This is a genomic window from Streptomyces sp. NRRL F-5122 (assembly GCF_001507435.1).
Lineage (GTDB): Bacteria > Actinomycetota > Actinomycetes > Streptomycetales > Streptomycetaceae > Streptomyces > Streptomyces lannensis.
Genome location: NZ_LMWH01000241.1, coordinates 1 through 113,128, shown reverse-complemented (window position 1 = coordinate 113,128; position 113,128 = coordinate 1). Strand labels below are relative to the sequence as shown.

Annotated in this window: 103 protein-coding genes, 1 tRNA gene and 2 pseudogenes (1 of these 106 cut by a window edge); 55 read left to right on the top strand and 51 right to left on the bottom strand. The window is 71.4% G+C overall.

Annotated elements, in window-relative coordinates:
* A protein-coding gene (locus tag ADL25_RS27030; RefSeq protein WP_059130437.1) for a DUF4012 domain-containing protein crosses the window boundary here: on the bottom strand, window positions 1-1,348 show its 5' portion. Its footprint begins 512 nt before the window's first position; the window shows 1,348 of its 1,860 coding nt (coding positions 1-1,348); the start codon lies at window positions 1,346-1,348; the stop codon falls past the left edge of the window.
* Between the two features lie 564 nt (window positions 1,349-1,912).
* Between ADL25_RS27030 and ADL25_RS27025 the strand changes: the two genes are divergently transcribed.
* Together ADL25_RS27025 and ADL25_RS27020 are read left to right on the top strand one after the other, a co-directional pair.
* Window positions 1,913-2,884: a Yip1 family protein gene (locus ADL25_RS27025; RefSeq protein WP_079050591.1), complete on the top strand. Its 972-nt coding sequence runs from the start codon at window positions 1,913-1,915 to the stop codon at window positions 2,882-2,884.
* Between the two features lie 299 nt (window positions 2,885-3,183).
* Window positions 3,184-3,972 (top strand): hypothetical protein, encoded by a 789-nt coding sequence (locus tag ADL25_RS27020; protein WP_234381053.1) that lies wholly within the window; start codon window positions 3,184-3,186, stop codon window positions 3,970-3,972.
* A 138-nt stretch (window positions 3,973-4,110) separates the two neighbouring features.
* On the opposite strand, the gene ADL25_RS27015 is transcribed toward ADL25_RS27020, so the two are convergent.
* The 3 genes from ADL25_RS27015 to ADL25_RS49880 form a co-directional block, all read right to left on the bottom strand.
* Window positions 4,111-4,620: a phosphoribosyltransferase gene (locus tag ADL25_RS27015; RefSeq protein WP_059130435.1), complete on the bottom strand. Its 510-nt coding sequence runs from the start codon at window positions 4,618-4,620 to the stop codon at window positions 4,111-4,113.
* Window positions 4,621-4,627: 7 nt separating this feature from the next.
* Window positions 4,628-5,203 (bottom strand): dCTP deaminase, encoded by a 576-nt coding sequence (gene dcd / locus ADL25_RS27010; protein WP_059130434.1) that lies wholly within the window; start codon window positions 5,201-5,203, stop codon window positions 4,628-4,630.
* 73 nt (window positions 5,204-5,276) lie between these two features.
* The gene (locus ADL25_RS49880; RefSeq protein ID WP_181923112.1) at window positions 5,277-5,435 is read right to left on the bottom strand and encodes a hypothetical protein; all 159 of its coding nucleotides are present in this window, start codon (window positions 5,433-5,435) and stop codon (window positions 5,277-5,279) included.
* A gap of 271 nt (window positions 5,436-5,706) precedes the next feature.
* Between ADL25_RS49880 and ADL25_RS27005 the strand changes: the two genes are divergently transcribed.
* The 3 genes from ADL25_RS27005 to ADL25_RS27000 all read left to right on the top strand — a co-directional run bounded on the left by ADL25_RS27005 (window position 5,707) and on the right by ADL25_RS27000 (window position 6,476).
* Window positions 5,707-5,780, top strand: a tRNA-Gly gene (locus ADL25_RS27005).
* A gap of 37 nt (window positions 5,781-5,817) precedes the next feature.
* Window positions 5,818-6,216: a hypothetical protein gene (locus ADL25_RS46510; protein WP_079050590.1), complete on the top strand. Its 399-nt coding sequence runs from the start codon at window positions 5,818-5,820 to the stop codon at window positions 6,214-6,216.
* A 32-nt stretch (window positions 6,217-6,248) separates the two neighbouring features.
* On the top strand, window positions 6,249-6,476 hold the full coding sequence (locus ADL25_RS27000) for a hypothetical protein (protein WP_234381052.1): 228 nt from the start codon (window positions 6,249-6,251) through the stop codon (window positions 6,474-6,476).
* Between the two features lie 239 nt (window positions 6,477-6,715).
* On the opposite strand, the gene ADL25_RS26995 is transcribed toward ADL25_RS27000, so the two are convergent.
* Window positions 6,716-7,009 carry a hypothetical protein gene (locus ADL25_RS26995; protein WP_159045009.1) on the bottom strand — a complete coding sequence of 98 codons (294 nt, stop codon included), beginning with the start codon at window positions 7,007-7,009 and terminating at the stop codon, window positions 6,716-6,718.
* A 564-nt stretch (window positions 7,010-7,573) separates the two neighbouring features.
* On the opposite strand from ADL25_RS26995, the gene ADL25_RS26990 reads away from it, so the two are divergent.
* The 4 genes from ADL25_RS26990 to ADL25_RS26975 all read left to right on the top strand — a co-directional run bounded on the left by ADL25_RS26990 (window position 7,574) and on the right by ADL25_RS26975 (window position 10,192).
* On the top strand, window positions 7,574-7,777 hold the full coding sequence (locus tag ADL25_RS26990; RefSeq protein ID WP_004986771.1) for a cold-shock protein: 204 nt from the start codon (window positions 7,574-7,576) through the stop codon (window positions 7,775-7,777).
* Window positions 7,778-7,958: 181 nt separating this feature from the next.
* Window positions 7,959-9,449, top strand: a complete 1,491-nt coding sequence (locus ADL25_RS26985) for a DEAD/DEAH box helicase (RefSeq protein WP_181923110.1) — start codon at window positions 7,959-7,961, stop codon at window positions 9,447-9,449.
* 84 nt (window positions 9,450-9,533) lie between these two features.
* Window positions 9,534-9,830: a CBS domain-containing protein gene (locus ADL25_RS26980; RefSeq protein ID WP_374203003.1), complete on the top strand. Its 297-nt coding sequence runs from the start codon at window positions 9,534-9,536 to the stop codon at window positions 9,828-9,830.
* A gap of 47 nt (window positions 9,831-9,877) precedes the next feature.
* Window positions 9,878-10,192 (top strand): SCO5918 family protein, encoded by a 315-nt coding sequence (locus tag ADL25_RS26975; RefSeq protein WP_059130430.1) that lies wholly within the window; start codon window positions 9,878-9,880, stop codon window positions 10,190-10,192.
* A 118-nt stretch (window positions 10,193-10,310) separates the two neighbouring features.
* On the opposite strand, the gene ADL25_RS26970 is transcribed toward ADL25_RS26975, so the two are convergent.
* The gene (locus tag ADL25_RS26970; RefSeq protein WP_059130429.1) at window positions 10,311-10,685 is read right to left on the bottom strand and encodes a hypothetical protein; all 375 of its coding nucleotides are present in this window, start codon (window positions 10,683-10,685) and stop codon (window positions 10,311-10,313) included.
* Window positions 10,686-11,379: 694 nt separating this feature from the next.
* Between ADL25_RS26970 and ADL25_RS26965 the strand changes: the two genes are divergently transcribed.
* The 6 genes and pseudogenes from ADL25_RS26965 to ADL25_RS26940 all read left to right on the top strand — a co-directional run bounded on the left by ADL25_RS26965 (window position 11,380) and on the right by ADL25_RS26940 (window position 16,252).
* Window positions 11,380-11,724 (top strand): helix-turn-helix domain-containing protein, encoded by a 345-nt coding sequence (locus ADL25_RS26965; protein WP_059130428.1) that lies wholly within the window; start codon window positions 11,380-11,382, stop codon window positions 11,722-11,724.
* A gap of 1,279 nt (window positions 11,725-13,003) precedes the next feature.
* Window positions 13,004-13,240: pseudogene (locus ADL25_RS26960) on the top strand (MerR family transcriptional regulator); the annotation flags it as partial.
* A 229-nt stretch (window positions 13,241-13,469) separates the two neighbouring features.
* The gene (locus ADL25_RS26955) at window positions 13,470-13,673 is read left to right on the top strand and encodes a cold-shock protein (protein ID WP_059130427.1); all 204 of its coding nucleotides are present in this window, start codon (window positions 13,470-13,472) and stop codon (window positions 13,671-13,673) included.
* A 244-nt stretch (window positions 13,674-13,917) separates the two neighbouring features.
* A complete protein-coding gene (locus ADL25_RS26950) occupies window positions 13,918-15,501 on the top strand; it encodes a DEAD/DEAH box helicase (protein WP_059130426.1) in 1,584 nt (527 codons plus the stop codon).
* Window positions 15,498-15,896 (top strand): CBS domain-containing protein, encoded by a 399-nt coding sequence (locus tag ADL25_RS26945; protein WP_079050589.1) that lies wholly within the window; start codon window positions 15,498-15,500, stop codon window positions 15,894-15,896. Before ADL25_RS26950 ends, ADL25_RS26945 begins: the two co-directional genes overlap by 4 nt.
* Before the next feature lie 68 nt (window positions 15,897-15,964).
* A complete protein-coding gene (locus ADL25_RS26940) occupies window positions 15,965-16,252 on the top strand; it encodes an SCO5918 family protein (protein WP_059130425.1) in 288 nt (95 codons plus the stop codon).
* A gap of 557 nt (window positions 16,253-16,809) precedes the next feature.
* Here the strand turns inward: ADL25_RS26940 and ADL25_RS26935 are convergent.
* The gene (locus ADL25_RS26935) at window positions 16,810-17,214 is read right to left on the bottom strand and encodes a DUF5994 family protein (protein WP_059130424.1); all 405 of its coding nucleotides are present in this window, start codon (window positions 17,212-17,214) and stop codon (window positions 16,810-16,812) included.
* Window positions 17,215-17,224: 10 nt separating this feature from the next.
* Entirely contained in the window at window positions 17,225-17,767 is a 543-nt protein-coding gene (locus ADL25_RS26930) for a hypothetical protein (protein ID WP_147317997.1), read from the bottom strand.
* A gap of 370 nt (window positions 17,768-18,137) precedes the next feature.
* Here ADL25_RS26930 and ADL25_RS26920 point away from each other — a divergent pair, with 370 nt between their 5' ends.
* The 4 genes from ADL25_RS26920 to ADL25_RS26910 all read left to right on the top strand — a co-directional run bounded on the left by ADL25_RS26920 (window position 18,138) and on the right by ADL25_RS26910 (window position 20,628).
* On the top strand, window positions 18,138-18,482 hold the full coding sequence (locus tag ADL25_RS26920; protein WP_059130421.1) for a hypothetical protein: 345 nt from the start codon (window positions 18,138-18,140) through the stop codon (window positions 18,480-18,482).
* Window positions 18,483-18,821: 339 nt separating this feature from the next.
* Window positions 18,822-19,199: an STAS domain-containing protein gene (locus tag ADL25_RS26915; protein ID WP_059130420.1), complete on the top strand. Its 378-nt coding sequence runs from the start codon at window positions 18,822-18,824 to the stop codon at window positions 19,197-19,199.
* A 22-nt stretch (window positions 19,200-19,221) separates the two neighbouring features.
* Window positions 19,222-19,347, top strand: a complete 126-nt coding sequence (locus tag ADL25_RS51615) for a hypothetical protein (RefSeq protein ID WP_267889278.1) — start codon at window positions 19,222-19,224, stop codon at window positions 19,345-19,347.
* 348 nt (window positions 19,348-19,695) lie between these two features.
* Window positions 19,696-20,628, top strand: coding sequence for a PP2C family protein-serine/threonine phosphatase (locus ADL25_RS26910; protein ID WP_234381051.1), 933 nt, complete (start codon window positions 19,696-19,698; stop codon window positions 20,626-20,628).
* A gap of 93 nt (window positions 20,629-20,721) precedes the next feature.
* Here ADL25_RS26910 and ADL25_RS26905 read toward each other — a convergent pair whose 3' ends face one another.
* Together ADL25_RS26905 and ADL25_RS26900 are read right to left on the bottom strand one after the other, a co-directional pair.
* Window positions 20,722-21,597 carry an LLM class flavin-dependent oxidoreductase gene (locus ADL25_RS26905; protein WP_059130418.1) on the bottom strand — a complete coding sequence of 292 codons (876 nt, stop codon included), beginning with the start codon at window positions 21,595-21,597 and terminating at the stop codon, window positions 20,722-20,724.
* Between the two features lie 31 nt (window positions 21,598-21,628).
* Window positions 21,629-22,648 carry an aldo/keto reductase gene (locus ADL25_RS26900; RefSeq protein WP_059130417.1) on the bottom strand — a complete coding sequence of 340 codons (1,020 nt, stop codon included), beginning with the start codon at window positions 22,646-22,648 and terminating at the stop codon, window positions 21,629-21,631.
* 173 nt (window positions 22,649-22,821) lie between these two features.
* On the opposite strand from ADL25_RS26900, the gene ADL25_RS26895 reads away from it, so the two are divergent.
* Window positions 22,822-23,412 (top strand): TetR/AcrR family transcriptional regulator, encoded by a 591-nt coding sequence (locus ADL25_RS26895; RefSeq protein WP_059130416.1) that lies wholly within the window; start codon window positions 22,822-22,824, stop codon window positions 23,410-23,412.
* A gap of 281 nt (window positions 23,413-23,693) precedes the next feature.
* Here the strand turns inward: ADL25_RS26895 and ADL25_RS26890 are convergent, their stop codons facing one another.
* A complete protein-coding gene (locus ADL25_RS26890; protein WP_059130415.1) occupies window positions 23,694-24,329 on the bottom strand; it encodes a hypothetical protein in 636 nt (211 codons plus the stop codon).
* Window positions 24,330-24,687: 358 nt separating this feature from the next.
* Here ADL25_RS26890 and ADL25_RS49150 point away from each other — a divergent pair, with 358 nt between their 5' ends.
* The 3 genes from ADL25_RS49150 (at window position 24,688) to ADL25_RS26875 (ending at window position 28,055) form a co-directional block, all read left to right on the top strand.
* Entirely contained in the window at window positions 24,688-25,539 is an 852-nt protein-coding gene (locus ADL25_RS49150) for an SCO2400 family protein (protein ID WP_059130414.1), read from the top strand.
* 433 nt (window positions 25,540-25,972) lie between these two features.
* Complete coding sequence (locus tag ADL25_RS26880; protein WP_059130457.1) at window positions 25,973-27,250, top strand: serine/threonine-protein kinase; 1,278 nt, start codon at window positions 25,973-25,975, stop codon at window positions 27,248-27,250.
* 127 nt (window positions 27,251-27,377) lie between these two features.
* Complete coding sequence (locus ADL25_RS26875; RefSeq protein WP_059130456.1) at window positions 27,378-28,055, top strand: DUF6445 family protein; 678 nt, start codon at window positions 27,378-27,380, stop codon at window positions 28,053-28,055.
* Between the two features lie 66 nt (window positions 28,056-28,121).
* On the opposite strand, the gene ADL25_RS26870 is transcribed toward ADL25_RS26875, so the two are convergent.
* Window positions 28,122-28,925, bottom strand: a complete 804-nt coding sequence (locus ADL25_RS26870) for a TIGR03943 family putative permease subunit (protein WP_059130413.1) — start codon at window positions 28,923-28,925, stop codon at window positions 28,122-28,124.
* Window positions 28,922-29,956: a permease gene (locus ADL25_RS26865; RefSeq protein WP_059130412.1), complete on the bottom strand. Its 1,035-nt coding sequence runs from the start codon at window positions 29,954-29,956 to the stop codon at window positions 28,922-28,924. The genes ADL25_RS26870 and ADL25_RS26865 overlap by 4 nt, the downstream gene beginning before the upstream one ends.
* A gap of 325 nt (window positions 29,957-30,281) precedes the next feature.
* On the opposite strand from ADL25_RS26865, the gene ADL25_RS26860 reads away from it, so the two are divergent.
* Complete coding sequence (locus ADL25_RS26860; protein WP_107116710.1) at window positions 30,282-31,025, top strand: DUF4142 domain-containing protein; 744 nt, start codon at window positions 30,282-30,284, stop codon at window positions 31,023-31,025.
* Window positions 31,026-31,119: 94 nt separating this feature from the next.
* Here ADL25_RS26860 and ADL25_RS49145 read toward each other — a convergent pair whose 3' ends face one another.
* Window positions 31,120-32,046 carry an LAETG motif-containing sortase-dependent surface protein gene (locus tag ADL25_RS49145; RefSeq protein WP_059130410.1) on the bottom strand — a complete coding sequence of 309 codons (927 nt, stop codon included), beginning with the start codon at window positions 32,044-32,046 and terminating at the stop codon, window positions 31,120-31,122.
* 312 nt (window positions 32,047-32,358) lie between these two features.
* The gene (locus tag ADL25_RS26850) at window positions 32,359-33,363 is read right to left on the bottom strand and encodes an FkbM family methyltransferase (protein ID WP_059130409.1); all 1,005 of its coding nucleotides are present in this window, start codon (window positions 33,361-33,363) and stop codon (window positions 32,359-32,361) included.
* A gap of 302 nt (window positions 33,364-33,665) precedes the next feature.
* Here ADL25_RS26850 and ADL25_RS26845 point away from each other — a divergent pair, with 302 nt between their 5' ends.
* The gene (locus ADL25_RS26845; protein WP_059130408.1) at window positions 33,666-34,643 is read left to right on the top strand and encodes a sporulation protein; all 978 of its coding nucleotides are present in this window, start codon (window positions 33,666-33,668) and stop codon (window positions 34,641-34,643) included.
* Window positions 34,644-34,801: 158 nt separating this feature from the next.
* On the opposite strand, the gene ADL25_RS26840 is transcribed toward ADL25_RS26845, so the two are convergent.
* Together ADL25_RS26840 and ADL25_RS26835 are read right to left on the bottom strand one after the other, a co-directional pair.
* Complete coding sequence (locus ADL25_RS26840) at window positions 34,802-35,533, bottom strand: L,D-transpeptidase (protein WP_059130407.1); 732 nt, start codon at window positions 35,531-35,533, stop codon at window positions 34,802-34,804.
* Complete coding sequence (locus tag ADL25_RS26835) at window positions 35,523-36,026, bottom strand: SigE family RNA polymerase sigma factor (protein WP_059130406.1); 504 nt, start codon at window positions 36,024-36,026, stop codon at window positions 35,523-35,525. The genes ADL25_RS26840 and ADL25_RS26835 overlap by 11 nt, the downstream gene beginning before the upstream one ends.
* A 281-nt stretch (window positions 36,027-36,307) precedes the next feature.
* Here ADL25_RS26835 and ADL25_RS26830 point away from each other — a divergent pair, with 281 nt between their 5' ends.
* Window positions 36,308-38,152: an alkyl/aryl-sulfatase gene (locus tag ADL25_RS26830; RefSeq protein ID WP_059130405.1), complete on the top strand. Its 1,845-nt coding sequence runs from the start codon at window positions 36,308-36,310 to the stop codon at window positions 38,150-38,152.
* 52 nt (window positions 38,153-38,204) lie between these two features.
* Here ADL25_RS26830 and ADL25_RS26825 read toward each other — a convergent pair whose 3' ends face one another.
* Window positions 38,205-39,548, bottom strand: a complete 1,344-nt coding sequence (locus ADL25_RS26825; protein WP_059130404.1) for a helix-turn-helix domain-containing protein — start codon at window positions 39,546-39,548, stop codon at window positions 38,205-38,207.
* A 496-nt stretch (window positions 39,549-40,044) separates the two neighbouring features.
* Here ADL25_RS26825 and ADL25_RS26820 point away from each other — a divergent pair, with 496 nt between their 5' ends.
* On the top strand, window positions 40,045-41,286 hold the full coding sequence (locus ADL25_RS26820; protein ID WP_059130403.1) for an amidohydrolase: 1,242 nt from the start codon (window positions 40,045-40,047) through the stop codon (window positions 41,284-41,286).
* A 51-nt stretch (window positions 41,287-41,337) separates the two neighbouring features.
* On the opposite strand, the gene ADL25_RS26815 is transcribed toward ADL25_RS26820, so the two are convergent.
* The 3 genes from ADL25_RS26815 to ADL25_RS26805 form a co-directional block, all read right to left on the bottom strand.
* The gene (locus ADL25_RS26815; RefSeq protein WP_059130402.1) at window positions 41,338-42,471 is read right to left on the bottom strand and encodes a hypothetical protein; all 1,134 of its coding nucleotides are present in this window, start codon (window positions 42,469-42,471) and stop codon (window positions 41,338-41,340) included.
* Window positions 42,472-42,614: 143 nt separating this feature from the next.
* Window positions 42,615-43,793 carry a PP2C family protein-serine/threonine phosphatase gene (locus ADL25_RS26810; protein ID WP_059130455.1) on the bottom strand — a complete coding sequence of 393 codons (1,179 nt, stop codon included), beginning with the start codon at window positions 43,791-43,793 and terminating at the stop codon, window positions 42,615-42,617.
* Between the two features lie 222 nt (window positions 43,794-44,015).
* Window positions 44,016-44,651 carry an NAD(P)-dependent oxidoreductase gene (locus tag ADL25_RS26805; RefSeq protein ID WP_059130401.1) on the bottom strand — a complete coding sequence of 212 codons (636 nt, stop codon included), beginning with the start codon at window positions 44,649-44,651 and terminating at the stop codon, window positions 44,016-44,018.
* A gap of 104 nt (window positions 44,652-44,755) precedes the next feature.
* Between ADL25_RS26805 and ADL25_RS26800 the strand changes: the two genes are divergently transcribed.
* Both ADL25_RS26800 and ADL25_RS26795 read left to right on the top strand, forming a co-directional pair.
* Window positions 44,756-45,232: a hypothetical protein gene (locus ADL25_RS26800; RefSeq protein ID WP_079050587.1), complete on the top strand. Its 477-nt coding sequence runs from the start codon at window positions 44,756-44,758 to the stop codon at window positions 45,230-45,232.
* Between the two features lie 312 nt (window positions 45,233-45,544).
* Window positions 45,545-46,444: a hypothetical protein gene (locus ADL25_RS26795; RefSeq protein ID WP_059130399.1), complete on the top strand. Its 900-nt coding sequence runs from the start codon at window positions 45,545-45,547 to the stop codon at window positions 46,442-46,444.
* Here ADL25_RS26795 and ADL25_RS26790 read toward each other — a convergent pair.
* Window positions 46,359-47,699 carry a PLP-dependent aminotransferase family protein gene (locus ADL25_RS26790; protein WP_059130398.1) on the bottom strand — a complete coding sequence of 447 codons (1,341 nt, stop codon included), beginning with the start codon at window positions 47,697-47,699 and terminating at the stop codon, window positions 46,359-46,361. The two genes, ADL25_RS26795 and ADL25_RS26790, sit on opposite strands and share 86 nt — an antisense overlap.
* 73 nt (window positions 47,700-47,772) lie before the next feature.
* Here ADL25_RS26790 and ADL25_RS26785 point away from each other — a divergent pair, with 73 nt between their 5' ends.
* From ADL25_RS26785 to ADL25_RS26770, 4 genes are all read left to right on the top strand, one after another.
* Window positions 47,773-48,552, top strand: coding sequence for an alpha/beta fold hydrolase (locus tag ADL25_RS26785; protein ID WP_059130397.1), 780 nt, complete (start codon window positions 47,773-47,775; stop codon window positions 48,550-48,552).
* Between the two features lie 102 nt (window positions 48,553-48,654).
* Complete coding sequence (locus ADL25_RS26780) at window positions 48,655-49,074, top strand: DUF7144 family membrane protein (RefSeq protein ID WP_059130396.1); 420 nt, start codon at window positions 48,655-48,657, stop codon at window positions 49,072-49,074.
* Between the two features lie 122 nt (window positions 49,075-49,196).
* A complete protein-coding gene (locus tag ADL25_RS26775; RefSeq protein WP_059130395.1) occupies window positions 49,197-50,207 on the top strand; it encodes an endonuclease/exonuclease/phosphatase family protein in 1,011 nt (336 codons plus the stop codon).
* Window positions 50,208-50,842: 635 nt separating this feature from the next.
* Entirely contained in the window at window positions 50,843-51,724 is an 882-nt protein-coding gene (locus ADL25_RS26770) for a replication-relaxation family protein (protein WP_059130394.1), read from the top strand.
* 216 nt (window positions 51,725-51,940) lie between these two features.
* Here ADL25_RS26770 and ADL25_RS26765 read toward each other — a convergent pair whose 3' ends face one another.
* Both ADL25_RS26765 and ADL25_RS26760 read right to left on the bottom strand, forming a co-directional pair.
* Window positions 51,941-52,186, bottom strand: a complete 246-nt coding sequence (locus ADL25_RS26765; protein WP_059130393.1) for a GntR family transcriptional regulator — start codon at window positions 52,184-52,186, stop codon at window positions 51,941-51,943.
* A gap of 1,027 nt (window positions 52,187-53,213) precedes the next feature.
* Complete coding sequence (locus ADL25_RS26760; RefSeq protein ID WP_059130392.1) at window positions 53,214-55,280, bottom strand: PhoX family protein; 2,067 nt, start codon at window positions 55,278-55,280, stop codon at window positions 53,214-53,216.
* Between the two features lie 323 nt (window positions 55,281-55,603).
* Here ADL25_RS26760 and ADL25_RS26755 point away from each other — a divergent pair.
* Together ADL25_RS26755 and metG are read left to right on the top strand one after the other, a co-directional pair.
* A pseudogene (locus tag ADL25_RS26755) lies at window positions 55,604-57,192 on the top strand (VWA domain-containing protein).
* Window positions 57,193-57,359: 167 nt separating this feature from the next.
* Complete coding sequence (gene metG, locus ADL25_RS26750; protein WP_059130391.1) at window positions 57,360-59,075, top strand: methionine--tRNA ligase; 1,716 nt, start codon at window positions 57,360-57,362, stop codon at window positions 59,073-59,075.
* 187 nt (window positions 59,076-59,262) lie between these two features.
* On the opposite strand, the gene aspS is transcribed toward metG, so the two are convergent.
* Window positions 59,263-61,026, bottom strand: a complete 1,764-nt coding sequence (aspS, locus tag ADL25_RS26745) for an aspartate--tRNA ligase (RefSeq protein WP_059130390.1) — start codon at window positions 61,024-61,026, stop codon at window positions 59,263-59,265.
* 253 nt (window positions 61,027-61,279) lie between these two features.
* Here aspS and ADL25_RS26740 point away from each other — a divergent pair, with 253 nt between their 5' ends.
* Window positions 61,280-63,445, top strand: a complete 2,166-nt coding sequence (locus ADL25_RS26740) for a SpoIIE family protein phosphatase (RefSeq protein WP_059130389.1) — start codon at window positions 61,280-61,282, stop codon at window positions 63,443-63,445.
* A gap of 34 nt (window positions 63,446-63,479) precedes the next feature.
* Here ADL25_RS26740 and ADL25_RS26735 read toward each other — a convergent pair whose 3' ends face one another.
* The 3 genes from ADL25_RS26735 to ADL25_RS26725 all read right to left on the bottom strand — a co-directional run bounded on the left by ADL25_RS26735 (window position 63,480) and on the right by ADL25_RS26725 (window position 66,903).
* Window positions 63,480-64,553: an AI-2E family transporter gene (locus ADL25_RS26735; RefSeq protein ID WP_059130388.1), complete on the bottom strand. Its 1,074-nt coding sequence runs from the start codon at window positions 64,551-64,553 to the stop codon at window positions 63,480-63,482.
* Between the two features lie 94 nt (window positions 64,554-64,647).
* Window positions 64,648-65,628: a pirin family protein gene (locus ADL25_RS26730; protein WP_059130387.1), complete on the bottom strand. Its 981-nt coding sequence runs from the start codon at window positions 65,626-65,628 to the stop codon at window positions 64,648-64,650.
* A gap of 783 nt (window positions 65,629-66,411) precedes the next feature.
* Complete coding sequence (locus tag ADL25_RS26725; RefSeq protein ID WP_059130386.1) at window positions 66,412-66,903, bottom strand: SseB family protein; 492 nt, start codon at window positions 66,901-66,903, stop codon at window positions 66,412-66,414.
* 143 nt (window positions 66,904-67,046) lie between these two features.
* Between ADL25_RS26725 and ADL25_RS26720 the strand changes: the two genes are divergently transcribed.
* The 3 genes from ADL25_RS26720 (at window position 67,047) to ADL25_RS26710 (ending at window position 70,651) form a co-directional block, all read left to right on the top strand.
* Window positions 67,047-68,873 (top strand): acyl-CoA dehydrogenase, encoded by a 1,827-nt coding sequence (locus ADL25_RS26720; protein WP_059130385.1) that lies wholly within the window; start codon window positions 67,047-67,049, stop codon window positions 68,871-68,873.
* Window positions 68,874-69,024: 151 nt separating this feature from the next.
* Window positions 69,025-70,323, top strand: a complete 1,299-nt coding sequence (locus tag ADL25_RS26715) for a M18 family aminopeptidase (RefSeq protein ID WP_059130384.1) — start codon at window positions 69,025-69,027, stop codon at window positions 70,321-70,323.
* Between the two features lie 97 nt (window positions 70,324-70,420).
* Entirely contained in the window at window positions 70,421-70,651 is a 231-nt protein-coding gene (locus tag ADL25_RS26710) for a DUF6458 family protein (RefSeq protein ID WP_059130383.1), read from the top strand.
* Between the two features lie 27 nt (window positions 70,652-70,678).
* Here ADL25_RS26710 and ADL25_RS26705 read toward each other — a convergent pair whose 3' ends face one another.
* The gene (locus ADL25_RS26705) at window positions 70,679-72,505 is read right to left on the bottom strand and encodes a thioredoxin-like domain-containing protein (RefSeq protein WP_059130382.1); all 1,827 of its coding nucleotides are present in this window, start codon (window positions 72,503-72,505) and stop codon (window positions 70,679-70,681) included.
* Between the two features lie 150 nt (window positions 72,506-72,655).
* On the opposite strand from ADL25_RS26705, the gene ADL25_RS26700 reads away from it, so the two are divergent.
* Window positions 72,656-72,865, top strand: a complete 210-nt coding sequence (locus ADL25_RS26700) for a hypothetical protein (protein WP_059130381.1) — start codon at window positions 72,656-72,658, stop codon at window positions 72,863-72,865.
* Window positions 72,866-72,975: 110 nt separating this feature from the next.
* Here ADL25_RS26700 and ADL25_RS26695 read toward each other — a convergent pair whose 3' ends face one another.
* Window positions 72,976-73,371 (bottom strand): cupin domain-containing protein, encoded by a 396-nt coding sequence (locus ADL25_RS26695; protein ID WP_059130380.1) that lies wholly within the window; start codon window positions 73,369-73,371, stop codon window positions 72,976-72,978.
* Between the two features lie 51 nt (window positions 73,372-73,422).
* Between ADL25_RS26695 and ADL25_RS26690 the strand changes: the two genes are divergently transcribed.
* Together ADL25_RS26690 and ADL25_RS26685 are read left to right on the top strand one after the other, a co-directional pair.
* Window positions 73,423-74,421: a GlxA family transcriptional regulator gene (locus ADL25_RS26690; protein WP_059130379.1), complete on the top strand. Its 999-nt coding sequence runs from the start codon at window positions 73,423-73,425 to the stop codon at window positions 74,419-74,421.
* Entirely contained in the window at window positions 74,418-74,912 is a 495-nt protein-coding gene (locus ADL25_RS26685) for an LURP-one-related/scramblase family protein (RefSeq protein ID WP_059130378.1), read from the top strand. The genes ADL25_RS26690 and ADL25_RS26685 overlap by 4 nt, the downstream gene beginning before the upstream one ends.
* 101 nt (window positions 74,913-75,013) lie before the next feature.
* Here ADL25_RS26685 and ADL25_RS26680 read toward each other — a convergent pair whose 3' ends face one another.
* Window positions 75,014-75,835, bottom strand: a complete 822-nt coding sequence (locus ADL25_RS26680; protein WP_059130377.1) for a maleylpyruvate isomerase family mycothiol-dependent enzyme — start codon at window positions 75,833-75,835, stop codon at window positions 75,014-75,016.
* Window positions 75,836-76,014: 179 nt separating this feature from the next.
* On the opposite strand from ADL25_RS26680, the gene ADL25_RS26675 reads away from it, so the two are divergent.
* On the top strand, window positions 76,015-76,827 hold the full coding sequence (locus ADL25_RS26675; protein ID WP_059130376.1) for a carbon-nitrogen family hydrolase: 813 nt from the start codon (window positions 76,015-76,017) through the stop codon (window positions 76,825-76,827).
* A 55-nt stretch (window positions 76,828-76,882) separates the two neighbouring features.
* Here ADL25_RS26675 and ADL25_RS26670 read toward each other — a convergent pair whose 3' ends face one another.
* Together ADL25_RS26670 and ADL25_RS26665 are read right to left on the bottom strand one after the other, a co-directional pair.
* Window positions 76,883-78,199 (bottom strand): MFS transporter, encoded by a 1,317-nt coding sequence (locus ADL25_RS26670; protein WP_059130375.1) that lies wholly within the window; start codon window positions 78,197-78,199, stop codon window positions 76,883-76,885.
* A complete protein-coding gene (locus tag ADL25_RS26665; RefSeq protein WP_059130374.1) occupies window positions 78,196-78,879 on the bottom strand; it encodes a GntR family transcriptional regulator in 684 nt (227 codons plus the stop codon). Before ADL25_RS26665 ends, ADL25_RS26670 begins: the two co-directional genes overlap by 4 nt.
* Window positions 78,880-79,085: 206 nt before the next feature.
* On the opposite strand from ADL25_RS26665, the gene ADL25_RS26660 reads away from it, so the two are divergent.
* A complete protein-coding gene (locus ADL25_RS26660) occupies window positions 79,086-79,979 on the top strand; it encodes a D-alanyl-D-alanine carboxypeptidase family protein (protein ID WP_059130373.1) in 894 nt (297 codons plus the stop codon).
* A 154-nt stretch (window positions 79,980-80,133) separates the two neighbouring features.
* Here ADL25_RS26660 and ADL25_RS26655 read toward each other — a convergent pair whose 3' ends face one another.
* From ADL25_RS26655 to pdhA (ADL25_RS26645), 3 genes are read right to left on the bottom strand one after another with little or no spacing between them, the layout of a single operon-like run.
* Complete coding sequence (locus ADL25_RS26655) at window positions 80,134-81,555, bottom strand: dihydrolipoamide acetyltransferase family protein (protein ID WP_059130372.1); 1,422 nt, start codon at window positions 81,553-81,555, stop codon at window positions 80,134-80,136.
* A gap of 10 nt (window positions 81,556-81,565) precedes the next feature.
* Window positions 81,566-82,543: an alpha-ketoacid dehydrogenase subunit beta gene (locus ADL25_RS26650; RefSeq protein ID WP_059130371.1), complete on the bottom strand. Its 978-nt coding sequence runs from the start codon at window positions 82,541-82,543 to the stop codon at window positions 81,566-81,568.
* Window position 82,544: 1 nt separating this feature from the next.
* Window positions 82,545-83,735: a pyruvate dehydrogenase (acetyl-transferring) E1 component subunit alpha gene (gene pdhA / locus ADL25_RS26645; RefSeq protein ID WP_059130370.1), complete on the bottom strand. Its 1,191-nt coding sequence runs from the start codon at window positions 83,733-83,735 to the stop codon at window positions 82,545-82,547.
* Window positions 83,736-84,248: 513 nt separating this feature from the next.
* On the opposite strand from pdhA (ADL25_RS26645), the gene ADL25_RS26640 reads away from it, so the two are divergent.
* Window positions 84,249-85,244: a phosphotransferase gene (locus ADL25_RS26640; RefSeq protein ID WP_079050586.1), complete on the top strand. Its 996-nt coding sequence runs from the start codon at window positions 84,249-84,251 to the stop codon at window positions 85,242-85,244.
* Between the two features lie 63 nt (window positions 85,245-85,307).
* On the opposite strand, the gene ADL25_RS26635 is transcribed toward ADL25_RS26640, so the two are convergent.
* A complete protein-coding gene (locus ADL25_RS26635; protein ID WP_059130369.1) occupies window positions 85,308-86,870 on the bottom strand; it encodes a protein kinase domain-containing protein in 1,563 nt (520 codons plus the stop codon).
* 378 nt (window positions 86,871-87,248) lie between these two features.
* On the opposite strand from ADL25_RS26635, the gene ADL25_RS26630 reads away from it, so the two are divergent.
* Window positions 87,249-88,871, top strand: coding sequence for a Stk1 family PASTA domain-containing Ser/Thr kinase (locus ADL25_RS26630; RefSeq protein WP_059130368.1), 1,623 nt, complete (start codon window positions 87,249-87,251; stop codon window positions 88,869-88,871).
* A 70-nt stretch (window positions 88,872-88,941) separates the two neighbouring features.
* Here ADL25_RS26630 and ADL25_RS26625 read toward each other — a convergent pair whose 3' ends face one another.
* Complete coding sequence (locus ADL25_RS26625; RefSeq protein WP_059130367.1) at window positions 88,942-89,487, bottom strand: bacterial proteasome activator family protein; 546 nt, start codon at window positions 89,485-89,487, stop codon at window positions 88,942-88,944.
* 648 nt (window positions 89,488-90,135) lie between these two features.
* Between ADL25_RS26625 and ADL25_RS26620 the strand changes: the two genes are divergently transcribed.
* Window positions 90,136-90,975: a hypothetical protein gene (locus tag ADL25_RS26620; RefSeq protein WP_159045008.1), complete on the top strand. Its 840-nt coding sequence runs from the start codon at window positions 90,136-90,138 to the stop codon at window positions 90,973-90,975.
* A 13-nt stretch (window positions 90,976-90,988) separates the two neighbouring features.
* Here the strand turns inward: ADL25_RS26620 and ADL25_RS26615 are convergent, their stop codons facing one another.
* The 6 genes from ADL25_RS26615 to pdhA (ADL25_RS26590) all read right to left on the bottom strand — a co-directional run bounded on the left by ADL25_RS26615 (window position 90,989) and on the right by pdhA (ADL25_RS26590) (window position 98,402).
* On the bottom strand, window positions 90,989-91,969 hold the full coding sequence (locus ADL25_RS26615) for an NAD(P)H-quinone oxidoreductase (protein WP_059130365.1): 981 nt from the start codon (window positions 91,967-91,969) through the stop codon (window positions 90,989-90,991).
* Window positions 91,970-92,272: 303 nt separating this feature from the next.
* On the bottom strand, window positions 92,273-93,841 hold the full coding sequence (locus ADL25_RS26610) for a molybdopterin-binding protein (protein ID WP_420711365.1): 1,569 nt from the start codon (window positions 93,839-93,841) through the stop codon (window positions 92,273-92,275).
* Complete coding sequence (locus ADL25_RS50750) at window positions 93,838-94,725, bottom strand: NTP transferase domain-containing protein (protein ID WP_059130364.1); 888 nt, start codon at window positions 94,723-94,725, stop codon at window positions 93,838-93,840. Before ADL25_RS50750 ends, ADL25_RS26610 begins: the two co-directional genes overlap by 4 nt.
* 103 nt (window positions 94,726-94,828) lie before the next feature.
* Entirely contained in the window at window positions 94,829-96,256 is a 1,428-nt protein-coding gene (locus ADL25_RS26600; RefSeq protein WP_059130452.1) for a dihydrolipoamide acetyltransferase family protein, read from the bottom strand.
* Window positions 96,256-97,260 (bottom strand): alpha-ketoacid dehydrogenase subunit beta, encoded by a 1,005-nt coding sequence (locus ADL25_RS26595; protein WP_059130363.1) that lies wholly within the window; start codon window positions 97,258-97,260, stop codon window positions 96,256-96,258. The genes ADL25_RS26600 and ADL25_RS26595 overlap by 1 nt, the downstream gene beginning before the upstream one ends.
* Entirely contained in the window at window positions 97,257-98,402 is a 1,146-nt protein-coding gene (gene pdhA, locus ADL25_RS26590; protein WP_059130362.1) for a pyruvate dehydrogenase (acetyl-transferring) E1 component subunit alpha, read from the bottom strand. The genes ADL25_RS26595 and pdhA (ADL25_RS26590) overlap by 4 nt, the downstream gene beginning before the upstream one ends.
* A 187-nt stretch (window positions 98,403-98,589) precedes the next feature.
* On the opposite strand from pdhA (ADL25_RS26590), the gene ADL25_RS26585 reads away from it, so the two are divergent.
* A complete protein-coding gene (locus ADL25_RS26585) occupies window positions 98,590-99,075 on the top strand; it encodes an Lrp/AsnC family transcriptional regulator (RefSeq protein ID WP_059130361.1) in 486 nt (161 codons plus the stop codon).
* 28 nt (window positions 99,076-99,103) lie between these two features.
* Here ADL25_RS26585 and ADL25_RS26580 read toward each other — a convergent pair whose 3' ends face one another.
* Together ADL25_RS26580 and ADL25_RS26575 are read right to left on the bottom strand one after the other, a co-directional pair.
* Window positions 99,104-99,694: a TetR/AcrR family transcriptional regulator gene (locus ADL25_RS26580; RefSeq protein WP_059130360.1), complete on the bottom strand. Its 591-nt coding sequence runs from the start codon at window positions 99,692-99,694 to the stop codon at window positions 99,104-99,106.
* Entirely contained in the window at window positions 99,691-101,205 is a 1,515-nt protein-coding gene (locus tag ADL25_RS26575) for a 3-hydroxyacyl-CoA dehydrogenase (protein WP_059130359.1), read from the bottom strand. The genes ADL25_RS26580 and ADL25_RS26575 overlap by 4 nt, the downstream gene beginning before the upstream one ends.
* 148 nt (window positions 101,206-101,353) lie before the next feature.
* Here ADL25_RS26575 and paaN point away from each other — a divergent pair, with 148 nt between their 5' ends.
* The gene (gene paaN, locus ADL25_RS26570) at window positions 101,354-103,042 is read left to right on the top strand and encodes a phenylacetic acid degradation protein PaaN (RefSeq protein WP_059130358.1); all 1,689 of its coding nucleotides are present in this window, start codon (window positions 101,354-101,356) and stop codon (window positions 103,040-103,042) included.
* Window positions 103,043-103,048: 6 nt separating this feature from the next.
* Here the strand turns inward: paaN and ADL25_RS26565 are convergent, their stop codons facing one another.
* The 3 genes from ADL25_RS26565 to ADL25_RS48315 all read right to left on the bottom strand — a co-directional run bounded on the left by ADL25_RS26565 (window position 103,049) and on the right by ADL25_RS48315 (window position 106,164).
* Window positions 103,049-103,819 (bottom strand): TrmH family RNA methyltransferase, encoded by a 771-nt coding sequence (locus tag ADL25_RS26565; RefSeq protein WP_059130357.1) that lies wholly within the window; start codon window positions 103,817-103,819, stop codon window positions 103,049-103,051.
* A gap of 264 nt (window positions 103,820-104,083) precedes the next feature.
* Complete coding sequence (locus ADL25_RS26560; protein WP_059130356.1) at window positions 104,084-105,310, bottom strand: HTTM domain-containing protein; 1,227 nt, start codon at window positions 105,308-105,310, stop codon at window positions 104,084-104,086.
* The gene (locus ADL25_RS48315) at window positions 105,310-106,164 is read right to left on the bottom strand and encodes a DUF5819 family protein (protein ID WP_234381055.1); all 855 of its coding nucleotides are present in this window, start codon (window positions 106,162-106,164) and stop codon (window positions 105,310-105,312) included. The genes ADL25_RS26560 and ADL25_RS48315 overlap by 1 nt, the downstream gene beginning before the upstream one ends.
* 561 nt (window positions 106,165-106,725) lie before the next feature.
* Here ADL25_RS48315 and paaA point away from each other — a divergent pair.
* The 6 genes from paaA (at window position 106,726) to ADL25_RS26525 (ending at window position 111,603) form a co-directional block, all read left to right on the top strand.
* On the top strand, window positions 106,726-107,727 hold the full coding sequence (paaA, locus tag ADL25_RS26550; protein WP_059130451.1) for a 1,2-phenylacetyl-CoA epoxidase subunit PaaA: 1,002 nt from the start codon (window positions 106,726-106,728) through the stop codon (window positions 107,725-107,727).
* Window positions 107,724-108,011 (top strand): 1,2-phenylacetyl-CoA epoxidase subunit PaaB, encoded by a 288-nt coding sequence (gene paaB / locus ADL25_RS26545; RefSeq protein WP_059130355.1) that lies wholly within the window; start codon window positions 107,724-107,726, stop codon window positions 108,009-108,011. Before paaA ends, paaB begins: the two co-directional genes overlap by 4 nt.
* Window positions 108,008-108,727 carry a 1,2-phenylacetyl-CoA epoxidase subunit PaaC gene (gene paaC, locus ADL25_RS26540; protein WP_059130354.1) on the top strand — a complete coding sequence of 240 codons (720 nt, stop codon included), beginning with the start codon at window positions 108,008-108,010 and terminating at the stop codon, window positions 108,725-108,727. The genes paaB and paaC overlap by 4 nt, the downstream gene beginning before the upstream one ends.
* Window positions 108,721-109,263: a 1,2-phenylacetyl-CoA epoxidase subunit PaaD gene (gene paaD, locus ADL25_RS26535; RefSeq protein WP_059130353.1), complete on the top strand. Its 543-nt coding sequence runs from the start codon at window positions 108,721-108,723 to the stop codon at window positions 109,261-109,263. Before paaC ends, paaD begins: the two co-directional genes overlap by 7 nt.
* Complete coding sequence (locus ADL25_RS26530) at window positions 109,263-110,327, top strand: 2Fe-2S iron-sulfur cluster-binding protein (protein WP_059130352.1); 1,065 nt, start codon at window positions 109,263-109,265, stop codon at window positions 110,325-110,327. Before paaD ends, ADL25_RS26530 begins: the two co-directional genes overlap by 1 nt.
* A 136-nt stretch (window positions 110,328-110,463) precedes the next feature.
* Complete coding sequence (locus ADL25_RS26525; protein WP_059130351.1) at window positions 110,464-111,603, top strand: acyl-CoA dehydrogenase family protein; 1,140 nt, start codon at window positions 110,464-110,466, stop codon at window positions 111,601-111,603.
* A 36-nt stretch (window positions 111,604-111,639) separates the two neighbouring features.
* Here ADL25_RS26525 and ADL25_RS26520 read toward each other — a convergent pair whose 3' ends face one another.
* Both ADL25_RS26520 and ADL25_RS26515 read right to left on the bottom strand, forming a co-directional pair.
* Window positions 111,640-111,969: a rhodanese-like domain-containing protein gene (locus tag ADL25_RS26520; RefSeq protein ID WP_059130350.1), complete on the bottom strand. Its 330-nt coding sequence runs from the start codon at window positions 111,967-111,969 to the stop codon at window positions 111,640-111,642.
* Between the two features lie 140 nt (window positions 111,970-112,109).
* Window positions 112,110-113,003: a hypothetical protein gene (locus ADL25_RS26515; RefSeq protein WP_059130349.1), complete on the bottom strand. Its 894-nt coding sequence runs from the start codon at window positions 113,001-113,003 to the stop codon at window positions 112,110-112,112.
* Between the last annotated feature and the right edge of the window lie 125 nt (window positions 113,004-113,128).

Below are 113,128 nucleotides of genomic sequence, written 5' to 3'. Positions count from 1 at the left end.
CTCCGACGGGGCGCGCGTTCAGCTCCTGCTGCTCGTCCGCGTGCGCGCTCCACACGGTCATCTGCCCGCTGTGCAGCACCTCGTACAGGCCCCGGAGCAGGGCGGGCCGCCGTTGGGCGTCCCCGGCGGCGGTCAGCAGCCGTCCGGCGGCCGCGCGCGCCACGTCGAGCAGAAAGGCCTTGCGCCTGACCGGGTCCGGATACATCGCGTAATTGGTGCGCTCGGTGAGGTCCACCACGTTGGCCGCGGTGACGGACGTGCCGTCGGCCAACCGCGCCGGCCCGACCGCGGCCAGCAGTGCGGACAGCGCGCCCGGATCCAGTGAGAGCACGCCGTCCACGCGCTGCCGGCTCTTGGCGTGCCACGCGGCGGACCAGATGCGCGCGGCGTAGGGGAAGTGCGGGCTCATATTGGAATTCGGCCAGGTCTTCACCGAGTCGTACTGCGCGTACATGGCGGCGAACTCGGCCCCCATGTCGATCGTGGGCCGGGCGGTCGCCATGTCGGTGTCCCGCCCGAACTGCGGCAGTGCCAGTCGGCCCTTGTCGGCGGTCAGCACGGCGTAGGCGCCGGGCATACCCCCCGTCCCGCGCGCCTCGGCGGGGTTCTGGAACACCAGGAGGTAACGGCGCGGACCGCCCTCCCCCAGCATCGGCGGCAACAGGCGGGCGCCCACGGCGGCGTTCTCCATCACGGGCGCCACCCGCTTGAGCCCGGCGAGGAGTTGACCGCGGGCATGGTCGACGGAATGCAGCCAGGTCCGCCGCGGCAGCCTGTCCGCCTCCACTCGGGCCAAGGCCGCCTGCTGCGAGGCCTCCTCGAGATCCGGTACGGCTCTGCGCAGTTCGGCGAGGTTGATATGGCTGCCGCCCGCGTCCGCGGTGACGCGGTCAACGGTGCGCAATGCGGCGGGCAGTACCCGTCCGCCCAGGCGGTCGAGCACCTCGGCCGCGCCGCGCACGGTCTCGAAGGGACCGCCGACGAACGGCAGATGCGCCGCCACGTACCAGGCCGGACCGGCGGTGAGCCGGTGGGCGCGTTCGGCGTGTTCCGCCGCGGAACGGGCGGCCTGCAGGGCGAGTTCACCGCGGTCCGTGCCGTGCCCCGCACTGGCGGCCGGGTCCGAGGGCGTCGTCATCCCCGTGCGCAGGCTGCTCAGATCGTTCCGGCTGCCGACGAGCTCGGCACGCGCCAGCAGGCCGGTGACGAGGATCCACCCGAGGCCCGCGAGGAGAACGACCACGAGCGCCCACAGCAGCAGCCGGACACGCCGGCGGTTCCGCCGGGCCTGGGGTTCGGGGGTGGGCGGGGCGGCCGTGTCGGGGAGGGTCTGGACGGTCCGTGTCATGCGGCCCTCAACTCCCACCGGCAGCGGGGGCGGAGCTCCCGGAAGGACTCGCGGCCATGGATATCGCGCATACGTTCGACAGCTGGCCGCACGACGGGCGACGAAGGCGGCGGACAGGGGCGGCAGGCGTCCGGCCGGCGGCCACGTCGGTGCCGGCCGGACCGTGCCGGACCGTGCGAAGGGCGTTTCGTGGGGCGCGTGGGCTGTTCCACCGTCGCTATCACCTCTCCGCAGTCGCGTCCGCCGTCCGTACCCCGATGCGCCGTGCCGCGCTCGTTCGCGTCGAGCCGTCCGCGCACCACGGACCGGCGAACGGAGTCGGCATCAAGAGGGATCAGGCAGGAAAATCCAACGCCATCACTCGTTTCGAACAGAAACAGACGCGCTCCGGTACGCCACAGACGGCGGAGCGGTGGCACTCGTTCGGCCGCCTCGGAGCTGCGGCGGAGTCCCTGCGCGGGCCGGGTGTCCCACCCTTCGGGCCGGGAGGCACACACAGGATGCGCATGCAAACGACACGGTCACCGATATGTCCCTGATTCCCGTCCCCCGGGCCCTTACGGGATGTCACAGCTCGGCCCCAATGCCCTCCCCTTCCCCCTGGGCCCGGCACGCCGCCCTCCGGTACCGGGTACGTTCGAAGACGTGGCTGGATTCAGGATCGGACGCGACCGGGCGGACCGCGCTCCTCACGCGCGACCGCAGCAACCCCCGTACGGACAGCAGGTGCCGCAGGGCCCGACGTACGGCTACCCCTCCGCGCCGCAGCAGCGGCACGGGGGCCCGCAGCCCCACGGCGGCCGGCAGCAGTGGCGGGGGGCCCAGGGCCAGGGTGAGCCGGAGTACTTCGGCGACGACGGCCAGGGCCGCTTCCACGCACCCGACCCGTACGCGGCGAACAATCCGGGCCATACGCAGGCGTTCTCGGTCGGCGAGGACCCCTACAGCGCGGGCGAGACGTACCGCGCGGGCCAGGCCTCGGCTCCGCCGGTCGGTCCCCGCCTGCACTGGAAGGACCTGCTGCGGGGCATCGTGTTCTCCCCGACCCGGACCTTCCTGCAGATGCGGGACTACACGATGTGGGGCCCGGCCCTGATCGTGACCTTCCTCTACGGCCTGCTCGCGGTCTTCGGCTTCGACGGCGCGCGCGAGGACGCCATCACCGCCACGCTGGACAACGCGATCCCGATCGTGCTGACGACCGCCGTGGCCATGGTGGTCAGCTCCTTCGTGCTGAGCGTGGTCACCCACACCCTCGCCCGCCAGCTCGGCGGCGACGGCGCCTGGCAGCCGACGGTCGGCCTCTCCATGCTGATCATGTCCATCACGGACGCACCGCGCCTGGTCGTCGCGATGTTCCTCGGCGGTGACGAATCCTTCGTCCAGATCCTCGGCTGGGCCACCTGGGTCGCGGCGGGCGCGCTGCTGACGCTCATGGTGTCGAAGTCCCACGACCTGCCGTGGCCGAAGGCTCTGGGCGCGTCGGCGATCCAGCTGATCGCGATCCTGTCGATCATCAAGCTGGGCACGTTCTAGTCGCGCGGGCGCCGAGGTGCCCTGGGGCGCCGCGCGGGAGCATGTCTCCCGAGCGCCCCCGCGGCCACGGGGCGGCGGAACCAGGCGCCCGATGAACTTGCGGCGCGTTCCGCGACGTCAGGCGCCTCATCACACAGAGTGACGTTCACATCCGGGCCCCTTGGTTTGGCGGCGCGGATTCCCACAGATGCGCAGTATGTCGCGAACGTATGGTCACTGATAGTTATATACGGTGACCAGCGTCGCGTCGGGCGGCTACCGGCGCGCACCTGGCCTTCACCTATCTCGAAGGAGTGAGTGTGAACACTCGCTTTGGCATGTCCAAAACAAGGGCGCTGGTCGTCACCGCCCTGGCCACGATCGCGGCCGCCACGGCCCTGGCACCGGCCTCCGCCGCCGCGGACCCGGCCCCTGGGCGCTCGGAGCACTGGGGTGTGATCACCCGCAGCACGGTCGGATCTCCCGTGGCGGCCCTGAGGGACGGTCCGTTCGGCAAGTACGACGTACAGGGGCCGGCCGCCAGGCCGCCCTACGGACAGGGAAGCCTCGGGATCCAGGTGGCGGACAGCTCCGTCGCGGCGGGCGACGCCCGGGAGAAGGTCGACTTCGGCAACGAGGTCGACTTCCACGGCGATCCCGTGCTGGGTCTCAACCGGCTCGGGTTCCATGTGTTCCAGTCCAGCGAGAACGTGACGTACGGCGGCCTCAGGAACATGCCGAACATCAGGTTCGAGATCGATGCGAACCTGAGCACCGTACCGGTCACCGACAACTACACCTCGCTGGTCTGGTTGCCGCCGGCGGCCCCGGCGACCGACCGGTGGAGCGGTTACCTCAACGCCACCAACAGCGGCACCTGGTACCTGACCGGCGCCGAGGGCGCGGCCACGGGCTGCACCTCGCTCTCGCCGTGCTCCTTCACCGAGGTGAAGACCCGTCTGAACGACGGGGGCGCCGCACCCGTCATCCTCACCGTCGCCGTGGGCTACGGCCGAGACAGCATGTGGGTCGGCGCCGTCGACGGTCTGCGGATCAACCAGAACGTCTACGACTTCGAGGCCGACGGCGTCAGGGTCCACCGCGACTGAGCGCCACGACCGGGCAGTACGTCCCGATGACGGACCCTGCCACCCCGGTGCGCACCCCCCTCGTTCAGACAGCGACCTGCAACGAGGGGGGCGCCGACACGACGGCCACGGCCTACGAGGCGACGCCCGCCCGGCGGGTCAGAGCGCTTCCTTCGACGGGGTCACCGGCTCCCCCGACTTGCTTACGGGTGGCAAGACGCTCCACGGAAAGTTGATCCAGGCGTCCGTGCGCTTCCACACGTACTCGCACTTCACGAGCGAGTGGGACTTCTCATAGATCACCGCCGTGCGGACCTCGGCCACGGCCTCGCGGCAGAAGTCGTACACCAGCTTCAGCGTCCTGCCGGTGTCGGCCACGTCGTCGGCGATCAGGACCTTCTTGTCGGTGAAGTCGATCGCGTTCGGGACGGGGGCGAGCATCACCGGCATCTCGAGCGTCGTGCCCACGCCGGTGTAGAACTCCACGTTGACCAGGTGGATGTTCTTGCAGTCCAGGGCGTACGCGAGGCCGCCGGCCACGAAGACGCCGCCCCGCGCGATGCTCAGCACGATGTCGGGACGGTAGCCGTCGTCGGCGATCGTCTGCGCGAGTTCGCGGACGGCGTGCCCGAAGTCGTCGTAGGTCAGGTTCTCCCGTACGTCGGTCATCTCCCGCTCACACCTGGGTCCGGTGGAAGTTGACGAAGGAGCGGGAGGCCGTGGGCCCGCGCTGCCCCTGGTAGCGCGAGCCGTACCGCTCGCTGCCGTAGGGGAACTCGGCCGGCGAGCTCAGCCGGAACATGCACAGCTGCCCGATCTTCATGCCCGGCCAGAGCTTGATCGGGAGAGTGGCGAGGTTGGACAGCTCGAGCGTCACATGCCCGGAGAAGCCCGGGTCGATGAACCCGGCGGTGGAGTGGGTGACGAGCCCGAGCCGCCCGAGCGAGCTCTTGCCCTCGAGCCGCGAGGCGAGGTCGTCGGGCAGGGTGATGACCTCGTACGTACTGGCGAGGACGAACTCGCCGGGGTGGAGGATGAACGGCTCGTCGCCCTCGGGCTCGACGAGCCGGGTCAGGTCGACCTGCTCCACTGAGGGGTCGATATGGGGGTACTTGTGGTTCTCGAACACCCGGAAGTAGCGGTCGAGCCGCACATCGATGCTCGAGGGCTGCACCATGGTCGGGTCGAACGGGTCGATCACGACCCGGCCCTTGTCGATCTCGGTCCGGATGTCCCTGTCTGAGAGAAGCACGTCCCGAGAATACGCAAGGCGCGCGGGGCCGCCACAATCGTGGCCTCCCCGCGCGCCTGTACCGCTGTGGTCCCTACCGCTTTTCCAGGGCCACCGGCACCACACTGCGCAGCCGGGCGCAGCGTGGACACCGGACGAGCCGGCCGGGGCCGAGGCGCTCGGCCTGCTGCATCGGGAACGAAGCGGTGCTGAACACGTGCCCCTCGGCACAACGGACGACGGTGCGCTCCATCAAGTCCTCTGAGTCCCTTCCCCAAGAGTCTTCGTCTCACTGCCGTGACGGACGACGAAAGCACATTACGGGATGAAAGGGACGGCCCTCCAGGCGGCACTCCGGCCGCACACGGCCCCTCTCCACCACCCCCACCGTACGCCCCAACTCCGGCCCGCCGCAGCCGCATCCACACCCCGGAACGACGTCGGACCCCACGGTCTGAGCACCGGGGGTCCGAGATGAGGTACAGTGAGCGGGCATAACGACACCGGATCAACGGGTGTCTTACGCGGGTGTAGTTTAATGGTAGAACATCAGCTTCCCAAGCTGAGAGCGCGAGTTCGATTCTCGTCACCCGCTCCAGAGAGAAACCCCAGGTCAGTGGCCTGGGGTCTGTTTTTTGTCTAGTCCAATTTGGGGGCGGCGTGCCGCCTTCGGCTACCTGCGGCACATCACCGGTGGCCTCGCCCGTCACGCGGCACTCGTCGACTGCCTCACCGAATACTGCCGCCGGCACGAACTGACCCTCGGCGGCGTCTTCACCGACCGCGACGCCACGGTGGCCATCCGCTCAGCAGCCTTCGTCGGGCTGGTCGACGCTCTCCAACTGCCCGACACCTACGGCGCGCTGGTACCTGCCCTCAGCCACCTGGGTCCCAAGGGCATCGGTGCCGAGCGAAGGCGGCAGATAACAGCAACAAGCACCCGCCTGCTCGTAGTCCGTTCTTTCAAACCGACGAGGGATTCCGAGCCGTCCCCCGGCACGAGCGCCGGCCTTCAGCCGCGGGGGGACACATGACGTCCGTTCGTGACGCGCTTCGATGCGCACCGTTGGTCGAAGACGTGCCCGGACTGCGTCTGCTGAAGGTCGGCGACGGCCGGGACTTCGTGCGAACCTCTGCCGGGATCGGCCTTCTGGCTCTGGCCTACCTGCGGGCGGCCGGCACCCCGATCGGTCCGGTGCTCTACGACAGGACCAACGGCCGCCTCTACTACGCCATCACAACCGGCACCGCTGGAGACTGGGACGACCACATCGCCCTCTCCGACCACGAATAAGTCTGTGCCCTACAGGGCGCGGAGGACGAGTTGTTGGGAACAGCGGATCGACGGCAAGTACCCAAAATGCCGGTAGCTGGAGACGGCACTCAAAGCTGGAGATGGCGATATGTCCCCACCTGACTACGAGTATGTGAGCAGATTGGTCGAAACACCCTACGGACGTCTGCACGTCCGAGGCATGGAGGCACTGGCTTACCAATAGTCGCCATGCATGGTTTTCCGGACGATTCACGGATCTATGACCGCATCATCCCGGACAGCGCGAGGCCGAACTCGGCGCGGTACTGGCTGAGTTGGGAATCGATCGCTGTATTCTGGTCGGCCACGACGCTTCGGGTGCCGTCGCGGCCAACTTCACCCTGGACCACGCCGAGTCGGTCGACAGACTCGTCCTCCTCAACTGCTACTACGGGGACGCCCCTTCCTTGCAGTTCCCGGAGTTGATCCGCCTGCTGGGAGATACCAACTTCAAACTGCTCGCCGACGCCCTCATGGACGACCCGAAGATGCGGCAATGGATCCTGGCGCACACTCAGGAGCGGTTCGGCTATGCAGTCGGGGACCCGGGGACCCGGGGACCCGGACAGCGTGGTGGCGGCCTCCGTAGTTCCGCAAGGGTTCGGCGGATGGGACTTCAGTACCAGGACGCTCGCGTCCAAGTGCGGAGCTCGATCGGCCCGCGGGCCGCAAGACCGCCGCGGTCGCCCCGCCGGAATCGCCGTGTGGCCGTTCTCTCGCTGCTGGGGTCTCGGCGCGTTCGTCGGCATGTCGTCAGCTGATGGCGACGGCAGCCGCGCCCAAGCCGTCGAAGGAGGTCACGGCGCTGCGACCGGACAGACTCGACGGCAACAGCGCGGCCCGGGAGAGCAATTCCTGTGGTCGCGAAGTGAGAAATCGACCCGGCGCACGAGAAATATTCCTGAGGTGGGAGACGGCCAGGAATTGTTCACCGCGTGGGGTCGCTCACGACGTGCTACTGTCAGTATCAGTTGCAGGTGTGGTTGCCAGAATGATTTTTCCGGCGGCTGATCATCACGGCGACACGGAAAGCGCACAGAGCGTATTCCTGACACCGTCTCCGAAGGAGAAACAAAATGGCTACTGGCACCGTGAAGTGGTTCAACGCGGAAAAGGGCTTCGGTTTCATCGAGCAGGACGGCGGTGGCGCCGACGTCTTCGCCCACTACTCCAACATCGCCGCCCAGGGCTTCCGTGAGCTGCTGGAAGGCCAGAAGGTTTCGTTCGACATCGCGCAGGGCCAGAAGGGCCCGACGGCCGAGAACATCGTTCCCGCCTGACGCGTCGGCACTGACGCATACTTCGCAACTGGGGCCCGCACCTTGGGGTGCGGGCCCCAGCTCGCTTCATTTTCAGGGCAATTCAGCCCTGTTTTTTTTCGGCTCGTTCTCGCGATTCTCTGCGCCGTTCGTTCTACTGCGGAAATTCCTTGATACGCGCCCACGTCGAGGAAGGTTCCGCATGAACCGTGCACGCACAACTCGCACACGCACGACTCGCACATACGACCGCTCCGGAGGAAGTGCTGCTGTCGGCCGCTCCGGTGTTCAGAGCCGCTCCAAGGGCAACGGAAATCGGCGGGCCGCACAAAGTGAGTTCGCACCGCCGAAAACGACCACACCGGCGTTGCCCGCCGTCGAGACGTTCGCCGATCTCGCCATGCCGACGCCGTTGCTGGCCGTGCTCGGCCACGAGGGCGTGACCGTACCGTTCCCCATCCAGGCGGCGACCCTGCCGAACTCCCTGGCCGGCCGTGACGTACTCGGTCGTGGCCGTACCGGGTCGGGCAAGACGCTCGCCTTCGGCCTCGCGGTAATGGCCCGCACGGCGGGCCGGCGCGCCGAACCACGGGAGCCGCTGGCCCTGATCCTCGTACCCACCCGTGAACTCGCTCAGCAGGTCACCGACGCGCTCACCCCGTATGCCCGCGCCGTCCGGCTGCGGCTGGCCACCGTGGTCGGCGGAATGTCGATCGGCAGGCAGGCGAGTGCGCTGCGGGCCGGGGCCGAGGTCGTGGTCGCGACTCCGGGGCGGCTCAAGGACCTGATCGACCGGGGCGACTGCCGACTGCGGGACGTCGCCGTCACTGTCCTGGACGAGGCCGACCAGATGACCGACATGGGCTTCATGCCCCAGGTCACCGCCCTGCTCGACCAGGTGCGGCCGGAGGGCCAGCGGATGCTCTTCTCGGCGACCCTGGACCGTAACGTGGACCTGTTGGTCCGTCGCTACCTGACCGACCCGGTGGTCCACTCCGTCGACCCGTCGGCCGGTGCCGTCACCACGATGGAGCACCACGTACTCCACGTGCACGACGCGGACAAGCACCGGACGACCACCGAGATCGCGGCACGGGACGGCCGGGTCATCATGTTCCTGGACACCAAGCACGCCGTGGACCGGTTGACCGAGCACCTCCTCAGCAGCGGCGTCCGCGCCGCTGCCCTGCACGGTGGCAGGTCCCAGCCGCAGCGCACCCGGACCCTGGCTCAGTTCAAGGACGGTCACGTCACGGTGCTGGTCGCCACCAACGTCGCGGCCCGCGGCATCCACGTCGACAACCTCGACCTGGTCGTCAACGTGGATCCGCCCGGCGACCACAAGGACTACCTGCACCGTGGCGGTCGTACGGCCCGTGCGGGGGAGTCCGGCAGCGTCGTCACCCTGGTGACACCCGGCCAGCGCCGCGGCATGAGCCGACTGATGGCCTCGGCCGGCATCACCCCGCGCATCACTCCGGTGCGCTCGGGTGAGGCGGAGCTGAGCCGCATCACCGGCGCCCAGGCGCCGTCCGGTGTCCCGGTCGTCATCACCGCTCCGGCCGTGGAGCGTCCCCGCCGCACCTCTTCCCCGTCCCGTGGCCGTCAGGGCCGCACCGGCCAGGGGCGGCCCGCCGGCGCGGCGGTGCGCCGCAGGGCACAGCGGCGCACCGCCATCGACTCGGCGGCCTAGGCCCTGCACGGCCCAGGAGCCGCAGCGGTCTCCCCAGGCCGCAATGGCCACCAAGCCGACCAACCCGCACCGCAGGAGGCACTTTTGACGCCCACTCAGACGCAGGGCCGCGTGGCGGACCCCGCATCGACGACCGTGGTCGACGGCATGGAAGCGTACGGGCCTCGGGTCTGTGACGACATGACCGTCGAGGTGGCTCTGGCCGTCATGGCGGGTGCACGTGTCGAGTACCTGACTGTGTGCGACGGCGACGATCAGAGCACGGGTTCGATCACTCTGGCCCGGCTCGCCGTTCTCCGTGCCAGTTCCACGTACACGGACCGCATCCGTCTGCGGGACGTCCTCGGCAGCCGGCTCCGGCCTGTTCCCGTCCGCGGCTGATCCACCCCGCCCGGGTCAGTTCCTTTCCGTCATGCCTGGGAGGCATCATGCGTTGTGTCATCGCCCAGTACCCGTTCGACCTGACCAAGATCGGGGTGCTGGCCTCGATGAAGGGCGTCAAGCCCGAGCTGGTCACGGGCGCGTCCGTGACCATCGGCCGCCGCCGCTACCCCGTCAAGCAGGTGGGCCAGGTCACCACGGGACAGGACCGCCGTGACTTCACCGTCGGCGAAGTCACCCGGGCCATGGCGCGCCTCGGCTTCACCTGCCACGACGGCCCCGAGGCCGCGCCCGTGAGCGCTCCCCTTCCGCTCCGGACCCCGTCGGCACTGCTCGACGGCACCTGCCCTGTGGACGTGTGAGGACGGGCGGGTAACCGCCCTCAGGATCCCGGTGGGGGCTCTGTCGACGCACCTCGACGGAGCCCCCACTGCTGTGTCCTCGTCCGCTCGGAGAGAGCAGCGGGGCGGGGACAGCGTCTCACCGGTCGAAGTAGCTGAAATCACCCACGGTCCATGCGCTGACGTCCTTGATCGCGACTCGGTACATGCCGCCCGTCTCCGGGATACCGAGGCTGCCCTGCAGGATCCGCGCGAGATGGAAGTGCAGATGCGTGGGATCTCCGCCGCGGCCGGGCCGTTCCCCTCGCGGGCCGCCGGGGAAGACGCCGGAGAACGGGCCGAGGCGGTCCGATTCCTTCAGGACCTCCGCCACCCGCTCCCTCCACACGGCCTCCGGAGCCAGCCGGCCGGTGATGACTGCGCCGCCGACGACCACGGTCAGCGACATCTGATTGCTTCGCTCGGACTCCACCGCGGCGGAGAGAGCGACAAGCAGTTCATCAGGGTTCGACATGAGAGCAGATCCTATTCAGCTGCCTGTCTCGGGCCCGCCCCGCGGGGTGACAGCTCGCGGACGGCGGGAGGCAGTTCTTGACCGAGCGGCGAGTGGCCCCATCCGTCGTGGCGCCGCGCGCGACGACCTAGGGGGAGGTCATCGTCGCAGGTGGCAGGATTCCTCCTCTGCCATAGAGTGAAATCTACTCTTGCCAGAGTAGACATTACCTCGCGGCGTGGTTATGCTTCCTGTCGTAGAACACGGTCGAACGAGACCCGGCAGAAACGAACTGCCGGGTAGTTGTACACGAAGTTCGCAGGTCAGTGCGGCTCTCGAGCCTCGAAGCCAAGGTTTCCCAGAACGGCGACGGCGCTGGGAGCCGCACTGGGCGGCTCGCATGTCGAGGAGCTGCCGCAGCAGTACCGCAGTGCCGATTCATCCAGTGGTTGGTTCAGAGAGGAACGGAGGAGCAGACGCCATCAGGATCGCCCGGCCCGAGAAGCACTCGGCCCGGGTACCGCAAGACCCCGGAATGGATGGTGGTCCCCGGTCAAGCAGCTGCGATCCCCCGCTACCCCGCCCTCTGCCGGGCCGGGTAGCGGAAACAGAAGGTCGGCACAGCAGTAGGGCCGACGGATGGTGTTGAATTTCCTTCGGGGCCTTGGTGCCGTACGGCACCAAGGCCCCTCGACGCGTTGCACAGCGAGGTGACATGACAGCGGACAACCCTCTTAGTGATTTTCTGGACGACGACGACTACCCCGCCTACACGATGGGCCGGGCAGCCGAGATGCTCGGCACCACCCCGGGCTTCCTTCGAGCCATCGGCGAGGCTCGTTTGATCACTCCGCTCCGCTCGGAGGGCGGGCATCGCCGGTACTCCCGCTATCAACTGCGGATCGCCGCTCGCGCCCGCGAGCTCGTCGACAGGGGCACCCCGATCGAGGCCGCCTGCCGCATCGTCATCCTCGAGGACCAGCTCGAGGAAGCTCAGCGCATCAACGCCGAGTACCGTCGTGCCGCGGACGAGGCGGCCGGCAGCTCCGGTTCCAGCTGATCGCGTGGGCGCGGGCCACCCGGAGCGCCTTGTGGTGGCCACACGAGAGTACGGGCCGGTAGTCCCGCGGTCGGGGTGACGACAGCGTCGGCTGTCGTGGGAGCGACGGGATGGAGCTGGGCCGGTTCCCGCCCGTCCGGCGCACCCAGCCCTCACCGGGCCGACCTCAAGGGTGGGCATCAGGAGGGCTGCGCATCGATGCCGCAGTTCGGGTACGGCGACCCCCACCGCCGTGCTGCGATCACATAGTGCAGCCGACGCCCAGATCAATGCCCCAGCAGGCTATGGTCGCTCCCGATGCTCGACCCACTGCTTAAGCGCCCCGCTCGAAACCCCGGATCAGTTCCGGCGGAGGGTGACCCTCCCCCGAGCGGCAGTTCCTCGCCCGAGTCGAGGCTGTCGGTGGCCTCCAGCCGGGGCGCATCTCGTCGAGGGTGAAGCCGAGAGGCTTCCATACGACGCAGTGTCCACAGTGCCGATTGGCGCCGCACTCATTGGGCCAGCATGTTCGCCATCGCAAAGATCCATTCGAGGCGCTCTCGGGCCAGAACACCGCCAGGAGCACCGAGGCGTTCGCACGGCGATGCATCCGACGTTCCATGACGGCGTGCCCCGGCCGTGCCCATGAGAGCGGGCAACAGCGGTCAATCACGGTGCGATCCCGCACTCGTGAGGAACTCCGATCAGCGCGTACGTCCAGCTCACGGCGTATGAGTCCGCGCAAGCGCCGTCGCTTCCCAAGCTGAGAGCGCGAGTTCCATTCTCGTCACCCGCTCTTCTTGAAGCCCCAGGTCAGCGGCCTGGGGCTTGTGCTTTTACAACACGCTTCCTGCTCCCTGTGCGGCGGAGTACCGCTGACCTGCAGTTTCAACCCGGGCATAGGGCGATTCGGGCAGGGAAGCCCTCAGTCCGCCGAAATCCCTTCTGACAGCCGGGACTTCGCCGGCGGAAGACCGCATCGGCGTGGCACGTCATCGGGCAGGAGCGGGACGCCTCGCGGCGTGCCGATGGCCGTACGGCCCGGACGTCGCGTCGGCCGCATCTGGCCCTCCGCCATGGGGCACGGCGCGCACCGCGACGGCCGGTGCGATCCGTACAGGGGGTGACCGGCCCGGCCGGAGTGACCGTATCGGGGTGTCGTGGAAACGCTGTGGTGTCGGCCGGGCACTCGGCCAGGCACCGAGGTCTCTGCGACCCGGCGGCCTGGGGCCCCGGGCCGCCGTGCGGTCTGCGCGGGAAGAACGGCGGTGGCGCGATCGAGGGCTTGAGGTCCGGCACCTTCCTCCGGTCCGTCGGTACAGCCGAGCTGATCACTCCCCTACGGTCGGAAGGCGGCCATCGCCGTTATTCCCGCCGCCAGTTGCGCATCGCCGCCCGCGCCCGTGAGTTGGTCGATCAGGGCACCCCCGTCGAGGCCGCGTGCCGCATCATCTCTCTGGAAAATCAGCTCGACGACGCCCTGCGCCTGAACCGGGAAGTGCGCCGGAAGCTGAACGAGCAGGGCACAAATATCTAGTACCGCCGACACAGAAATCCGGAATCCAGTCGGATGAGGATTACCGGAAGATTCCGAATGTCCAGGGACGCTCCCGCCCCGACCTGTGTTAACGTGACAGCAGTTGCAGTTTTGATTGCCAGAGATTTTTTCTTTGCAGAGCTTTCGGATTTTTCCGGAGGGGTGATCATCGCGGCGACTCGGCTCCGCGAAGTGCAGGGCCGACACTGCCCCCCGAGGGAGATCCAATATGGCATCTGGCACCGTGAAGTGGTTCAACGCGGAAAAGGGTTTCGGCTTCATCGAGCAGGACGGCGGCGGCGCTGACGTGTTCGCCCACTACTCGAACATCGCCACCAATGGCTTCCGCGAACTTCAGGAAGGCCAGAAGGTTACCTTCGACGTCACGCAGGGCCAGAGGGGCCTGCAGGCAGAGAACATCGTTCCCGCCTGACGCCGACGTGAACGTCGCGGGCCAGAGGCTCGCGCATCGTATGGCTGGGGCCCGCGCTCTTGGGGTGCGGGCCTCAACCATTGCGTTTCCGGGTTTCCCCGATCTCCGGATTGCCGACAGTCCGGGCTTCGGCATCGAGAGGCCCGACCTTTTGCTTTTTTATCCGGCTCAGTCTTGTGATTCCTTACGGCGGTCAGCCGTTGGACGGAATTCCTCGATACGCCGCATCGAGGAAGGTTCCGCCATGAACCGTACCCACCGCACCGACGGCAAGTCCGGTCACCACCGCGCGGACCGCGGTGCCACGCGCTCGGCAGGCTCCGCTCGCGGCAGCCGCTTCCGGACGCAGGAGACGGGCCGGCCGGGCCCTCGTCCGGGCACCGGGCGCAAGAGCGGCCAAGACTCCGCCCCACGCCGGCAGGAGTTCACCGCGCCGGTCACCCTGACCGAGCCACTGCCCGCGGTCGAGACGTTCGCCGAACTGGACATGCCCGCACGGCTGCTGGCGGCGCTCGGCGCCGAGGGCCTGACCGTGCCCTTCCCGATCCAGGCGGCCACGCTGCCCAACGCGCTCGCGGGCCGCGACGTCCTGGGCCGGGGCCGTACGGGCTCGGGCAAGACGCTCGCCTTCGGCCTGCCGGTGCTGGCCCGCCTCGACGGGCAGCGAGCCCAGCCACGGCAGCCGCTCGCCCTCCTCCTCGTCCCCACCCGGGAACTGGCCCAGCAGGTCACCGACGCGCTCGCCCCCTACGCCCGGGCACTGAGACTGCGGCTCGCCACCCTGGTGGGCGGCATGTCGATCGACCGGCAGGCGAGTGCCCTGCGCGGCGGCGCCGAGGTGGTCGTCGCGACGCCCGGCCGCATCAAGGACCTCATCGAGCGGGGCGACTGCCGACTGGACCGGGTCAGCGTCACCGTCCTCGACGAAGCCGACCAGATGGCGGACATGGGCTTCCTGCCGCAGGTGACCACGCTGCTGGACCAAGTCCCTTCCGACGGACAGCGATTGCTGTTCTCGGCCACCCTTGACGGTGACATCGACCTCCTGGTGCGCCGCTACCTGCACGACCCCGTGGTGCACTCGGTCGACCCACCGGCGGGCAGCGTCACCACCATGGAGCACCATCTGCTCCACGTGCGTGACGGCGACAAGGACACCACCGCGACCGAGATCGCCGCCCGCGACGGACGCGTGATCATGTTCCTGGACACCAAGCACGCCGTGGACCGGCTGACCACGCATCTGCTGTCGGTGGGCGTGCACGCCTCGGCCCTGCACGGTGGCAGGTCCCAGGCACAGCGCAACCGGACCCTCGCCCGGTTCAAGGACGGTCGGATCACGGTCCTGGTGGCCACCAACGTCGCGGCCCGCGGTATTCACGTCGACCACCTCGACCTCGTCGTGAACGTCGACCCGCCCGGCGACCACAAGGACTACCTCCACCGCGGCGGCCGTACCGCCCGCGCCGGCGAGTCCGGCACCGTCGTCACCCTCGTCCTGCCGCACCAGCGCCGCGCGGTGGACCGTCTGATGGCCGACGCCGGCGTCACCGCGCGTACCGCCCGGATCCGCCCCGGCGCGGCCGAACTGCACCGCATCACCGGCGCACGCACGCCGTCCGGCGTGCCCGTCGCCCTCCCCCCACAGCCCGCCGAACCCCGCGAGGGCAAGGGATCCGCCGGCCGTGGTCGTCGGGGCCGGGCTGCCAAGGGAGTCGGTCGGCCCGCGGCGGAACCCCCGATGACCGCGGCACGGGTACGCGCTCCCAGCGGTCGGGACCAGACGTCGCCCGTCCCGCACGTTCCGACGAAGAGGAGAAGCTCTTGACGCCGATTCCGCCCCTCACACGGCATGCCCACGGCACCGGTCCGACCGCCCGCGATGCCATGCACGCTCCCGGACCGCAGGTCGACGACCACATGGCCGTCGACGTGGCTCTCTCCGTCCTCATCGGCGCCCGCGTCCCGCACCTGCTCCTCCGGGACGAGGACGGCCGGTGCACGGGACTGGTCACCCGGTCCCAGCTCGCCGCACACCGGGGCGGCTCGTGGTACAGCGACCGGACGCGGCTGCGGGACCTCCCGCTCGACCGCGGGCCGTTCACCTCGTCCACGGCCGCACTCGGCGAGGCGGAAGCCGCCATGCGAGTCCGGGCCCTGCACGTTTCCCCCGTGATCGACGAGCACGGCTACGCCCTGGGCGTCCTCGCTCTCACATCCTGACCGCCGTCCGGCCGCCCGCCGCGCGGTCGGCCTCTCCGGTGATCCGACCCGTCCCTGTGGAGGCATCCATGCGCTGTGTGATCGCCCGTTTCCCCTTCGACCTGGTCAAGGGCGAGGTCGAGCAGTCGATGAGTGGCATCGCACCCGAACCTGTCACCGGCGTGTCCGTGACCATCGCCGGCCGCGTCTTCCCCGTGATGCAGGTCGGGGAGGTGATCACCAGGCAGAACCGCCGGGACTTCACGTCGGGTGAGATGCGTCGGGCGCTGACCCGCCTCGGCTTCACCTGCCACGATGCGTGCCCGGTCAACCCGGCCCGACAGGCCTGGGGCGACGAGGACACACCCGGTTGGTGACGCTTTCCATGACGACAGCAGGTCATGTGGCTTTTCCCGGTTGGAGAGCCGAGGACGTGGCACCCGGCCTGTGAGCGGGCCGGACACCCGAATCCGCGTCCCGCGGAGGCCGGCGCTTCGGACATGAGGCGCATACCGCACGAGACCGGTACGGACCGCTCCGCCGGTTGTCACCGAAGGGCTGTCCGGTGACAACCGGCGTGACCCGTCTCTGCCGCACCCACAGCGCTCGGCATCTGCGACGGCAGCCGCCCATGGAGTGCGTTCGGCCGGCTTCGCCGACTGGGCCCGCCGAAGGCCGCGGACATCTCGGGCGCCTCCCACCGATGACCCCGTGCCCACAGCGTGCCCGTGAGACGGACCTCTCGCGGTCGGCAACGGTGATGCCGGTGCGCCGCGTCGGCCTCCGCTGGTGGTTCACCGTCGCTGCCGTGGCGACGAGGGCGGTCGAAAGGGGCAGGAGTCGATGCGGACGACATGGTCGGCCACGGGCTGTCGAGCGTGCAGCGGTGGTTGATCAGGGCGGGAAGCTCGGCTGCGTGGTCACCGCGCCCGGGTCAGCCGTCCCCGAGGTCGCCCGCCGCGGCCGCCATGAGTGGCTTTGCGGCGTCCTCGGCGGTGTCCGGAGGCACGACCACAAGGTCCCAGCGCCCTCGGCCGGCGGACAGCAGGACGACGGTGTGCGGGGCGTTCGCCGCCAGGGCTCTGCGCAGTCGTACGACCTGGTTGCACACGAGTATCCGGCCGGGCGTCGCGGACCACGTCGCCGCGTTGAAGGTGACACTCGTGATATGGCCCCACTCGCGCGGCAATCCGGCCAGCAGCCGCGGGAGTTCCACGAGGAGGTCGTAGGAGCGCGGCCACCATGCTCCGTCGATGGGCCGGGGCAGGTCGCTGTGGGGCGCCAGCCGCAGGCGGAGGACGGGGTGGGAGGGAAGCGGGGGCTGCAGCCCGGTGGTCATGGGGCTCCTGTCAACTGGCTGAGGGGAAAGCGTGGTTGCCGTCAGGCGTGATGCGCGGCGACCCGGCCCGGCGCCGGCGGGCGCACCTCGTGCGCCCGCCGAGGCGGTCCAGGAGGCGGATGACGGCGGCCGAGAGGTCCAGCCGGCCGCGTTCGACGCCGTGCCGGACGCCGGTGCGGTCTGCGTAATGGTGGTTGTGTCGGCTTTCTCCGATGGAGAGTCGGGGGACGGGCCACAAAGCGATGGCGCGGTCGTGGCGTCGAGCGCGTTCACCGGACACACGGCACAGCGAGTCGAGGATCCGGGTGACGCGGTGGAGCAGCGCGATGGGGACACGTCCGGCCCACGGCAGGGCGGTCGGGCCGTGTACCCGGGAGCCGCCGATGGCCCGGCCCGCCACGGACGGCGGGACGACCGGCACGGCCGGGTACGGCCGTTCCCCGCCGTCGCGCGCGGGCGCAGGTCTGCCCGGCGGCAAGGACGAGGTGCCGTCGCGGCCCCAGCGCGGCCGGGCGGTGTCCGGCGGGGTCGGCGTGATGGGGCTGGGTGGCATGGAGGAGTCCCTGACCTCGGCGATGGCCGCCGGCACGGAGGTGCGGCGGGGGTCACGGACTGCCCCTGGAGGATGGGTGGTGTGCTGGTGACGGCCTGTCGGATAGGCACGACGCACCCTCGTTCTCCCTACCGTACTCGCCGGACCGGGGGACACCCGGATCCCGCTGTTCAGCGGCATTCGGCGGGTTGCGCTCGGGCCGGCGTCGCATTGACACGCATCGTCGCCGGACGTTGACTGGCAGGACGGCTGAGGGCCATGAAGGGCAGGGTCGACCGGGTCTCCGGAAGCCTGAAGCAGGCCGTCGAGAAGGCGAAGGGCGTCTTCAGGCGGTGACCCCCCATCACAAGCGGAAGCGGTACACAACACGATGTACGACCAGACACGCGCCCAGCAGCCCGCGGACCGGTCCCCGGGCCCGGGCGGACGCCGCGCCACGGGCCCGGATCCGTTGCTCCCTCCGCAAGAACGGGACGAGATCGTGCGCCGCCTCGGACATGCCGTCAACACTTTCGCGGACACCCCGCGCGAGGCACTGGAGGAGGCCGAGGGCGCCTTCGACGAAGCGGCCGCCCAGCTCATGAACGCCCTTTCGGAGGCGCGGCGAGTCGTCCGCGCGGGCTGGCAGGACCGGGACCCCGAAACGGAATCCGCCGAACTCCGGGGCGCGCTGAGGCAGTACCGGGAGCTCACCCAACGACTGCTGCGTACGTAGACTGCGGCAGGTTTCCGACGGAGAACGCCGGGAGGCCTCCCACCACAGGCCCCGGCCCGGCACCGCGGCTGCCCGACGGCGCCGCGGGCCGTCCGGACCTTGACGGCGGCCGCCCCGGCCCCCCGCGCGCGGCGCCCTCCCTTTCGGGCGCGAACGGGAGCCGGGTGCCCTCCGACGAGAACCTTCCGGAGACGTTCTCCACCTGGCCCTGCCGCTCGCCACGGCAGTAGGCTCGGCCTGCGGTCGCCCTTGGCCTCGGCCCTCTCCGTGCAGTCCGTTCGGCGCAACAGAGGCTCTGCGCACTGTGAAGCTCCAACCCGGACAGAGGAGATGGCGCGCATGTGCGCTCATCCCGACCCGCCCGAGCCTTTCCGTACGCCCGAACTGTTCGACGAATGCCGGATGGTGCAGGCCCGTGGCGAGCTGGACCCGACCACCGTGGCACCCCTGGTGCAGGCCCTGGAGGGCGCCCGCACGGGACGTGGGCGCGTCTTTCTCATCGTCGATTTCCGTGAGGTGACCTTCGCGGACGGAAGCATCCTGGGACCGCTGTGCGAGGCGTGGGAAGACTGCCGGGCCCGGCAGGGCTGGGTCCGCGTCGTCCACAGCAGCCTCGGGATCGACCTCGTCCTGCTGGGCGGCGGCATGCTGGGCCGTTTCCCCGCCTATGCCACCGCCCAGGACGCCTGGCGCGGAACGCCTGCGACAGCGGGGTGAGCAAGACATACGGGACACGGGCGTGGACACCACCCGCGCGGCAGAACCCGCACGGTCCTGGCTGGAGACCGGCAGGTCCGGGCACGAGGCCGCGGGCAGCGGGGAGACGGCGACCGGGAACGGGCCGTCCTGCCTCTCCGGGGAGTAGCGTCAAGTCGCCGGGACACTTCCGCACACGGGCACCCGCGGGCGGCACTCGGGCGGATCCACGACGACCCGTTCCGGTGTCCAACCGGCGCCCCGCCGCTCCTTCTTCACCGTGACTCGAGGCCCTCGTCGGTCCCACCTCCACGCCAAGGCTCCCGTCGTAGGCCCCGGCCTTCGTGCCGTCCGCGGTGAGCACGGCCCGGATGGACGGCCCGGGAGGGGCGCTACCCCGGTTGGCCGACCGCCACCGCGTGGCGGGAGGCGGTGTGGGCGAGCCGCGTGCCGGGAGACGACGGTCCCGGTGGTAAGCCTGGCCGGGCCAGGAGCCGGTCGGCGTCGGGAGCTGCAGGTGGCAGGGCTGGGAGTGTGGAAGTGGCTGGGCAGGCGGAGCCACTTGCTGCCAGCCCTCCTGCTGCTCGTGGCCGGGACCGTGGCCGGGGTCGCGGTCTTCCTCAACCGCCTGCTGTACCACCGCGAGGTGAAGCTGCAGTCGGTGAGCGGTATCGCCACCGCCGTTCAGCGCGCCGTGCTGCCGAGCCCGCCGGCGCGCATCGGTCCGCTGCGCTTCGCCGCCCGTTACGAGGCCGCCCAGACGGATGCCCAGATCGGCGGGGACCTCTACGCGGTGCTCGACACCCCCTATGGCGTGCGCTGTCTGATCGGCGATGTGTGCGGCAAGGGGATGGACGCGGTCAGGGCGGTCACGGTCGCTCTCGGGACGTTCCGGGAGGCCGCCCTGCGAGAGCCCGCCCTGACCGGGCTCGCGGACCGGCTGGAGCAGGCCCTGGTCCGGGAGGCCGCGCAGTCGGGGAGCCTGCTCCCCGCCGAACGGTTCGTCACGGCCCTGCTGGCGGAATTCCCCCCGCGGGGGAACGAGGTCCGGCTCGTCAACCGGGGGCATCCCGCGCCTCTGCTGTTCCTCGGGGACACGGTGCGGTACGTCGAGCCCGGCCGGCCCGCCCCGCCCCTGGGCCTGGGCGCCCTGAGCGTCGACACCGCGCGCGTCGACACGGTCGCGTTCCCCCAAGGGGCCGGTCTGCTGCTCTACACCGACGGGCTGACCGAGGCCCGGAACGCGTCGGGCACTTTCTACGACCCCGTCGGCAGGTTCACGGGACGGCGGCACTCCGGTCCGGACGCCCTCCTGGACGCCCTCCTCGCCGATGTGTGCCGGCACACCGACGGCCGGAGAACCGACGACATGGCGCTCCTGGCCATCACCCGTGCGTCCGACGACGCGTCCCCGCCGAGCGCGCGCCGATGGCGCCCCGAGTCCCGGTGACCACTGACCCCCGCGGAACGAACACCCGGCGCCCGGGGAAACGGGGATGGTCCCGGTGCATGCCGGGAGCACCGTCGGCCACCGCTCCCGGGGTCAGGCCGTCGTGGTGATGAGCTCGTCGGTGACCCACCGCGCCACGTCGGCGGGGTAGGGCGCCGGCAGCCCGAGGACGATGTGCCGGAAGCCGGCGCCGACCGCGTCGCCGATCGCGTCCCGGGTGACGCCGGACCGGTCGTAGGAGACGGGCAGATGGATCGAGCGGGTGATGGAGGCCGGATCACGGCCGATCTCGGCGCAGTAGCGGTCCAGCAGTGCGCTGCGGCGGACACAGTCGTCCAGGTCGCCGCCCGGGATGTTCCACAGATCGGCGTGCTCGGCGACCACCCGCAGGGTCGAGGACGAGCGGCCGCCGATCAGGATCGGCGGATGGGGGCGCTGGACGGGTTTGGGGTTGCCGAACGCTCCGGTGAGCCGGACGTGGGTGCCGTGGAAGTCGAACGGTTCGGTCTCGGTCCACAGCCGCCGGATCACCGTGCACGCCTCGGCGAGGCTCGCCACGGCCCGCGCGGAGTCCTGGAAGGGCAGACCGTGGGCCTCGTACTCGCGCCTGGCCAGGGGATGGCCGGGCCGTGAGCCGACGCCGATACCGAAGTCGAGCCGGCCGCCGGAGACGATGTCCACGGTCGTGGCGATCTTGGCGAGCATCGCCGGCGGCCGGAACCGGTTGCTGGTCACCAGCACACCGAGCCGCAGCCGACGGGTCCGGGCGGCAAGGGCCGACAGCAGTGTCCAGCCCTCGTAGGCCGGCCCCGACGGATCGCCGCCGATCGGCATGAGGTGGTCGAACAGCCACGCGTGCTCGATCTCGGGGATCCCGTCCGCCTCGCACCAGACCCGCAGGACGTCGTGGTAGTCGACCTGCGAGGGGGCGGTCATGATCCCGAAACTGGGTCGGGGTGTGTGGGGCATGGAACATCGGTCCCTTCCGTCGCCCGGACGGTCAGCGTCGCCGCAGTGACGGGTCGAGCAGCGCGGGCGGAGTGTCGTACTTCTCGTGCGCGGCCAGATCGGTGCCGGGGGCGACGACGGCGTCGATCGCGTCGAGTACGTCGGCGTCGAGCACGGTGTCGGCGGCGGCGAGTTGCGTGTGCAGGTGGTCCAGCGTGCGGGGACCGACAAGCGCGCAGGTCACGGCGGGATGTGCGGTCACGAACCCGAGAGCGAGCTGGATCATGGTCAGTCCGGCCTCGTCGGCGATCGCGGCCAGTCGTTCGACGGCGTCGAGTCTGGCCCGGTTGGAGGGGAGGGAGGTGTCGAAGCGTTCCGGCATGAACGTCGAGCGGCTGGTGGTGATGTCCCGGCCCTCGCGGATCGCGCCGGTCAGCCAGCCCGAGGCCAACGGGCTCCACACCAGCACGCCGAGCCCGTGCTGCTCGGTCACGGGCAGCACATGGGTCTCGACGCCGCGCTGCAGGATCGAGTAGCTGGGCTGTTCGGTGACGTACCGGCCCAGACGGTGCTCGCGGGCGGCCCACTGCGCCTCCACGATGCGGTGGGCGGGGAAGGTGGAGGAGCCGAAGTAGCGGATCTTTCCGGCGCGTTGCAGGTCGGTCAGGGCCGACAGTGTCTCCTCGTCGCCGGTGGTCGGGTCCCACCGGTGGATCTGGTAGAGGTCGACGTGGTCGACACCGAGGCGGCGCAGACTGCTGTCCAGCTCGGCGACCAGCCAGCGGCGCGAAGCGCCCCGATGGTTGCGCTCGTCGCTCATCGGCATGCCCGCCTTCGTGGCCAGCACGATGTCGTCGCGGCGGCCCGCGATGGCTTTGCCGACCATCTCCTCGGACTCGCCGCGGCCGTACATGTCGGCGGTGTCGATGAGGTTGATCCCGCCCTCCAGGGCGGCGTCGACGATGGCGGTGGCCTCGTCCTGGGTGGTGCGCCCGATGGCGCCGAAGTTCATCGCGCCGAGCGCGAGGGAACTCACCTGCACTCCGGTGCGGCCCAAGGTGCGGTACTGCATGGTCGTGCCTCCTCGATCAGGGATGAAGCGGGACGGCAGCGCATGGCACGGCAGCGCATGGCTTGGTGGTCGGTTCCCTGCTCTGGCATCATCAGCAAACGGAACCACGTCCCGTTTTGACGATACGGAACAGTGTCCCGTTTAGCAAGGGAGGCTGTGGAGGGAGCAGAGCGATGAAGGACGCCGATCAGGCCGCGGGGCCCGCGGGCCGGCCCAGACGGGCGGACGCCCGGCGCAACGAGGAGGCCCTGCTGGAGGCGGCCGCCGCGGTCTTCGTGGAGTCGGGCGTGGAGGCGCCGGTGCGCGACATCGCGGCCAGGGCCGGTGTCGGGACGGCCACGATCTACCGCCATTTCCCGACGCGGGCGGATCTCATCATCGCCGTCTACCGGCACCAGGTCGAAGCGTGTGCGCAGGCCGGTCCGGCCCTGCTCGCGACCGCACCGACCCCCTACGCCGCACTGGGGAAATGGATCAGCCTCTTCGTCGACTTCCTGGTCACCAAGCACGGTCTCGCCGCCGTTCTGCGGTCCGACGACGCCGGCTTCGACGCCCTGCACGCCCACTTCCTCGACCGGCTCGTGCCGGTGTGCACGCACCTGCTCGACGCCGCGGCCGGTTCGGGCGAGATCCGTTCCGATCTGCAGGCCTACGAATTCATGCGCGGCGTCGGCAACCTCTGCATCGGCGCGGAGAACGATTCCCGCTACGACGCACGCCGGCTGGTCGAGGTCCTCGTCGCCGGACTGCGCCGGCCCGACTGACATCGGCCGGGCATGACCGCGGGGCCGGTCCACGGTTACGGGGCCGGGCCATCGCCACGGGGCCGGGCCACGGCCACCGGCCCCGTCCACGGCCGCCGGACCGGGTCCATGACTACAGGTCAGTCCACGGGCACGGCCCGGTCCACGGTTACGGGACCGTCCACGGCCACAGGTCGGTCCACGACAACCGGCCCCGCTCCACGACCACGGGCCCGGATCGGGCCCGCGCCCCTGTTGCCGGTGCCGGCCCGGAGGTACGTGCACCCGGGGGACCGCGAAGTTCACCGCCCGGCGGAGCAGTTCCCCCATGCCTTCGCCAGCGCGGCGGGGATCTCCGGGATGTCGCCGCAGCCGTGCGGCCCGGCCGGCAGGCCGTCGCTGGTGAGGTACGTCCAGCCGCCCCCCGAGGTGCCGCGGAAGTACTTGGTGGTGCTGCCCTCGTCCTGCATGTTCACGAGTTCCTCGTCCGTGACACCCGGCGTCGCCTGAAAACGGGTGGCCGCGTAGCGGACGGCGCCGCACTGACCGTAGAAGAACCGGTGCGGCTCCGGCCGGATGTGGACGAGTCGGGGAAATGCGCGCCGGTACGCCGACGCCACTGCGGCCTTGACGTCGTCGCCGACGGACAGGTTCCGGCATCCGGGGACGCTCGCGGGCATCCGGGCGGCGCCGGTGGAGGCTGTGGCCCGGGCCGGGGTGGAGGTGGACGACGGGCGCGGCGCGGCCGAGGAGGCAGCGCCCGAAGGAGCGGCCGCCGTGGCGGGGGCATCGGGAGACGAAGCCGAGGACGTGGCCGACGGGGAGGTCGGCGAGGGAGCGCCCGAGGCGGCGTCGGTACCCGGCGAACCGTGGCACCCGGTCAGCATCAGGATTCCGCCCATCAGTGCTGTCACCGTCACGCCTCTGAGACCGCGCATGGCGAGTCCCCTCCTCGACCGACTGGGTCACGCACACCACCCGCGCGACCAGGTGTGCGGCCGCCGTTCCGGGGCCGCGGTTCGCCCTTAGGACAGCGCTGACGGCTCGGGGGTTGCAGGGGACGACGCACGGGCCGGTCTCGATTCCGTATAGACGTGCGGCCTCCCGGACCACCGGCGCCGGAGCGGCACCGCACGGGACGCGCGAAGCCCGCGGGGAATCCGCGCAGGAGTGTCACACAGACTGCACACAGTTTTGAGAATGCCCCGTTAGCGTTGCAGGCCGCTCGATCCCACGTGCGAACGAGACCAGCCGAGGCCCGGCGTGGCGACGGCACGTCAACTCAGGAAGACCGCAATGGACTACTGCTCCTCGTGTCGTCGGCATCTCAACGGCGCCCTGGTGTGCCCCGGATGCGGCGCCTACGCCCCGGACATCGCTCCGCTCACCTCCGGCGGCCACCCCGTCCCGGCCCGGGCCGCCACAGCGGCAAGGCGCCCCGCGACGGGATGGGAGTTCGCGAACCCGAACATCCCCGACATGCGGCACGACGAAGAGGTCGCCGACGGGGCGGCGTTCGAGGACGGTGCCGTCGACCACCCGCGAGGCGAGGCGTCCGGCGCCCCCGAGGGGCGGGCGGCACGGCGACGCCAGCGGGCCCGCTGGAAGAAGAGCCAGCGGCGGGCCGTGGTCGCGACCGCGGTCGCGCTCGTCGGCGGCGGCCTGACCTTCGCCTCGATGGACCGGCACTCCGCGGAGCGCGCCCAGGCGGCCGCGGCACCCGACGTCGCGAGCATGGGCGGCTCGGACGGACAGGCGCCGGAACCGCCCGTGGTCCCGACCCTGCCCGGCACACAGCGGTCCGCGCACCCCTCCCCCTCGCAGTCGCCCGCCACCGGACTGCCGCGGCACGGGTCCGCCGCACCCGGTGCACCCACCACGTCGCCGGACACCCGCCCGGACTCGGTGTCCGTCCCCCGTACGGCCCTGACCACTCAGACGGCGCAGACCGCGGCGCAGCAGCTGCCGGTGACCACCCCGTCCTCCGCCGCGCCGGTCACCGCTCCCAGCCACGCCGCCCCGGCACCGAGCCAGACCGCCGCGCCCGCCCCCTCCGGCGGCACGGACTCGGGGACGGCGCAGCCGGCCCCCGCGCCGACGGCCACCTCGCCCTCGCACATCTGCCTGCTCGTGCTCTGCCTGGGCTGACCCGCGCCACCGCCCCGGCCCGGCACCGAGCGGGGGCGCACACCACCGATCGGACCCACCGCGACGCCGGGCCGGGGAAGCACCCGCGCCCGGCGTTGCGCGTTCCACCGTCCTTGCACCCCTGCTGAGTTGCACCGGTCCGGCCCGCGGCAGCCGGTTCGCGAGCCGCGTGCGCCGCGTCCCGTCCTGCGGCGCCCGAGGCGATGAAGTCGGCGGATATCGGGACACAGGTGCCGGACTCGCGGGGATCGTGCGGCCGGATCGTCACGCCTCACCCACGACAAGGGGGAGACGGTGATCGAATCGCGTGGGTGTGCCAGTAGGGTGGACCCGCTGCGGCACCCCACCATCACTCGCCCTGGCGGAGTCGTGGCCGGCGGCGTTCCAGTCGTCGCACGGCATTTCGTCTCACGGCATGAGGATGAATCAACAGGTGCTGATCGCGGGCCGGTACCAGCTGGACACGACCATCGGACGTGGCGCGATGGGAGAGGTCTGGCGGGCGTACGACCAGATGCTCGGCCGACCCGTCGCCGTCAAGATCCTGCTCGCCCAGAACGCCGATCCCACCGCGGACTCCCGTTTCCGCCTGGAGGCCCAGACCGCGGGACGCCTGCACCACCCCCATGTGGTCGGCGTCCTCGATTTCGGGGAGCACGCGGACCGGCTGTTCCTGGTGATGGAACTGGTGGAGGGCGACAGCCTCGCCCGGGCGCTCGCCGACGTCGGACGCCTGCCCGCCGAGCGGGTCGCGGACATCGCCGCGCAGGCCGCGGCCGGGCTCGCCGTCGCGCACGAACAGGGCATCGTCCACCGGGACATCAAGCCGGGCAATCTGCTCCTGGACGCGGACGGCAACCTGAAGATCGGCGACTTCGGCATCGCCCGCTTCATGGACGACCCGTCGGGAGCGCTCACCGCGACCGGGCAGATCGTCGGTACCAGCCTGTACATCGCGCCCGAACGCGCCCTGGGGAAGACGGCGGGACCGGCCAGCGACGTGTACTCGCTCGGCTGTGTGCTCTACCAACTCCTCACCGGGCACCCGCCGTTCCGCGCCGACACCCCGATCGCGATCCTCCACCAGCACCTGGACGCCGCCCCGGTGCCGCCGCGCGAGCTGGGCGTCGCACTGCCGCCGGCGTTCGAGAACTACCTCCTCGGACTGCTCGCCAAGCGGCCCGAGGACCGGCCCACCGCACGGCAGGCCGCCGACTGGTTCGCCACGGGCGCCTGGCGGGGCCGTCCGGAACCGCTGCCGGCCATCGCCCCCGAGCCACGTCACGCACCGGTACCGGCGGTGGAACCGCCGGCGCTCCCGCGCGGGGCGGCGGGCCCGGCGACGACGTACAAGCTCCCGTCCACGGCCGGGGCGCCGAACCGTCGCGCGGCCCACCGGCAGCGGCTGTCGACGCCGGCGCACCGCGAACGCCCTTCGAGCGGTGGTCACCGCGAGCGGACGCCGGTGAGCGCCCGCCGGGACCGGACGCCCACGGCGGCGCACCGCGACCGGGCGGCGACGGCGGGCCGCCGGGAGCGCCCGTCGATCCGCGCGTTGGCCGCCCGCTCACCACGCACGGTGGGGTTGATCGCCGCGGCGGCGCTGTTCCTGACCGCGATGCTGGTGAGCATGGCGATGTTCTCGCCGGACAGCAGCTCGGCGCAGACACCCGAGGAGACCCGGTCCGGTCCGGCCACGCCGACACCCTGACCACCGGGGCGCACCGGCCTCCGCCCGCCTTCACCCAACTTTGCTTCTCCGCCGTTCAGTTGAGTTGACGCAAGGTTGACCGATCGAAAAGAGAACGGTGGTGGTCGCCGACTGTATGTTCACCGGCATGCCCCCACAGCCCCCACGTCTGCCGGTGCTTCCGTACCGCAAACCCACGCGCGGTCGCGACTACTGGATCCTCGACAACGTCCTGCCGAACGTGGACGAGGTGCGGGCCCGCTGTCTCGCCAAGGACGAGGAGGACTGGGCCAAGGGGTCCCCGTACACGCAGGAGAGCTGGCCGGGGCTGCGCACCATGCCGGGTCTCGAACCGGACGAACTCGCCCGCGTCGAGGGACTGGTGCGCAAGGAGACCGGGGCGCTGAAGCTGTGGCAGGAGACGGCGCCCGGCGGCGGCACCCTCAACCACAACTGCGTCCAGGTCGTCGGCAAGGACGAGGGTGAGCCCCGTCCGCACACCGACTCGCGCGCCCTGTGCCGCTATGCCGCGGTGCTCTACCTCAGCCCGAACGTCCCGAAGGGCTGCGGCACGAGCTTCTACCGGCAGAGCCTGCCCGGTGGGGTCCTCGGCGGCAACATGGTGCAGGCGCCGCACACCAATCTGGTCGAGGCCCTCGGCACACGGTACGTCTCCCCGGACGCGTTCACCGAGGACATCCGTGTACCGCAGCGCTACAACCGGCTGCTCCTGTACAAGGCCAACATCATGCACAGCGCGACCGGCTACTGGGGCGGCGCCCTGGACGAGAGGCGCATGACCGCCGTCTTCTTCTGGATGGCCTGACCGGCCTCCCGGCGGTTCGCTCCGCGGGGCGGGCCAGGGAATCGCGGGCGCGCGGGTGGCCGGTCGTCAACGGGACGTGGCGAGCGGAAGGTCGTCGGTGTAGGCGTTCACCGGGCGGGTGATCCGTTCGACGGTGCGGGTGTCGAGCGCGACCGGTGCCGACGGCGTCCCCAGCGTCCCGCCCGGGTGCCAGGTCCCCGTGACCGCCACCCAGGTGTCGGCGGGCGGGGCAGCGGACCCGTACATCCGCACCTTCACGGTCCGGGCGTCCGCCGCACAGCACGAGAAGATGATCCGGGTCAGGTACCAGCCGCCTCCCTGCCCCCGGGGTGTGACGAACCCGGTCATCCCGATGTCGCGTCCCTTGACGGCCTGGGCGCGGTCCTGGCGCACACGGCCGGTGAAGTCGGAGAGGGTCATCGGGACGGGCGATGCCGCGGGCAGTGGTTCGAAGTGCTGCCGCTCGTCGACGGCCGCGGGGGTCTCCCGGGCGGCGGTGTATGCGCCGAGGGCCGGCGGGGCGTACAGGAGCAGGCTCAGCACGGGCAGGAACAGCAGCCACGCGGCGCGGGGCATGCCGGAGTGGTCGTGACCGTGTCCGCCGTCCTCACCACCGTGGCCCTCTGCGTCCTGGCTCGCCCTGCCGGGGGTGTCGACGTCGTGGCCACGATGCCCGTGGTGCTCTCCGCGGTGCCGCCACTGCGACACCGCGTCCGCCACCCCGAGCACAAGCAGCAGGACACCCGAGGCGATCAGCACCGGGCGCAGGTCCTGCTTGACGTATCTCAGGTACAGATCGGTGAGGAGCGAGGCGCGCAGCAGGCCGAGCCCGCCGAGCACGAGCAGGACAACCTGGACGGGCCGTTTCACAGCAGCGCCCCTCCGATCAGGGCGCTGCACAGCACCGCGACGACCATCGTGGCGGCGGAGAACCTGACCGCGAAGGCCCGGCCGAAGGTCCCCGTCTGAAGGGCGATCAGCTTCAGGTCGACCATCGGCCCGACCACCATGAACGCCAGCCGCGCGAGGGGCGAGAAGCCGGTGAGCGAGGCCGCGACGAAGGCGTCCGCCTCGGAGCACACCGCGAGGAGGACGGCCAGCCCGGCCATGAACAGCACCGACAGCCAGGGCGAGCCGGAGAACACGTCCAGCACGGACCGCGGGACCGCCACGTTGAAGGTGGCCGCCGCCATGGCCCCGAGCACCAGAAAGCCACCGGCATGCAGGAAGTCGTGCTGGAAGCCGAGCCGGAACTCCCGCAGGCGGCTGTGCCCCGGCCGGTGCCCGGTGTGCCGTACGGCCGGCTTGAGCCATTCGTCACGTCCCAGCCAGAGCCACAGCCAGCCCATCGCGGCGGCGGTGGCGAGCGAGGCGAGCAACCGGGCCAGGACCATGGCGGGGCTGCCGGGGAAAGCGATGGCCGTGGCCGTCAGCACGACCGGGTTGACGGCGGGTGCCGACAGCAGGAACGTGAAGGCGGCGGCCGGGGTGACACCCCGGCGGATCAGACTGTTCGCCACCGGCACCGAGGCGCATTCGCATCCGGGCAGCACGACTCCGGCGACCCCCGCGACGGGGACGGCGAGCACGGGCCGACTGGGCAGCACACGGCTGAACACCCGGGCCGGCACGAACGCGTTGATCGCTCCGGACAGCGCCGTGCCCAGCAGCAGGAAGGGCAGCGCCTGCACGGTGATGGCGAGACACACCGTCCGCCAGGCCTGTACGGCCGGTTCGTCCAGCCCGCGGGCGAGGACGAGGAGGACCGGACCGGCGAGGGCGGCCGCCACGAACAGCAGCGGCCAGGGCAGGGGCCTGCCCCGTTCAGAGGCCTCACCGGACGCCGCCGGCACCGCGGCCGCCGAGGACGGCTCCTCGGCCAGTTGTTCTGTCTTCTGCATGCCGGCTCCGAATGTCGGATGTTCGGATCGAACATAACGGGCGCCCCTCCGTGCACCCCGTCACCGCCACGCGCCCGCGCAGGGGAATCCCCGGCCGCGCGAACGGCACCGGGCGCGCACGCGCCGCGACATGGAACCGGCCGGCCGCTCGGCGCCGTGCGCCGGGGCGCCAGGCCGGTCTCCCGGGCCATGACGGCCGCCCTGCGGCCGGACGGCTCACGATGTGACGACCCCCACAGCGCGGGCCGCCGATTTTGCCTCGGGGAAAGGTTCTTGGTCCCCGCTGTACCCGTACCTCCGGGCGTCGGAACAACCAGGAGGTGCCATGCGCATTTCGCGGAGCGCGGCCGGAACCCTTTTTGTGGTCGGCGCCCTGACGCTGACACTGACGGCTCTCGTCTATCCCTCGATGCTGGGCGTACAGACCGTGTCCAGCTCCCCGGCGCGCGTGATCGCCACCACCCCGTCGGGACCGCTCACCGAGGCGGACCGCGACTTCGTCGTCAAGGTGCGGGCGGCCGGCCTGTGGGAGTTCCCCTCCGGAGAACTCGCCCTGAAGAAGGGCACGACCCCCGCCGTGCGCACCGCCGGTCAGCACCTGATCAACGGACACGCCAACCTCGACGCGACCTGCCGGAAGGTGGCCACGCAGCTGGGCATCACGCTGCCGAACCAGCCGAGTCCCCAGCAGCAGGGGTTCGTCGCGACGCTGACCGCGGACCAGGGGAAGAAGTTCGACCAGGACCTGGCGAACATCCTGCGCGTGACACACGGCCAGATCTTCCCGGTCATCGCCAACATCCGCGCCACCACCCAGAACACCCTGGTCCGACAGCTGGCCGACCAGGCCAACGACACGGTCCTCGACCACATCACGGTCATGGAGCAGACGGGTCTGGTGAACTTCGACTCGGTCCTGTTCCAGGAGACGACCCCGCCGAAGCTCCCGAAGAGCAGCATGACCCCGCCGGCCCCGGCGCCCGGCGAGCCGACGGTGATCCTCTCGCCGCCCGCGGGATTCACCCCGCCGCCCTCGACAACACCCTCGCCGGCCCCCACCACGGGCTGAGCGCGCTCACCGTACGCAAGAAGGTGGGCCCGGCGCTCTCCGGGGGAACAGAGCGCCGGGCCCGTGGAGGATGGTCACAAGGACGCCGCGGACGTCACGCCCGGGTTCGGGACGTACGGCGCCGTGTGGCGAGCGCGATGCCCGCGCCGGCCACCACGAGGACCGCCGCGCCGGCGGCGATCGGCAGCGCGTTGCCGCCACCCGTCTCGGCGAGATCGCCGGGCGGGGTGGACGAGCCGCCGTTCGTCGTCGGCGCCGCAGGCGCGCTGGACTCGTCGGCGGGCGGGGTGGAGGCGGACGGCGAGGCCGGGGTCGCCGGGCCCGACGCGGGCGGGGTGGTGGCCGGCACGGAGGCGGGCGGCGTCGAGGCCGGCGGCACCGAGGCGGGCGGCGTGCTCGGCGGCTGGGCGGTGCAGTCCTTCGTGCCGCCGTTCCAGGAGGCGATCAGCTTGTCCTTGATCACCGGGCGGTCCGGGCCCTTGGGCAGCTCACCGTGCTCAAAGCCGTCGTTCGCGCCGAGGTTGCCGTCGTACTTCACCTTGCCCCGGTACAGGTCGATCTGCGCGAAGCAGCCCGCGTCCGGCACCGAGATGTCCAGCGAGTCGGTCGCACCCCGCTCCACCGTCACGGAGTCGAAGTCGTGGAAGACCTGCAGACCGGAGGTGTTGAAGGTGGCGCCGTGCGCCCGGTACGAGGCGAGCGAGGCCGTGCAGGTGGTCGCGTCCCCTGCGGCGCGCACCTTGATGTGGATCTTGCCGTCCTCGGTGGGCTTGAGGTTCTGGTCGTCGACGCGGACCGAGTCGGTGAAGGCGCCGCCGTCGAGCGAGAACTGGCAGTGGTCGGCCTGGGTCACCGTGCCCGGGCCCTTGCCGGACGCGTAGCCGCGACCGCCCTTGTTCCAGCCGTCGCCGCCGGGTGTGCCCCCGGCCCACGCGGCGCCACCGGTGACGGCGGTCAGCGTGAGCGCCGCGGCGCCCGTCATCAGCAGCCGGCGTACGGTGGCACGTCTGGCAATGGACATGCGTCCCCCCACATTCATGAACCGGGACCCGGGCAGGGGCAGCGGGCAGCGCGGAGCCGCCGGCACCGTGGCCGGGAAAGAGTGGTCGAAGAGAAACACCGGGCTCACTGGTCACATGAGCCACAGTTCGAGCACATAATCGATCAACCGGAATGCACTGTCAACCTCGTTGAAACCATTACTACTTGACGGCCCATCACATTTGGGCCCGCACAAGGAATCGGTTGCTCCGGCAGGCGGCGCACGACGAGTGGTGCCACCTCCCCCGGGCCCGGACTCCGTCCTCGCGTCCCGGGCCCGGCGACCGTCAGATCACTCCGGCACGGCCGCGGCCCGCGCCATCACGCAGTCGAACTCCACCACCCGTCCCGTGGACGCCTCCCGAGTGACGGGGTACATCCCGGTGATCTCGAAGCCCCGGCTCTCGTACTCGGCGACGGACTCCTGCATCCGCGGGCTGCCCTCGTACAACCGCAGCAGCGCAACCTCCGACTGAAGTCCGACGAACTCACCGGCCCGCTCACCGGCCCCCGCGAAAACCTGCAGGTCGTAGCCCTGGGTGTCCATCTTCAGATAGGGACGCGGGTGGTCGATGCCGGCCATCGCCTTGTCCATCACCCCGTCGAGCCGGCGGATCTCGATCTCCTCCGTCTGCGACTTCGCGAACCGGTGGTAGCGGTCGCGGCCGTAGTCGCTCGGCGGCAGCACGGAGTTCATGGTGTTCCAGGCCGTGTGGATGGACATGGTCTCGTCCTCGCGGCCCAGCCCGAAGGGGTACACCGCCCAGTCCGGGTCCCCTTCCGCGGCCTTCTCCAGCTTGGCGAAGGCCGCGGCCGTGGGTTCGAACGAAACGATGCGTCCGGCGTAACCGTGCCGGCGCAGCCGGCGTGCGTACTGACCGGTGTTGGCGCCCACGTCGAACACGCAGTTCACCTCGTACCGCGCGAGCAGCGCGGCCACGTGGTGGGCGCACAGATACTCGGCCGCCGCCAGCTGGAGCCCGCGTTCGTCGGCAGCCGCCCGCGGGTCGAGCACCAGGTGCCCCCCGCTGCTTCCCAGCCGCACGCTCTGCCATGCGCCGTCCGGCGCCTCCGGCTCCCCGGCGGACCCCCGGGTCACCAGCCACTGGTCCGAACCCACCTGCGACACCGCGTACGGGCGGCGGCCGGTCCGGGCCACCAGATCCGCGCCCGGCCCCACGGGAAGCCGGGCACGGGCTCCGCGACGCGAGACGACCGCCTCGCCGGGGCCGAGGTCGACCACCTGCACCCCGAGTCGGGGGAGCAGCTTGAGCAGGCTTCGGTAAAGGGTCCGCATCAAGCCACCCTGCCAGAGGCAGGCTCGAACACTCCACCGAGTGAAGTTAAATTCCTCACAGTGGTCACGAACGCCGTCGACCCGGGAGCGGGCGCCGCCCCGGTCCGGGCGACGACCCTCGGCGTGGCCCGCTTGGCCGAAGTCGTCGCACTTACGAATGACTTACGCCCCTCGCCTAGCGGGCCGGGAACTTCGCCGCCTTCACCGTCGGTTCAAAGGGGCGACGGCTCGGCGTACGGCACTCCCGGGCGCCGGCCGGCGTCGAAGGACGACAGTGCGACCAGTGAAGGAGCGACACCGGCATGGTGTTCAAACGGCTGCTCGGGGCGATCGGGGTGGGCGGTCCCGCGGTGGACACGGTGCTTGACACCGGCGTGGCACTGCCCGGCGGTCCGCTGTCCGGGCAGGTGCATCTGCGCGGCGGCGACGCGACCGTGGAGATCGAGCACATCGGGCTCGAGCTGGTCGCGCGCGTGGAGGCCGAGCACGAGCAGGGCGAGAGCGAGGGCACGGTCGCCTTCGCCCGGTTCACGGTCGGGGGCGGCTTCCGGCTGGGCGAGGGGGAGCACCGCAGTGTGCCGTTCGGCGTGACGCTGCCGTGGGAGACGCCGATCACCGAGCTGTACGGGCAGCAGCTGGGCGTCGTCCTCGGTGTGCGTACGGAGCTGGCGGTCGCCGGCGCCAAGGACAAGGGCGATCTGGATCCGCTGGCGGTGCGCCCGCTGCCGGTCCAGGAGGCGGTGCTGGAGGCCTTCGGCCGGCTCGGCTTCGGCTTCCACTCGGCGGACCTGGAGTACGGGCACATCGGCGGCACGGGACAGCGTCTGCCCTTCTACCAGGAGATCGAGCTGACCCCGGCGCCGCAGTACGCACACGCGGTCGACGAGATCGAGCTGACCTTCCTCGCCGCACCCGAGGGCGTGGAGATCGTCTTGGAGGCGGACAAGCGGGGCGGTCTCTTCTCCTCGGGCCATGACGCGCTCGCCCGCTTCACGGTCGGTCACCAGGACGTCCACACCCGTGACTGGGTCGCGGACCTCGACGGCCGGGTCCGGCAGCTGGTCGAGCACCGACCGGCCCACGGGGCGCACGACCCGTACCCCGGTCACGGCCGCCACGGCGATCACCACGGCCACCACGACGGGCATCACTCCGGACCCGGTATCGGCACGGCGGTCGCCGCGGGCGCGGCGGGGCTCGCCGTCGGCGTGGTCGGCGGTCTGGTGGCGGCCGAAGTGGTGGACGAGATCGGGGACTTCTTCGGGGGGGACGAGGACTGACCCGTCCGCACCACGGCCTCCGGTCCTGATGGGCGCCGGCCGCGCACGCCCGGTGGTGCGCGTGCGGCCGCTCACTCCCGGGGCGTCGATCGGCGCGCAACGGGCCTTTGGCCGCTCGGTCCGAAAAGGACGAGCGGCCCGACCGGCCCCTCACGGGATCAGGGGGTGCCGGTGCCGCCGAGGAAGGAGACCGTGCCGGTCGGCGTCGGCGCCGCGGGCGCGCCGCGGAACTCGGTGGCCCCACGGAGCGGGTCGGGCGAGGACCCGCCGGCCTCGATCTCGACCACGTCCCCCACACGCAGGTGCCCGTGCAGCCACTTCGCGTTGACGAGGTCCAGACCGATCCAGCCACTCGTCACGTCGTAGTGGCCGGGAGCCTTGGCGTTGTACACCAGGCCGCCGAGATAGGTCGTGGTGCCGTCCACCCCGCGGAGTTCGACCACCCAGCGGACCTTGGCGCGGTAGGCGCCCTTGAGTCCGACGTCCTTGCCGGGCACCGTCTTCAGGTTCGCCAGAGCGGTGACCGTCATCCGTCCGGTCGGGGTCTGGGCGCGCACCGTGCCCGCGGAGACGGGAAGTTGACGCCTGCCGATGGTGAGCGTCCGCCGGCTCAGGTCCACCGTCGCCGCGGGTCCCGCCTGGGCGCTCGGCGCGCTCGTCGGCATCGAGGCCGGGGAGGTCCGCGACGGAGGTGTGTCCGCTCCGGTGAAGCCCAGCAGGGCCACGACGCCCAAGGCCGCCGCGGCGGAGGCACCGGCGATCGCCGCGGCCGTACGACGGCGGTGACGGCGCACGCCCGCACGGCGCCGGATCTCCGCACCGGGGACGGGAGGCGGGGCCTGGCCGGACTCGGCCAGTGCCCGCAGCCCGGCGGTGAGGTCATCGGACACGGTCGTCCTCCCTCTCCTCCTCGCCGACGGCCAGCTCTCGCGCCAGCGCCGCCCGGCCCCGGGACAACCTGGCCTTGACCGTCCCCACCGGGGCACCGGTCTCGGAGGCTACCTGCTCCACACTGAGGTCGCACAGATGGTGCAGAACCAGGGCCATCCGCTGCGGCTCGGGCAGTTTGCGCAACGCGGTGACGAGCGCGGTCCGTTCGGGGCCGGGCCCCGGAGTGTGCTCCAGCGGCGGAGTACTGCGCACCAATTCGAGCCAGCGCCGCGCCCGCCGCCAGCGGCTGACCGCGAGCCGCATCGCCACGGTCCGTATCCACGCCTCGGGCGCCCCGTCGGCCAGGAACTCCCGACGCCGGTGCCAGGCCCGTACGAAGGCCTCCTGCACGACGTCCTGCGCCTCGCCGTGATCCCCCGTGAACGCGTAGAGCTGGCCGGTCAGCCGTGGGAACGCGGTGGCGTAGAACGCGTCGAACTCGTCTTCGGTCATGCCCCCGCCACGCTCTCGGTCATGCCCCCGCCACGTGCTCGCCCATGGCCCCGCCTCACGTTCCTGTGACGTTCCGGACTTCGTGGTGCAGACCGGTCGTCTCGCCCGTGCGTAAAGGTCCCGTACGTCGCACATGGAAACACACCACGGGGGCGCGCCGACGAGCCGCGGAGCCGGGGGCGGGCGTCCGGGCCCCGTCCGGGCGGGCGGGCCGGTCCGCGGAGACCTCGAACGGGCCTCCACCACTGGCCTCCCGCATCCCCGGCCCGGAAGCTGGGCCCATGGACGCCGCGCCCCATGACGGTCTGCCGCCCTTCGAGGACCGCACCGACTTCGAGAACGCCGACCGCGGGTTCGTCTCCGCCCTCGTGCCAGGGGTGGTGACGGCCGACGACGGGCGGGTGGTGTGGGACGCGGACGCTTACGGATTCCTCGACGGCGACTGCCCCGCCACCGCGCACCCCGGTCTGTGGCGGCAGTCGCAACTGTGCGCGCGGCAGGGGCTTTACGAGGTGACCGAGGGCGTCTACCAGGTGCGCGGGCTGGACCTGGCCAACATGACCCTGGTGGAGGGGCACGACGGCGTCCTCGTCGTCGACCCGCTCGTCTCCAGCGAGTGCGCGGCGGCCGCCCTCGCGCTCTACCGGAGGCACCGCGGGGAGCGGCCCGTCACCGGGCTGATCTACACCCACTCCCATGTGGACCACTTCGGCGGTGCCCGCGGTGTGCTGCCGCCCGACGCGGAGTGGGGCGTGCCGGTCCTCGCACCCGTCGGATTCCTGGAACACGCCGTCAGCGAGAACGTGTTCGCCGGACCCGCGATCGCCCGGCGAGCCGACTTCATGTACGGGGCATCGCTGCCGAAGGCGCCCGACGGGCAGATCGGCACGGGGCTCGGCTCGACCGTGTCGACCGGTACGGTCACCCTCGTTCCGCCCACCGTCGACATCACGCACAGCGGGCAGACCGAGGTCGTCGACGGGGTGCGGATCCTGTTCCAGCTGACCCCGGGCACCGAGGCTCCGGCCGAGATGAACTTCCTCTTCACCGAGCAGCGCGCCCTGTGCCTCGCCGAGAACGTCACCCACACCCTGCACAACATCCTGACCCTGCGCGGCGCCCTCGTCCGCGACGCCCGGATCTGGTCCCGCTACCTCGACGAGGCCATCGACTTCTTCGGCGACGCCTACGACGTGGCCTTCGCCTCCCACCACTGGCCGACCTGGGGACACGAGAACGTCGTCCGGCTGCTCGCGGAGCAGCGGGACCTGTACGCCTATCTGCACGACCAGACGCTGCGGCTGCTGAACAGCGGGCTGACGGGACCGGAGATCGCGGAGGAGCTGCGGCTGCCGCCCGCGCTGGAGGCCGCCTGGCACGCCCGGGGCTACTACGGCTCCCTCAACCACAACGTCAAGGCCGTCTACCAGCGTTATCTGGGGTGGTACGACGGCAACCCCGCGCATCTGTGGGAACATCCGCCGGTCCCGCTCGCCGAGCGGTACGTGGAGATGGCCGGCGGCCCCACCGCGATGCTCGCCGCCGCACGCCGGTACGCCGACGCCGGGGACCTGCGCTTCGCGGCCACCCTCCTCAACCACCTCGTCTTCGCCGAGCCGGGCGACGAGGAGGCGAGGAGGACGCTGGCGGGCGTGTACGAACGGCTCGGGCACGGCTCCGAGAACGGGCCCTGGCGGAACATCTATCTCACCGGAGCGCAGGAGTTGCTGGCGGAGACGGGCGGTCCCGCCGTCACCACCGACTCGGCCGAGCTGACATCGGCGCTCTCCGTCGGCATGCTGCTGGATTCCCTCGCTGTGCGCATCGACGGTCCCCGGGCGGCGCGCGAGCCGCGACTGATCATCGATCTGGTGGTGATCGACGAGCAGCGCCGGCACCGGATCAATCTGGAGCACGGCGCCCTCACGCACCGCAGCCTGCCGCTGCACCGCACCCCGAGGCCGCAGGCGGGACTGACACTCACCCTGACCCGTCCGGAACTGCTCGGTCTGTTCGCGGGCAAGGGCCTTGCGGGCATCGGAACGGAAGGGGACCGTGAGCTGCTGAAGCGGCTGTTCTCCCATGTGTCCCGACCGGACCGGGGGTTCCCGATCGTCACGCCCTAGCGTGTCCCGCCGCTCCCCGGTCCGCGCCCCCCGTTCCGGTCGCAGGCCGTCGTCAGAGCGGTGGCTGCGCCGGGGCCGGACCGAGGGTCGTCGTACCGGGCGCGGTGCGGTGGCCGAGGCCCGTGCGGTAGGCGTCGAGGGCGGCCTCCACCCGGCCGGTGCGGCGCAGCAGATCGCCGAGCAGTCGGCACAGGTCCGCGAGGTCGCCCGCCGCGCCCGCCCTCTCCAGCAGGCTGAGCGCACGCACATAGTGCTCCTCGGCGGCCTCCGTGTCCCGGGCGTCCTCCGCGATGATGCCGAGGAGGCGGTGCGCGGCGGCGGAGTGCACCGCGCCGCGCTCGGGGCCGATGTCGCCGAGGACGCCGTGCAGCAGTTCCGCGGCCTCCTCGGACCTGCCGCGCCGGTGCAGCACGTCCGCCAGCTCCACCGCGACCTGACTGCTGTAGAGGGCGGCCCGCTTCTCGGCGAGCATGGCGAGAGCCTCGCGCAACTCCTTCTCCGCGCGCTCGAGTTCGCCGTTCTGGACGTACAGATATCCACGCATCCAGTGGCAGTTGGCCAGTTCGGTGCGGATCTGCAGCTGCCGGTACAGCTCGGCCGCCTTGGCGAGGGAGGCGTCCGCCTCGGCGACCCGGCCCTCCGCGAGGAGCGTGCGCGCCACGGATCGGTGCATGCGTGCGACGAGTGCCGGGTCGCCGACCTGGGGCGCGAGGGCGAGGGCGAACTCGGCCGCCTGGGCGGCACGCGCGTGCGCCCCCATGTCCATGTAGGGGCCTATGGCGCTCGCGTAGAGCAGCAGGAGGGCGTCCGGGTCGTGCAGTCCGGAGCGGTTGAGCTCGTCGAGCGTCGACTCCAGCAGGTAGCAGGCGTAGCGGAGTTCCCCGGCGAGGTAGTGGGAGACGGCGCGGCCGCGCAGGGCCGGGACCCGGCTGGGCAGCGGCGAGTCGGCCAGGCTCTTCTCCGCACGCTCGAAGTGCCGCCGCGCCACCGCCAGATCGCCGACGTCCAGGGCGCACTCGCCCAGTCCGAGCTGCGCGGCGGCCTGCTCGGCGTCGAGGCCGTGCCGCTCGGCCTCGGCCAGCAGTGCGGCGTACTGCTCGGCCGCCGCCTCGGCCTCCCCGGTGGCCAGGGTGCGCTGTGCGTCGGTGAGCCCGAGCCGCAGGGTGGTGGCGAGATGGGCGGGGCGCCCGGTGGCCAGCTCGTCGAACTCGACACCGAGCCGATCGGACAGATGCCGGAGCGCCTCGTCGGAGGGACGGACGCGTCCGGCCTCCAGGGTGGAGATATAGGCGGGTGTGTACGCGGGCTCGGCCAACTGCTTCTGTGTCATGCCGCGTTCGCGCCGCAGTTGCTGCACCCTGCGCCCGATGATCCCCGGGTCGTCTCGCTCCGCCATGCGATTAATCATGCCAGTAAGCACAGTTATCGAGCCCGGTTTCTTGACCAGAGGTCAATCTTGCGTTCGAGGGGCCCAACTTGCCTTGGCGCTCTTCCGGTTCGGCCGTCCCACCCCCTACGTTAGAAGCGCTTTAAGCTTGCTTAATCCGTCGCTGTCATTGCGAGGTCGGTTGCCGTGCTCGGACGCCTTTCCGTTCACCGCGGACGTATTTCGCCCCGCTACGCCAGAGGACTCGCCGCAGCCGTCGTGGCCGTGGCCGCCCTGATCACGGCGGCCAACACGGGCCCGGCCAGGGCGACAGAACCACTGCCCGCCCAGCACGTCGCTCAGGACTCGCGCTGAACCGACCGGACAAGGCGGGCGGCGACGGGACAACCCGGGCGACGGCCGCCGGCGGAGACCCCCCTCCCGCCGGCGGCCACCTTCTTCAAGTGCCGAGTTGAGCTTCGACAGCCTCGACGCCGGTGAACGGCCCGGCGCATACCCTGGCCCCGTGACCTCTCCCGCCGCACGTACCGCGCTGGACCTCACCGCCGACCTCCCGACCGCCGCCCTGGAGGAGTGCTACCGGGATCTGCACCGCCACCCCGAACTTTCACTGCGTGAGCACCGCACCGCCGGGAAGCTCGCCGAACTTCTGCGCACGGCCGGCTACGACACCGCCGAGGGCGTCGGCGGCACCGGGATCGTCGGAGTGCTGCGCAACGGCGACGGGCCCACCGTCCTGCTGCGCGCCGACATGGACGCGCTTCCGGTCGCCGAGGAGACGGGTCTGCCGTATGCCTCGCAGGTACCGGGCGTGATGCACGCCTGCGGGCACGATCTGCACGTCACCTGGCTGGCGGGGGCGGCCGGGGCGCTGGCCGCCGGGCGCGACGCCTGGTCGGGCACGCTGGTCGTGGTGGGCCAGCCCGCCGAGGAGAGCGGTCAGGGGGCCCGCGCGATGGTCGCGGACGGTCTGTACGACCGCGTCCCGCGCCCCGACGTCCTGCTCGCCCAGCACGCGGCCCCGGGCCCGGCCGGTCTCTACGCGCACTCCCCGGGACTGATCCTGTCCGCGTCCACGGACGTGGACATCGTCGTGCACGGCCGGGGCGGTCACGGCTCGCGCCCGGAGTCGACGGTGGACCCCGTGGTGACGGCCGCCTACCTCGTCACCCGGCTGCAGACCGTCGTCAGCCGCGAGGTCGCGCCGCGTGACGCGGCGGTGCTGACCGTGGGCCGGATCGAGGCGGGCACCGGCAACAACATCATCCCGTCGCACGCGCGCATCGCGCTGAACCTGCGCACCCAGTCGGCCGGGGTCCGCGACCGGATGGTCGCCGCGATCCAGCGCATCGCGGCGGGCGAGTGCCTGGCCGCGGGCTGTCCGCGCGAGCCCGAGGTGACCGTCGGCGCCGACTTCCCGGTCACGGTCAACGACGCCGACACCGACCGCCGCGTCACCGCCGTGCACGGTGAGGTGTTCGGCCCGGGCACCGTCTTCGACCCCGGCCCGGCGATGGGCAGCGAGGACTTCTCCGAACTGGCACCGGACGGCGTCCCGTACGCGTACTGGTTCGTGACCAGCACTCCGGCCGCGGTCTGGGAGGCGGCGCCCGGCGCGGACCTCATGGAGAAGTTCGCGGCGGTGCCGAGCAACCACAGCCCCCGCTTCGCGCCCGACCTGTCCACGGTCGCACCCGGCGTGCGCGCCATGGTGTCGGGCGCGCTGGCGCACCTGTCGCCGGCCTGACCGCGCCGTCATCCGCCCCCGGCCGGCGCGCCCGCGCAGGGCCGCTCGGCGTCACGGCTGCGTCTGGAGCCGGCTCTGCAGCCGGCGAAGGTGCTCCTGTACGTGGTGCAGGGCGCCCTCGCGCCGTCCCGGTACTCGTTCCCGCAGTGCCACGAGCGCGGGACCCAGTGCCCGGGCCCGCTCCGGATCGCTCATGCGGCCCCACTGGTGGTGCGCGCGGTCGACGGCGGCCTCCACCGCCGGGTCGGCCGGGCTCCGACCGGCCGTGAGCCGGGCGGCGGCCACCGCGAGCCAGGTCTCGCAGCTGCGGCCGGGGTCGCCCGAGAGCATCGCGAGGTCCGCGCGGACCTCCATCCAGTGCAGCGCCTCCTCGGACCCGGGTCCGTGCGCCCGCAGCGCGATCTGCTCCCACTGCGCGGCGAGCAGGTCCGCCTCCGCGTGCCGGCCGTCCTGGACGGCGGCGGTGAGCGCGGCGTGCGGGTCCGGGGGTGCGGCCACGTGCGGCACGGGCACGAAGGGCGGCGGCATGAGCGGGCCGCGTCCCGGGACCGGCGCGCCGGGGGCCAGCACGATGTCCCCCTGCCCGCCCGTCTCCGCGTGTGCCCGGGTCATCGCCTGGTGGTGCAGGGTCGCCGGGTCCGGGCGGTGGCCGCTGCGCAGAATGGTCGCCACGGCCTTCATGTACCCGGGGACCGCCAGCGCACGGCGGGGCGGCGGCGGGGCCACCCGGCCGTACAGAGGGACGGCGGGACCGCAGCCGAGAGGTGCGGTGTGCAGATGGCGCCAGGTCTCCGGGTCCGCGTGCAGATCCGCGAACACCGTCGTGGTCCCGGGCACACGCAGCCGCAGCTCCTCGCGGATCCAGTGCCAGGGGAAGCCGGTGTAGCGGACCGTGGCCGGGGTGGTGCGCGCCAGCGCCAGATGCGGCAGGTGCTGGCGGCGGTCCAACTGGAGCTGTCCGCTGAGGAACACCGTCAGCGGGCCGGGAGCGGTGGCGGCGGCCCGCAGCCGGGTGAGGACGGCCTGCGGCTCGAGCGGGTCGGCGAGTTCGACCACGTTCGCCGTATCCGTGCCGGAGAGCACCGGCGGGGCCACGGCCGCGAGCACCGGAAGCACGGACGCCGCGTCCACCAGGCACCCCTTGCCCGCCGGTGAGGCCGCGAGCAGCAGCACGGTTCCGGGCATCGTTCCCTCCCCCGATCGATCAGCCACGGCAGCACCGTAACCGCTGCGCCTGCAAAGCTGCGACGGAGGAAGGGCAAACGCACGCGTATGGACGGCCGGCGCGGTGGGGTGCCGGGCATGAAACACCCCCACGGGACACGGCCTCACCCGCCGTCGGCCGCACGGCGCCGCAGCGCGAAGATCGTCGTGTCGTCGCCGAGATGGCCGCCGCAGTGGCGCAGCGTGCTGTCACGGACGAAGCGCACCAGACGCCCGGGCTCGGCGATGCGCGGATCCTCGGCGAGCGCGTGGGCCAGGGTGTCGCGCAGCGGGAAGAACTCCCCCGCGGCGTCCCGTGCCTCGGACACCCCGTCCGTGAACAGCAGCAGCGTCTCCTCGTCCGTGAGCGGCAGGCACAGCGCCGGTGCCGGTCCTCCGGTCAGCCCGGCCAGTCCGAGCGGGAGCCTCTCGCCGATCGGCAGCGACCGTACGCCGTCGGGCGTCACCACCAATGGTGGCTCGTGCCCGAAGTTGATCACCTCGACGCACCCGGCCCCGGTCTGCGGGAAGCCGACCAGCACGGCGGTGGCGAAGCGGTCGTCGTCGTCGCGGCCGATCTCGGCGCCGTAGCGCACATGCCGCCGCATCCGGGTCTCCAGTCGTTCGGCGACCGTGGCGAGGAGGGGCTCGTGGTAGGCCGACTCGCGGAACGTGCCGAGCAGTGCCGACGCCGCCGCGACCGCGTCGAGCCCCTTGCCCTGGACGTCCCCGAGCAGCACGCGGGTGCCCCGGGGGCCCGGCTGGATGTCGTAGAAGTCGCCGCCGACGCGGGCGACGCTGTCCGCGGCGAGGTAGGCCGCCGCGTGCTCGATTCCGCCCCAGCCCGCCGGCATCGGCCGCAGCACCGTGCGCCGGGTGGTGTCGGCGATGTCCTGCATGTGGAGCATGCGCCGCTCGCCGCGCAGGCGGACCGCACAGGCCAGCACGGCGAGGCCGCTGCCCACGACGACGAGGATGAAGTCGGGCACCCCGGTCCGGAACTGGTGGGGCCAGGCGTTGTCCTCCAGCTCGTAGGTGAGGACGGCCAGAACCGCGATCCCGATCGTGGTCCGCAGCCCGCAGATCGCGGCCGCGATGCCGGGGACCAGCACCACCCACGAGATGGTGCGGAACTCGCCGGAGGTCTTCCAGTCGACCACGGCGATGGCCGCGAGGAGCACGAGCGGTGGCACCCAGGCGACGCTGTACCCGCCGACCCGCAGGAACTGGTGTTCCGCGGGCCCGCCGCCGGAGCCGGGAAGGTCGGGGGGCCGGCGGTGTGCTCCCGCGGACCCGCCGCGCACCGCCGTCGCGTGTTCGTCCTCCGGGCCCCGGGGCGGCACCCCTTGAGCCGCCGAGGCGTCCGCGGGGGCGGTCCCGAGAACCGCCGCCCCACGGGCACCGCGGGAGCCGCCGAAGTGCGGGAGCGCGCGCCCCCGGCGGGGGTCGGCAGCGTTCTGCTCCGTCCGGCTCTTCTCCGGCCGGCCCCGGGACGGCCGCCTGGTGGGCACCGGCGCCGCCGTCCCTCAGTAGGCCACGGACATACGGGCGCGCGGATGCGTCTCCTGCTCCAGTTCGTCGACGAACGCGATCGCGAAGTCCTCGGCGCTGATCCGGCTGTTGCCGTACACGTCGGTGAGCAGGCCGTCGTCGTCCGACCGGAAGCGGCCCGTGCGCTCGCCCGGGGCGATCTCGGCGGCGGGCGAGACGTATGTCCATTCCAGATCGTCGACCGTGCGGTAGTACTCCAGGACGGCACGGTGGGCGAGCGCCTCGGGGAGCAGCTCCTTGGGGAATCCCGGCTGGTCGCACAGCTCCTGCCCCGGCGCGACCTCCAGGCTCCCCGCGCCGCCGACCACGACGAACCGCCGCACCCCGGCATCGCGCGCACCCTGCACAAGAGAGTTGTTCAGGGTGAGGAACGGCCCCTTGGGGTCCGAGCCGTCCCGCGGCGGCGCGCACGCGTTCGCCACCGCGTCGGCCCCCGACATCAGCGCGGAGGCCTTGGCCACGTCCGAGGCGTCCGCGGCAGCGGCGGTCACCCCGGGCACGGGGGACCCGCCGGAGCGGCTGACGGCCGTGACGCGATGCCCGCGCTGCGCCGCCTCCGCGGCGATCCGGCTGCCGACCATTCCCGTCGCCCCGAACAGCACGATCTTCATGAGCCCCAGCGAAACACGGCCCCGCTGACCACGCATCCCGACTTGCCGGGTGCCCCCACCAGGTGTGCGCTGGAAGGCGGGGGCGAGGAGAGAGGAGCGTTCCCATGGCTCATGCGGCACCCGTGCCGGGGACATCGCACACACCCGCCACAAGGCCCCGTGGAACCGTCACGACCCACCGCCCGCCCGAGGTCTTCGAGCCGCGCACACACGCGATGGCGCGGATCGCGGGGCCCATCGCCATCGGACTCGTGTACGGGTACTGGGCCGCGGCGATCCGGCGCGCAGGAGGTCCGATCACCGGCTGGAACGTGCTGTTCGGCTTCGTGTGCGTGATCGTGTTCGCAGCGCTGTGCATCGGGCTGCTGCGGGTGGCACCGCGCCTGGCCCGCGGACCGCACGCCCTGGCGTGGGCCGTGTTCGCGGGTATCGCGTTCGGCTTCCTGTACAGCCAGACCGGCCACAGCGTGCTGCGCAGCATCGGCATCTCACTCGCGGTCGCCGTGGCCACGCTGGTGTTCGACTACTACCGCTACTACGTGCACCAGGAGCCGCTGGGCGAGCACTGGGCGAAGCGCTGACCCTCCGGTCGGCCCGCCTTCCGGCGCACGAAGCCCCGGCCGTCGGCCCACGTCGACGCCGGGGCCTCGTGCGTCTCCCTCACTCACCCGTCTCCCGGAGTTGCGTCCCGGGAGCGGTCGAGGAGCCCGAGCCGTCCTCTTCCCCATCACCAGGTAACACCCGTTCGGATGAACCCTCCACCGGAGGGCATACCCGGCGAGCGGTCCCGGTCCGGTGGACGCCACGGCATCACCCGTCCATCGGATCGTCATATGCACCCATTTGCAGTCAAACAGCTCGCCGATCGCCCGCGGACACGGTTCTCTGGTGACGTGTCTCGACGTGCCCGGAGCCTGCTCTCCGCCGTGCTGATCGGCCTCGCGTGCCTGCTCGCGCCGCCCGGTCTGCTCGCGGTGTGGGCGAAGTACGGCATCGAGGACAGCGCCCGGTACGCCGCCACGACCGCGCCGCTGGCCTCCGACGCCCAGGTCAGGGACGCCATCGCCGCCGCCGTCACGGACGGCATCATGCGCGAGGTGCACGTCGGCACGCCCCTGGAGGGCTCGGTGCAGGCCTTCGTCCACGACGCGGTCCGCTCGTTCACCGCCACCGAGGCCTTCCGCACCGCCTGGGACACCGCGAACCTCAGCGCACACGACGCCGTGATGCGCGCCCTGCGGAACGACGGCGACACCCCCGTGACCATCGACCTCGCCCCCGCCACCGAGCGCATGAAGAGACAACTCGTCGACGAACACGTGCCGTTCGCGGGCCGTATCCCGATCGCGCACACGGAGATCACCCTGCTGCAGTCGAAGGACCTGACGAAGTTCCGGAAGGGGTTCCGCGTGCTCGAAGTGACCGGCTTCTGGCTGCCCGTCGCCGCGGTCGTCTTCGCCGTGAGCGGGATGCTGGTGTCGGTGTGCCGCCGCCGGGCGGTGCTGGCGACCGGTCTCGGCACGGCGCTGGGCGCGGCACTGCTCGCCGTCGCGATCGCCGTGGGCCGCCGGATGACGCTGCGGGACCTGCCCCCGGACGTCTCCCACCCCGCGGCCGCCGCGGTCTACGACGCACTCACCGAGACATTGCGCACGGCAGCCTGGGTGATGATGGCGCTCGGCCTCACGGTCGCCCTGGTCGCCTGGCTCACGGGGATGTACGCGCGACGTCGGCGAGCGTCCGCAGGGCCGCCGCAAGCTCCCTCGGAGGAGCCGACGCAAGTCCGAGCCTGACGCAGTCCGCGGCGGAGCCCTCCGCCCCACTGCCACCCGCGGCGAAGGCGGGTCCCGGTGTCACCGCGATCCCCCGCTCGGCCGCGGCGGCCACGAACGTGTCGGCGCGCCACGGCCGCGGCAGCTCCCACCAGGCGAAGTACGCCCGCGGATCGGCCCGTACGGCGAAGCCGTCCAGGTACCGCGCGACCAGCCGCCCGCGTTCCCGTGCGTCCGCCTGCTTGACCGTGACGAGCCGCTCGACGGTCCCGTCCCCGATCCACCGCACCGCAGCCTCCAGCGCGAACCGTCCCGCCGTCCAGCCCCCCGACCGCAGTGCCCCCGCGGCCTCCTCGCCGCGTCCCTCGGGCACGACGAGGAATCCGACGGTGAGGCCCGGCGCGACCCGTTTGGACAGCCCGTCGACGACGTAGGTGCGCTCCGGCGCGTGGGCGGCGAGGGGCTTTCCGCTCTCCCGCCCGCACAGGAACGCCCAGATGCGGTCCTCGACGACCGGCAGCCCCAAGAGCCGCACCGTGTCCGCGAGTCGGCGCATCCGCTCCTCCCCCGTCGTCACGGACGTCGGATTGTGCAGCGTCGGCTGCACATAGAGCGCGGACAGCGGCGTGGAGCGGTGCGCGGCGACGAGCGCGTCCGGGCACAACCCCTGGTCGTCCATGGCGAGCGGGACGAGGAGGATGCCCAGGCGCGACGCGATCTCCTTGACCAGCGGATACGTCAGTCGTTCGACACCGACGCGGCCGCCGGGCGGTACGACGGCGGCGAGGGCGCCCGCGATGGCCTGCCGTGCGTTGCCCGCGAACAGCAGCCGCTCCGGGTCCGGACGCCAGCCACCGGCCGCCAGCAGGCCGGCCGCGGCCTCGCGCGCGGCCCGGGTTCCCGTGGCGGGCGCCGTGCGGGTCGCCCCGGCGAGGACGTCGGGCCGCAGCAGCGGCGCGAGTCCGGCCGCAAGCAGCTCCGACTGGCCGGGGACGGAGGGGTAGTTGAGCTCCAGGTTGACGGGCGCCGTGGTCGCGGGCTCGGCGAGCGCGCGACCCGTCGGCACCGGGGCGGCCCGGACGAAGGTGCCCCGTCCGACCTCACCCACGACAAGGCCGCGCCGCACGAGTTCGCCGTACACCCGGCCCGCGGTGGAGGCCGCCAGACCGTGCCGGCGCGCGAACGCCCGCTGCGGCGGCAGCCGTTGACCGGGACGCAGCCGTCCCGCGGCTATGTCGGCGGCGATCCGGTCGGCGATGCGCCGGTAGTCCTCCATGGGTCCCCCTTGGATTGCACCGAGAGCAAAGATCTTATTGCACCGAGGAGTTGGCGACCCTAGGGTCGAATCCATGGCACCCTTCCTCGCTTACGAGGACAAAGGCCCGCATACGTCGCGACTGCCTCTCGTCCTTGTCCACGGCCATCCCTTCGACCGCACGATGTGGACCCCGCAGCTCGCCGCCTTCGCCCGCACACGCCGCGTGATCGCCCCGGATCTGCGCGGCTACGGCGCCTCCCCGGTCGTCGCCGGCGTCACCCCGCTGTCGGTGTTCGCGGACGACATCGCCTCGCTCCTCGACGACCTGCAAGTGGGCCGCTGCGTCCTCGCGGGGCTCTCCATGGGCGGTCAGATCGCCATGGAGTGCTGGTCCCGGTTTCCCGGACGGATCGCCGGGCTGGTGCTCGCGGACACCTTCCCGGCCGCGGAGACCGAGGAGGGCGGGCGGGCCCGGTACGCCATGGCGGACCGGCTGCTGCGCGAGGGCATGCGCCCGTACGCCGACGAGGTGCTGTACCGGATGGTCGCGCCGCACGCCGACCCCGCGGTGGCGGCGCATGTGCACCGCATGATGGCGGCCGCTCCCCCGCAGGGCGCGGCGGCGGCCCTGCGCGGCCGGGCGGAGCGCCCCGACTACCGCGACCTCCTCACCCGTGTCACGGTCCCGGCGCTCGTCGTGGTCGGCGCGGACGACACCTACACACCCGTCGCGGACGCGGAGGCCATGCACGCCGCCCTCCCCGACTCCACGCTCAGGGTGGTGGCGGGCGCCGCGCACCTGCCGAACCTCGAACGCCCGGAGGAGTTCGACGCGGCGCTGGAGGCGTTCCTGAAGCGCGTGGACGCCTGACACGCCACCCCGACGATCACCCGATCGGCCTACCTCCCCCTGCGTAGCTGCTCCTTCGGGGCGAATCTGCGGATGAACGTCCCGTCCAGAGGAGGCGACCCCATGGTCCAGAACACCGCACGCGCCACGAACCCGAAACGCGAGGCGTGGTCGACCGGCGGCACGACGTTCGCCGGGGTCCTGATGATCGTCGGCGGGATCGTGGGCGTGCTGAACGGCATCGCAGGCATCGCCGCGAACAACGTCTACGTCAGCGTCGGGCACTACGTGTACGAGTTCAGCCTGACCACCTGGGGCTGGATCCACCTGGTCGTCGGCGCACTGGTCGCGATCACCGGCTGGGGCGTGCTCCAGGGCATGGAGTGGGCGCGCGCGACAGGTGTGGGGCTGGCGGCCCTGTACATGGTCCTCTACTTCATGTTCCTGCCGTACGCCCCGATCTGGTCCATCATCGCCATCGCGATCGGCGGCTTCGTGATCTGGTCCCTGGTGACGGCGGACCACACCAGGACGACGATGTAACCGGTCCCGGGGACCACGGACCGTGGTCCCCGGGCTTCGCCGCCCGGCAACCTTTTTCCCTCCCACCCCGTCTTCGGGGGAGGATTCGGACATCGGGTCCTACGAGGGAAGGGCGGCGCCACGTGCGGACAGCGACCGCGGAACGGACCGGGCCGGCCGACACCCTGCGCCGGCCCCGGGGGCGGAGCGCGGCGGCCTGGCTCGCCGGGCTGGTGCTCGCCGGTGTGAGCGTCGTCGTGGGCTGCCGTGCCGCCGACACCGACGCGGTCACACCGGTCCCCCAGCTGCTGGCCTTCCTGCCGTGGTTGCTCGCCCCGGCCGCCTCCGCACTCGTGCTCGCCCTGCTCGCACGCTGGCGCACCGGCATGGTCTGGAGCGTCGTCGTGCTGGCCGCGCTCGCCTGGTTCATCGAGCCCTACGGCAGGCCCGCCGAGCCCACCGGCACCCCGCTCGCCGAGTTCCGGGTGCTGACCTCCAACGTGGAGTTCGGCCGCGGAACGGACTCCCTCCTGCCCGCGATCCGCCGTGAGCGCCCGGACATCGTGTTCGTCGAGGAGTGCGAGTACCAGTGCTCGGCCACGCTGGAGCGCGCCTTCGGCGGAGCGGCCGGCGCCTACCCCTACCGCCGGGCCGTCGAGGGCGCCGGTTCCGACGGGTCGCTCATCCTCAGCCGGTTCCCGCTGAAGGCCGCGCCCGGTGTGCCCGGCACCATGGGCATGCCCGGGGCCGTCGCCGACGTCCGCGGCCACACCGTACGTCTCCAGCTCGCCCACCCCATGCCCCCGCTCCCCGGCCAGCTCTCGCTCTGGCAGCACGAGCTGGGGGAGCTGCGCACCTACGCGGCGGCCGCCGCAGGCACCCCCACGATTGTCGCCGGGGACTTCAACGCCTCCCAGGACCACGCCGCCTTCCGCCGTATCCTCGACACCGGCCTGCGCGACGGCGCCCGCCTCGCCGAGGCCCCCCGCACTCCCTCCTGGCCGGCCAGGACCGCCCCGCCGCTCGGCGCCCAGATCGACCACGTCCTCGTCTCCCGGGACTTCTCGGCGAACTCGGCCCGCTTCCTCGACATCGCGGACAGCGACCACCGCGCCCTGCTCGTCGACATCACCCTCCACCGGCACACCGCCTAGTGTCCTGAGATCGTGATCCGCTGATCGGGTCGTGGGGCGTCCAACAGCCGGGGCCGCCAAGGCGTCACGAGCAGAGCCGCATCGGAGAACAGGGCATGGTGTCTGCCTCAGTGAATGTCCTCAGGGAGCCAGGTGCGCTGTTTCCGGGAAAGGATCCGGAGAGGCCGTCCTCCTAGCGGCCGGCCCAGCACAGCCCGGCGCCGACGGGCTTCCTGGGCTCGTCTGATCCGCGCTGGCCCCCTCCGGCGCGGAGCGCGGGGGCCATGCCGACGCGCAATGCAACATGTGGCCGCCCGCACCCTCGCCATTTTCCCTGTCACGCGTGCCGCCCCACCACCCCCACACAGTCAGGCAGCCGGGCAAGGGGAGAGGGCAGAGGGTTGTCGGGCTGGCGACCATGCCCGGACAGCCATGGTGATCTGCGGTTTTGCAGCCTCGTCCGCTGCTGGGTGCGGGCGTTTGTCGGCAGGGTTGTCAGGCGGGGTGTCAGCCCGGTCGGAATTGCGGTTGTCGGATCGTGACTGTGGTCGGGGCTTCAGGGTCGGTGGTCTGGTCGGGGCCAGCTGCTGATCTGACGGTACGCACGGCGCCGGACACGCTGGTGTCGCACCGCAGGGGAGACGGAGCAGCCGACGATGACGAACGTGGATGCGGGCAGTGGTGACCGGTTGGCACTTGCGGTGCTGACGCAGTACCGGATGGCCACAACCGAGCAGATGCACCGGATACTCGGCCCCGAGGTGCGCATCGAGCAGACCCGGCGGCGGCTGGCCAAGCTACGCGTTGAGGGGCTCGTCGACCGCATCACGCTGCCGCAAGCCGGACGGCTGAGAGTCTGGTTCTCCACCCAGTACGGCGTGCAGGTCGCCTCGGAGTGGCCGGAGCTGCGAGGGCGGCGGCCGCCCAAGACCGTGTCCGATCCAACCGCTGCGCGGTTGCGGGTCGCACACGCGCTGGTAGTGACGGAGACCGGGCTCGCCTTCGTCGAGGATGCCCGCCGCCGCGGCGAGGTCTGCCTACCACTGGACTGGCTGCCCGAGGTCTACCACCCTCTCGGAAGCCGTGAGGCCGTCATCCCAGATGCACTGTTGTTCTACCGGCACGGTAGTGAAGGCCACAAGGGTTCCATGCTGCGGGCGTTCGTGGAGGTGGACAGGGCCACCATGGGCCCGGAGCGGCTGGCGGCGAAGCTCACCACCTACGCCGGTCTCCATCGCTATACGCCCGCGCCTCTCGGACGGCGCCAGCTTGCCGAGCCTTTGCCTCAGGAGGAATGGCGGCGGCACTACCCACTCTTCCCGCGGCTGCTGTTCGTCCTGGCCGGCACCGGCCCTGCCGGTATCGAGACTCGCATCGGCGCCCTGCGCGCAGCCGCCACGACCCTGGCGCTTTCCGGCTTCCTGCGCGAGGTCCCCGTCTTGGCGGCGCCACTGACAGATCTGCTCCAACACGGCCCGTCAGCGCCCGTGTGGCGCCCTGTCCAAGACCCCGACCAGAGAGCCAGCTGGATGCGGTAGCCGCCTCACGCAGCGGTGCGCACGGCCCGACCACAGCAGGTCACGGTGTTGCACCCGCTGCGCACCCGAACTCAAGGGGGTTTGCACAGCCACCGCCCTGTCCTGCGCGGCCCGGCGGCACGGGATTGCGCAGGACGCTGCGCACGCCAGAGGCAGGAGTGCGGCTCGAGTTACCGCTGCCGACCCCTGTGTCAGGGTTTCGACATTCTGACGTTGTCAGCCGTCGCCGGTCGGCAGCGAATCGGCGACAAAGGTACCCAACCCGACTTCCCCACGCGTGTACCCCTGCTCCCGCACGTGCCGCATGGCCTTGGCCGCTGTGGCATTGACCACGCCGAACTCCTGCGCGATTTCCAGCGTGCTCGGTACTCGACTGCCGGGCGGATAGACGCCGCCTTCAATGCGGCGGATGATCTCCGCCGCAATCTGCCTCCACAGCGGGCGCGTACGGTCCAGGTCCATGACCCCGATCGTGGGTGACCACAGGTTTCCATGCATCCGTAGATAACTGCGGTCAACTAAGGGTACTGTTGGCCAAGGTGAAAGGGCGCCCCCAGGACGGCCGGGCGAGGGCCGTTTCCCAGGGGCTGACGGAACTTAGGAGGTTCCGCTGTGCGCACTCTATTCGCGCTGTGCCTCGTATTAGCCCTGCCCGCCCGAGAGCACTGGCCCGGACCGATTCGGGAAACTCGACGGCCGGAAGCCGTATCCACCCCCCGCCGCAGGTCTCGAAAGTCGGCCCCCCAGGTGGGCGGAGCACTTGTCCGGCCGTACACGATCGCATGGGAGCGCCAGCAAGCACGGCGACCGCAGCCCAAGAGACGCGGGACGCCCGTGCTGGCGGGGAGCCACCACAGCTACGCCGGGGGTGTTAGGTGACCGAGCCGACTCGCCATCCGCAAGCGCCGGTTGAGCTACCCCTGGACGATTGGTTGTACGAAGCTCGTCCCACCGCCGGCTGCTCTATGTGCGAAGAAGCCGCTGCCGCACTGACCGCTGCCAAGCGAGCCGGACAGGCATGGGCACGATTCGACGCAGCACGGACGATTCGCAAGCACCCCCACGGCCGAACCGGCGGCGTCTCATGAAGGGGCCAGCCGAACTATCGCTTGAGGCCGCCAGTGCGCTTTTGAACCTCGTGCGGGCCGTCCTGGACAGTGAGACCGAGCCCACGGCCGATGAGCTGGCTGTGTTCCTGCGGCCGGTCACTGACGCCCTCGAGGACGTGCTCTCGGTGGCCGCGCGCGCCGCGCCTAGCTCACGTCCAGGATGTGATGTGCGACGGTGAGCGGCCGGCTGGGCGGGTCTGCTTCCACCGCTGCTGCAGTTGCGGTCCAAGCCAGCAGAGCGGGTAGCCTCCGAGCCTGCGATAGCGGGAATCGACACGTGGGACTGTCAATGCCTTGAGACATCCCGTCGCTCTCCGGCGAAGGGGGCGGCTCCAGCCAGGCCCCGCCCCCTTCGTCCCGTGACGGATCCGTCCCGAGGATCAGACCCCTATGTCGCAGCCGTCCGCGCGCCACACGGCGACGACGGCAGGACGGACGATCCTCCCGGGCCCGTCGGGCCAGACGCTGGCCGGCTTCTCGACGGTCGCACCGTCGAGCTCGCCCGGGTGCTGCACGGCCACGAGCACCCGCCGGTCCTCGATGACGGGGCCGCAGGTCTCGGCACCCTTCGGCACGGTCAGGAACTGCTTGAGCTCACCACGCCGCTCACCGCGCGTGGCGACACCGAAGAGTCCGTCGTGGGATCCCAGCTGGTTGCCGTCGGTGGAGATCCAGAGGTTGCCGTGCGGGTCGAAAGCCACGTTGTCCGGGCAGGAGATCGGGCTGACCCGGCCCCTGGGGAATCCGGCGAAGTACGTCGAGGGGTCGGAGGGGTCCCCGGCGACGAGGAAGAGGGACCAGGCGAACGACGTGCTCTCCGCGCGGTTGTGGCGCTCGGTGAGCTCCAGGATGTGCCCGTGCTTGTTGCCGCTCCGCGGGTTGGCCTCGTCGGCGGCCGGCGAGCCGGCCTTGCCGCGGTTGGTGTTGTTGGTGAGGACGACGTAGACCTTCCCGGTGTGCGGGGAGGGCTGGATGTCCTCGGGCCGGTCCATCTTGGTGGCACCGACCTTGTCGCCCGCGAGCCGGGTGAACACGAAGACCTCCTCGGCGCTCATGCCCTCGACGTGGGACACGGCCCCGTGGGCGGTCGCGGTGGCGAGCGGGATCCAGGTGCCGGAGCCGTCGAACTCGCCGTCGCCCGGGAGCTTGCCGCTGCCGTCGATGTCGGTGGCAGGGGAGTCGCCGGTGAGCTTCGCGACGTAGAGCGTTCCCTCCTCGAGGAGGGAGAGGTTGTGCTCGCGTGCGGACCGGGAGTTCCCGTGCCGCATCCGCTTGCTGCCGACGAACTTGTAGAAGTAGTCGAACCGCTCGTCGTCACCGGAGTAGACGACGGGTCGCCCGTCGTCGGTGAGCCGCACGGTGGCGGCCTCGTGCTTGAAGCGGCCGAGGGCGGTGTGCTTGCGCGGGGTGGAACCGGGATCGTACGGATCGAACTCGACGACGTACCCGAAGCGGTGCACCTCGTTGGGCTCCTGGGCCAGGTCGAAGCGGCGGTCGAACCGCTCCCACTTGCGCTCGGTCGCGGAGGTGCCGATGCCGTACCGCAGGTCGGTGGCGCTGGAGCCGTTGGCGAAGTACTGGTTGAAGTTCTCCTCGCCGTGGAGGGTGGTGCCCCAGGGGGTCGTACCGCCGGAGCAGTTGTTGAGGGTGCCGAGGACCTTGCGGCCGCTCGGGTCGGCCGACGTCTTCAGAAGGTCCGAGCCCGCGGCCGGGCCGGTGAGACGGAATGCGCCGGTCGCGGTGACACGGCGGTTGAGGGGGTGGCGGGGGACCGCGGTGAGACGCCCGCTCCTGCTGTCCTCCTCGACGACGACGGCGCTGAGACCGTGGGCGGCCCAGGCCACCTCCACCTGCCGGCGGGTCGGGTTCTGGGGGTCGTATCCCCGGAACATGAGCACCTCGTCGGTGTACTCGTGGTTGGCGACGAGGAGCCGGCGGCCGCGCTCGCCGGGGACCGGCAGCAGGGCGAGGAAGTCGCTGTTGTAACCGAACTGGCCGGCCTGGGCCGCGGCGGTCTGGTTCTCGGGGTCGAAGGCGGGGGCGCCGCGGAGAATGGGTTCGCCCCAGCGGATGACCACGTTCTGCCGGTAGCCGTCGGGCACCGTGACGGCGTCGGCGGTGTTGGGCGCGACGGGGGCGAAGCGGAGGCCCCGGGCGGCGGTGGTGTGCGCCCCGCCGTGCCGGCCGGCGGGGGCCGCGGCTGCCTGCGGGACCGTGACGGCGGTCGCCGCGCCGGTGGCGGTCGCGACCGTGACGACGGCTGCGGCACGCAGTGCGGATCGGCGGCTGAGGGCGCCCGCGATGACGTCGCCGACGTATTCGTTGTCGCTGGTGTTGGGCACCTCGTGGAAACAGGCGTCGCCACAGCGGTAGCGGCAGGTCAGGGCGGACCGTCCGCCGGGATGCGAGCCGGACGTCGTTCCGATCAGCGGCAGCAGCTTGCGCACTTTACTATCCCCTTACGATCCCTTGGTGTGGCCGTGACGTTAGGGGGGTGGATGTGCGGGAGCGGGGCCGTCACATGAACAACCGGTGAACCGGGCGGATCCGTACGGGGGTTGGCGCGCGAGATCTCGGCGTACGGCCGGCGGAGCCGGGCGCGGTGCCGCCGGGGCGGGCCGCACGCTCGGTGACGGTGGGATCGCGGTGTTGACATCGGGCCCTCCCGATGGTCGGACCCTACCCAAGATCGCCGTCTGTGACCGCTAACCTTACGTGTCCGTCCTGGCCAGGGATTGACGGGCATCAACTCATGCGAAGGGTTGCGCACATGGGCATTCTCACTCTCCTGCGGAACGCGTTCGGCCGCTCACGCAAGGGTCGCTCCGCCGAGGGGGAGCCCTCGCGGGAGACGCAGGCGGCCTCGGAGCCGACGGTTTCGGAGGCCGCGACGGCGCCTCGGCCGCCGGCCGCGAAGTCCCCCCGGCCGGCCGCGACCCCCGAGATCCCGGCGCAGCAGTCGTCGGGGCCGGGGGACGAGCACGAGCTGGTGTCGGCGGCGTTCGACAACGTGACGGTGCCCCGGCAGGCGACCCCGATGGAGGAGCCGTCGCCCGAGGTCGCGCCGGCCCCGAGGCCACCGCCGAGGCTGAGCCCGAGGCCACCGCCGAGGCTGAGCCCGAGGCCACCGCCGAGGCTGAGCCCGAGGCCACCGCCGAGGCTGAGCCCGAGACCGTCGCCGAGGCCGACGCCGCCCCGGAGCCGGAGGTCGCGCAGACCACGGCACCCGAGACCGACGCCGAGGCCACCGCGAAGCCCGAGGCCGAGGTCGTCGCAGAGCCCGAGGCCGCCGCAGAATCCGAGGTGTCCCCCGAGCCCGAGCCGGAAGCAGTCGAGCCGGAGGCCACCACCGAGCCCGAAGCCGCCGCCGAGGCGCCCGAGCCGAAGGCCGCGGAGACGCCCGAGCCCGAACCTGAACCCGAGGCCACCGCCGAAGTCACCGCCGACGCGGAAACCACCGAGCCGGAAGCCGCCGAACCCGAACCCGAGCCCGAGCCCGTCGCCGCGGAGGCCGAGGTCGTCCCCGAGCCCGAGACCGCCGCCGAGCCGGAAGCCGCCGAACCCGAACCCGAACCCGAGCCCGAGCCCGAGCCCGTGGCCGCGGAGGCCGAGGTCGTCCCCGCGCCCGAGACCGCCGCCGAGCCGGAAGCCGTCCCCGAGCCCGTCGCCGCGGAGGCGGGTGCATCGGTGTCCGCCGAGCCCGCCCTCACCCTGGCCGGTCTCACGTCGCGCGCACCGGGCCTGAGCTCCGCCTACGAGGCCGCGGCCGCCGCCCTCGAGAAGCACGGCCTCACCGGCACCCGGGCCGGGGTCTACCTCGTCCTGGACCGCTCCGCCTCCATGCGCCCGTACTACAAGGACGGCTCCGCCCAGGCCCTCGGCGAGCAGGCCCTCGCGCTCGCCGCGCACCTGGACCCCGAGGCCAGCGTGCACGTCGTCTTCTTCTCCACCGAGCTGGACGGCACCGGCGAACTGACCCTCACCGACCACGAGAACAAGATCGACGAGCTGCACGCCGGCCTCGGCCGCATGGGCCGTACCAGCTACCACGTCGCCGTGGAGGCGGTGCTCGCCCACCACGAGAAGTCGGACCCGGCCGTTCCCGCTCTGGTGATCTTCCAGACGGACGGCGCCCCCGACGCGAAGACCCCGGCCACCCGGTCCCTCACGGAAGCCGCGAAGAACCACCCCGCCGTCTTCTTCTCCTTCGTCGCCTTCGGTGATCCGGAGAACAAGGCCTTCGACTACCTGCGCAAGCTCAAGTCGGACAACACCTCCGCCTTCCTGGCCGGAGAGACCCCGCTCGAGCTGACCGACACGGAGGTCTACGAGGGCATCCTGGCGGCCTGGCGCCCGTAATCCGGGTCCGTCCGGCAGGCCACACCGCGGCCGCCCCTTCCCACCCTGCAAAACGGGAAGCGGGCGGCCCACCCATGTCGGCTACGATTTCAAGGTTCGTAGACGATGCAGACGACCTGAAATCGGACGCGCCGTCACCCCACGTAGCGACTTGGGAGCAGCCCGCGATGGCTCGACACCTCATCACCAGCGCCCTTCCGTACATCAACGGGATCAAGCACCTGGGCAACATGGTGGGGTCCATGCTCCCTGCGGACGTGTACTCCCGGTACCTCCGCCAGCGTGGCCACGACGTCCTGTACATCTGCGCGACGGACGAGCACGGCACCCCCGCCGAGCTCGCGGCCAAGGAGCTGGGGCTTCCGGTCGCCGAGTTCTGCGCCCAGGCCCATGACGCGCAGAAGGCCGTGTACGACGGCTTCAACCTGGCCTTCGACTACTTCGGGCGCAGCTCGTCCCCGCAGAACCGGGACATCACGCAGGAGATCGCCCGCGAACTCAAGGCGAACGGGTTCATCGAGGAGCGGGCCATCCGCCAGGTGTACTCGAACGCCGACGGCCGCTTCCTGCCCGACCGGTACATCATCGGCACATGTCCGCACTGCGGTTACGACAAGGCGCGCGGCGACCAGTGCGAGAACTGCACCCGTGTCCTGGACCCCACGGACCTGATCGAGCCGCGCTCGGCGATCAGCGGCAGCAGCGACCTCGAGGTCCGCGAGACCAAGCACCTGTTCCTGCTCCAGTCCACGCTGGCCGGCGAGGTCGAGGCATGGGTCGACGAGCGGGCCGACGACTGGCCGGTGCTGGCCTCCTCGATCGCCCGCAAGTGGCTCACCGAGGGTCTGCACGACCGCGCGATCACCCGTGACCTGGACTGGGGTGTCCCGGTCCCCGCCGACACCTGGCCGGAGCTCGCGGCCGAGGGCAAGGTCTTCTACGTCTGGTTCGACGCCCCGATCGAGTACATCGGCGCCACGAAGGAGTGGGCGGACCTCGACCCGGAGAACCGCGACTGGCGCTCCTGGTGGTGGAAGTCGGACGCGGACGTCCACTACACGCAGTTCATGGGCAAGGACAACGTCCCCTTCCACAGCGTGATGTTCCCGGCGACCCTGCTGGGCACCCGCTCGCCGTGGAAGAAGGTCGACGTCATCAAGGCCTTCAACTGGCTGAACTACTACGGCGGCAAGTTCTCCACGTCCCAGAAGCGCGGCGTCTTCACGCACGACGCGCTGGAGATCCTGCCGGCGGACTACTGGCGCTACTTCATGATGGCGAACGCGCCGGAGTCCGACGACTCCTCGTTCACCTGGGAGCACTTCACGGCCACGGTGAACAAGGACCTGGCGGACACGCTCGGCAACTTCGTCAACCGCGTGCTGTCCTTCTCCCGCAAGCGCTTCGGCGACGAGGTGCCGGCGGGCGGTGAGCCGGGCGAGGCGGAGGCGAAGCTCGGCGCGGAGATCGCGCGGCTGCTCGCCGAGTACGAGGAGCACATGGAGACCATCCAGTTCCGCAAGGCGGCGGCCTCGCTGCGCGCCCTGTGGTCGGCGGGCAACTCCTACCTCGAGGAGAAGGCCCCCTGGCTGGAGATCAAGACGAACAAGGAGGGCGCGGCCCTCACCCTCCGCACGGCGATGAACCTGATCCACCTCTACGCCGTCGTCTCGGAGCCGTTCATCCCGACCTCCTCGGCGGCCATGCGCGGCGCCTTCGACCTGGCGGACGACACCGCGGTGTGGGTGACGCAGGACGAGGCCAGGTCCCTCACCGCGGTCGCCGCGGGCACTCCGTTCACCGTGCCGCCGGTCCTCTTCGCCAAGCTCACCGAAGAGGATCTGGAGAACTACAAGGAGCGCTTCGGCGGCGAGACCGAGTAGGACCGCGGAACGCGGGTCGGCAGGACCTCGGGGGCCCGGGAAGCAGCACGCTTCCCGGGCCTCTTCGTGCGGTCACCGGGGCGGTCGCGTTCGGCGACCCGGGCGGCCCCCCGGCGTCGTGTCCGCGGGAAAGACGGACGGGCCCGGAACCCCGACGGGGTTCCGGGCCCGCTCTCGTCGCGCGCGCCTACTTCGGCTGCGGCTTGCGGATGGACAGGTGCAGCTCGCGCAGCCGCGTCTCGTCCAGCTCCGTCGGGGCGCCCATCATCAGGTCCAGGGCGTTGCCGTTCAGCGGGAAGGCGATCGTCTCGCGGATGTTGGGCTCGTCGGCCAGCAGCATGACGATCCGGTCCACGCCCGGCGCGATGCCGCCGTGCGGCGGGGCGCCGAAGCGGAAGGCACGCAGCATGCCCGAGAACTTCTCCTCGACGGTCTCCCGGTCGTAGCCCGCGATCTCGAAGGCCTTGAGCATGATCTCCGGCTCGTGGTTCCGGATGGCGCCGGAGGACAGCTCGACACCGTTGCAGACGATGTCGTACTGCCAGCCCAGGATGTCCAGCGGGTCCTGGGTCTCGAGCGCCTCCAGGCCGCCCTGCGGCATCGAGAACGGGTTGTGCGAGAAGTCGATCGCGCCGGTCTCCTCGTCCTTCTCGTACATCGGGAAGTCGACGATCCAGCAGAAGCGGAAGACGCCCTCCTCGAAGTGGCCCGCGCGCCTGGCGGCCTCCACCCGTACGGCACCCATGATCTTGGAGACCTCGTCGAACTCGCCCGCGCCGAAGAAGACGGCGTGGCCGGCCTCGAGACCGAGGCGCTCGGTGAGCACCTTGACGTTCTCCTCGGTGAGGAACTTGGCGATCGGGCCCGTCAGCGAGCCGTCCTGGGCGACGCGCACCCAGGCCAGTCCCTTGGCGCCCAGCGAGACGGCGTAGTCGCCGAGCTGGTCGAAGAACTTGCGCGGCTGGTCCTGCACGGCCGGCACCGGCAGCGCACGCACGTGCTTGCCCGCGAAGGCCTTGAACTCCGAGCCCTCGAAGACGTCCGTGATGTCCACGAGCTCCAGCTTGGCGCGCAGGTCCGGCTTGTCGGATCCGTACTTCAGCATCGCCTCGCGGAACGGGATCCGCGGGAAGGGGGAGGTGACGTGACGGCCACCGCCGAACTCCTCGAAGATCTCCGTCATGAGCTTCTCGATCGGCTGGAAGACGTCCTCCTGCTCGACGAAGCTCATCTCGACGTCGAGCTGGTAGAACTCGCCCGGCGAACGGTCCGCGCGGGCGTCCTCGTCACGGAAGCAGGGCGCGATCTGGAAGTAGCGGTCGAAGCCGGAGATCATCAGCAGCTGCTTGAACTGCTGCGGGGCCTGCGGCAGCGCGTAGAACCGGCCCGCGTGCAGACGGGAGGGGACGACGAAGTCGCGGGCGCCCTCCGGGGAGGTCGCGCTGAGGATCGGCGTCGCCATCTCGTTGAAGCCCATCGCCGCCATCTTGTGGCGGATGGACGAGATCACGGACGTGCGCAGCATGATGTTGCGGTGCATGCGCTCACGGCGCAGGTCCAGGAAGCGGTGCTCCAGACGCCGCTCCTCGTTCACCCCGTCCTCGGCGTTGATCGTGAAGGGGAGGGGGGCGGCCTCGCCCAGCACCTCCACCTCGCCGACCTCGATCTCGACCTCACCGGTCGGCAGGTCGGGGTTCACGTTCTCCGTGCCGCGGGAGACGACCTTGCCGTCGACACGGACGACCGTCTCCTTGGAGAGCTTGTCGAGCGTCTCGTAGGCGGGCGTGCCCGGACGCGCGACGAGCTGCGTGATGCCGTAGTGGTCGCGCAGATCGATGAAGAGGATGCCGCCCAGGTCGCGCCGATTGTGCAGCCAGCCGCTCAGCCGGACGTCGCCGCCGACGTCAGAGGCGCGGAGCTCGCCGCAGGTGTGGGACCTGTACCGATGCATCGTCGTTCATCCAGTCTTTGCGAATCGGGGTTTTTCCGGGGTCGCGCCCCGGAGCCTCCGGGCGGTCACGGCCCGGACCTACCAAGGGTACCGGCCGCCCCAAGATCGCCTCCCCCTCATTTCGCACGGGCGCGCCCGGATCCCTGGCCCCTGCGTCGCCCGCGCGGGCACCGGGTCGCTCCGGGCCCTTGCAAGATCCGTGATTTCCGACGATGGGTGGCACCCTTCGATCACCTCTTCTTACAGTGGGGCAATGCGCACTGGTGAGCCCCTGCCCGCCGTGGGGGACGTCCTGGCCGCTCTCGCGACCGGTCTGTGGCGCTACGACGCCGCCGCAGGACTCGTGACGCTGGACGCCGAGGCCGCGCGGCTGGTCGGGCTGCCCGCGCAGGCGGCGACGCTCACCCAGGCCGGGATCCGCGCCCGGTTCCACCCCGTCGACTGGAACGAGGTCGACGGAGTCGTCCAGCTCGCCCTGGCCGAGGGCACCATCGCCGAGGTGCGGATGCGGATCATGGACGGGCACGGGCGTGTCGTCCGTACCGTCCGCAGCCGCTCCAAGCCGTCGATCGACCCGCGGACGGGCAAGTACGAGCTGGTCGGCACCCTCCAGGAGGTCACCGACCCCTCCCCGAACGCCGCCCGCTCCCCCATCACCGGCGACTGGCGCCGCTCGCGCGAGGCGTTCCTGCTGGACGCGGGGCGCGCCCTGGCCGAGGCGCGCTCCACACAGGAGGTACTGCGGGTGGCGGCCGGGCTGGCGATGCCCGGCTTCTCCCCCGACGGGCTCGCGGTCTTCGGGGCCGAGGGCGACCGGCTGACCGTCGTCGGGCACCACGGGCACGAACCCGGGGACGAGGAGCCCTTCACGGAGATGTCGCTCGGCACGGACTACCCGGCCGCCGAGGTCGTGCGCACCGGCCGGGCGGTCTATCTGTCCTCGCCCGAGGAGTACCGGGCCCGCTATCCCGCCTCCTGGCCGCTAGCGGCGCCCTTCGGCCGTCAGTCCTGGGCCTATCTGCCGCTGACCGTGGCGGGCCGCACGATGGGCGCGTGGATGGCGGCCTTCAAGTACCCGGTCACGTTCACGCCCGACGAGCGCTCGGTGCTCACCACGGTCGCCCGGATGCTCGCCCAGGCCCTCTCCCGCGCGGGCGCCGCCGAGACGGAGCGGGAGCTGACGGACGGACTGCAGCGCTCGATGCTGCCCACGCTGGGCCCGGAGATACCGGGGATGGCCGTGGCGGCGCGCTACATACCCACCGGCGGCGGGCTCCAGGTGGGCGGCGACTGGTACGACATGATCCAGCTGCCGGGAGGCCGGTTCGCGCTCACCATCGGCGACGTCCAGGGCCATGACGTGCGTGCCGCGGGCCTCATGGGCCAGCTGCGGATAGCGCTGCACGCCTACGCCTCCGAGGGCCATCGCCCGGACGCGGTCCTCTCCCGCGCCTCACGTTTCCTGCACGGCATGACCTACGGCGAGGACGGCGCCGACCTGCGCTTCGCGACCTGCCTCTACGTCGAGGTGGACCCGGCGACCGGAACGCTGGAGATCGCCCGCGCGGGACATCCCGACCCCGCCATCCGCACCGCCGACGGGACGGTGCTGATGCGCCCGACCGCGGGCGGACTGCCGCTCGGCATCGATCCGGACGCGGACTACCCCACCACCCGGCTCGTCCTGGAGCCCGGCGAGACCATGCTCATCTGCACGGACGGGCTCATCGAGACCGGCGGACACGATCTGGACACCGGCTGGCGCCGGATACGGCGGATCCTGGAGGAGCACGACGGCGACACGGAGGAGTTGGCCGAGGCGCTGGTCCAGGCCGTGCACGGGCCCTCCTCGCACCACGCCACGGGGCCGCTGACCGACCGGCGCGAGGACGACATAGCCGTGCTGCTGCTGTGCCGGGCCGGCAACGGGAACCGCTGCACCACGGTGCCGGGCGGCCGGCATGTCGTGCGCCGCACGATGCTGACGGTCAAGCAGGCCGAGCCGGAGCGGGTCGCCGTCGCCCGGCAGCAGGTGCGCGAGCTGCTGCACGACTGGTCCTGCGAGGACCAGGTCAACTCGGCCGTCCTGCTGGTCTCCGAGGTCCTCACGAACGTTCTCGTGCACACCGACACCGACGCGCTCCTCGTCGCGGAGGTCTTCAGCGACCCCGACGGCCTGGACAGCGTGGACGGCAGGCGCGGGCGCCTGGTGCGCGTGGAGGTCACGGACGGCGGCGACGACCTCCCGCACAAGCGCGACCCGGGGGAGCTCGCGTCCTCCGGGCGCGGTCTGGTCCTGATCGAACTGCTCGCCGACGCCTGGGGGGTGGATCCGCGGGGCGAGGGAAAGAGCACCTGGTTCGAGCTGCACGAGGAGCCCGCGAAGGAGGACGGGGAGGCTCAGGACCCGCTTCTCTGAGGGTCGAGGGCGTCCCGCACACCGCCGGCGGTGCTCACCGCCCGCCCTCGGGTTCCGGCGGCGGGGTCCGGTCCGCCTCGCCGTCGCCGTAGCGCTCCTTGAGCTCATGGGCGACGCCGAACGCCGCCGCCGTCAGCGGGACGGCCAGCAGCATCCCCAGGATCCCGGCGACCGACGCGCCCGCGGTGATCGCCAGCAGCACCGCCGCGGGATGCATCTGCACGGTCCGGCTCTGGATCACCGGCTGGAGTACATGTCCCTCCAGCAGCTGCACGGCGACGACCACGCCGAGCGCCCACAGAGCGATGACGAACCCGCGGTCGGCGAGGGCGACCAGGATCGCGACCGCGCCGGAGAGGAAGGCCCCGAGGTAGGGGACGTAGGCGCCGACGAAGACGAGCGCACCGAGCCCGATCGCACCCGGCACGCCGAGGATCAGCAGCCCCACGGTGATGCAGATCGCATCGATGAGCGCGATGATCGTGGTCCCGCGCATGAACCCCTCGACCGCCTCGAAGGCACGCCGCGCCATGACCTCGACGCTGTCGGCGGCACCGTGCGGGACGAGCGAGCGCAGCAGTCCGGTGACCCGGGCGGAGTCGCGCAGGAAGAAGAAGACGAGGAGCAGGGCCAGAACGGCCATGGCGATCGACTCGCCGACGACGCTGACCCCGCTGATGACGTTGGAGGCGGCGGTCCCGCCGAACTTGGTCAGCAGTTCCCGGGAATGGGACACCAGGTCGTCCAGTGACGTCCCGGCGGCCCCGAAGTGCTGCGCGAGCGACTTCGCGGCGTGTCTGAGCGAGTCGACGATCTGTGCGCCGCTGTCCATGAGCGCCGTGACGACGACGTACACGGCCCCGCCCACCACGGCCACCACGGCGACGCAGGTGATCACGGCGGCGAGCGAGCGCTGCACGCCGATCTGCACGAGCCGGCGGTACAGGGGCCCGAGGAGCGCTGTCCCGAGCAGCGCCAGCAGCACGGGCACGACGGCTGTGCGGAACACTCCGCACAGCCGGATCACGACCCAGCCGACCCCCGTGACCAGCAGGACGACCGCGCACCACGCGGCGAGCCGGCGGACGGGGTCGGGAAGGAGCTGCACCTTCCAAGACCAGCACGCCGAGGGCGGGCTGTCCTGTGCGGACGGCCCGCCCGGGTGACGCGGCGTCAGGCCTGCTCGGCCGCGCGGCTCGTGGTCAGGAGCCCTGCGGACCGCTCTCGGTCATCCCGTGCACCGCGGGGACGGTGCCGAGCCGGCCCTTCTGGAAGTCCTCGAAGGCCTGCTGCAGTTCCTCGCGGGTGTTCATCACGAACGGACCGTAGTGCGCCATCGGCTCACGGATCGGCTGCCCGCCCAGCAGGATGACCTCCAGGTCGGGCGTGTTCGAGTCCTGCTTCTCGTCCGCGCGGACGGTCAGCGAGGAGCCCGCGCCGAACACGGCGGTCTGGCCGAGGTGGATCGGCCGCCGCTCGACGCCCACGGTGCCCCGTCCGGCCAGGACGTACGCGAGGCCGTTGAAGTCCTCGCGCCACGGCAGGGTGACCTCCGCGCCCGGCGCCACGGTCGCGTGGACCAGGCTGATCGGGGTGTGCGTGATGCCCGGGCCCTTGTGGCCGTCCAGCTCACCGGCGATGACGCGCAGCAGTGCGCCCCCGTCGGGGGTCGTCAGAAGCTGCACCTGGCCGCCGCGGATGTCCTGGTAGCGCGGGGCCATCATCTTGTCCTTGGCGGGCAGGTTGACCCAGAGCTGGATGCCGTGGAACAGGCCGCCGGACATCACCAGCGACTCCGGCGGGGCCTCGATGTGCAGCAGGCCCGAACCGGCGGTCATCCACTGGGTGTCGCCGTTGGTGATGGTGCCACCACCGCCCTGGGAGTCCTGGTGGTCGAAGATCCCGTCGATGATGTACGTGACGGTTTCGAAGCCACGGTGGGGGTGCCACGGGGTGCCCTTGGGCTCGCCCGGCGCGTACTCCACCTCGCCCATCTGGTCCATCATGATGAACGGGTCGAGGTGGCGGTAGTGGATCCCGGCGAAGGCGCGACGGACCGGGAAGCCCTCGCCCTCGAAACCGCTGGGTGCGGTCGTGACACCGAGCACGGGTCGGGCCACCGCGTCGGCCGAAGCGACCACGCGGGGCAGGGTCAGCGGGTTTTCGACGGTCACTGCAGGCATGTCGGTACCTCCTTGTGCTCTCACTTTAGTTGATGGTTGAACTTTCTGCCACCCGGAACACGGAAAGCCCGGAGGGCATTCCCTCCGGGCTCCCGTCGCCCGCTCGGTGCGTCACTCGGTCAAGTACAGGCACTTCCAGGCGCCGTAGGCCGTGAGGTCACGGTGTCGCCGGACCTCGGAGCCGGACGGGTACCGCCGGCTCGGCCGGGACGGGTTCCGCCGCGGCCGCACTCGGCGCGACCGAACCGGTAAGGACCGCGAGCGCCGTCGCCGCCGAGGCGCTGCGCTGCGCACGGTGCTGGAACCCCCACAAGAGATCCCGGGGTCGCCGGGAGATGAGAGTGCCGCGCGGCACCCGGACGCCACCGCGGGAGAGCGGTCGGCATGCGGGGCGCGGCTGCCGGAGGGAACTCTATGGCATGTTCGTGACAAGATTGGAGGGAATCACCCGGCCGTCACGGGGGGACCGGCCCGGAAGATCGGCCGTCCGTGAGGCCGAGGCGCAGGGCCCCCGACAGGACAACGGCGTCGGCCGTGCACGGCACGTCCCCCGGCCGCCCGCACGGCAAGGGCGGACGGCCGTCGGCGAGGAGCCGGCGTCCAGGGTCTGCCGGCCGGATCGGGTCGGCCGCGGGAGACTGCGCCTTCGGTCGACCGGGCGGGGCGTGGTGCGTGCGCCGCAAGGCGAAGGAGGACGGCGAGACGAAGCGTCGGCAACCGACGACAGCACGGCGGATGCGCCTGCCGCACACCGCGACGTCGGTCTGATCCGAACGTCGGGCCCTAGCCGTACATCCGCCGCATCGCGAACTCCACCATCTGCTCGACCGCCTTGGCGTCGAAGACCATCCGGTGCTCGCCCTCCATGTCCAGGACGAACCCGTACCCGGTCGGCAGCAGATCGATCACCTCGGCCCCGGTGATCACGAAGTACTTCGACTCCTTGCCGGCGTAGCGGCGCAGCTCCTTGAGGGAGGTGAACATGGGGATCACGGGCTGCTGGGTGTTGTGCAGCGCCAGGAATCCCGGATTGTCGCCGCGCGGGCAGTACACCTTGGACGTGGCGAGGATCTGCTGGAAGTCCTCGGCCGACATCGACCCGGTGGTGAACGCCCGGACCGCGTCCGCGAGCGACGGCGGGGACGGCTCGGGGTACAGCGGGGGCTGCTGGCCGTACCCGCCGGGCATCTGCCCGCCCGGCATCTGCTGCCCGGGCATCTGCTGCTGCGCCGAGGCGTACTGCTGCTGCGCGCCCGTGTTCTGGTAGCCGTACATGCCCCAAAGAGTAGTGGGCCACATCAGGGCCATGAGGGGTTGATTCTTATTACCGACGGGTAGCATCATCGGAGCTACTAGTTGGTATGTGAACCAGATGCGAGGAGACAGTGCCTCGCCGATCCCGCTACGGAGCCGTCGCCATGGGGCACTACAAGTCGAATCTCCGCGACATCGAGTTCAACCTCTTCGAGGTGCTCGGGCGCGACAAGCTGTACGGCACCGGTCCGTTCGCGGAGATGGACACGGACACCGCCAAGAGCGTCCTCGAGGAGCTCACCCGCCTGTCCGAGAACGAGCTGGCCGAGTCCTTCGCCGACGCCGACCGCAACCCGCCGGTCTTCGACCCCGAGACCAACACCGCGCCCGTCCCGGCGTCCTTCAAGAAGAGCTACAAGGCCTTCATGGACTCCGAGTACTGGCGTCTCGGACTGCCGGAGGAGATCGGCGGCACCAACACCCCGCCGTCGCTGATCTGGTCGTACGCGGAGCTGGTCCTCGGCTCGAACCCGGCGATCTGGATGTACTCCTCCGGCCCGGCGTTCGCCCGCATCCTCTTCGAGGAGGGCAACGAGGTCCAGAAGAAGATCGCCAAGATCGCCGTCGACAAGACCTGGGGCTCCACCATGGTGCTCACCGAGCCGGACGCCGGCTCGGACGTGGGCGCCGGGCGGACCAAGGCCGTCCGGCAGGAGGACGGCTCCTGGCACATCGAGGGCGTGAAGCGGTTCATCACCTCCGGTGAGCACGACATGGAGGAGAACATCCTCCACTACGTCCTCGCCCGTCCCGAGGGTGCCGGCCCCGGCACCAAGGGCCTGTCCCTCTTCCTCGTGCCGAAGTACCTCTTCGACTTCGAGACCGGCGAGCTGGGCGAGCGCAACGGCGTGTACGCCACCAACGTCGAGCACAAGATGGGCCTGAAGGCCTCCAACACCTGCGAGATGACCTTCGGTGACCGCCACCCGGCCAAGGGCTGGCTGATCGGCGACAAGCACGACGGCATCCGCCAGATGTTCCGCATCATCGAGTTCGCCCGCATGATGGTCGGCACGAAGGCGATCTCCACGCTGTCCACCGGCTACCTGAACGCGCTCGAGTACGCCAAGGAGCGCGTGCAGGGCACGGATCTGGCCGACTTCATGGACAAGGCCGCGCCCAAGGTCACCATCACGCACCACCCCGACGTGCGCCGCTCGCTGATGACGCAGAAGGCCTACGCGGAGGGCATGCGCGCCCTCGTCCTGCACACGGCCTCCGTCCAGGACGCGATCGCGGTCAAGGAGGCGAACGGCGAGGACGCCTCCGCCGAGCACGCCCTGAACGACCTGCTCCTGCCGATCGTCAAGGGCTACGGCTCCGAGAAGGGCTACGAGCAGCTCGCCCAGTCCCTGCAGACCTTCGGCGGCTCCGGCTTCCTGCAGGAGTACCCGATCGAGCAGTACATCCGCGACGCCAAGATCGACACCCTGTACGAGGGCACGACCGCGATCCAGGGCCAGGACTTCTTCTTCCGGAAGATCGTCCGCAATCAGGGCGCGGCGCTGAACTCCCTCGCCGAGGACATCAAGAAGTTCCTGGCGCTCGGCACGGGCGGCGAGGATCTGTCGGGTGCCCGCGAACACCTCGCCAAGGCGGCCGTCGAGCTGGAGGCCATCGTCGGCCTGATGCTGACCGACCTCGCCGCCACCGAGAAGGACGTCAAGAACATCTACAAGGTGGGCCTCAACACCACCCGCCTGCTGATGGCCTCCGGCGACGTCATCGTCGGCTACCTCCTGCTGAGGGGTGCCGCGATCGCCACCGAGAAGCTTCAGACGGCCTCCACCAGGGACAAGGCGTTCTACACCGGCAAGATCGCGGCCGCGAAGTTCTTCGCGGCCAACGTCCTGCCGGGCGTGACCCTGGCGCGCAAGGTGGCCGAAGGCGTGGACCTGGACCTCATGGAGCTGGACGAGGCCGCCTTCTAGAACGCCGTCGGCCCGGACCCGTCACCCGCGGCGTCCGTACGGGCCCGCAGGCGCTCCGGCCCCTCGGGAACCCCGACTCTCCACATCCCCCTTACGAGGGCCCGCTCCCGATCACCGGGAGCGGGCCCTCGTCCGTCGTTAAGGTGAACACATGAGCACAAGCCTCCGCTTCGACCGCGGCCACACCGACGACCTCATGTCCTTCCTGGCGGCGAGCCCGTCGCCGTACCACGCCGTGGCGCACGCCGCCGAGCGGCTGGAGAAGGCAGGCTTCCGCCAGGTCGCCGAGACGGATGCGTGGGACGGCACGAGCGGCGGCAGGTACGTGCTGCGCGGAGGCGCGATCATCGCGTGGTACGTCCCCGAGGGTGCCGAAGCCCACACGCCGTTCCGGATCATGGGCGCGCACACCGACTCCCCGAACCTCCGGGTGAAGCCGCGCCCGGACAGCGGTGCGCACGGCTGGCGGCAGATCGCCGTGGAGATCTACGGCGGCCCCCTGCTCAACTCCTGGCTGGACCGGGACCTCGGCCTTTCGGGCCGGCTGTCCCTGCGTGACGGCACCACCCGCCTGGTGAACGTCGACAGACCGCTGCTGCGCGTGCCGCAGCTGGCCATCCACCTGGACCGCTCGGTCTCCGCCGAGGGGCTGAAGCTCGACAAGCAGCGCCACCTCCAGCCTGTCTGGGGCCTGGGCGACGACGTGCGCGACGGGGACCTGATCGCCTTCCTGGAGGAGGAGTTCGGCCTGGCCACGGGCGAGGTGACGGGCTGGGACCTGATGACCCATTCCGTCGAGCCGCCGGCCTACCTGGGCCGGGACAAGGACCTGGTGGCGGGGCCGCGTATGGACAACCTGCTGTCGGTGCACGCGGCCACCGCGGCACTGGCGGCCGTGGCCACCTCCGACGCCGGCCTGTCGTACATCCCCGTGCTCGCGGCCTTCGACCACGAGGAGAACGGCTCCCAGTCGGACACGGGTGCCGACGGCCCGCTGCTCGGATCGGTGCTGGAGCGCTCGGTGTTCGCCCGGGGCGGTTCGTACGAGGACCGGGCCCGTGCCTTCGCCGGCTCGATCTGCCTGTCCTCCGACACCGGGCACGCCGTCCACCCCAACTACGCGGAGCGGCACGATCCGACCCACCACCCCCGGGCCAACGGCGGCCCCATCCTCAAGGTGAACGTCAACAACCGCTACGCCACGGACGGTTCGGGCCGGGCCGTCTTCGCCGCGGCCTGTGAGAAGGCGAACGTGCCCTTCCAGTCCTTCGTGTCGAACAACTCGATGCCCTGCGGCACGACCATCGGCCCCATCACGGCGGCCCGCCACGGCATCCGCACCGTCGACATCGGCGCGGCGATCCTGTCCATGCACAGCACCCGCGAGCTGTGCGGCGCGGACGACCCCCACATGCTGGCGAACGCGCTGGTGGCGTTCCTGGAGGGGTGAGGAACCGAGCCGCGACCGCCGCCGCGCATGCCCACCCCGGACCCGGGTACCCGGGTCCGGGGCCGGAAGGGCCGGCCCCGCAGGGAGGGCAGGAGTCATGGGCCTGGGCGGATGCATCATCCTGATCGCCGTCGGCGCCATCCTCGCGTTCGCGACCGACTGGCACATGCAGGGCGTCGACCTTCAACTGGTCGGAGTCATCTGCATGATCGTCGGCCTCATAGGGGTGGCCACGTTCAGCAGCATCTACCGCCGCAGGCGGGTCGTGGTGCCGCCACCGGTCGTCGAGGAGGAGCGGCACCACCCCCGGGACGGGTACGGGCTCTGACCCCGCACCCGCCCGGCCCGTCGGGCACTACTCCGCGTCCATGCCCGCCAGCACCAGGGGAAGACGCTCCGCTCCGCCCTGGGTCAGACGGACGGGGACTCCCCAGTCCTGCTGGTGGACGTGGCACGCCGGGTACTCGTTGGCGGGATCGTCGTCGCAGGACGCGGCCATCGCCGAGACGTGCAGGACGCCCTCGGACACGGCCGGGTTCAGCTCGAGCTCACGCGAGAGGTCCGTGTCCGCTCCCTCGCCCTTGAGCAGCAGCTCGGGCGGGGTCGAGGAGACCAGCAGCCGGGTCGAGGGGCCGTAGCGGGTGTCGAGCTTCTGACCGGCCGGAGCCTGGAAGATCACATCCAGCCGCAGCCCGCCCGGCGCCACTTCGGTCGCCGCCCGCTGGGTGCGGTGGGCCACCGAGGCGACCTGGACCGCCGCCTCGGGCAGCCGCAGCCGGGTCAGCCGGTGGCGGGCCGACTCCACGACCACGATGTCCTCGCCGACGAGCACCGCGTCCGAGGGCTCCCGCAGATCCGTCGCCAGCGTGCTCACCTCGCCGGTGGCCGGATCGTAGCGACGCAGGGCGTGGTTGTAGGTGTCGCTGACCGCCACCGAGCCGTCCGGCAGCGCGGTCACGCCCAACGGGTGCTGGAGCAGCGCCTGTTCCGCCGCGCCGTCGCGGTGCCCGAAGTCGAACAGCCCTGTGCCGACGGCCGTGTGGACCGCGCCGTCCCGGTCCACCCAGCGCAGGGCGCTCGTCTCGGAGTCCGCCAGCCACAGTCGCTCCCCGTCGGTGGAGACCGCGAGCCCGGAGGGCTGGGCGAACCAGGCCTCGGCGCCCGGTCCGTCCACCAGCCCCTCGTTCGTGGTCCCGGCCGCCACCTCGACCGAGGCCGACTCCGGGTCGTACGTCCACAGTTGGTGCACACCGGCCATCGCGATCCAGACCCGGCCGCCGAAGACCGCCACGTCCCACGGTGAGGAGAGGTCCACCTCCCGGGCGGGACCGGACGTGGGCGAACCCTGCCACCACTGCCTGCCGGTGCCCGCCAGGGTGGTGACCTCGCCGGTCGCCGGGTCCAGTCGGCGCAGCGCGTGGTTCACAGTGTCGGCGACGACCACCGCACCCTCGTCCAGCAGCGCGAGTCCCTGCGGCTCGCTGAAGGCCGCCGCGTCCGCCGGACCGTCCGCGAAGCCCCGTGCGCCCGACCCGATCCGGCGCACGACCGTCTCCCCGTCCGCGGCCAGCTCCACCAGCTGGTGCCGGGTGGTGTCGCTGACGAGGAACGTCCCGGACGGCAGCAGAAGCGCCTTGCCCGGGAAGCGCAGGGACGTGGGGCTGGGCTCCGGCGCCACGTACGGGCCGTCGCCGCGGCGCAGGGTGCCCTTGGCCGCGTGTTCCTCCTCCAGCTCCGCAACGAGCCGCGCTATCGCGTGCGCATGCCCCTCCCCCGCGTGCTGGGCGACCACATAGCCCTCGGGGTCGATGACCACGAGCGTCGGCCAGGCGCGGACGGCGTACTGCTTCCAGGTGGCGAGCTCGGGGTCGTCGAGGACGGGGTGCTCCACGCCGTACCGCTCGACGGCGTCCACCACCGCCTGGTGCTCCGCCTCGTGGACGAACTTCGGGGAGTGCACACCGATGATCACCACGGTGTCGCGGTGCTTCTCCTCCAGCTCGCGCAGCTCGTCCAGGACGTGCAGGCAGTTGATGCAGCAGAACGTCCAAAAATCGAGGATGACGACACGTCCTCGCAGGTCGGCGAGGGTGTACTGCTCACCGCCCGTGTTCAGCCAGCCACCCTTGCCGATCAGCTCGGGGGCACGGACACGGACGCGACGCGGTGCGGAGTGGTTCATGGGTCAAGAGTGCCATCCGGGGCGAAGTCACCGCGGAGCCTGTGGACAACCTCGGTGACCGTCCGTGCACGCCCGTCCACAGGATGCGTCCGTGCGGTCACCGAGAGATGCTCGACGCAGACAGGGGGGTCATTGCAAGGGAGCAGTTCCATGCCACGAGACATCGACGACCAGATGCCCCGCCGGGACCGCGCACGCGAGTACGGCGAGATCTCCGGCGAACGGTCGCGCGACCGGGAGCGGCACGAGCAGGACCCGGGCGGGTCCGACGCCTCGGACCCCGATCTGCGCCGTGAACGCGGGGACGGTCGCACGTCGTGGGACGACGACGATGACGACATGCGGCAGGGCTACCGGTAGGCCCTGCCCCGCCCCGCGCTCCGCCGGTGGCCCCATCGAGGTATCCGAGCGAGTCCCCCGCGCCCCGGCGGGGGACTCGTCCGCGTCAGGGGCCCGGGCCCTTGGACCCCTCAGTCCAGCGTGTGCCCCGTGGTCGCGTCCACATGGTCGGGGATCTCCTCGTGGCGGTCGCCGACCGTCACGGTCCCGGTGGGCTCGAACATGAGGATGGAGGCGCCGGCGGGGGCGGACGGTTTGTGCTCCGTGCCCCGGGGGACGGTGAAGACCGACCCGCGGGGCAGCGTGACCGTGCGCTCTCCGGCCGGCTCGCGCAGCGCGATGATCAGTTCGCCGTCCAGGACGAGGAAGAACTCGTCGGTGTGGTCGTGCGTGTGCCAGAGGTGCTCGCCCTCGACCTTGGCGACGCGGACGTCGTAGTCGTTGACGGCGGTGACGATGCGCGGGCTCCACAGCTCGGTGAAGGAGGCGAGGGCCGTGGCGAGGGAGACGGGTTCCTTGGGTTCCATGCCGCCATCGTGCGGGTGTCGCCCGGACCGCACGAGTGCTAGAAATCGCATATGCCGCAAGGATCCTCTCAGGCGCCGTCAGTGCACCGGGTCGTGCTCGTCGTGGACGAGAACTCCAACCCCTTCGAGATGGGCTGCGCCATCGAGGTCTTCGGGCTCGAGCGGCCCGAGCTGGGCCGCAGGCTCTACGACTTCCGGTTGTGCGCCGCAGCGCCGACGACCCGGATGCGGGACGGCTTCTTCTCGCTGACCGGCGTCGCGGGCCTGGAGGCCGTCGACGACGCGGACACACTGATCGTGCCGAACCGGCCCGACACCGACACCCCGCGCTCGCCGGAGGTCCTGGACGCCGTGCGCAGGGCACACGCGCGGGGAGCACGGCTGATCGGCTTCTGCTCCGGCGCCTTCACCCTCGCCGAGGCCGGGCTGCTCGACGGGCGACGCGCGGCCTGCCACTGGATGTGGGGCGCGTCGTTCCGGGCGCGGTTCCCACAGGTCGAGCTGGAGCCGGACGTGCTCTTCGTCGACGACGGCGACATCCTCACCGCCTCGGGCAGCGCGTCGGCCCTCGACCTCGCGCTGCACGTCGTGCGCCGCGACCACGGCGCCGAGATCGCCAACGCCGTCTCCCGCCGGCTGGTCTTCGCGGCGCACCGCGACGGCGGACAGCGGCAGTTCGTGGAGCGGCCGGTGCCCGAGGTGCCGGACGAGTCGCTGGCACCGCTTCTGGCCTGGGCCCAGGAACATCTCGCCGAACCGCTCACCGTCGCCGGCCTCGCGGCGCGCGCCGCGGTGAGCTCCGCCACCCTGCACCGCCGCTTCCGCGCCCAGCTGGGCACCACACCGCTGGCCTGGCTGACCGGGGAGCGGATCGCCCTCGCCTGCCGGCTGATCGAACGCGGGGAGGAGCGGCTGGACGTGGTCGCGGCGCGCAGCGGTCTCGGCACGGCCGCCAACCTGCGGGCACGGCTCAGGCGCGAGACCGGACTCAGTCCGTCGGCCTACCGACGGCGTTTCGGACCGGCCACGGGGGAAGCCCTTCTCGTATGAGATTCCTCGTACGAGACCGGCTGCTCGGCTTCGGTGACGACTACTGGATCGAGGACCAGCACGGCAACAAGGTCTTCCTGGTCGACGGCAAGGCGATGCGGCTGCGGGACACCTTCGAACTGAAGGACACGCAGGGGCGGGTCCTGATCGACATCCACCAGAAGATGTTCGCCCTGCGCGACACGATGATCATCGAACGTGACGGCGAACCGCTGGCCAGGATCAAGCGCAAGCGGCTGTCCCTCTTGCGCAACCACTACCGCGTCTCGCTGGCGGACGGCTCGGAACTCGACGTCAGCGGCAAGATCCTCGACCGTGAGTTCGCCATCGACTACGACGAGGAACTGCTCGCGCAGATCTCCCGCCGCTGGCTGCACGTCCGGGAGACGTACGGCGTCGACATCGTGCGCGAGGACCTGGACCCGGCTCTGCTGATCGCGGTGGCCGTCTGCGTCATCCATCTGGCCGAGAAGGAACGCGAGGAGGACTGAGCGGCCCGACCGCAGGGGGATGGCGGACCGGACGGCACCGGTCCGGTGCCCTCCTGCGGCCTGCCCGGGAACCGGCCCCCTTCAGGGCCGGTTCCCCTGCTTCACTTCGTCACCGCGAACGCCAGGAAGATCGCCGCCGTGAGCTCCGGGTCCCCCTCGGCCTTGATGCGGTCCGCCACGACGTCCGCAGGGACGCGACCGCAGGCAAGGCGGACGTAGGTCTCCCAGTCGAGCGTGAGCGACACCGTGGGGCCGAGGGAGGGCGCGCCGTCGATCGAGCCGCGGCCCTCCGCGTCGAGGCGGACCGTCCGCAGGAACTCGACGGGGCCGTGGACGTCGAAGACGGTCGCCGAACCGGCGGGCGCGCCGGCCTCCTCGACCACCTTCGGCAGTGCGGCAAGCAGCTCGTCCCGCGTGATGTACGCGCCGGGCGAGTCCAGGTTCCCCGGCCGGCCGAGGGCCGCCCGCAGGTCCTGCTCGTGCACCCACACGTCGAACGCGCGGTACCGCATGGCCTCTTCGAGGGTCTGCTCGGTGCCGAGCGGGCCGCGCACCTTGGTCCCCGGGTCCCGTGTCTCGTTGCGCAGCTGACGGTTGCGGCGGATGATCGTGTACTCCAGCTCGGAGGTCATCTCCGGTGCCGTGTGATGGCGGCGGACGTCGACCTGCATCTCCATGTAGCGCTGGTGCTCGTTGGTGACGTGGAACAGGTCGCGCGGGAGCGTGTGGATCGGCCGCGGGTCGCCCAGCATCTCGCAGTCCATGCCGATCACATGGGAGACGATGTCGCGCACCGACCAGCCGGGGCAGGGGGTCCTGCGGTTCCACTCGCCTTCGACGAGCGGCTGAACCAGTTCGGATATCGCTTCGATGGAGTGGGTCCAAGCGTCGGCGTAGGGCTGGAGGGTGGGATGCAGACTCACGGAACGGGACCCCTCGGGCGGTCGGTGCACGGGCGGTTGTTGCGGCAGTGTCGACGGGCGGCGACTGTCGGCGGGTGTCTCGGAACGTTAAGTTACGCTGCTGTGAGGCACCCCGGCAGTGCTTTCGTGTGACGATCGTAGGCCCGAAGAGACGGCTCGAATGCCAGGACGGTGGTAGTGTGCGCGCCTCCCTCATCCAATTCCGGGTAGACGATGACGAATCGGTCGATTCGCGTCGCCGCCGCGCTGCGGCACTGGTACGCGATCAAGCCGGAGTCGATCTGGTGGTGCTGCCCGAGCTGTGGACGACCGGGGCGTTCGCCTACGAGCGGTTCGGGGCCGAGGCCGAGCCGCTCCAGGGGCCGACGTACGAGGTGATGGCCAAGGCGGCGAGTGACGCGGGCGTGTGGCTGCACGCCGGGTCGATCCCGGAGCGGGGCGCGGCCGCCGACGGCGCGGACGACGGCCCCCTGTACAACACCTCGCTCGTCTTCTCCCCCTCCGGTGAGCTGGCCGCCTTCTACCGCAAGATCCACCGCTTCGGCTTCGACAAGGGCGAGGCCGTGCTGATGGGCGCGGGCACCGAGACGGTGACGGTACGTCTGCCGGAGACGACCGTCGGCGTGGCCACCTGCTACGACCTGCGCTTCCCCGAGCTGTTCCGCTCGCTCGTGGACGCCGGGGCCGAGACGCTCGTGATCCCGGCGGGCTGGCCCGAGCGCCGCCGGTCCCACTGGACGCTGCTGGCACAGGCGCGGGCGGTCGAGAACCAGGCGTACGTCCTCGCCTGCGGAACGGCCGGCACGCACGCCGGGGTTCCGCAGGCGGGTCATTCGATCGTGGTGGATCCCTGGGGCGAGGTCCTCGGAGAGGCGGGCGCCGACGAGGGAATCCTGACGGTGGAGTTCGACCCGGCGAAGGTCGCGACCACCCGGGACCGGTTCCCGGCGCTGAAGGACCGGGTGCTGGGCCTGGACCGCCCGCACCGCTGACGGGACGTTCCCCGAGCGGGCGGCGTCCGCGCCGCCCGCAGCCCGTGCGAAGGCCCTAGGCCGGCACGTGCACCGTCTCCACCCGGCTCGCCACCAGCCGCTCGCGCTCCCGGCGCGCCGCCTGTTCGCGCAGCCGCAGGATCTGGCTGAGCCCCAGCGCCTGGAGGACGAACACCGTGCAGAACGCCACGGTGTAGTTGTCGCCCGTGACGTCCAGGAGCACACCGATCGCCAGCAGCGTCGTCATGGAGGCCACGAAACCGCCCATGTTGGTGATGCCGGAGGCCGTGCCCTGACGCTCCGGCGGATTCGCCGGGCGGGCGAAGTCGAAGCCGAGCATCGAGGCCGGGCCGCAGGCCCCGAGCACCGTGCACAGCACGATCAGCAGCCACATCGGCGCATGCGGGCCCGGGTGGAGGAGCGTCGCCGCCCAGACGGCCGCCGTGGCCCCGACCGTCCCGAGCGCCAGCGGCAGCCGTGCCGCGTGGTGCCGGGCGACGATCTGCCCGTAGACCAGTCCGACCACCATGTTCGACAGCACCACGAGCGTCAGCAGGTCACCGGCCGCCGCCCTGGACAGGCCCTGGGCCTCGACCAGGAACGGCAGGCCCCACAGCAGCAGGAACACCATCGCCGGGAACTGCGTCGTGAAGTGGACCCACATGCCGAGGCGGGTGCCCGGCTCCTTCCAGGACGCGACGATCTGCCGCCGCACGTACGCCGAGCCGTGGTGCGGGAACGGCTCCGGCTCGTACCCCTCGGGATGGTCCCTGAGGAACACCAGAAGCAGCACGAAGACGACCGCTCCTGCGAGCGCGCTGCCGCCGAACGCCGCGGTCCAGCCCACCCCGTGCAGCAGCCGGGCCAGCACCAGGGTCGAGACCAGGTTGCCCGCCATGCCGACCAGACCCGCGAGCTGGGCGACCAGCGGCCCGCGCCGGGCCGGGAACCAGCGGGTGCCGAGCCGCAGGACGCTGATGAAGGTCATGGCGTCACCGCAGCCGAGCAGCGCACGCGAGGCGAGCGCCATGCCGTACGACGGGGAGAGGGCGAACCCGACCTGGCCGGCCGTGAACAGCACGACCCCGATGGCCAGCACCTTCTTGGTGCCCAGCCGGTCCACCAGCAGGCCGACGGGTATCTGCATGCCCGCGTAGACGAGGAGCTGCAGGATGGAGAAGGTCGACAGGGCGGAAGCGCCCACGTGGAAACGGTCCGCGGCGTCGAGTCCGGCCACGCCGAGGGACGTGCGGAAGATGACGGCGACGAAGTAGACCGAGACACCGACGGCCCACACGGCCACGGCACGACGGCCGCCCGGCGGATCGCCGGGCAGTGACGCGGACCGGGCGCTCACGGAGCGGGAACTCATCGCACCTCACCCCGCGCGAGGTGGGAGAACCAGCTGACGTGGCGGTGGACGATGTCGACGGCCGCCGCGGCGTCACCGGACCGCAGGGCGTCCAGGATCTCCTCGTGCTCGGTGAGCGTCTTGGCGATCCGGTCGGGGTGCGAATGCATGACCGCGACCCCCATCCGCAGCTGGCGGTCACGCAGTTGGTCGTACAGTCGGGAGAGGATCTCGTTGCCGCCGCTGCGCACGATCTCGGCATGGAAGGTGCGGTCCGTGACCGCTGCCGCAGCCAGGTCACCGGCGGCGGCCTGCTCCTTCTGACGGGCGAGCAGCTCCTCCAGGCGGGTGATCAGGGCCGCCGGGGCGGGCACGGCCTTGCGGGCCGCATGCTCCTCGACGAGCTGGCGCGTCTCGACCACGTCGGCGATCTCCTGGGCGGAGACGGGCAGGACGAGAGCCCCCTTCTTCGGGTAGAGCCTGATCAGTCCTTCGACCTCCAACCGCAGCAGCGCCTCCCGCACCGGGGTCCTGGAGACGCCGACCGCCTCGGCGAGCTCGCCCTCGGTGAGCAGCGTCCCGCCCTCGTAACGGCGCTCCAGGACGCCCTTCTTGACGTGGGCGTACACACGGTCGGCGGCGGGCGGCTGCTTGACGGACGGCTTCTCGGGCGCCGGCGCGGCGGACGGGGCTGAAGGCATGCGCACATCATAGATACAACGCGTACACATGCCGACGACCGTCCATCATGCGGACGGCGCACCCCCTCCGAAAAATCTCCCCGCCAACCGCACATCCATCTGCCCCACTTGCGAGTCTCACGAGAAGGCGGCCTTGCCATCTGGCCGTCCTCCAGGGGCATTTGGATGTTTTCTGAGGCATCAAAGACGCAATCGGAGCGTTTGACTTGATTACCGGCATTAAGGGCACGCGAGTTCGCAGGGCCGTAGCGGCAGTGATCACCACCGGTGCCGTGCTCACCACCGGAGCTCTCACCGCGGCGCCCGCGCAGGCCGTCACGAAGCCCTCGATCACCGCCAAGGGCGGGTTCGTGATGAACAACGGCAGCGGCAAGACGCTGTTCACCAAGGCGGCCGACACCCGGCTGTCCACCGGTTCCACCACCAAGATCATGACGGCGAAGGTGGTGCTGGCCCAGCCGCACCTGAACCTGGACACGAAGGTCACGATCCAGAAGGCGTACAGCGACTACATCGTCGCCAACAACGCCTCGTCCGCCCACCTGATCGTGGGTGACAAGGTCACCGTCCGCCAGCTGCTGTACGGGCTGATGCTGCCCTCGGGCTGCGACGCCGCCTACGCGCTCGCGGACAAGTTCGGCACCGGCTCGACGCGAGCCGCGCGCGTGAAGTCGTTCCTCGGCAAGATGAACAGCTCCGCCAAGAGCCTCGGCCTGAAGAACACGCACTTCGATTCGTTCGACGGCATCGGCAAGGGCAGCAACTACTCGACCGCCCGCGACCTCACCAAGATCGCGAGCAGCGCCATGAAGAACTCCACCTTCCGCGCCGTCGTGAAGACGAGGTCCACGAAGCAGAAGGTGACCACCAAGAGCGGCGGCTACCGCTACTACACCTGGACCAACACCAACCCGCTGCTCGGCACCTACAGCGGCGCCATCGGCGTCAAGACCGGCTCCGGCCCGCAGGCGAAGTACTGCCTGGTCTTCGCCGCGACCCGCAACGGCAAGACGGTCATCGGCACGGTCCTGGCGTCCTCCTCGGTCGCCAACCGCACCGCTGACGCGAAGAAGCTCCTGAACTACGGCTTCGCCGTCTGACCTTCGCCGCACACGGCGCGAAGGGGCCCGGCCGCACTCCCGCGGCCGGGCCCCTTCGCGTGTGTTTCGCGTCCATGGAGTGCGAAGGGCCGAGAGCCGCGCCCCGAGGGTGCGCGGCTGCGGCCCTTCGCGTCGTGCGGAAGCGCCCCGGGGACTAGCCCCAGGTGATCAGGCGCTTGGGCTGCTCGAGAACGGCCGCCACATCCGCGAGGACCTTCGAGCCCAGCTCGCCGTCGACCAGGCGGTGGTCGAAGCTGAGGGCCAGGGTGGTGACCTGGCGGGGCTTGACCTTGCCCTTGTGGACCCACGGCTGGAGCTTGATCGCCCCGACCGCGAGGATCGCCGACTCGCCCGGGTTGAGGATCGGCGTACCGGTGTCGACGCCGAACACACCCACGTTCGTGATGGTGACCGTGCCGCCCTGCATCGCCGCCGGGGACGTCCTGCCCTCGCGGGCCGTCGCCACCAGCTCGCCCAGCGCCTCGGCCAGCTGCGGGAGCGTCTTGTCGTGCGCGTCCTTGATGTTCGGCACGATCAGACCGCGCGGGGTCGCCGCCGCGATGCCCAGGTTCACATAGTGCTTGCGCACGATCTCCTGGTTGGCCTCGTCCCAGGACGCGTTGACGTCCGGGTTCCGCCTGATCGCCACGAGCAGGGCCTTGGCGATGAGAAGCAGCGGGTTGACCCGGAGCCCCTGCATGTCCTTGTCCTGCTTGAGCTCCTCGACCAGCTTCATCGTCCGCGTCACGTCGACCGTCACGAACTCCGTGACGTGCGGGGCGGTGAAGGCCGAGCCGACCATCGCCTGTGCGGTGGCCTTGCGGACGCCCTTGACCGGGATGCGGGTCTCCCGGGCGCCGTCGTACGTCACTGCGGGCGCCGGTGCCGGCACGGCGGCCGGCGCCTCGACGGCCGCGGGCGCCGCGGGGGCCGGTACGGACGCCACGGCGGCGTGCACGTCCTCGCGGGTGATGATCCCGTCCGGACCCGACGGCCGCACCGACGCCAGGTCGACGCCCAGATCCTTGGCGAGCTTGCGCACCGGAGGCTTCGCGAGCGGGCGGGCGGCGGCCTGTGTGCCGTGCCCGTTCAGCTCGCTCTGGAGCGCCGTGGCCGCCTGGACGGCCTCCTCGGCGGGCGCGGCGGTCTTGCGGGGCCTGCGCCGGGTGGAGGACTCGGCGACGCCGTACCCCACGAGGACCGGCTGGCGCCCCTGCCGCTCGGGCTCCTCGGCCGGTGCCTCCTGGGCCGGCACCGGGGCCTCCTCGGCCGGTGCCTCCTGGGCCGGCACCGGGGCCTCCTCGGCCGGTGCGCCCCCGGTCACGTCGACCGCGATGATCGCGGTGCCGACGTCGACCGTGGTGCCCTCGGCGAAGCGGAGTTCGCGGACGACCCCGTCGTACGGGATGGGCAGCTCCACGGCCGCCTTCGCCGTCTCCACCTCGCAGACGACCTGTCCGTCGGTGACCGTGTCACCCGGCTGCACGTACCACTTGAGGATCTCCGCCTCGGTGAGCCCCTCGCCCACGTCGGGCATCTTGAACTCGCGAACGGACGCGTCAGTCATCGTCGTCACGACCCTCTCCTCAGTACGCCAGGGCGCGGTCGACTGCGTCGAGCACCCGGTCCAGACCCGGCAGGTACTCCTCCTCCAGCCGTGCCGGCGGGTACGGGGCGTGATAGCCGCCGACCCGCAGGACGGGCGCCTCGAGGTGGTAGAAGCACCGCTCCGTGATGCGGGCGGCGATCTCCGCACCCGAACCGAAGAACACCGGGGCCTCGTGCACCACGACCAGGCGGCGGGTCTTCTCCACCGACGCCTGGACGGAGTCGAAGTCGAGCGGGGAGACCGAGCGCAGATCGAGGACCTCGAGGGACTTGCCCTCCTCCTCGGCCGCGGCCGCGACCTCCTGGCACACCTTCACCATCGGCCCGTAGGCGACGAGCGTCAGGTCCGTGCCCTCACGCACCACACGGGCCTTGTGCAGCGGGCCGGGGATGGCCTCGACGTTGACCTCGCCCTTGTCCCAGTAGCGCCGCTTCGGCTCGAAGAAGATCACCGGGTCGTCGCTCTGGATCGCCTGCTGCATCATCCAGTAGGCGTCCGAGGCGTTCGACGGGGAGACGATCTTCAGGCCCGCGACATGGGCGAACAGCGATTCGGGGGACTCGCTGTGGTGCTCGACCGCGCCGATGCCGCCGCCGTAGGGGATACGCACGACGACCGGCATCTTGACCTTGCCCAGCGAACGGGCGTGCATCTTCGCCAGCTGCGTGACGATCTGGTCGTACGCCGGGAAGACGAAGCCGTCGAACTGGATCTCCACCACCGGCCGGTACCCGCGCAGGGCCAGGCCGATCGCCGTGCCGACGATGCCCGACTCGGCGAGCGGGGTGTCGATGACCCGCTCCTCGCCGAAGTCCTTCTGCAGGCCGTCGGTGACCCGGAAGACACCGCCGAGCTTGCCGACGTCCTCGCCCATCACCAGGACCTTCGGGTCCGACTCCAGGGCCTTGCGCAGCGATTCGTTGATCGCCTTGGCCAGCGCCATCTTCTCCGCCATGTCACCGACCCCCTTCTGCGTCCGCGAACGACGCCTGGTAGGCGGCGAACTGGGCCCGCTCCTCGTCGACGAGCGCATGCCCGTCCGCGTACACGTTCTCGAAGATGGCGAGGTGGTCCGGGTCAGGCATGGCGCGGACCGCCTCGCGTACTCGCCTTCCCAACGCTTCGCTCTCGGCCTCGAGTTCCGCGAAGAATCCCTCGTCCGCGTGATCGGAGTCCAGGAGGTAGGTCCGCAGGCGGGCGATCGGGTCCTTCGCCTCCCAGGCGGCCCGCTCGTCGTCGTGGCGGTAGCGGGTCGGGTCGTCGGAGGTCGTGTGCGCGCCCATGCGGTACGTGAACGCCTCGACCAGGGTCGGCCCCTCGCCGTTGCGCGCCCGCTCCAGCGCCCACTTGGTGACCGCGAGACAGGCCAGGACGTCGTTTCCGTCGACACGCACGCCCGGGAAGCCGTAGCCCTGGGCGCGCTGGTAGAGCGGCACACGGGTCTGCTTCTCGGTCGGCTCGGAGATCGCCCACTGGTTGTTCTGGCAGAAGAACACGACCGGTGCGTTGTAGACCGCGGAGAAGGTGAAGGACTCGGCCACGTCGCCCTGGCTGGAGGCGCCGTCGCCGAAGTACGCGATCACCGCCGAGTCGGCGCCGTCCTTGGCGACGCCCATGGCGTAGCCGGTGGCGTGCAGCGTCTGCGAGCCGATGACGATCGTGTACAGGTGGAAGTTGTTGCTGTTCGGGTCCCAGCCGCCGTTGTTCACGCCGCGGAACATGCCGAGCAGATTGGTGGGGTCGACGCCACGGCACCAGGCGACGCCGTGCTCCCGGTAGGTCGGGAAGACGTAGTCGTCGTCGTTCAGGGCCCGGCCCGAACCGATCTGGGCGGCCTCCTGGCCGAGCAGCGAGGCCCACAGGCCCAGCTCGCCCTGGCGCTGCAGGGAGGTCGCCTCCGCATCGAAGCGGCGGGTCAGCACCATGTCCCGGTACAGGCCGCGCAGCTCGTCGGGCGTGATGCCCTCCACATAGCGGTCGTACTCGGGGTTCTCGACGCGCTCGCCCTCGGGCGTCAGCAACTGCACGAGGTCGGGGTCGGCGCCCTTCTTGGGCGTGGTGCGGGTGGTGCGCTTGGTGCCGGTGGTGCCGGCCTTGCTTCCGGCGCTGCGTCGCGGCTTGCGCGCGGCAGTGCTCTCCACGGTCACGTGTGCTCCTCCGTCGGTCCGGCCCCCGGGTTCGCCGGGTGCCTGGGGGTCCCATCAGCCCGTTCCGGGCCGATGGAAGCGGCTCGCCTGCAGCTCACGGACGCACAGGGTGGGTGCGACTCGTTCGAAACAACAGACGTGACAGGTGCCCCGGCGAGCGCCCTGCAAAGGGCACGTTACCCAGTGCCCCACAACTCTGTGAAACCCCTCCTGACCTGGGATTTTGCTTGGATTTCCAAGTAAATCGAGGAAGTCGGGAACAGTGCTGGTCAGGGCCTTGCAGGGGGCCGGAACAACGGCACGTTATCCCGCTCACCTGGAACACGGGAAGACGTCGATCGGGGTGGCGCCGACGACCGGCCCGATGGACCGCCGCTCATACGGTCACCACGGTCGTGATCACCTTGCGGACTCCATGTGACCGAGTACGACTGTCTGTGACAAGGCCCAGCTCGCGGGTCCGGCTCGTGGCCTACCATCTGGCGCGTGCCGCGCTCGTCTGTACCACCCCCCGTGTCGCATGCGCCCCCTCTGGGCGCCCTGCTCCGCCGATACGGTGCCGGATCCGTGCTCGCCTGCGACCCCGTCGACCAGGGACTGCTCAACGGCGGGTACCGGCTCTGCACAACACGCGGCCGCTACTTCCTCAAGCACCACTCGGACCCCGAGACCGCGGACCCCGCGGCGATCGCCCGCCAGCACCGGGCCACCCAGCGGCTGGCGGACCTCGGGGTCCCGGTGGCACCGCCGCTGACCGGCCACGACGGCCGTACGGTCGCCGTCGTCGGCGGCCGCGCCTACGCCCTGCACCCGTGGATCGACGGACGGCACCGGCACGGCGCTCAACTCACCGCGGAGCAGTGCGGGCGGCTGGGCGCGCTGCTGGGGGTGGTGCACGCGAGCCTGGAGCGGGTCATGTCCTGCGCGCCCGGTTCACCCGTCGAGAGCGCCGACCCTGCCGACACCTTCGCGCTCATCGACGAGCTGCTGTGCCGGGTGACCCGGCACCGTCCCGTGACGGCCTTCGACGAACTCGCCCGGCACCGGCTGGTGGAGCGGCGGACGCTGCTGGAGCGGCACACGGACCGGCGTCCGCCGCGCGGCGGGGCGGTGGGCTGGGTGCACGGCGACTTCCACCCGTTCAACCTGCTCTATCAGGGCGACGCACCCGCCGCGATCGTCGACTGGGACCGGCTCGGCGTCCAGCCGCGCGCCGAGGAGGCGGTGCGCGCCGCGGCGATCTTCTTCGTCCGCGCCGTCGGCACGCTCGACCTCGCGAAGGTGCGGGCCTACGCGCGCGGGTACCGCCGCACGGCCGGGGCGCCGCCCGGGGAGCTCGCCGCCGCCGTGCACCGGGTGTGGTGGGAGCGGCTCAACGACTTCTGGATGCTGCGCTGGCACTACGAGCGCGGCGACAGCCGTGCGGATGCGCAGTTCCCGGCGGCATCGGCCCTTGCGGTGTGGTGGACGCGCGAGTACGACGCGGTGCGCGACGCGTTCACGCACTGACCGCCGGTGCGCAGGGGCACCGGCGGGCACGGGTGCGACCGCACCCGTCGGCACGCCGCGCGGTCAGGCCCCCGGCGAGACCCCGCCGTCCGCGCCCCCGTCCGTCGCGGACGGACCCGTCGGCTCGCCGCCACCGTCCGTGGGCGTGTCCGTCGGCTCGTCGGAGGGCGTCGTCTGCGTGGGGTTGTCCGTCGGCTGGTCCGGCGTCTGGGACGGCTGGGCCGGCGGCCGGCTGTAGGTCTGCGTGGGCGGGTCGGAGGGCGTGTAGTCGGAGCCGCTGCCCGTGTCCGAGCCGTCGCTCGTGGACGTGTCGGTCGAATCGTCCGACTGCTGCTCGCTGGGCTGCTTCACCTCGTGCGACTGCGTGACGGACGGGGACTCCGTCGTGCCGCTCCCGCCACCGCCGCCGCCCGTGGTGTTCAGCGCCAGCGCGACGCCCGCCACGATGGCGACGACCGCGAGGACGGCGAGGATCCACAGCTTGCCGCGGCCGCTGCCCTTGTTGCCGTGGCCCTCGAAACCGCCGTCGTCCCCGCCGCCGTACCTCGAAGGCATGATCGACTGGGGGATCTGCGTGGTTCCGGGCTCGCCTGGGTGCGGCATCACCGTGGTGCCGGCGAAGCCCGCCGCCGGGGTGTGCCGGCCGTCGTGCATGTCCACCGGGCCGGTGTTCCAGGTGCCCGTGTGGCTGCCCTGGTCGTACAGCATCTGCAGCGCGTACTGGACCAGGCCGCGCATCTCCTCGGCGGTCTGGAACCGGTCGTCCGGCTCCTTGGCGAGGGAGCGCATGACGAGCCCGTCCAGCTCCGGCGGCGCGGCGCCGTCCGAGATCCGGGACGGCGGCACCGGAAGGTCCTGGACGTGCTGGTACACCACGGACAGCGGTGTCTCGCCGATGAACGGCGGACGCAGCGCGAGCAGTTCGTACAGGAGGCAGCCCGTCGCGTACAGGTCGGACCGGTGGTCGACGGCCTTGCCGAGCGCCTGCTCCGGCGAGAGGTACTGCGGCGTGCCCATCACCATGCCGGTCTGCGTCATCGTCGTGGACGCCCCGTGCAGCGCGCGGGCGATGCCGAAGTCCATCACCTTGACGGCGCCGTTGTGAGTGATGATCACGTTCGCGGGCTTGATGTCGCGGTGCACGATGCCGTGCTGGTGCGAGTAGGCGAGCGCCTCCAGGACGCCCGAGACGATGATCAGGGCCTGCTCGGAACCGGGCGCCTCGGCGTTGAGCAGCAGATCGCGGATCGTGCGGCCCTCGACCAGCTCCATCACGATGTACGGAACCGGCTGCCCGCCGACGAAGTCCTCGCCGGAGTCGTACACGGCGACGATGGCGTGGTGGTTGAGTCCGGCCACCGACTGTGCCTCGCGGGTGAAGCGGGCCTTGGCGACCGGGTCCTCGGCGAGATCCGAGCGGAGCAGCTTGACCGCGACGGTCCTGCCGAGGCGCACGTCCTCGGCCGCGAACACCTCGGCCATGCCGCCCCGGCCGAGTCTGCGGGTGAGCCGGTACCGGCCGTCCCCCACAAGCCCGCCGTTGCCCCACATGTCCGGTGTGTCCGACATCCCGCCGCCAGTCGCCTCGGGGTCGGACGGGCCCTGGGCGCGCTGCGTCTGTGCCATCAGTCCTCGCCGTCGTTTCTGCCCGCGGTCTGCGCGGTGGTTGTCACGGTCTCCGACGGGCCACGCTACAGGCTCCACGCAAGGCGCCGGTCCGGGACGAAGTCGAGACGGGCCCTCCATGGAACCGTGCACGCGGTCCCACGTGCAAATCCCGTGTACCGCCCGTACAACGCCTGTAACGCTTGCGCGACGCTTCTTTCGCGTACGGTCACGGAACGGGCACCGAGCTTGACGTGTCACTGCCCTGGGGCAGACTTGGCCGGGAATGAGCCTGTCGATCACGGAACAACCGCGTCGATCGCCATACATACGAACAGGGATCACGGACCGCGGGAGCACATTCAGCCGCTGCCGCCGCGCCGATGGGGGACGCTGAAGATGAGCCAGGACGGCGCGCAGGGCCGCCATGCGGGGCGATCGGTCGCCGGGGGCCGCTACCAGCTGCGCGACTTGCTCGGCGAGGGTGGCATGGCCTCGGTGCATCTCGCGTACGACACCGTGCTCGACCGCCATGTGGCGATCAAGACGCTTCACACGGAACTCGGTCGCGAACAGGCCTTCCGTGAGCGGTTCCGCCGCGAGGCGCAGTCCGTGGCGAAACTCACGCACACGAACATCGTGTCGGTGTTCGACACCGGTGAGGACGAGCTCGAAGGGCTGGCGACCCCGTACATCGTCATGGAGTACATCGAGGGCAAGCCGCTCGGCTCGGTCCTCGAGGAGGACGTCCACCGGTACGGCGCGATGCCGGCCGACAAGGCCCTGAAGGTCACCGCCGACGTGCTGGCGGCCCTGGAGATCAGCCACGAGATGGGCCTGGTGCACCGGGACATCAAGCCGGGCAACGTCATGGTGACGAAGCGGAACGTCGTCAAGGTCATGGACTTCGGCATCGCCCGCGCCATGCAGTCCGGGGTCACCTCCATGACGCAGACGGGCATGGTGGTGGGCACCCCCCAGTACCTGTCCCCGGAGCAGGCCCTCGGCCGGGGTGTCGACGTGCGCAGCGACCTGTACTCGGTCGGCATCATGCTGTTCCAGCTCGTCACCGGACGGCTGCCGTTCGAGGCGGACTCGCCGCTGGCGATCGCCTACGCCCATGTGCAGGAGGAGCCGGTCGCTCCTTCGTCGATCAATCGCTCGCTGCCTCCCGCGGTGGACGCGCTGGTCGCCCGGGCCCTCAAGAAAAACCCCAACGAACGCTTCCCGAGCGCCGAGGCGATGCGCGACGAGTGCCTGCGCGTGGCCGCGTCCCTCACGGCCGCCGCGCCGAGCATCGTGCCGGGCGCCCGGACGTCCGACGGCGCCGGTGTGAGCTCCGCGGTCTTCCCGCCGGTCGACCGGGCGACGCCGCCCCCGCCGGGCCCGGTGCAGACGCCGTACCAGCCCGGCCCGTACGGCACGCCGTCGCCCGCGTACGGCTATCCGCAGCAGAGCGGCTACCAGGCACCGCCGCAGACCGCCGCGTACGCGCCCCAGCAGTCCTCCTCGACCCCGCCGCCGTACAACCTCTCGCCGCACTCGGGGGCGCCCGGCGGCGGCTCGGGCGGGCAGAAGGGCGGCCGGGGCGTGATCATCGGCTCGGCCGTGGTCGCCGTGGTCGCCGTAGCCGGCCTGATCACGGCCCTGCTGCTGAACGGTGGCAACGGGGACGACACGGGTGGCGGCCCCGGCAGCACCACCGGATCGTCCTCGAGCGCGGTCGCCGGCCACAAGGGTCCGGACCTGACCAAGACGATCGAGACGACGAAGTGCACGGAGCCGGAGGAGTCGTACAACGACGACAAGAAGATCCGGGTGCCGGACTTCGTGTTCAAGAACATCCAGACCGTGAAGTCGTGCTTCCAGGCCGCCGGCTGGCGGATGAAGATCAAGAACTACGACGAGAACACCTACGGCGAGGGCACGGTCATGGACCAGTTCCCCTCCGCGGGTACGGACGTCGACCCGAAGAACATGCCGGAGATCGAGCTCAGTGTGTCGACGGGCGACCCGTCGTGATCCGCTTCTGACACACGGCGAAGGGGCCCGACACCTGCACGGTGCCGGGCCCCTCGCACAACTGGGCTTTCTACAGGTACGGGCCTCCGGAGCGACCGCCCGCGCGGGCGTCCTCCTCGCCGTCGGGAGAGCCGACGCCCGGCGGGAGGGCGCGGCGCATCTGCTCGAGCTGGGCCCGCGCCGCCATCTGCTGGGCGAACAGGGTGGTCTGGATCCCATGGAAGAGGCCCTCGAGCCAGCCGACCAACTGGGCCTGGGCGATACGCAGCTCGGCGTCGCTGGGGATCGCCTCGTCCGTGAAGGGCAGTGAGAGCCGCTCGAGTTCCTCGACGAGTTCGGGGGCGAGGCCGTCCTCCAGCTCCTTGACGGAACTGGCGTGGATCTCCTTCAGCCGCTGCCGGCTCGCCTCGTCCAGAGGAGCGGCCCGCACCTCCTCCAGCAGCTGCTTGATCATGCTGCCGATGCGCATGACCTTCGCCGGCTGTTCCACCATCTCCGTCACCGGGACCTCGCGGGATTCGTCGTCCCCGGTGCCGCCGAGAGCCAATCCGTCCTGGCCCACGACCAGGATCCTCTGGGCGTTCTCCGACGACCTGTCGTTCCTCGGCATCTCCATGCGCCCATTCTCTCGCACCCGTACACCTCATCGGCCATGTGCCCCCCGTGGCGAGTGATCCACCCTCTCCCGGTGCTGCCGGACCGCGGCTGTCCCGCGGTTCCGGTCACGATGTCCGCGTACGGTCCGGTCCCTGCGGCGACCCCGGTGCGCCCTTGGCCATGGCCGTCGGCCGGACCGCCCTTCCTCGTGCAGCACTCGTGCGTTCCACCGGACGGGTGCATTCGGTCCAGCGGTTCGGCCCCGCCTCCCCCGGCGAGCGGGGGCGGCGTGCTGTCCCGCGCGTCCCGCCTCCGGCGGATGGTGTCCCCCGCCCCGTCCGGGCTCCTTCCGTCCCCGTCCGCCCGGCGTCCGGCGCCTGTACGGACCCGGTGCGCGCCCCATGTTCGGCACTCCGTCCGCATTCGTCCCGGGCCGCGTTCCGGCATCGCCGGCGGGGGGCCATGGCGCAGCACCGTGGCGGTATCCGGAGAGGGCGGGCCGGGGTAGTCCCGGCCGCCGCGCCGCCCCTCGGGGCCGTGCGGCCGAGATGCCGGAGTCCGAAGTCCGTGTGACGCTGAAGCCGTTGATCTTGCCGCCCGACCACGGGAGGGGGTCACGCTGGTGACTCCAAGGCTGTGTACGCCGTCCACGCTCCGCGCGCTCCGTGTGGCCGTTGCGCCGCCGGTCCTCATGACGACCGGTCTGCTGTGGATATCCGCCGCCTACGGTGTTCCGCCCGGGAACGGATCCGGTCTTCCGCACGGCCACCGGACCGCCTCGTCCACCGTCCGGTCCGCGTCCGGTGCCGGGTCCCCCGACGTGACCGCCCGGCAGGCGGACGTCGCCCGGTCCACGCACCTCACCCGCGGCTCCGTTGCACCGTCCCGCGTCCTGGCGCACACAGCGGGGCAGACGGCTTCCGCCGCAACCCTCCGGCACGCCCCCGAGCGCGGGCACCCCGCCCCGGTCGGCACCGCGTCTGCATCCGGGCACCAGGACTCGGGCCCCTCGCGCCTCTGGCCCGCGATGCCCCCCTTGCCCCTCGGCGCGTTCCCTCTCACGAACGGGACGTCCGCCCTGCTCGGCCTCGTACCGGCCCCCGTGCGCAAGGCGCCGCCCGGCGCCGCCGGTGCCCCCGCCTCCGGGTACTCCGCCGCCCGTCTGTCCGCCACCGAGCCCTCGTCCGGCGCCTCCCGTGCGGGCAGCGAGGCGGGCGAGGGACGGGCGCGGCCCGGACGGGCGGACGCGGCACCGCAGGACGAGCCGACCGGCCCGACGGACCCGGACTCGACCGCACCGGATGTCCTGCCGTCCGCCGACGCAACGGCCGAGGCGGTCGGCCCCGCCGCGTCCTCTCCCGCTCCCTCGCAGAAGCCGGCCGTCCTCGCCCGGGAGGCCGCCACCTCGCAGCCCGTAGTGGAGATACTGCCCCTCGGCAGCGGCCTGGTCCTCGTCGGTGCCGGACTGGCGCTCGCGCTTCTGGCTCTGCGCCTGCGCCGGGAATGACCGTCACGTCCGCCTACGACGTCACAAGCAGCACCTTTCCGATGTGGCCGCTGTCCTCCAGCACCTGGTGGGCCGCGGCCGCGTCGTTCATCGGGATCTCCCGGTCGACGACCGGGCGGACGTGACCGGAGGCGATCAGCGGCCAGACATGCTCACGCACCGCCGCAACGATCGCCGTCTTCTCGGCGAGCGGACGCGCCCGCAGCGAGGTCGCGGTGATCGCCCCCTGCTTGCGCAGCAGGGTGTTGATGTTCAGCTCGCCCTTGACCCCACCCTGCATGCCGATGATCGCCAGGCGCCCGTTCAGGGCGAGCGCCTGGACGTTGCGGTCGAGGTACTTCGCGCCCATGTTGTCGAGGATGACGTCCGCGCCCTCCCCCGCCGTGGACTCCCGGATCTCCTCCACGAAGTCCTGCTCGCGGTAGTTGATCAGCACGTCCGCGCCCAGTTCCGCGCAGCGCTCCAGCTTCTCCTTGCTGCCCGCGGTGACCGCGACCTTGGCGCCCACCGCCTTGGCCAGCTGGATCGCCATCGTGCCGATGCCGCTGGAACCGCCGTGCACGAGCAGCGTCTCGCCCGGGCGCAGATGGGCCACCATGAAGACGTTCGACCAGACCGTGCAGGTCACCTCGGGGAGTGCTGCCGCCTGGCGGAGATCGAGCCCCTCGGGCACAGGAAGCAGCTGCCCCGCGGGGACGACGACCTTCTCGGCATACCCGCCGCCGGCGAGCAGCGCACAGACCTCGTCACCGACGGCCCACCCCGAGACCCCGGGGCCGAGCGCGGCGACACGGCCCGAGCATTCGAGGCCGGGGTACGGGGACGCACCGGGCGGAGGGCTGTAGAAGCCCTGCCGCTGCAGGACGTCGGCGCGGTTGACGGCGCTGGCCACCACCTCGACCAGCACCTCACCCTCACCGGGGACGGGATCGGGGACCTCGGTCCACACCAGCGCCTCGGGCCCACCTGGTTCAGGAATCGTGATCGCGTACATGAAGGGGACGCTACTCCTCGGGGTGAGCCACCCAGGACCCACGCAGCCGTTTTCCGAGCTGGGGGACCGGACACCGGACGCCCCCGCCGCGGAATTTCACCCGGTGCGACGAGACGCTCGTCCGGTCGGCGCGTGAGGGGAGGGTCGGATCGGACGTTTCACGTGAAACATGCCCCTTTCCTCAGCCCCCTCCCGGTCTCCTCACACCCTGCCGTTTTCCTCAGGCCTCTGCCGATTTCCCCAGACCCCTGCCGGCCTCCCGCTACCGGCCGGACGCGGTGCGGCTCACGGACCCGGTGCAGCTCACCCCGCCCATGGCCAGGGCAGATCGAGGAGTTCCAGTTCCTGACCCGGCCGGGCGCCGCCGGGCGGTACGACCGCGAGCGCGTCCGCTGCGGCGATGCCGCGCAGCATCGCCGGTCCGTTGTAGTGGAGCGGCACGGCGTGATCGCCGCGCACCGAGACGGGGATGAGCCGGGTGTCGTGCGGATGGCCGTGGACGGAGTCGCTCAACGCCTGCGTGCACGGCTCCGTTTCCGTCCGGCCCCCGAGAATGCGCAGCATCGGCTCGGCGAGTGTGAGCAGTCCGGACACCGCCGCGAGGGGGTTGCCGGGCAGGCCGACCAGATGCTGGTCCTCACGCATGCGCGCAAGGAGCATGGGGTGGCCGGGGCGCACCTTCACCCCGTCCACCAGGAGTTCGGCTCCGGCGCGGCGCAGGGTGGGATGGACGTGGTCCACCGGGCCCGAGGCCGTGCCCCCGGTCGTGACGATCAGGTCGGCCGTCGAGGACGCGATCGCCCGGTACAGGGCCTCGGCGTCGTCCCCCAGCCTGCGGACGGCCACCACGTCGGCGCCGAGGGCACGCAGCCACGGCGGCAGCATCGGACCGAGCGCGTCCCGGATCAGACCGTCCCTCGGCGCGCCCCCTGTCAGCAATTCGTCGCCCAGGACCAGGACTTCGGCCCGTGGCCGGGGCAGCACGGTCAGGTCGTCGTAGCCTGCGGCCGCGGCAAGTCCGAGCACGGCCGGGGTGACCTGGGTGCCGAGCGGCAGCAGTCGGTCCCCGCCGTGGCACTCCTGCCCCCTCGGCCGGATGTCCTGACCGTGCACGAGCGTGGCGGTCCCCCCGGCACGAGCGGAGCCCGCGGCGCGGGGACCGGCCTGCAGTCGTCCCTTGTCGTCGGTGTGTCCGTGTTCGCTGCGCAGGACGGCGGTGGCGCCCGGCGGGACACGCGCTCCGGTGGCGATCCGCACGGCCTCGCCGTCACCGAGGGGCGCGTGCTCGGCGTGGCCGGCGAGGATCCCCTCCTCCCGCACGTCCCAGGGACCGGGGCCCGCGACCGCCCAGCCGTCCATGGCCGAGGTGTCGAAGGAGGGCAGATCGGTGAGCGCCGTGAGGGGGGCCGCGAGAACCAGGCCGAGCGCCGCCTCGAGGGGGACGCCGACCGGTTCCCGGCGTGACACGGACCGGGCGGCGCGCTCGGCGACGGTCCGGGCCTCGGGCCAGGGCATGGCCTCGTCCCGTGCGCCGTGCTTCGACGATCCGGCGGCCGGGGACCGGTTCTCCGCCGTGCCGTCCGGGGCCGGCGCACGGGTGTCCTCGTGCCCGGCTGGACGGGGCATGGATGAGGGTGCATCCGCGCCGGTTGCCGCGAGGGGTGCGCCGGGTCCCGGGCCGTGTGGATCCCGTTCCCGGACCAGGGCGAGGGCCTCGTCCAGATCCGGGTCCTGCCGCTCCTCGGGCGGACGGGCGGGGCGGGCCTCCTGCGGACGGCGGCCCCGGCCCCCGCTCTCGTTGGCCACGGCCAGGGCCTCCTCCACATAGCGTTCCTCGGTGTCCAGGTTGCCCTGGGCGCCCGGCCCGGTCACTCCGTGTCCGGCTTGGCCTCGGCGGAGTCCTCGTCCGCCCAGCGCAGGGCCAGCGCGGCGGCCTTGCGGGCGGCCTCGGCGACCGCCTCGGGCCCGCCGCCCGACTGCGCGGCCGCATAGCCGACGAGGAACGTCGTCAGCGGAGCCGCGGGGCGGGCCACACCATGTGCGGCGTCGCGGGCGAGGTCGAGGAGAACACCGGTGTCGACGTCGAGGTCGATGCCCAGTTCGTCCTTGACTGCGGAAATCCATTCATCCAACACGTGCTCATGCTCCCTGATACGTGTCCGGGCGGTGGCGATGTCGTCCCAGGTGTCGCAGTCGAACGACGCGACGGGGTCGCAGATGCGTACAAGGCCCAGCCGGGCGACCAGGCGCCGCAGCGGAAGGCCGTTCAGACCGGCGTGCTCGTCGGACAGCCGGGCCAGCTCGCGGCGCAGGGCCGCGCTGCGGTAGGCGGCGACAAGGGTCTGGTCACGACCTTCGCCGTCGGTGAGCACGGCGCCCTCGGCGTCGCTCGACGCGAGTCCGCCCAGCAGCCGTCGCAGCGTCTGCTGGTCCAGGAACGGCAGATCGGCGGAGAGCACAACGACGTACCCGGCCGTGGTCCGGCTCAGGCCCGCGTCGAGCGCGGCCACCGGTCCGCCGCCGGGAGGCTCCTCACGGGCCCAGACCACCGGACGCGCGGTCGGCCTGGGCTCGGCGACGACCACCGTGGTGGCCGCGCCGGCACAGGCCGCGAGCACTCGGTCGAGCAGTGCCCGCCCGCCGATGCGTACACCGGGTTTGTCGGCACCGCCGAGCCGTCGTGCGGCACCGCCGGCCAGCACGACGGTGTCGTAGCCGTCGACGCCCGGGGCGCCCGAGGTATCGCTCGCGGTCATGCCCCGAGTATGGGCGCCGCGTGGATCATTGCCACCCCCGCGCACACCGGCCGTGCGCGGGAGCTTGCTCACAGTTTCAGCGGCGTCCGGTCGTCGACGCTGCTCAGAGGGTGCGCAGCAGCACCGCCGGCTGTTCCACACAGTCCGCCACATACCGCAGGAAGCCGCCCGCCGTACCGCCGTCGCACACCCGGTGGTCGAAGGTGAGCGAGAGCTGCACGACCTGCCGCACCGCCAACTCCCCCTCGTGCACCCATGGCTTGGGGACGATACGGCCGACACCGAGCATGGCCGCCTCCGGGTGGTTGACGATCGGTGTGGAGCCGTCGACACCGAACACGCCGTAGTTGTTCAGCGTGAAGGTCCCGCCGGTCAGATCGCCGGGGGTGAGCGTCCCGGCGTGTGCGGCCTCGGTCAGCCGGGCGAACTCCGCGGTCAGCGACTCGGCGTCCCTCGTGTGCGCGTCCCGCACGACGGGGACCACGAGTCCGCGGTCGGTCTGCGCGGCGAACCCGAGATGCACCTGGTCGAGCAGGACGATCTCACGGGCTTCCGTGTCGACGGTGGAGTTGAGCTCGGGGAAACGGCCGAGCGCGGAGGTGCAGATTCGGGCCAGCAGCGCGAGTAGGGAGATCTTCGGTCCGCCGGCCGCGTTCATGGCGGTCCGTGCACGCATGAGTTCCGTCGCGTCGGCGTCCACCCAGCAGGTCGCGTCCGGGATCTCGCGACGGCTGCGGGACAGCTTGTCGGCGATGGCACCGCGCAGGCCCTTGAGGGGGATACGGGTGCCCGCGGTGGCCGCCGGGCGCGCGGAGGTGCCCGCCGCGGCGGCGATCGTCGCGGACGCTTCCGTCCCGAGGGCACTCGGCGCGGACACGGTCGCGGTGGCCACCGTGCCGGCACGGACCTTGACCGCCGAAACCCTGATGGCGTCCTCCACGTCCGCCCGCAGGATCAGCCCGTCCGGCCCGGAACCCGCCAACCGCCGCAGGTCGAGGCCGTTCTCACGGGCAAGCCTGCGGACGAGCGGGGAGATCACCGGGACGGGGCCTTCGGGCCGTTCCGGGGCGTCGCCGCGAGGCGTTCGGACCGTCGCGTCGGGAGTGGAGCCGGGGGATGCCGGAGCCGTGGGCCGTTCGGCCGCGGCCGGGACCGGCCGGGCCACACCGTCCGCGGCAGGCGCCACGGGCCGGGACGTCCGCACCCGGCGACGGCGGGCCGGGGCGGCGGATGTCCCGTACCCGACCAGCACGTTCCCGGAGGACTCCTCGGCCGGTTCGGCGGCGGCCCCGACGGCGACCGTCAACAACGGCGCACCCACGGGAAGTTCCGCGCCCTCCTCGCCGAAGCGGGCCGTGACCACGCCGCCGTAGGGGCAGGGCACCTCGACCATGGCCTTGGCGGTCTCGACCTCGACGACGGGCTGGTCGACCGCGACGACGTCGCCCACCCGGACCAGCCAGCGGACGATCTCCGCCTCGGTGAGCCCCTCCCCGAGGTCGGGCAGCCTGAACTCCAGGACCTGGGCCATCAGCTCCCCGCCTCCCACTGCAGGCGCCCCACGGCGTCCAGGATCCGGTCGACACCCGGCAGGTGGTGGCGCTCCAGCATGGGCGGCGGATACGGGATGTCGAACCCGGCCACGCGCAGCACCGGCGCCTCCAGGTAGTGGAAGCAGCGCTCGGTCACCCGCGCGGCGATCTCGCCGCCGGGGCCGCCGAAACCGGTCGACTCGTGCACCACCACGGCCCGGCCCGTGCGGCGCACGGACGCGGTCACCGTCTCGTCGTCGAACGGGACCAGGGACCGCAGATCGACGACCTCGAGGTCCCAGCCCTCGGCGCGGGCCGCCTCGGCGGCCTCCAGGCAGACGGGCACCGACGGGCCGTAGGTGATCAGCGTGGCCCTGCGGCCCGCGCGCCGGACGACCGCACGGCCTATCGGCTCGACCTTCTGCGGCTCCTCGGGGTTCCAGGAGTCCTTGGACCAGTACAGCCGCTTGGGCTCGAAGAAGACGACCGGGTCGTCGGACGCGATCGAGGCGCGCAGCAGACCGTAGGCGTCGGCGACCGTCGCGGGCGTGACGACATGGAGCCCCGGAGTCGCCATGTAGTACGCCTCGGAGGAGTCGCTGTGGTGCTCGACACCCCCGATGCCGCCCCCGTAGGGGATACGGATGGTGATCGGCAGCGGCATCGCGCCGCGGGTACGGTTGCGCATCCGCGAGACATGGCTGACGAGCTGCTCGAACGCCGGATAGGCGAACGCGTCGAACTGCATCTCCACGACCGGACGCAGGCCGTACATCGCCATGCCGACGGCCGTGCCGAGGATGCCCGCCTCGGCCAGCGGGGTGTCCGTGCAGCGGTCCTCGCCGAACTCCTTGGCGAGCCCGTCGGTGACCCGGAAGACACCGCCGAGCGTGCCCACGTCCTCACCCATGACGTGCACGGACGGGTCGGCCGCCATGGCGTCGCGCAGCGCTCGGGTCAGCGCCTGCGCCATGGTGGCCGGCTTGAGGGCAACGGTCGTCATCGCCCGGCTCCTTCCGGTCCGGCGGCCTCCGCGTCCAGCTCCGCCTGCACCTGGGTCTCCTGCTCGAGCAGTTGTGTGGTGGGCTGGGCGTACACGTGGGCGAAGAGGTCCATCGGGTCCAGTGGCGGGTCCTGGTTCATCCGTGCCCGCAGGTCCGCCGCCATCGCCTCGGCGTCGTCGCGCGCGGCCCGGATCCCGTCCTCGTCGAGCAGTCCGCGCTCGGTCAACTCGCGCTCCAGCAGCAGGATCGGGTCGTGGTCGCGCCATGCCTCGACCTCGGCGTCACCGCGGTAGCGGGTCGCGTCGTCGGCGTTCGTGTGAGCGTCCATGCGGTAGGTCACGGCCTCGATGAGCGTCGGACCGCCGCCGGCGCGCGCATGGCGCACGGCGTCGCCGAGGACCTCGTGCACGGCGGCCGCGTCGTTGCCGTCGACCAGGCGGCCCGGCATGCCGTACCCGACGGCCTTGTGGGCCAGGGAGGGCGCCGCGGTCTGCTTGTCGAGCGGGACGGAGATCGCGAAGCCGTTGTTCTGGACCAGGAAGACGACCGGCGCCTGCCAGACGGCGGCGAAGTTCATCGCCTCGTGGAAGTCGCCCTCGCTGGTGCCGCCGTCGCCGACCAGGGCGAGCGCGACCACGTCGTCGCCCTTCAGGCGGGCCGCGTGCGCGAGGCCCACGGCGTGCGGCAGCTGGGTGGCGAGCGGGGTGGACAGTGGGGCCACGCGGTGGGCGTACGGGTCGTAGCCGGTGTGCCAGTCGCCGCGCAGCAGCGTCAGGGCCTCGACCGGGTCCACGCCGCGGGCGACGACGGCGAGCGTGTCGCGGTAGCTGGGGAAGAGCCAGTCGCGCTCCTCGAGCACGAGTGCGGCGGCGACCTGGCAGGCCTCCTGACCGGTGCTGGAGGGGTAGACGGCCAGACGGCCCTGCTTGGTGAGCGCCGTCGCCTGCGCGTTGTACCGGCGGCCGCGCACCAGCTGCGCGTGGAGCAGGCGCAGCAGCTCCGGGTCGGCCTTGGCGGCCGCCTCGGTGCCGAGGACGCGGTAGGGCAGTGCGTCGGGCAGCAGCGGAGCGGGGTCGGTACGGGGCTGCCAGGCGGGCGGCGGTGTGGGCCGGTAGGCGCCCCGCTGCTCCATGACCGTCATGACGGCACCTCCTCGTGGGAGCGGCTTCAGGCGCGCCACGGGAGTGGCGCCTCACCTACCGATTGTTCGGTCGTCGGCACATTTTGGCTACAGGCGCCTCCAGGCTGTGGACAAACGGTTCTCCACAACCTGAGATGTACGCAGTACGTCCATGGTAGAGAGGCGGGGGCGCATGGCACCTGAACAAATGGCCGAGCCGCCGGAGCGCGGCTCCGCGCCGTCGGTTCCCCGCCCTCTCGACGCCATCGACCGCGACATTCTGCAGATCCTCCAGTCGGACGGCCGTGCCTCCATACGGGCGGTCGCCGAGCGTGTCCACGTCTCGCGGGCCAACGCCTACGCCCGGATCAACCGGCTCATCGACGACGGTGTGATCCGCGGTTTCGGCGCCCGGGTGAACCACGAGCGCGCCGGCCACAGCACCTCCGCGTACATCACCCTCAAGATCGTCCAGAACTCCTGGCGCACGGTCCGCGAGCAGCTGCGCATGCTGCCAGGCGCCTCCCACATAGCACTGGTGGGCGGCGACTTCGACGTACTGCTGCTGGTGCACACCCCCGACAACAGGGCGCTGCGCGAACTGGTCCTCACCCGGCTCCAGGCGATACCCGAAGTGCTCAGCACACGCACACTGCTGGTGTTCGAGGAAGAGGACCTGGAACCGGAGCGCTGATCCGGCGCAGGGTGCGCGCCGGCCGGCCTCAGCCGTCGCCGCGCAGCCCGGAGAAGACCAACTGCACGACGGCGTCGGCGACTTCCCGCGCGCCGATGCCGCGCCCCTCGGGCCGGTACCACTCCACGATCGAGTTGATCATCCCGAAGACGAGCCGTGTGGCGAGCCGCACCTCCACATCGCCGCGGACGTCCCCGTCGGCGGCCGCGGCCTTGAGCAGCTCGGCGACCCGGTGGTCGAACTCACGGCGCCGTTCCAGCGCCCACCGCTCGGTACCGGTGTTGCCGCGCACCCGCAGCAGCAGCGTCACATAGGGAAGTTCCGCAGTGAGCACCTCGACCATGCGCCGCACCACGTACTCCAGCCGCCGCACGGCACGCCCCTCGCGTGCGTGCTCCTCGTCCAGGATCCCGAAGAGGCCGTCCAGCGCCCGGCTGACGGCGCGGCGCAGCAGCTCCTCCTTGCCCGCGACATGGTGGTAGATCGACGACTTGGAGATGCCGGCCGCCTTGGAGAGGTGCTCCATGGAGGTGCCGTCGTAGCCCCGCTCGTTGAAGACCTGCACGGCGACGGAGAGCAGGGTCTCCGGGGTGTACGTGTCGCGTTTGGCGGTGGTCATGGGGTGCCCTCCCGCTTCTCGGAGGCGTACGCGTGGCGGTAGAGCGCGAGGGACGGGGCGTACCGTCCGGAGGAGTCCCGCATGTGCAGGTCGTCCAGGAGGTCGTAGGCCCAGCTGCGGCCGAGCCTGCGGCTCCATTCGAACGGGCCGAGGGGGTAGTTGACACCGAGACGCATCGCGGTGTCGATGTCCTCCTCGGTGGCCACGCCCTTGGCGACCGCGTCGTGCGCCAGGTCGACGATCCGGGCGACCGTGCGGGCGACGATCATTCCGGGCACGTCCCCGATCACGCTGACGTCCTTGCCGAGCGCCTGGAAGAGCCCGATGGCCTCGGCGAGGGTGCCGTGCGAGGTGTCCTGGGAGGCGGACAGGGCGATCCGGGTCGCCTTGCGGTAGTCGAGTGCCAGGTCGAAGTAGACGACGTCGCGGAACTCCACGGAGGTCTGCCCGTCGGCGAGGGCGAGCTGGCCCCCGCCCGGCAGCACGAGACGGGTGCCGTGGTCCTCGTCGTCCTCCCGGACACCGATACCCGCCTCGCGTATCAGCGCGAGCAGTTCGGATGCGGGCCCCAGGTCGCCCTCCGCGACGACGTACGCGGGCGGCTGCGCCCTCTCCGCGGTGTGCGGCTCGGACCGCTCCGCGTCGTCCGCGTAGTCGTACCAGCCCTGTCCGCTCTTGCGGCCGAGCCGGCCCGACTCGACCAGCCGCCGCTGGGCCAGCGACGGGGTGAACCGCACGTCCTGGAAGAAGGACTCCCACACGGAGCGGGTGACGGACTCGTTGACGTCCTGCCCGATGAGGTCGGTCAGCTCGAAGGCGCCCATGCGGAAGCCGCCGGACTCGCGCAGGACCGCGTCGATGGTGGCGGGGTCGGCGGCCTGCGCCTCGAGGACCGCGAACGCCTCCGCGTAGAAGGGCCGGGCGATGCGGTTGACGATGAAGCCGGGGGTGTCCGCGCAGGCCACCGGGGTCTTGCCCCAGGCGCGGGCCGTCTCGTACGCGCGCGTCGCCGAGGTGACGTCGGTGGCGAACCCGGAGACGACCTCCACGAGCGGCAGCAGCGGGGCGGGGTTGAAGAAGTGCAGGCCGACGAAACGGCCCGCGTTGCGCAGGGCGCCGCCGACGGCCGTCACGGACAGGGACGAGGTGTTGGTGGCGAGCAGGCAGTCGTCGCCGACGACGTCCTCCAGCTCCCGGAACAGCTGCTGTTTGACGTCCAGCCGTTCCAGCACCGCCTCGACGACGAGCGAGCAGTCCGCCAGTTCCGCCAGGGTCTCGGCCGGCAGCAGACGGGCGCGGGCCGCGTCCCGCTCGGCACCGCTGAGCCGGTCCTTCTCGACGAGCCGGTCGAGGCGGGCACCGATCGCGGCCGCCGCCTCCCCGGCGCGGCCCGGGACGGCGTCGTACAGCCGTACGCGATGGCCGGCGACCAGCGCGACCTGGGCGATGCCCTGGCCCATGGTGCCGGTGCCCACGACGGCCACGGGGCTGCTGAGGTCCAGTGCTGTCATGTGCGCGATCCTCCCGCACGGGGTTTTCCACAGATGCGGCGGTCCCCCTTGTACCGACCGATCGTTCGGTTACTCTAACTCTGTCCGCCTGTTCCTGCCCAGGTCATGAGTTCAAGGAAGAGCTCGAGAGACGAGGAGTTGGTCCCGCATGGCCGCCGAACTCACCGCGCACCAGCTGATCGCCCAGCACCGGCCCACCCTCGACCAGACGCTGGAAGCGATCCGCACGCGCGCGTACTGGTCCCCGCACCCCGAGCACCCCAAGGCCTACGGCGAGGGCGACAGCCTGGACGCGGCCGGCAAGGCCGCCTTCGACGCCCTCCTGGGCACCCGCCTCGACCTCGGCCAGCCCGGCACGGACGACTGGGCGGGCGACGAAGTGTCGCCGTACGGGATCGAGTTGGGGATCACCTACCCCCACGCCGACATCGACGCCCTGCTGCCCGCCATGCACGCGGGCCAGAAGGCCTGGCGCGACGCGGGCGCCGAGATGCGCGCGATGGTGTGCCTGGAGATCCTCAAGCGCATCAGCGACCGGACGCACGAGTTCGCGCACGCGGTCATGCACACCAGCGGCCAGGCGTTCATGATGGCGTTCCAGGCCGGCGGGCCCCACGCGCAGGACCGCGGCCTCGAAGCGGTCGCCTACGCCTACGTGGAGCAGATCCGCACCCCGGACACCGCGGAGTGGACCAAGCCCCAGGGCAAGCGCGACCCGCTGGCGCTCACCAAGACGTTCAAGCCGGTCCCGCGCGGCATCGCACTGGTCATCGGCTGCAACACCTTCCCGACGTGGAACGGCTACCCGGGTCTGTTCGCCTCCCTGGCCACGGGCAACGCGGTCCTGGTCAAGCCCCACCCGCGAGCGGTGCTGCCGCTCGCGCTCACCGTGCAGGTCGCTCGGCAGGTGCTCGCCGAGGCGGGCTTCGACCCGAACCTGGTGGCCCTGGCCACCGAGCGCCCCGGCGAGGGCATCGCCAAGACGCTCGCGGTGCGCCCGGAGATCCGGATCATCGACTACACGGGCTCCACGGCGTTCGGCGACTGGCTCGAGGCCAACGCCCGTCAGGCGCAGGTCTACACGGAGAAGGCCGGCGTCAACACGGTGCTCGTGGAGTCGACGGACGACTACAAGGGGATGCTGTCGAACCTGGCGTTCTCGCTGTCGCTGTACAGCGGCCAGATGTGCACCACCCCGCAGAACCTGCTGATCCCCCGGGACGGCATCACCACCGACGAGGGCCCGAAGTCGTACGACGAGGTGGTCGCCGATCTCGCACGGTCGGTGGACGGCCTGCTCGGCGACGACGCCCGCGCGAACGCCCTGCTCGGAGCGATCGTGAACCCCGACGTCAAGGCCCGCCTGGAGGCGGCGGCCGGGCTCGGCGAGGTCGCGCTGGCCTCGCGGGAGATCGTCAACCCGGAGTTCCCGGGCGCGGTCGTCCGCACACCGGTGATCGTGAAGCTGGACGGTGCCAAGCCGGACGCGGAGGCCGCCTACATGAGCGAGTGCTTCGGCCCGGTCGCCTTCGCCGTCGCCGTCGACTCGGCCGCGGACGCGGTGGATCTGCTGCGGCGCACCATCCGGGACAAGGGCGCCATGACCGTCGGCGCGTACACCACCTCCGAGGAGGTCGAGCAGGCCGTCGAGGAGACCTGTCTGGAGGAGTGCGCGCAGCTCTCGCTGAACCTGACCGGCGGGGTGTACGTCAACCAGACGGCCGCCTTCTCCGACTTCCACGGCTCGGGCGGCAACCCCGCTGCAAACGCCGCCCTGTGCGACGGCGCATTCGTGGCGAACCGCTTCCGCGTGGTGGAGGTGCGCAGGGAGGCGTAGGCCGCCTCAGGCGGGTGCGCCCCCAGTGGCGCTCCAGTGGTACAGCGTCATGGCCACACTGGTCGCGAGGTTGTAGCTGGAGACCTGGGGGCGCATCGGCAGGGCCACCAGGTGGTCCGTGCGGGCGCGCAGCTCGGCGGACAGGCCGGTGCGTTCGGAGCCGAACGCGAGGACGGCGTCGTCGGGGAGCTTCAGTCCGCGGATGTCCTCGCCCTCCGGGTCCAGCGCGAACAGCGGGCCCGGCGGCAGCTCGGCCACGGTCAGCCGCTCCACCGCGGTAGCGAAGTGCAGCCCGGCCCCACCGCGGACCACCGTCGGATGCCACGGGTCGAGGGTGCCCGTCGTGACCACCCCGGTCGCGCCGAAGCCGGCCGCGAGCCGGATCACCGCGCCCGTGTTGCCCAGGTTGCGCGGATTGTCGAGAGCGATCACGGGCGCGCTGCGGCCGGGGCGAGCGAGGGCCTCCAGGTTGGCCTCGCGCGAGGGACGCTCGGCGAGGGCGGCGACCCCGGTGGGATGCGGACGGGGCACCAGGCTCCGGTACGCGTCCTCGGGGATCTCCGTCAGAAGCGTCTCCAGGGTGACGCGCACATCGGGGGCCAGTTCGTCGGCGAGGGCGAGCGCCGCGCCCCGGTCGGTGGTGACGGCCACCCGGACGTGCGCGTGGAACCGCACCGCGTGCTTGAGCGCGTGGAAGCCGTCGAGGAGCACGGAGGTATCGGCGAGCCGGTGCCAGGTGCTCAGCGGGGCGGCGGTGCCGCGGGCCGGATCCGTCATGCCGTGCAGCCTACGTGCGGCGCCGGCCGGACCGCCCCCGCGCGGACAACAGCCGCCCGGCCGGACGGCGGGCGTGAACTGTGCGGCCCGGACCGCAGGACCCGTTCGTGGCACCCGAGCGTTACAGCCCTCTCGTGCCGCCCGATGCGTACGGCCCGTTCGTGGCGACCGCGCCGTAGGACCCCATCGTGCTGTCCGGGCCGTGCGCCTCGGGAGGCACGCCCCGGACAGGCGCACCGTGGCACCGGAGCGTCGATGCGCGGCTCACGCCCTCGAACCGGCGGGTGTGTGCTCGGCCGTCTCCCCGGTCGGCGGAGCCTCCTTCCGCGGTCCGGGCAGAACGAGACGGGCAAGGCCTCCGCGAACGAACCGTCCGCGCACGCGAGCCGCCTCCGCGCCCACCCGGCGCAGGAAGGACGTCGGAAGGAACACGGCGTCGGCCGCGATCATCGCGAGCGAGAAGAAGGGCAGCCCCAGCACCACGGCGATCACCGCGTGCTCGGTCATCATGGCCGCCAGCAGGACGTTCTTCGCCCGCCGGTTGAGCAGGGTGAACGGGAAGGCGACCTGCACGGCGACCGTTCCGTACGTCACCAGCAGCACGATCACGCCGTACGAGGACATCAGATCGGACAGGGCGGGCCAGGGCGTGAAGTAGTCCAGATGGAGCGGGTAGTAGACCGCGGTGCCGTCCTGCCAGCGTGAACCCTGGATCTTGTACCAGCCGGCGGTCGAGTAGATCAGACACGCCTCGGCCGTGATCACGAACAGGGCCGCGTTGTGGACGGCGTTGGCGACGACGTCCAGCAGGATGCGCGACTGGGAGTGCGGGGCGCGCCTGCCCACGTACCACCACAGACCGTGCACGGTCCACAGCACCCAGAACAGGACGACCCAGCCGACGCCGAGGAAGCCCGCGCCCGTCACCACGGCCAGCGCGAGGCCGACCACACACCACAGAACGGGGCCCGCCCGGTCGGGCGCCGGGAACTCGCCGCGCGCGCGTGCCGCCCGGGCCCGCCGTGCGCGCCGCTCGTCCAGGGACCACACCTGCCCGCAGCGCGCGAACACCAGGTATATCGCCATCAGATGGATGACGTTGTCGCCGCCGTCACCCACGAAGACACTGCGGTTCTGCAGCGACAGCACGCCGATCATGAACAGCACGGACATCGAGCGGGTACGCCAGCCGACCAGCAGCAGGGCGCTCGAGAGCAGCGCGAAGACGTAGACGGTCCCGAACCATACCTGGCTGCCGGACCACGTCAGGACGGTGAAGGCGTGGTTGTCCGCGACGAGCTGCCGGGCCATGTCCAGGCTCCACGGCGCGTTCGGCCCGTACATCTCCTGCCGGTGGGGGAACTCCCGCAGCAGGAAGAGCAGCCAGGTGCCCGCGAAACCGATACGGACGACCGCCGTCTGGTAGGGGCCGAGGGCGGCCTCGGAGACGCGGCCGATACCGCGCGAGACGGCAAGAGCGAACCGGCTCATCAGGCGTTCACCCCCGACTGCTCGCTCTCCGGCACCGGCCACCAGGGCAGCTCACGGTAGACGGGCGTCCTGGACACCTTCTCGCCGCTCCATCGGGGAGGCGGCACATTGGTGGTACTGGAGCGGACCTGGACCCGTGCGAAGGAGTCCCCGCGGCCGAGCGCGTGCTCACGGCCGAGGCGCATCACGACCAGGCGGCGCAGATAGTCCTCGGACAGGGCGCCGCGCAGTCCCGAGGGCCGGTTCGCGGTGTCGTGCGCGCCGAGGTAGAAGTCCCAGGCGCGGCGCAGTTCGTTCTGCTGGCTGTGGCTCGGCAGCGGATTGCCGTGGATGGCGGCGCCGTCGAGTGCGGACAGGTCGTACCAGCCGGTCGTCCGTACACCGCCGTCCGCGGTGAGCACCTCGGCGCGGACCTGGACGTCGATGTTCTGCTGCAGCGGGTTCGGGGCGAACAGCTTCCAGTTCTGCTCGAACTCGGGATAGATCCAGTCGTCGATCGCCCTGCCGTGCTTCTTGGTAAGGGTGTTCGAGGGCGCGACGTGCAGGAACACCATCCCGACGTGCACACAGGCGGCGACTGCGACGACCGCGAGCGCCAGAGCGGCGGCTATCTGGTACCGCAGGGAGAGGGCCGCCAGGCCGCGGCGAGGCGCGACCGGAATCACGCCGCCGGGATCCGCGACAGGGGCGGGCGGCGGTCCGTGCGGATCGGTGGCCTCCGGAACGGGGCCACCCCTTTCCATGAGCCGGGCAACCTCGCCCGTCCCGTCCGGGCCTGCACCGTCCGGGCCCGAAGCACCTACGTCCCCGCCCGCACCGCCGGAGGCCGGACCGCTCTCGCCCGCAGCGTCCACGGCCTTGCCCGCCCCGCCCGGAGCCGCACCGCCCGGGCCCGAAGCGCCTACGTCCCCGCCCGCACCGCCGGAGGCCGGACCGCTCTCGCCCGCAGCATCCGCGACCTTGCCCGCCCCGCCCGGAGCCGCACCGCCCGGGCCCGGAGCAGGTGCGACGTCGTCCGCCGGCGGATCCTCCCGCTCGTCCCGCGCGACGCCCACGGGCAGGCGGGACACCGGGTCGTCGGAATCGCCCGGCCGGTCCTCCGGCTTCTCCTCGTACGTGTCCATCCCGCCCCGTCTTTCGAGCCTCGCCTGCCTCGACGCCCTACCGCGCACACCAGGACCGTCCGGCAGCTGCCGTCACCACCACGGACCGCATCACCCGTCCGCAGCACGGCGCCGTACGTGCACCGGAACGGTACTCAGACCCACCCGTACCGCACACCCCAATGGACACAGCGGCCGCACCACGGCTCGGAGGTTGTCCACAGCAGTTGACACCCTACGGCGCCTCGGCCCACCATTGAATTCGACGGACCGAACGATCGGTCGGGAGACGGAATGGTCGAGGGGGACCGCATGGCGACAGCAGCAGCGCACCGGACGGCCCACGCGGACGGCGCGGCGCAGGAGGACACATCGGCCTTCCAGGCCGCCTTCGACGCCGCCGTGGCCGCCGAGGAGCGCATCGAGCCGCGTGACTGGATGCCCGACGCCTACCGGGCCACCCTGGTCCGGCAGATCGCCCAGCACGCGCACTCCGAGATCATCGGCATGCAGCCGGAGGCCAACTGGATCACCCGCGCCCCCTCCCTGCGCCGCAAGGCGATCCTGATGGCCAAGGTCCAGGACGAGGCGGGCCACGGCCTGTACCTGTACAGCGCGGCGGAGACGCTCGGCACCGGCCGGGACGAGCTGCTGGACAAGCTGCACACCGGTCGGCAGAAGTACTCCTCGATCTTCAACTACCCCACCCTGACATGGGCGGACGTCGGCGCCATCGGCTGGCTCGTGGACGGCGCCGCGATCACCAACCAGGTGCCCCTGTGCCGCTGCTCCTACGGCCCGTACGCGCGCGCCATGGTCCGCATCTGCAAGGAGGAGTCCTTCCACCAGCGTCAGGGCTACGAGCTGCTGCTCTCCCTCAGCCGGGGAACCGCCGAGCAGCACGCGATGGCCCAGGACGCGGTGGACCGCTGGTGGTGGCCGTCCCTGATGATGTTCGGCCCGCCCGACGACGAGTCGGCGCACTCCGCGCAGTCGATGGCATGGAAGATCAAGCGGCACTCGAACGACGAGCTGCGCCAGCGCTTCGTGGACATCTGCGTCCCCCAGGCCGAATCCCTGGGCCTCACGCTCCCCGACCCGGCTCTCGTCTGGAACGAGGAGCGGGGCCACCACGACTTCGGCCCCATCGACTGGACGGAGTTCCATGACGTCCTCAAGGGCAACGGCCCCTGCAACGACCAGCGGATAGCGCGGCGCAGGCAGGCACACGACGAAGGCGCATGGGTACGAGAGGCGGCCGCGGCCCACGCGGCGAAGCACGGCAACGCCGGGACGGGAGCGACGCACGCATGACGAACACCGACTGGCCCCTGTGGGAGGTCTTCGTGCGCTCGCGCCGCGGCCTCTCACACACCCACGCCGGCAGCCTGCACGCCCCGGACGCCGAACTGGCCCTGCGCAACGCACGCGATCTCTACACCCGGCGGGGCGAGGGCGTCTCGATCTGGGTCGTCCCGTCGTCCGCCATCACGGCCTCCTCGCCGGACGAGAAGGACCCCTTCTTCGAGCCGGCCGCCGACAAGCCGTACCGGCACCCGACGTTCTACGACATCCCGGAAGGGGTGAAGCACCTGTGACCGCCACCGTGCACACATCGGCCGCGCTGGCCCTCGGCGACGACGCCCTGGTGCTCTCACACCGCCTGGGGGAGTGGGCCGGGCTCGCACCCGTGCTCGAAGAGGAGGTCGCCCTCGCCAACATCGCCCTGGACCTGCTCGGCCAGGCCCGGGTGCTGTTGTCGATGGTGGGCAACGAGGACGAGCTCGCCTACCTCCGCGAGGAGCGCGCCTTCCGCAATCTGCAGCTGGTGGAGCAGCCCAACGGCGACTTCGCGCACACCATCGCCCGCCAGCTGTACTTCTCCACCTACCAGCGACTCCTCTACGGTCGGCTGGCCGAGGTCCAGGGCGAGTTCGCCGGCCTCGCGGCCAAGGCGGTCAAGGAGGTCGCCTACCACCAGGACCACGCCGAGCAGTGGACGCTGCGGCTCGGCGACGGCACGGACCTCAGCCATGAGCGGATGTCACGCGCCTGCGAGTCGCTGTGGCGGTTCACGGGTGAGATGTTCCTCCCGCTCGAGGGCGTGGACGTCGACTGGACGGGCATGAAGGACGCCTGGCTGGAATCGGTGAGTGACGTACTGCACCGGGCCACCCTGGAGGTCCCGCAGGGACCGCAGTCCGGCGCGTGGACCGCCGGCGCGGGGCGGCAGGGCCTGCACACCGAATCCTTCGGGCGGATGCTCGCCGAGATGCAGCATCTGCACCGCAGCCACCCGGGTGCGACATGGTGACGACCACGGCTCTCGAGGAGGAACTGCGCCGGCTGGCCGGCTCGGTCCCCGACCCGGAGCTGCCCGTGCTCACCCTGGAGGAACTGGGCGTCCTGCGGGCCGTCCACGCCCGCGGCACGGACACGGTGGAGGTCGAGCTGACCCCCACCTACACCGGATGCCCCGCCATCGAGGCGATGTCCCTGGACATAGAGCGGGTCCTGCACTCCCACGGTGTACGGGACGTCGTCGTCCGCACGGTACTCGCCCCCGCCTGGTCCACCGACGACATCACCGACGAAGGCCGCCGCAAGCTGCGGGAGTTCGGGATAGCGCCCCCACGGCGGCACCGCGAGGCATCCGGCCCGGTGGATGTCCGGCTGGGCCCGACGCGTACGGCAGCCGAGGCGCCCCACGCGGAGGACGAGCCCGTGCGCTGCCCGCACTGCGGATCCTCCGAGACCGAACTGCTCAGCCGTTTCTCCTCCACCGCGTGCAAGGCACTGCGCCGCTGCCTGGACTGTCGCGAACCGTTCGACCACTTCAAGGAGTTGTGATGGCCCGGTTCCACCCGCTCCCGGTGGCCGCGGTCGACCGGCTGACCGACGACTCCGTGGCACTGACGTTCTCCGTGCCGCCCGCCCTGCGCGAGGAGTACCGGCACGCCCCCGGCCAGCACCTGGCCCTGCGCCGGACCGTCGACGGCACGGACGTGCGCCGCACCTACTCGATCTGCTCTCCCGCCCCGGCACCGGACGGCGCGGGCCCGAGCACACTGCGGGTCGGAGTACGCCTGGTCGACGGAGGGGCCTTCTCCACGTACGCGCTCAAGGAGATCGCCGTCGGCGACGAGCTCGAGGTGATGACCCCGGCGGGCCGGTTCACTCTGGATCCCGCACCCGGGCTGTACGCGGCTGTGGTGGGCGGCAGCGGGATCACACCGGTGCTGTCGATCGTGACAACCCTGCTGACACGGGAGCCCGGGGCACGGTTCTGCCTCATACGCAGCGACCGGACGTCCGCCTCCACGATGTTCCTGGAGGAGGTCGCCGACCTCAAGGACCGCTTCCCCGCGCGGTTCCAGCTGGTCACGGTGCTCTCCCGGGAGGAGCAGCAGGCGGGCCTGCCGACCGGGCGGCTGGACCAGGAGCGGCTGTCCGGGCTGCTGCCGGCACTGCTGCCGATCGAGGAGGTGGCCGGCTGGTTCCTGTGCGGGCCGTTCGGGCTGGTGCAGTCGGCGGAGCGGGCGCTTCGCGGGCTCGGGGTGGCGCGGACGCGCATCCACGAGGAGATCTTCCATGTGGACGCCGGGGCCCTGGTCGCGCCGCCCGTGCCCGCGCCCGCGCACAGCACGGTGACCGCCCGGCTCGACGGACGCGGCGGAAGCTGGCCCGTGCAGGACGGCGAATCGCTGCTGGAGACGGTGCTGCGCAACCGCCCCGACGCCCCCTACGCCTGCAAGGGCGGGGTGTGCGGGACCTGCCGTGCCTTCCTGGTCTCCGGCGAGGTGCGCATGGACCGCAACTTCGCACTGGAGCCGGAGGAGACGGAGGCGGGCTATGTACTGGCCTGCCAGTCCCACCCGGTCACGGAGAAGGTGGAGCTCGACTTCGACCGATGAGCGGCGCTGAGCCCCGGCACGCATGAGCGGCGGCGCCGTCCCCGACGGCGGTGCGGTGCCCGGCCGTTCCCTTCTTCTAGAACCTGTTCTATCTTGACGCACCGTCAGGGAACCGGATGCGCCGGAAGGACAGGCCGTGGACTTCACCTTCAGCGAGGAGCAGCAGGCGGCGCTCGAAGCGGCTCGGGCCGTGTTCGCCCGGGTCGCACCGGACGACGTACCCAGTCCCGCACTCACCACGGGCGCCGTCGCCGACGACTTCGACCGCGCCCTGTGGAAGCGGCTCGCGGACGCCGACCTGCTGAGCCTGCTGCTGGACCCCGAGCACGGCGGAGCGGGCCTCGACCCGATCGCCCTCTGCCTGGTACTGCGAGAGTCGGCGAAGGTCCTGGCCCGCATACCGCTGCTGGAGGGCACGGCCGCTGCCAGGACCCTCCAGGCCTACGGCAGCCCGGAGTTGAAGGCGGACATGCTCGCCCGGGCAGGTCGCGGAGAACAGGTCCTCACCGTCGCCGCACACGGCCGCACCGGCCACGACCCGGCCGAACTCGCCGTGGTCGCACGACAGGACACGGACGGCACCTGGGTGCTGGACGGAATCCACACAACGGTCCCCTGGGCGTACAACGCCGACGCCGTCCTCCTGCCCGCACACACCGAAGACTCCGGCCGAGCCCTCCTCGCCCTGGTGCCACGGCTGCACAAAGGCGTCGTACTGGCCGAACAGTTCTCCACCACGGGAGAAAGGCTTGCGGAACTACGGCTCGAATCCGCGCGGCTCGCACCGCACTACATGATCGACGCCGAAGAGGCCTGGGAGTCGCTGCGACTGCTGCTGACCACCGGGACGTGCGCGCTCGCGCTCGGCCTCGGCGAAGCCGTGCTGGCGATGACAAGCACGTACACGGGCAAGCGCGAGCAGTTCGGCCACCCGGTCGCCACGTTCCAGGCTGTCGCCGTACAGGCCGCCGACCGGTACATCGACCTGCGCGCCATGGAGGCCACACTGTGGCAGGCCGCATGGCGGATCAACTCCGGGGCGGCGGGCGCACTGCCGGCGTCGGCAGACGTGGCGGTCGCGAAGATCTGGGCTTCCGAGGGCGTACGACGGGTGGTGCAGACCGCCCAGCACCTGCACGGAGGCTTCGGCGCCGACACCGACTACCCGCTGCACCGCTACCACGCGTGGGCCAAGCACCTGGAACTCTCGCTCGGCCCGGCGGCCGCCCACGAGGAAACACTCGGCGACCTGCTCGCGGCACATCCGCTGGGATGAACCGCGGCACGCTCCGGCGCGGGCCGCAGGCCCGATCTACAGCACGAAGCCCGACTCGCCCTTGGCGTCCACAAGGGGACGGCCCGCGGCCGCCCAGACCTGCATACCGCCGTCGACGTTCACCGCGTCGACGCCCTGCTGGACCAGGTACATCGCGACCTGAGCCGAACGGCCACCGGAGCGGCAGATCACATGGACCCTGCCGTCCTGCGGCGCCGCCTCCGTGAACTCTCCGTACCGTGCGACGAACTCGCTGAGGGGGATGTGCAGCGCCCCCTCGGCGTGACCCGCCTGCCACTCGTCGTCCTCACGGACGTCCAGCAGGAAGTCGCCGTCCTTGAGGTCCGTGACCTCGACCGTGGGCACACCAGCTCCGAAATGCATGCTTCGACGCTACCCGACGCCGGCCCAAGGCCGCCTCGGCCCCGACCGCCGGTACCGTGAGCGACCGGCCGTGCACAGCCGATCACCTCACGGCCGCCGCTACACGGCTTTTCGCGGCCGGTTCAGCCGCGCAGCGCCTCCAGCTCGGCTTCCTTCTGTGCCGCCTGGGCCAGCAGCTGTTCCGCGATGTCGTCGAGGAGACGATCGGGATCGTCGGAAGCGAGTCGGAGCATCGAGCCGATCGCGCTCTCCTCCAGCTCCCGAGCCACAAGCGTGAGCATCTCCTTGCGCTGCGAAAGCCACTCGAGGCGCGCATAGAGCTCCTCGCTGCGGCTCGGCCTGCGCTCCGGAGGGACTGGGCCGGCCGCCCACTCCGCGGACAGCTCCCGCAGCACGGCCTCGTCGCCGCGGGCGTAGGCGGCGTTGACCCGGGTGATGAACTCCTCACGCCGCTTGCGCTCGCCGTCGTCCTGGGCGAGGTCGGGGTGAGCCTTGCGGGCGAGCTCACGAAAGAGCTTGCGGGCCTCCTCGCTGGGGCGGACACGCTGCGGTGGCCGCACGGGCCGGTCCGTCAGCATGGCCTCCGCCTCCGGGAACAGCCCCTCCTCGGAGTCCAACCAGCCGTGGAACAGTTCCTCCACGCCAGGCATCGGCATGACCTGGGCACGCGCCTCCTGGGCGCGGCGAATGTCCTCGGGATCACCGGTACGGGCGGCCCGCGTCTCCGCGATCTCCGCCTCCAGCTCGTCGAGGCGCGTGTACATCGGGCCGAGCTTCTGGTGGTGCAGCCGCGAGAAGTTCTCGACCTCGACCCGGAACGTCTCCACGGCGATCTCGAACTCGATCAACGCCTGCTCGGCAGCCCGCACGGCCCGCTCCAGCCGCTCCTCGGGCCGCGCACCGCCCTCGGCAGCGTCCTCACCTGGGCCCGCGGCCTCCCCGGATCCGGCGCCCTCGGCAACCGGCTCCTCGGCATCGGACAGCGACTGGCTCTGCTCGGCTTCGGGCGTCGTCACCGAACCAGCGTAAGACACGTCCGCGGGCGCGCTTCCCGCTCCGGCGAAGTCCTGGGGCGTCGGGGATCGGGGGCGCCCGGGGATGGCTCGGGCTTGGGGGGCCTCCCCCCTCCCCCCGCCCCAGG

Bases quoted from the DNA above. Each gene is read 5' to 3' on its own strand.
- ADL25_RS26685 (WP_059130378.1), top strand. From the start codon at position 74,418: ATGAGATTCCTCGTACGAGACCGGCTGCTCGGCTTCGGTGACGACTAC.
- ADL25_RS26805 (WP_059130401.1), bottom strand. From the start codon at position 44,651: ATGAAGATCGTGCTGTTCGGGGCGACGGGAATGGTCGGCAGCCGGATC.
- ADL25_RS26575 (WP_059130359.1), bottom strand. From the start codon at position 101,205: ATGACAGCACTGGACCTCAGCAGCCCCGTGGCCGTCGTGGGCACCGGC.
- ADL25_RS26890 (WP_059130415.1), bottom strand. From the start codon at position 24,329: ATGCGCGGTCTCAGAGGCGTGACGGTGACAGCACTGATGGGCGGAATC.
- ADL25_RS26965 (WP_059130428.1), top strand. From the start codon at position 11,380: ATGACAGCGGACAACCCTCTTAGTGATTTTCTGGACGACGACGACTAC.
- ADL25_RS26665 (WP_059130374.1), bottom strand. From the start codon at position 78,879: ATGCCTTCAGCCCCGTCCGCCGCGCCGGCGCCCGAGAAGCCGTCCGTC.
- ADL25_RS26830 (WP_059130405.1), top strand. From the start codon at position 36,308: ATGGACGCCGCGCCCCATGACGGTCTGCCGCCCTTCGAGGACCGCACC.
- ADL25_RS26975 (WP_059130430.1), top strand. From the start codon at position 9,878: ATGCGTTGTGTCATCGCCCAGTACCCGTTCGACCTGACCAAGATCGGG.
- ADL25_RS27015 (WP_059130435.1), bottom strand. From the start codon at position 4,620: ATGACCGACGTACGGGAGAACCTGACCTACGACGACTTCGGGCACGCC.
- ADL25_RS26915 (WP_059130420.1), top strand. From the start codon at position 18,822: ATGTGCGCTCATCCCGACCCGCCCGAGCCTTTCCGTACGCCCGAACTG.
- ADL25_RS26825 (WP_059130404.1), bottom strand. From the start codon at position 39,548: ATGGCGGAGCGAGACGACCCGGGGATCATCGGGCGCAGGGTGCAGCAA.
- ADL25_RS26530 (WP_059130352.1), top strand. From the start codon at position 109,263: ATGGCCCGGTTCCACCCGCTCCCGGTGGCCGCGGTCGACCGGCTGACC.
- ADL25_RS26670 (WP_059130375.1), bottom strand. From the start codon at position 78,199: ATGAGTTCCCGCTCCGTGAGCGCCCGGTCCGCGTCACTGCCCGGCGAT.
- ADL25_RS26970 (WP_059130429.1), bottom strand. From the start codon at position 10,685: ATGTCGAACCCTGATGAACTGCTTGTCGCTCTCTCCGCCGCGGTGGAG.
- ADL25_RS26850 (WP_059130409.1), bottom strand. From the start codon at position 33,363: ATGCGGACCCTTTACCGAAGCCTGCTCAAGCTGCTCCCCCGACTCGGG.
- ADL25_RS26800 (WP_079050587.1), top strand. From the start codon at position 44,756: ATGGCTCATGCGGCACCCGTGCCGGGGACATCGCACACACCCGCCACA.
- ADL25_RS26950 (WP_059130426.1), top strand. From the start codon at position 13,918: ATGAACCGTACCCACCGCACCGACGGCAAGTCCGGTCACCACCGCGCG.
- ADL25_RS50750 (WP_059130364.1), bottom strand. From the start codon at position 94,725: ATGACCGCGAGCGATACCTCGGGCGCCCCGGGCGTCGACGGCTACGAC.
- ADL25_RS26730 (WP_059130387.1), bottom strand. From the start codon at position 65,628: ATGCCTGCAGTGACCGTCGAAAACCCGCTGACCCTGCCCCGCGTGGTC.
- ADL25_RS26835 (WP_059130406.1), bottom strand. From the start codon at position 36,026: ATGACCGAAGACGAGTTCGACGCGTTCTACGCCACCGCGTTCCCACGG.
- ADL25_RS26705 (WP_059130382.1), bottom strand. From the start codon at position 72,505: ATGAACCACTCCGCACCGCGTCGCGTCCGTGTCCGTGCCCCCGAGCTG.
- ADL25_RS26790 (WP_059130398.1), bottom strand. From the start codon at position 47,699: ATGGAGGACTACCGGCGCATCGCCGACCGGATCGCCGCCGACATAGCC.
- ADL25_RS26985 (WP_181923110.1), top strand. From the start codon at position 7,959: ATGAACCGTGCACGCACAACTCGCACACGCACGACTCGCACATACGAC.
- pdhA (WP_059130362.1), bottom strand. From the start codon at position 98,402: ATGACGGTCATGGAGCAGCGGGGCGCCTACCGGCCCACACCGCCGCCC.
- ADL25_RS26615 (WP_059130365.1), bottom strand. From the start codon at position 91,969: ATGTACGCGATCACGATTCCTGAACCAGGTGGGCCCGAGGCGCTGGTG.
- ADL25_RS26635 (WP_059130369.1), bottom strand. From the start codon at position 86,870: ATGGCACAGACGCAGCGCGCCCAGGGCCCGTCCGACCCCGAGGCGACT.
- ADL25_RS26905 (WP_059130418.1), bottom strand. From the start codon at position 21,597: ATGCCCCACACACCCCGACCCAGTTTCGGGATCATGACCGCCCCCTCG.
- ADL25_RS26900 (WP_059130417.1), bottom strand. From the start codon at position 22,648: ATGCAGTACCGCACCTTGGGCCGCACCGGAGTGCAGGTGAGTTCCCTC.
- ADL25_RS26930 (WP_147317997.1), bottom strand. From the start codon at position 17,767: ATGCCACCCAGCCCCATCACGCCGACCCCGCCGGACACCGCCCGGCCG.
- ADL25_RS27025 (WP_079050591.1), top strand. From the start codon at position 1,913: ATGTCACAGCTCGGCCCCAATGCCCTCCCCTTCCCCCTGGGCCCGGCA.
- ADL25_RS26895 (WP_059130416.1), top strand. From the start codon at position 22,822: ATGAAGGACGCCGATCAGGCCGCGGGGCCCGCGGGCCGGCCCAGACGG.
- ADL25_RS26935 (WP_059130424.1), bottom strand. From the start codon at position 17,214: ATGACCACCGGGCTGCAGCCCCCGCTTCCCTCCCACCCCGTCCTCCGC.
- ADL25_RS26740 (WP_059130389.1), top strand. From the start codon at position 61,280: ATGCGCACTGGTGAGCCCCTGCCCGCCGTGGGGGACGTCCTGGCCGCT.
- ADL25_RS26690 (WP_059130379.1), top strand. From the start codon at position 73,423: ATGCCGCAAGGATCCTCTCAGGCGCCGTCAGTGCACCGGGTCGTGCTC.
- ADL25_RS26860 (WP_107116710.1), top strand. From the start codon at position 30,282: ATGCGCATTTCGCGGAGCGCGGCCGGAACCCTTTTTGTGGTCGGCGCC.
- ADL25_RS26920 (WP_059130421.1), top strand. From the start codon at position 18,138: ATGTACGACCAGACACGCGCCCAGCAGCCCGCGGACCGGTCCCCGGGC.
- ADL25_RS26650 (WP_059130371.1), bottom strand. From the start codon at position 82,543: ATGGCGGAGAAGATGGCGCTGGCCAAGGCGATCAACGAATCGCTGCGC.
- ADL25_RS26785 (WP_059130397.1), top strand. From the start codon at position 47,773: ATGGCACCCTTCCTCGCTTACGAGGACAAAGGCCCGCATACGTCGCGA.
- ADL25_RS26595 (WP_059130363.1), bottom strand. From the start codon at position 97,260: ATGACGACCGTTGCCCTCAAGCCGGCCACCATGGCGCAGGCGCTGACC.
- ADL25_RS26600 (WP_059130452.1), bottom strand. From the start codon at position 96,256: ATGGCCCAGGTCCTGGAGTTCAGGCTGCCCGACCTCGGGGAGGGGCTC.
- ADL25_RS26955 (WP_059130427.1), top strand. From the start codon at position 13,470: ATGGCATCTGGCACCGTGAAGTGGTTCAACGCGGAAAAGGGTTTCGGC.
- ADL25_RS26700 (WP_059130381.1), top strand. From the start codon at position 72,656: ATGCCACGAGACATCGACGACCAGATGCCCCGCCGGGACCGCGCACGC.
- ADL25_RS26625 (WP_059130367.1), bottom strand. From the start codon at position 89,487: ATGGAGATGCCGAGGAACGACAGGTCGTCGGAGAACGCCCAGAGGATC.
- metG (WP_059130391.1), top strand. From the start codon at position 57,360: ATGGCTCGACACCTCATCACCAGCGCCCTTCCGTACATCAACGGGATC.
- ADL25_RS49150 (WP_059130414.1), top strand. From the start codon at position 24,688: ATGGACTACTGCTCCTCGTGTCGTCGGCATCTCAACGGCGCCCTGGTG.
- ADL25_RS26765 (WP_059130393.1), bottom strand. From the start codon at position 52,186: ATGGACCTGGACCGTACGCGCCCGCTGTGGAGGCAGATTGCGGCGGAG.
- ADL25_RS26865 (WP_059130412.1), bottom strand. From the start codon at position 29,956: ATGCAGAAGACAGAACAACTGGCCGAGGAGCCGTCCTCGGCGGCCGCG.
- paaA (WP_059130451.1), top strand. From the start codon at position 106,726: ATGGCGACAGCAGCAGCGCACCGGACGGCCCACGCGGACGGCGCGGCG.
- ADL25_RS26815 (WP_059130402.1), bottom strand. From the start codon at position 42,471: ATGCCCGGAACCGTGCTGCTGCTCGCGGCCTCACCGGCGGGCAAGGGG.
- ADL25_RS26845 (WP_059130408.1), top strand. From the start codon at position 33,666: ATGGTGTTCAAACGGCTGCTCGGGGCGATCGGGGTGGGCGGTCCCGCG.
- aspS (WP_059130390.1), bottom strand. From the start codon at position 61,026: ATGCATCGGTACAGGTCCCACACCTGCGGCGAGCTCCGCGCCTCTGAC.
- ADL25_RS26720 (WP_059130385.1), top strand. From the start codon at position 67,047: ATGGGGCACTACAAGTCGAATCTCCGCGACATCGAGTTCAACCTCTTC.
- ADL25_RS26630 (WP_059130368.1), top strand. From the start codon at position 87,249: ATGAGCCAGGACGGCGCGCAGGGCCGCCATGCGGGGCGATCGGTCGCC.
- ADL25_RS26585 (WP_059130361.1), top strand. From the start codon at position 98,590: ATGGCCGAGCCGCCGGAGCGCGGCTCCGCGCCGTCGGTTCCCCGCCCT.
- ADL25_RS26725 (WP_059130386.1), bottom strand. From the start codon at position 66,903: ATGTACGGCTACCAGAACACGGGCGCGCAGCAGCAGTACGCCTCGGCG.
- ADL25_RS49880 (WP_181923112.1), bottom strand. From the start codon at position 5,435: ATGGAGCGCACCGTCGTCCGTTGTGCCGAGGGGCACGTGTTCAGCACC.
- ADL25_RS49145 (WP_059130410.1), bottom strand. From the start codon at position 32,046: ATGTCCATTGCCAGACGTGCCACCGTACGCCGGCTGCTGATGACGGGC.
- ADL25_RS26780 (WP_059130396.1), top strand. From the start codon at position 48,655: ATGGTCCAGAACACCGCACGCGCCACGAACCCGAAACGCGAGGCGTGG.
- ADL25_RS26875 (WP_059130456.1), top strand. From the start codon at position 27,378: ATGCCCCCACAGCCCCCACGTCTGCCGGTGCTTCCGTACCGCAAACCC.
- ADL25_RS26940 (WP_059130425.1), top strand. From the start codon at position 15,965: ATGCGCTGTGTGATCGCCCGTTTCCCCTTCGACCTGGTCAAGGGCGAG.
- ADL25_RS26580 (WP_059130360.1), bottom strand. From the start codon at position 99,694: ATGACCACCGCCAAACGCGACACGTACACCCCGGAGACCCTGCTCTCC.
- ADL25_RS26715 (WP_059130384.1), top strand. From the start codon at position 69,025: ATGAGCACAAGCCTCCGCTTCGACCGCGGCCACACCGACGACCTCATG.
- ADL25_RS26565 (WP_059130357.1), bottom strand. From the start codon at position 103,819: ATGACGGATCCGGCCCGCGGCACCGCCGCCCCGCTGAGCACCTGGCAC.
- ADL25_RS26695 (WP_059130380.1), bottom strand. From the start codon at position 73,371: ATGGAACCCAAGGAACCCGTCTCCCTCGCCACGGCCCTCGCCTCCTTC.
- paaB (WP_059130355.1), top strand. From the start codon at position 107,724: ATGACGAACACCGACTGGCCCCTGTGGGAGGTCTTCGTGCGCTCGCGC.
- paaD (WP_059130353.1), top strand. From the start codon at position 108,721: ATGGTGACGACCACGGCTCTCGAGGAGGAACTGCGCCGGCTGGCCGGC.
- ADL25_RS26560 (WP_059130356.1), bottom strand. From the start codon at position 105,310: ATGAGCCGGTTCGCTCTTGCCGTCTCGCGCGGTATCGGCCGCGTCTCC.
- paaN (WP_059130358.1), top strand. From the start codon at position 101,354: ATGGCCGCCGAACTCACCGCGCACCAGCTGATCGCCCAGCACCGGCCC.
- ADL25_RS26990 (WP_004986771.1), top strand. From the start codon at position 7,574: ATGGCTACTGGCACCGTGAAGTGGTTCAACGCGGAAAAGGGCTTCGGT.
- ADL25_RS26710 (WP_059130383.1), top strand. From the start codon at position 70,421: ATGGGCCTGGGCGGATGCATCATCCTGATCGCCGTCGGCGCCATCCTC.
- ADL25_RS26770 (WP_059130394.1), top strand. From the start codon at position 50,843: ATGACGAACGTGGATGCGGGCAGTGGTGACCGGTTGGCACTTGCGGTG.